Raw genomic sequence first — 115,343 nt, forward strand, 5'->3', positions numbered from 1 at the left:
CATGCACGATCCCAGTTACTAGAAACAGGTCCAACAGCTGCGGTATGTACCGTATAACCATTGCGTTTCAAATCTTCCTGTATATCATGAACACCACCCCAATATTTTACGCCAAGCATTTCTTCTCTACCCCATCCAGCAAATCCATTCACCAATATGATTGGATAATTATTTTGTTGCCTCTCTTCAGCGTATGATATTTTCGCTGCGAATGAACATACGGTCACTAATGCGAAAAAACATATTTTTAAAAATAACTTCCCCATACTTTCTCCCCCTAATAAAACGTTTACATTTTTCTTTTTTAAAAAATTAACAGAATACTTTAATAACTTAAACATAATGTAAAGTATTTTATATACGTTGTATATATAGAAAACATATACAAATGTTGATAAATATTAATTCAAGTAAATATTTACTTTTTACAATACAACTTGTAAATCTGTTTATTTGAATTTATAATTAGATATAGTTGCCTCATGTTAAAAAGATTTAAAAACCATAAGAAAACTAATCTCATTGCTTGAAAAGGAGGAAAAAGCATGCAAATCGGATCAAATATTCATACATTATCTCAACCTACTAAAATAACTTCATCTACTCTTGAGCATAATACTATCTCTTCTACTAAACTTGAAAGTAAGAAAATAAATGATCCTATCAAGTTTGATATTCGTTCATCTGAAAAAGAAATGAAACAGCCTGAGCATAAATTTAATGAATTAGATTTATGGAAGATGTTAAAGGATAAAGGTGTTCCTTTATGGATTATACTTGAAATGCTACAAAAGGCTCGTAAAGAAAAAGAAGCACAAAATAATTCAGTTCAAAATTCAAATGCGATTGAAGAAACGAGTGAGACTCGATTAAATGAAGTAATGTAAAGCATAATAATTGATTTGTCTATAAACTAAAAAGAGTTCGAAGCTGATGAAATTTTTATCAACTTCGAACTCTTTTTTAAGGTTTTTCGCCAATCGTTACAAAGTGAAAAGATACTTCTCCTTCCAAACCTTTAATTAACTTTTTTACTTTGACATTTTCATTAACCAATGTATTATCTGTCGACATTTTAGGTTTTTCGTCACCTAGTGATTTTTTCAAATGAAGAAGATGCATTTTCATTTCATTTGCCTTTATTTCTTTATAAACACTATTTTTTGCTACAATCATATACCATTCCGTTGAATATTTACGATTGTTACCTATCCAAGCATCACTATCGTATGTAACAGGAATCTCTTCCTCTCCTATTTTAATACTTTTCATAGTCTTATTGTCTTCACTTGTAAATAATAGCGCCCCTTCTTTGGGGAATTTCGGTAACGTATCTATAATATAATTGGAGCCATCATCTTGTTTTCGAAAAAGTTTTTCTTTAATCAATGCTTGTGCTGTAGATTCATTTAAAATTAAGACATTTCCATTTCCAACTTCCCCTTTTTTCACAGAAAACACTTCATTTTCTTCCGTAATTTCCTGATAACGATTAATAATTGGTGAAATATTATTTTCATCTCCAATAATTAATACACCGTTTGCAGGAAATGGATTTTCCTTTTTAGAACATGCACTAAAACTTATTAATAATAGTATCGTTAACATAAAAATAGTTAAAGTTCTTTTCATCTCGTTTCCTTTCATCATACAGTTCATTTTTCTACATACTTTATTGTAGTCTTACAAGCTAATAAATTCTATTGCTCCATAACCTTATAAAGCTTTTGCAGATAACGCCAACGGGTTATAAAGAAATATAAAACTTGTATACATATAAATGAAATTAAAATAACGATAGAGCTATTTATGATAGAAAAATCGACTAATTGCTGTAATGCTATATAAGCGACTACAGTATGAATCACTGCAACGACAATTGGTAAAAAGAACATTAATAATAACTGTCTCGTTACAACTTTTTTTAACTCACCTTTACTTAATCCCATTTTCGAAATCATTTTATATTGCTGCTGATCGCGATCCAAATCTGTATATAATCGGAAATAAATAAAACTAGCAGCGAATGTAAAGAAGACGATTCCGACTAAAATACTTACCATAAGTAATAAACCATTCTTTTGCTTTGCTTCCAACAAGTTTAATGTTAAAGCTTCAAAGTAGAAATCTCTGTCCCTAAGATCTTTATCGAATATACTCTTTAATTGATTGGAAATCTCTTTCGTTTTTATCCAATCATCTACAACAAATCCGTAAGTACGATATGGAATTTCTTTATTAACTGGGTCACTAGTAAGAGGCATTCCATCATATACCTGATCTTGAACAGCGATATAAATAGTTCTAGAATCGTGTGGTAAAACTAAATTTTCTACAGCTTTTTTCACATGAAATGTCTTTGTCCAGTCACCTTGAATGACTTCTATATTCTTTTTATACTCGCCATTTTTAAATTCTTGTTTTTGTGATACGACTCCAGGAATTAATAAAATTTCATCTTCTTTTTCAATTTTTTCTTGTTGATAGCCTAGTGCTTTAGCAAGATCGTTGTATTCACTTAACTTCATTACATTTACGCCATTTTCTGTGTATATATATGAAGATGAAGCCATTCGATACGGAATATTAGCATCAGAAAGGTGCTTTTTTATAATAGAAAGATTTTTATTCAATACTTTGTCATTTTCAAGACTTCCATACAAAAATGTATAGGGATTTGTCATCCTTACTAAATCCCTATTTCCAATTGCGGCTGTTGTACCAATTGCTGTAAATGCAACTGCTGAAACAATAGATACTATAAAAAACATCGTTGCATTATCTTTCATACGGTAAATTAATTCAGAAAATGTTAATATATTTGTTCTCTTTAAAAAGAAAGATTCTCTCCTTTTAGCAAGGCGCAATATATACACGCTACACTGTGTATATAAAAAGTACGTTCCTATAATTACTAGGAGCACACCTATTCCAAGCGTAATAAAATTGGTACTTGGTATGAAGCGAAATACTGAAAAATATCCATACCCTATACTAATTAAAGAAAGTAGCGATAATAAAACTGAAGATTTCGGTTCAGGTTTTGGCTTTTCCTCTGCTCGAATAAGTTCCACAAGTTCCGTTACTTTTATCATTTTAAATGTAAATAATGAAACAATTAAAAACAAGAAAAGAAATGTGATAACAGTTAATAATACAGCCCGCACTGGTATATAAAAAGGTAAACCATTATTAATCATTAATACACTTGCACTTATCAATAAGACTAGTTTAGAAAATATGAGTCCAATGAAAATCCCTATACAAATTGAACCAAGTCCAATCAACATATTTTCAATTAATAATAATTTCTTAAGCTGTCTCATTGACATACCTTGCATCATTAAAATGCCAAATTCTTTCTTACGCGTTTTTAAAAACGAACTAACTGAATATAAAATGAAGAAAAATGAAAATACAAAAATCAATCCTTGCGAAACTGAAAATCCCAATGTACCAAATGCACTTATTGTTGCACTTGTCGATTTCAACTCACCTTGTAAATCAGGATGAAATAATAAAAGAGCATACGTAAAGAAAATCATAATAGAAAATGCACTACTTAAAAAATGGGCAGCATATGTACGCTTATTGCGAAAAATATTATTAAATGCGAACTGACGAAAAGTCATGCCTTTTCCCTCCTAACAAAGAAAGGACATCCATAATCTTTTGATAAAAAGTTTGCCTACTTTCACCACAATAAATTTCGTTATATAGTTGACCATCTTTAATAAAGATTACTCGGCTGCAAAAGCTCGCTGCATACGGATCATGTGTAACTAACATCATCGTTGCTTTTTCTTCTTTATTTAGAGTATCCAGCATCTCCATTACATCATTTGAAGATTTAGAGTCCAAGTTCCCTGTTGGTTCATCTGCAAGTAATAATTGCGGCTTATGAACAATTGCACGAGCGATTGCTGTTCTTTGAGCTTGTCCCCCTGATATTTCAAACGTTCTTTTATTCAATATATCTGTAATATTTAACTTCTCTGCAATCTCTTCCAATCGCTTGTTCATTTCTTGCACGGAAACACCATCTAAAGTCATCGGCAATACGATGTTTTCTTTTACAGTAAGTGTGCTAAGAAGATTAAATGATTGAAAAACAAATCCTAATTGTTTTCTGCGGAATAACGCTAATTCTTCTGATGATAATTGAAAAGGATTTGTGCCATTAATAAATATTTCTCCCGATGATGGAGAATCAATAGTAGATACCATATTCAATAACGTTGTTTTTCCGCTACCTGATGGACCCATAATTCCTACAAATTCACCTTCTTGAATTGATAAATCAATATCTACTAATGCTTTATAAGGTACTTTCCCTTTATATACTTTACTAATACTTTTTGCATGTAAAATTTCCATGTATATTCTCCCTTCATTTCCACTGCTCACTATAAAGTGTAAATGAATTGTCTTACAGCTCATATTGATTCATCTTTCATTTACCTTACACGCTTGTAAGATTTCTAAAAAAAATGACAACATAATTATTTCAAACTAAAATTAACGCATAACTATCTTATAATAATTGTATAGTAGTAGGAAATATAATGTATAATAAATCTTTATTATATAAATGAGAAAAGACCGATTGCTATCGGTCTTTTACTACCAAACGTTATATTTTTATCCACTCAGATTTTCTCAATATATAATGATTATATATTTGATTTTCTATCCTCTGTTGGCTCTTATAAATAAACCCGCATTTTTCAATAACTTTATTTGATGCTACATTGTTAATTAAAGCAATTGCGTTAAGGACATTTAAATTTGTTTCTTTAAACAAATAGTCAATTAAACCTTTAGTCGCTTTTGTAGCATAGCCATGATTTTGATATTCATTTGAGATAGCATACATTATCTCTCTGTTTGGTGAAGGGAGTTCTTCTTTCATACCTGTGCAGCACCATCCAATGAGTTCATTTGTAGCTTTCTTAAATATTCCTAGCTTTAACATATGATTATCTATGTTATTCGTAGTTTTCACTGCATCAAGAAATGCTTTGTTTGCTGGTATTTCATAATCTGCAATCCAATCCACCCTTTGTTCTTTCGTTGATTTCCAGTCTGGTAAAAATTTTGCTATTTCCGGTTGATTTGCTATTTTATAAATACTCTCTGCATCTTTGACCGTAAACTCTTGCAAGTATATATCTCCACAATCTATTTTAAATAACTTAGTGAATCTCTCTTCTCCCATGTTAATCCCCCTTATTTACGTTATAGCTCCTTAATCTGCTTCGTAAGTTCAATAAACCGTTCATCCAGTGCTTTATATTCTTTGTCTTTAGAAGTTAAAAAGCTTAATTTTCCTAATACTTCTTGTTTCTCTGTTTCTAACGTTAAACGTAGCTCTTCAATATCGTCTCTTGTTTTAGTAGGTTCTTCTAGCTGCTTTTGTATCGTATTGTTTGAAAACACGAGTTTTGTGTTAGTTGTTTTCTCCAGAAAATATCGATCGTGAGATACAATTACTAATGTTCCGTTATACTCAGCTAATGTATTTTCAAGTTGTTCACGTGAAGGTAGATCCAAGTGATTCGTCGGTTCGTCTAAAATGAGTACATCTTTTTCATCTAAAATATAAGCCATTAGCTTACACTTTACTCTTTCTCCCATACTCATATGCTCAATCGGCTCTTTCCATTGAGACGCTTGGAATCCTAAATGTTTCATTAAATTTTGGACTTTTCCTCTTTCTTCAAACGTCTCTTTAAAAAATAAATTTTCTGGTGTTTTATCAAGCGGTAAATCAAAAACTTCTTGTGTTAAATAGCCGATGTTTGCTGAAGGTGAAATCCATATTTCTCCTTCAGCAGTTTCCGTTCCCATAATCATCTTCAGTAATGTTGTTTTCCCACTACCGTTTGGTCCAACAATCGCAACTTTCTCACCGTGCTGAATTGTAAAATTAACGTTTTCAAATAATACTTTCCCATGAAAGTCTTTTTTTAATTGCTTTACTTCTAAAAAGCGTTTTCCTACTTTTTTGTTCGCTTGAATAGAAAACTCAACTGAATACTCTTCTTTCACACGTTCTACTTTCGTTTTCTCCAGCTCTTTTTCAAGTCGTTTTCGTTTTGACTTCACTTGTGCATCCATTCGCTTCGCTTTTACACGATAGAATTCTTTCACACCTTCTTGTTTTGTAGACTGCGCGTGTGCCTTTTGTGACCATGAACTCAATTCTTTTATATGTGTTTCTACTTGTTCTATCTTTTTTTGCTGCTTTTCATATTCACGCTGCTGCGACTTTCTTTTTTGCTCACGTGCTTTCATGTAGCTCGTATAATTACCACTATGCTCAATTAATTTTTTGTCCTCAATTGACCATATTTTTGTTGCGACAACATCTAAAAAATATCGATCATGTGATACAACGATAACTGTACCTTTCATGTTTTTTATTTGTTTAATGAGAAATCCCGTACTGATCTCATCTAAATGATTTGTCGGTTCGTCTAATATTAAGACATTAGGATTTTCAGCAAATCCTTTTGCTAATCGAATTTTCAGCTTTTCACCACCACTTAAAGTATGAAAATCGTTCGTTGGCACGCCCCATTTCGCAAGAAGTTCTGCTTCTTTTGCAATTACATCATTACTAATAAAAGATTCTATTTCTTGCTCAACATATGCGGTTGTCATATTCATTTGCTGCCATTCAACAATCCCTTTTGAAGGCTCAATCTTTCCATTTATTAATTGAAGTAACGTTGATTTACCAGCACCGTTTTTACCAATTAATCCGATAACATCCCCTTGTTTTACTGTCACATTCATTTTCTCTAACAACATATTTTCTTTTATTTCAACATAAACATCATTTAATTTTAATAGTTCTTTCATAATACCGATCCCTTTCATTAAGGGAGAATAAAAAAATCCTCCCAAATAAATTTGGCAGGATTAGTCGTTAAAATATTTACACCCAAATAAGCTATTACGTAACATAAATAGCAATACCGTTCTATGGAAATTGGGCAGACTAATCCTATTTTTTAGAAATTGAAATTTATTGAATTTCAACATTTAAAAATAAGATTAGTTAATCATCGTCCACCCATCATTCCTTTCTGTCATTAATAACCATATTGTACCATGATAATACTGTATGCGTAAATATTATTATTTGTACTTCAAAAGCAATTATTTTTCTTCAAGTTTATTTTTACAATTTCATGTGCTCATATCTTTAATTTTTACTAATTTGTATCATTTATTCATATGAAAACTTTTTAAAAAATACAAAACAAGGCTAAAAAACTTATCTCCAACGTTCTTTAGCCTTGATCACTTTTTACACATTAAAAAATATTACTCGTACTACCGTACCTTTATCAACTTCTGAATGGATTTCTACACTATGTCCTAATTGCTTCGTAATTTCATATACGAGATATAGCCCCATTCCTGTTGATTCTTTAAAATCTCTACCGTTTTCTCCTGTAAAGAAAGGTTTGAAGACTCTTGGTAAATCTTGCTTCGGTATACCTACGCCATTATCAGCAATTTCAAGTATAACGGTATTACCTTCCTTACAAGCTTTCACTTTAATCTTTTCTCTACTACCTGATGAATATTTAATCGCATTCGATAGTATTTGCCCAATTAAAAATTGTAACCATTTCGCATCACTTTCTACAGTAATGTCCTTATCAATTTCAAGCTCTGGATATACAAAATTCCGGATAAAGAACCGTTTATGCTCATGTACCGAATCATTCACTATTTTATGTAGTTGTACTCTTTCTACATAAAAATCTTGTGTAAATGCTTCTAAACGTGCGACATACAGAGCCATTTCTAATCCCTTTTTTAATTGATCAGTTTCCTCATTTATACTTTCAAAACGTGAATCTACTTCATCCTGTGTAATTAATTCTATTACAGATAAAGGTGTTTTCATTTGATGAATCCACTGATTCATAAAGGTTAAATGGTCATTATTTTTTCTCTCTTGCATTTGCAGCTGATTTTGATAATGTCGATATTGCACCTCAAGTAGTTCTTGAAGAGCAGCCGATACAGCTGCAAAATCAGATTTTTGAACAGATTCATCCAAAGATTGCATCGGGTTTGCTAAGCGCTCATAAAAAGAACGATGTGTAAAATAACGAAACACTAAATAACTTCCTATAAAGAAAACACCTAGAAACATTGCATATAACGCCGTTGTAATATGATTATGCCCATCAAACCAATATACGAGAAATATAGCTAGTAGTTGAATTATAGTAAAGCAAATAAGTGGTATATGATCACGTATAAACAACCTTATCATTTTTCTATACCAGTATCCCAAGTAATATGCAATCTATATCCAACACTACGAATCGTTTCAATCGCACCTTCTATATGTAACGTTTGTAACTTTTTACGCACACGTGTTGTATTTACACTTAATGTATTATCATCAACATAAGATTCACTATCCCATAATTTATTTAACAACACTTCCCTACTCACAACACGCGGATAATTTTTCATTAATGTCTCTAATAAAATAGCTTCGTTTCTCGTTATATCAATCTCTTCGTTTCTAAGTTTCAATACAAGTCTTTCAGGATATAAACAAAGGCCTTGTTGCTCAATCATTCGCTCTTCTAGTTTCGGTGCATAATCTCCATATGCACGTCTTAAATGACTACGAATTTTCGCCACTACAACTTCATAATGAAAAGGCTTCGGAATAAAATCATCGCCACCATTTTCTAACGCCATAACTTGATCCATCGTGCCTTCACGGGCCGAAATGAATAGTATCGGACATGTAGAAACTCCGCGAATTTGACGACACCAAAAGTACCCATCAAAACTCGGTAAATTAATATCTAATAAAACTAACTCTGGTTGTTCTTCTAAAAAAATGTTTAATACATTTTGAAAGTCCGATACAATAACTCCTTGATAACCATATTTCCCAACATGTGTCGATAATAGTTCTGCAATTTTCATATCGTCTTCTACAATCATAATTTTGACCATTATTGAACTCCTTTTTAATCCACAATCTCAAATATACTTATATAAAATAAATACTACCTCTTTTCACAAAATCCGTAAATTAAAAAAAGGATGCTTTTATACAAAAGTATCCTTTTTCGTCCCTTATCTATTTAATATGAAATTTACTAAAAGTAAATCCTAGTTTCTCCACATAATCCATTCCTAGTTCCATACGCGCTGTTTTCAGCGGATCCACAACTTGGCAAACTTTTAAATTACCTGCTGCCGATAATAAAAGCGTTGCATCAGCTTTAGACATTGCTAATTCTTCATGTAAAAATGTCACCATATTACGTACAGCACGATTTGCTGCATCATCTAGCAATTTTTCTGAAGCAATCGTCATTACTCTTTCTTTTTGAATAGCCATTGGTAGTGGCCATTTTTTCCCTTTTATAATTTGAACTGTTACAGTTACCTCACCAGCAACCTCTACACCACTAACACCAATTTCACCATCACCCATTGCTGCGTGTAAATCACCTAACGCTAATAGTGCTCCTGGGACATTAACTGGTAGTAGTAATGTTGTTCCTTCTTTAATTTCTTTACAGTCCATATTCCCGCCATGATCATGCGGTGTGCCACATGAAATGCGCTCTTCTTTCGGTGCAGTACCAATTACCCCAATCATTGGATTAATCGTGATTTGTAGTTCACTTGAAAACAAAACATGTTCATTATGTATTGGGACAATTTTCACTGTATTTTCATTTAACTCATCCCCTATTACACCAAGGTTTGCACCTGTAGTTAAAACGCCCTGCTCTGCAATTTTAATCTTTTCAATCGTTACGGCTAATATATCGCCAGGTTCTGCTCCTTTAACATATACAGGTCCAGTCGCTGGATTAATTCGGTTCCAATCTAATTCTTGAAACACAACATCTTCAGAATCGATTTGATTTTCAAAGCAATCATATGTTTCAAATATAAGACTGCTCCCAATTTCCACTTCCATACAAGGCTTATTTTCTGGTGACATTGAGTAAATGATATGGTCTTTATGAATTCGATACATAATACCTCTCCCTTTTATATTTATCTACTATTACTAATTAGCTCTTTTTATACAAGCTCCTCTTAAAATTAAATGTTATTTTTATGTAAAAAAGCACGCAGATTGTTTTATAACATACACTCTTTACTATAACAGAAAGGTGGTATCACTATGCCCCTTATTCCATACAACGAAAGTGATGTTGATTTACTAGCTCGTTTAATTCGTGCTGAAGCTGAAGGCGAAGGTCGCCAAGGTGAGGAGTTAGTTGGATGCGTTGTAGTAAACCGTGTATTTTGTGATTGCTTAGATTTTAAACAACTCCGTACCGTACGCGACGCTGTATATCAAAGCCCCGGCGGATTTGAAGCAGTACAATATGGATATTTTTATCAACGCGCTCGTGAATCAGAAAAAGAAATTGCACGAAAAGTTTTACAAGGTGAATGGCGCTGGCCTGCACGATGGGCTCTTTGGTATTTCCGTCCAGTTGGAGCTTGTCCACCTGAATGGTATAATCATCCATTTGTAGGACAGTTTAAAAGCCATTGTTTTTATGAACCAAGTGGTGATGAATGTCCGAAAATGTATTCACGATAGTAAAAAAGAAAACACCGAAAGTACCTGCTTTTATATATACTTTCGGTGTTTTCTTTTCATTCAAGTAATCGAATAGTAAGATAAAATATTTAACTCCTATAACATTTTATTAATCGAATATTCAACATGTACTGAAGTTTCTTAGACTAATAGAAACCAAATGGTATATAAGAGGTTATCACTAAATAACAACTTTTAGTTTTAATGTATATATTTGTTTATAAAAAAATGATAAACTAATTTACGCATTGGAAAAATTTTATAATGATAAAAAGGGGATCACTATGAAATTACTACGTTTATTTCTCATTCTAACTCTTGTTGTATTATTAAGCGCATGTGGTAATACAGCAGTAAAAGTCACCAAGGTTCAAAAAAACGGCGAAACAACTTTAAACATTGGCTCCCTGAAAGGGTATTATGATGTACAAACGATCAAAACTGAACAAGGAAATGTACAATTTCCTTTTGATGCAACCGTTGAAGAGGGTACAATTTTATTACAAATCACTAAAGACGATAAGGTCATTTACGAAGAAGAAGTCACTTCTCAAAAAGAAGGTTTACTTTCTTTTGAAGCACCAAAATCTGGATCTTATAATTTAATTGTACGCGTAAAGAACGAAAAAGAAAAAGCAAAAGGTATACAAATACATACAAAACTATAAAAAAAACGGCAAGCGAATTCTAGCTTGCCGTTTTTATTTCTAACTCAATTTTCATAATATATACTTATTGATTAAACGAATTGTTTTGTGTATACTTCATCTTTATTTACATTCTATATTTAGACATTATTCTTAAAAAATCTTCTAAAATAAAAATTAAGTTATGATTTCCGGAATTTTAGTTTAATTACCTAAAAAAATTCTTTATCGCTTCTAATTGAATTTTGTGACTACACTCATCACAACAATATACCCCTTTTGGTTTTTCTTTAAATCGCTTATATTTTTCACTGCCTTCGTAAACACGAAATATATTCTTACAAGAAAAGCAAACAATCTCATAAAACATCATATGCATTTTCCTCTCCTTGTTTATACACTTTTTTAATCACTTGTGAGAAGGTCATTTTTCTACAGCATAAATTTTAATATCCTTTGACTAAAAGGTTTACCTCTATTCTTATCGAATTATATTAATATCTTATAACGCGAGGTGAACATCTTGTTCAGTAATATAGAATTAGTTTTAGATGCTAAAGCAAGTTTAGCTGAAGGACCATGTTGGAATGAAAAAAAGCAACTTTTATATTGGGTTGATATTATGGAGAGAAAATTATGCATATACAATCCTACCGCTAATACGAACCGAGTAATTGCACTCAATCAACAAATCGGCTGTGTTGTTCCATATTTAGAGGATGTACTACTCTTAGCTATGGAAAAAGGCTTTTATTCTATTAATATAAATACCGAAAAACTGACACATATTTTTGACCCTGAACCACATTTAATAGAAAATCGTTTCAATGATGGAAAATGTGATCCAGCTGGTCGTTTCTGGGCAGGTTCTACAGATACATACGGTATGAATACTGCAGGTTCCTTGTATTGTTTACATCATAATTTAAGTGTAGAGAAAAAAGTTTCACATGTAAATACATCAAATGGAATTGCTTGGTCACCTGATCATACATACTTTTACTTTATAGATACACCTACTAAAAAAGTGGTTCGCTATCAATATAATATACGTACTGGAGACATTCATAATCCAATTGATGTAATCATTTTCTCTGAAAATGATGGTCTACCTGATGGTATGACAATTGACGAAGACGGCTGTTTATGGATTGCACATTGGGGAGGTTCAAAAATAACTAGATGGAATCCCTCTACTGGAGAAAAAATATTAAGCATTCCAATTCCAGCTTTATATGTAACATCATGTACATTTGGAGGACCTAATTTAACAGATTTATATATCACAACAGCCAGAACAAGAATGACTGATGACGAATTAAAAGAGTATCCACATGCTGGTGGTATTTTTCGAATTCAAACAAATGTTAAAGGCTGTCCCACCTATTCATTTTGCAATAAAAATATTGGAGCTGAAACAATGTGAACCGTATCGATTACATAAGACAAGAAGAAAAGCAATATCACGGCCTTTGCTATGAACAATATAAACTATTTGAAATTGGCTCTTGGCTGTACAAGCCGGTTAAAACAGTTATGGACTTGATGGGTCACTTTGAAGGACAAAACAACTTGCAAGTACTTGATCTTGGCTCTGGCGTCGGTAGAAATAGCATTCCAATTGCACAAAAGATAAGAAATACTAGCAGCACTGTTACATGTGTTGAGTTACTTAATTCCGCTTTAACAAAGCTACAAACTTATAGCAAAGAACATGATGTATTCGAGGTTATAAAAACAAAACAAGCAGCAATTGAAAACTAGCATATTGACTCTAACGCTTATGATTATATCGTTGCAGTATCCAGTTTAGAACATATCAAATCAGAAGAAGATTTTAAAAACGTACTTCATTCTATGAAAAAAGGGACAAAAAACGGCGGTATTAATTGTTTGATTATTAACTCTAACATACAAGAAATTGATTTAAAAACGAATGAAGAATTAGAAGCTTTAATTGAAATTAATCTCTCAACCGAAGAACTGATACGTCTATTAAAAAACATTTATAAAGGATGGAAAGAAGTAAAAGTTGAAATAAAAGAATTAGCTTATAATATAGTTCGTAATGAAAGACACATTCAATTAAAAACAAATGCTATTACTTTTGCCTTTCAGAAATAATACTATAAAAGGTAAGGATATTTTCTCATATATTCATAGGAACACCCTTACCTTTTATCTTCATAATATTATTTCGTTATTAGTTTTCGTATCATCTAAAATATAATTTTCATTCGAAATACTAATCAGCTATTAATTGAATTCATTAACTGGAAGAAATATTCCGCTTCATGAGTCTCATTCAGTTTATACCATGAATGAAGTGTATCCGGCGCAAATACATCTAATTTTCTCAATACCTCCATGGCAAATTCTAGAGGAGCTACACCCGATGCGGTAATAAAGTTTTCACTGGATGATACAGGTCCCTCTTTATAAAAATTTTCTCCTTTATAAGTAGGACAAACCATTTTCATATACTCTAAACTATTGCTTGTGTGATTTATAGAATCCAAGTAACCGTAATTTGCAAGACCTATAGTTGCACCGCAAATGGCAGCCACAATTGTACCAAGTTTTAAAGCCTCATCAACTTTTTGCAAAATAGGTTTATGTATTTCTTCACTCCAAGTATTCCCTCCAGGTAAAATTAATAGATCGTTACTCTCAAGGATACATTTATCTAGGGAAATATCCGGCTGTATATTCAAGCCCCCCATTGAAATAACCATTTTTTTATTTATTCCAACTGTGACTACTTTAAAAGGCGCTACATCTTTTTTAAAATATCTCCCTGTATTAAGTTCAGCAATTAAATGTCCGTACTCCCAATCCGACATCGTGTCAAATACATATAGATAGGCTTTTCTTGTTTGCATTCAATAACACTCCATTCATATACTACAGTTTTAATTACAAAAACTGCTCTTTTCAGTTTAACATTTTATTCAATATTTATGGTTTAAAATTCCAAATAAAAGAGCACTTGTTTCCGCAAGTGCTCTTTTTGGGGATTTTGAGATATCCTATTAAAGAAAGTTAAGGTTACTTAAAGTTAATAGGTACTTCTATTATATGCTTGTCCTTTTTATTTGTGCATAATCAATATATAAACATCTTTAATAATTCTTAATAACTTTTAATTATAGTTCTCTCTTACATTTTATCGTTAAAAAATTGGCTTTTTCTCACGAGAAATTATCTTTTTATATTGTACCTATCTAATACTTTTTCTAACATTTCTAAAGTTATTGGTTCTGCTTCTTTTATTAATCGATAACCAATACGCCCATTCGGTTCCGCGGTAACTTGCTGTAAACTCTTTACATCATGGATCCCTTTTTCTCTTAATTGCATATATAGTTGTTGCTCCGACATTTTTGCCTGCATCAAATTCTCTTTTACAATCTCTCCGTTTTCAACAATTATAATGCTACTTCCATTTAGAAATTGTTCCACCTTCTTTGATTTCAATTCAAAGAAATGAATAATAAGTAGTATGCTTGCAAATATGATGGCCGCAAATATAGATGGGACTACTTTTCTACTTAATACAGGTTCTACAATAATACGGCCGATTGATACAACTATAATGATTTCAGCTCTTGTCATTTGGCTGACAGATGCACTACCTGTCATTTTCAAGACAATTATTCCAGTAAAAGTTAATATAATACTTTCCCAAATTATATTCATAATAACCCAATCCTTTAATGGTGTATTTTACTATCATTCCCATTAAAGTTGTGTTTTACTTACCTATTAAGTTGTTAAATCCTTCAGACCATGATGGAAATAAAGGTATCCAACCATACTCTTTACGTGCCTTATTATTGGAAGCTCCTCTTTCCCAACTATTTTTCCCATCTTGAACTTTAGGCTTAGGTGCCCCTATCGCTGCTGCATATATTGGTAACCATTCTTTACTAGTTGCTGGATAATTATCTACAATATTTACGATTCCTGAAGGCCAATTAAGGGCTAGCATAGTAGCTCTTGCAGCATCTTCGACATGTATAAACGAGCTTATCCCGTCTGATGCGATAATCTCATTATTACGAACTTGATTTGCTATTAATCCGTTTTCCGCATACCATGTTCCTGGTCCATATAATGTGCCATAACGAAGTATAACCGATTCAGGTAACTCAGTAACAGCTTCTTCTAATTTTAATATGCCATTAACAGTGACTTGCCGAGGCGAGGAAGCAGTAATATGTAGTGAATCTTTTTCAGTCGCAAATGTATCCCCTGGTTCATACGCCCATGAAATACTTTGAGCGATTATTTTCTGTACCCCTACATTTTTAGCTGCATCGACAAGGTTACGAGTGCCTTTTGTTCTAATTTTTGCATTATCCTCAAAATTCCATGATGACAATGACGTTAATTGATGAATAACTACATCGGGATTTGTTTCTTCTAATACAGAAAATACAGCCTCTCTATTAAATACATCAGCTATTACTGGTATGGCACCAACCTTTTTCATTGCTTCTACTTGCGAAGTATTACGGATCATCGCAAACACCGTGTGCCCATTTTTTATTAACAGTGGTAATAAAGAACGTCCTATTACACCAGTTGCACCTGCTACAAATATTTTCATATATGTTCCTCCTCATTTAGTAATCATAAATGTGACGAAACATTTGTGAGGTATGTGACAATTATTTAATCTGTGTATTCATTTTCATGTAAATGTGAATTAAAATCCCAATATCCCTGGAGGTGACAAGGATTTATGAATATTCATATTTATACACTTACGCAATACAGAGCTACACTATATAGTAATTAAACACTAATAAAACCTATTTTTTTCTCAGAACCTCCTCATTTGTACACTCTTTTTTTATTTTCAATTAACGTTTAAATAAAAAAACGTATAATCCGCATCATTGCCAATTTTCATATATTAAATGCCTACTTCATACAGTAATAAATAATGATAAAAGAAAACAGAGGGTGGTTGTATATGACAATGACGGATATTTATAACTTTATGATTAAACATGGACGTATGCCACACTTCCACGATGAATTTCCGTTAATTTTATTCTGGAGCCAAAAAAGTGGCTGCACTTCACTAGCAAATTGGTTCTTTTATCAAATTGGATTATATGAAGAAGCGATTAATTACGATCCGTTTATTTATAACTACGAGTATGATATATACAAAAATTCTTTTTTTTACTATATACAAGTAGCTACAGAATTAAGGCTTAAACAAAAACACGCGTACAAACTTGTTAGAAACCCTTATAAACGAGCTGTCAGTTCTTTCTTATCACTCCTTTCACCACCCCATATAGAACATCCGGAATGGAGACCTATTCGTCAATTTCTGTACAGGGATGAGAATTGTAATAAGAAAATCTCCTTTAAACTTTATCTATATTATTTAAAATCTTTTGATTCTAATTCAGACATAATAAACCCGCACTATGCTCCACAATATATACAAGATGAAGAACGTTTTGTAACTAATTATATCTACCTAGAAAACTATTCTAAGGAAATCGCGAAACTAGAAGATCAATATGGATTAAAAAAATCTCCTTTAGATTTATTGGAAAAATCATGGCACCATCAGAACGACTATGCTATTTTTAAAGGGGACTACGCAGACGCTAACATAATAGACCCCTTATTTCCACGGCTCCCAACATATGATAGTTTTTATGACGCCGAAACTACTCAATTAGTTGAAGACATATTTAAAACAGATTTTACCATATACAAATACCCCTTTACGCCACTTTAAAATATATAATTTCTTGAATTTATATATTCAGAATATACACGCTAATTAAATGGGATGGAGCACATATAAAAATGTGCTCTTTTATCAAGGATTTATTAAAATCTCATATTACAACCAACATAGTGAATCCGAATATTATATATTTAATGCAGAATCTTAAAGCTTTTCCTTATAATGAGTAAACTAAAAGAATCTCAATCGGTCATTCTAACTAGCCAACCATCAGTCTTAAATACAAACTTATCTCTGCCCTTCTCAATAAGTATATTATTGGGGTAGAGACAATATAAGAGATTACGAATGTGTAATCTCATCCAAATATAATCGATGTCTTTAAAATCAGAAGATGCTCATAATTTCTAATTAAAAAGAAGGAAATTAATATTCAAAATCAGAACACTTAAAAACCAATCTTTTAAATGTAGAAGTTGTAAATACTCCCCCTTTTTTCTTTATTAGAAAAATATAGATAACCTATTCTATTTCACTATTGTTTAACAGCATTATTATTCTGATAACATTTTAAGAAAAGTTGTTGCCGCCCAAATGAAATACGCAAGTTGTGTCACGATATACATCGTAATTTCAAAACCTGTAAGCTTTCTTTCCCTTTTTATTTTCTTTAAATATCTATAAAAACAAAATGAACATAAAATCAGTAAAACAATAGACATTTGATATAGATTTTCCACTAAAAGAACTGCCATTTATTTCATCACCTTTCCAATAAAGTGAAACTTTAATCAGTGGGGGGTTTGTTCATCCTCCACTGATTATCAGCCCTCACCAGTAGGGATTTAACGGGATAAAAAATATATAGTTCAAGCATATCATTTTAACGGAACTAATTACCGCAATTTTCAAATTAAATGAACTTCCTAAGTAAAAGAAGTAACTTTTTGGAAATGTTTCAATACAATATTATGTAATTCAATACGCTCTATATAATATTAGATTAGGTTTTCTTTTACTGTACATGCTTAGGAGGAAGTTTTACATGCAATTGATTCATAACATACAAAAAACGTTTAATAACCTATGTAACTACGATACGGTCAATTTAATACACGCTATTCAATCATTAAATATTTCACTTCATAAAATATCTCCTTTTATTACTTCACCAGTTAATCTTGAATACGGACGGAACGTTATCTATCAGTCTGAATTTGTAGAGATTTTAGTATTAAATTTCCCCAGCAAAGCAAAGACTTTTGTGCACGATCACGGAATATCTGTAGGATGTATACTAATAGTCAATGGTACGCTACAAAATATAACGTACGAAAATAATAGCGAGCGGATTGAAGAGTTTACAGAGGGAAATATTTTCACAGTAAAAAAAGATACTGTGCATAAAATGTATAATGCTACAGATTCGACAGTAATAACTTTCCACGTATATTCCCCCCCATTAAAAGATGTCCAAATATATGAATAGCCTTTAGAAGGAGGAAATATGCAAAATTTGAAAGATTACTATATAAAGAGCTTACAAGATGGTCGTAACGTTTGGCTCTATGGACAAAAAGTAGATGTAACTACAGACAAACATTTTGCAGGAACATTAAGTACCATTTCTAATTTATTTTCATTGTTTGATGATCCAATACGAAGAGATTCTATTGGATATGTTAGCCCAAAAACGAAAGAATTTGTCCATACAGCCTTTTTAATTCCGAATTCCTATAACGAATTATTAATGAGGAGAACCGCTTTTGAAACGTGGAGTTATGCTACAGACGGTGTAATGAGTAGACTATCTGATTACGCAAGATCGAGACTTACCGGCTGGTACGTATCAAAATATTTTTATAAAAAATTCGATGTACAGTTTCCAGATAAAATTACATCTTATTATGAAGAAGCGAGAGATAATCACTTGTTCTTAAGCGTAGTTCAACGTGATCCACAAATAAATCGATCTACAGAATCAATGTTGAATACAAATGACTTAGGATTACTAAGAGTTACGAAGAAAACTTCTGACGGAATTTATTTAAGTGGTGCTAAAATGATCGGTACTGCTTCTCCTTATTCAAATGATTTATTAATCTATCCATTAGCAAAACTGACTGATACTCAAAAAGATTTAGCTCACTTTCTCATTGTGGCAGCCAATTCTCCTGGATTACATATGGTTTGTAGAGAACCATTTGCGAATACACATTCAATTACAGTTGATTCCCCTCTTAGCTCACAGTACGATGAAATGGATGCACTATTAATCTTTGATAATGTATTTGTACCATGGGAACGTGTCTTACTATATAACAACCCTGAAGCGTTATGGGCAATAAAGTCAGATATAGCTTCTAGTAGTTTAGCTTATCACCAAGCAATTGTACGATTAGTAGTAAAGCTAGAATTTATAACTGCAATTGCTTGTGAAATTGCTGAAGCAATCGGTGCTACTACTTATTTGCATGTTCAAGAGAAGCTTGGGGAATTAATTATGCAAATCGAAACAATTCGCGCACTTTTAATTGCTGCAGAAGTTGAAGGTACTACAAATGAAACAAAAACTTATTTGCCGAACTTTAAATATATTGAAACTGCAAGGAATCTTGGTTCCAAATATTATCCCCGTGCAATAGAAATTTTACAATTAATTGGAGCAGGTGGGTTCATTCAACTTCCTTCGAGCTCGAATGACTTCCAGAGTCCGATAGCTGATTTATTGAAAAAATACTTTAATGGAACGAATATAGATGCCGAACAACGTACAAAATTATTTAAGTTAGCCTGGGATATCATCGGAAGCCCATTAGGATCTAGACACGAATTGTACGAAAGATTTTACGCGGGAGATTCAATACGAAATACAGCTACGCAATATGTAAATTATGATAAAAATCATTTTAAAAAGATGCTAAGTAAATATTTACATTAATGAAAAAGAGCACTTTTTGCTAAGAGTGCTCTTAAAAAACATATAGTTATTCAGTTACATATATAGTTGCTCCGGCCACAACTGCTACTTTTCTCCGTAATCGTTTCATTTTATTCAACTTTTATAATTCAGCTTTATAACCTCTGGTATATGCTTCCTATCATATTTCCTCATATAGGCTTCTCCATCTGGAGTAACTAATTGTAAAACAATCTCACAACAAACCTCCTAATTCAAATTATTCCTTTCTAAACTGAAAATCCAACTGTCTTGATTGCTTGATTTCCTCAATTACTTTACGAATACCTTCTTCAATCTTATCTTCTTTTACATTCGAAACATTTAATTTTAATAGTTTTTCTTTAGGAAAATCCCTCATATAATTCTTATCAATAGTATCGACACTTATTTGAATGTCACCTAATTTTTGTATAAGTGTTTCTGTAACTATGTTTTTCTGCATTTCTAAACAAGTGTGTATTCCAAGTGTGTTTTGTCTATTATATGTAAATAATGATGAATTTTTATTTTGCACTTTTTTTAATGTTTCTGCTAGTTTTATTGATCTATTGTAGTAGGAAGAATTAATTTTACTTTTATGACGTTCAAACATACCACTCTTTATATAAATTTCTAAAGCCGCTTGAGAAATCATCGGACTATCAATATCTAGTATTTTTTTGTATGTATAGAAAGCATTTGCAATGGATCGTGGGATGACCGCAACTCCAACCCGTAAACCTGGAAAAATAATCTTCGAATAACTTTTCAAATATATGACATGACTACAATTATCCAAGCTATATAACGGATCTGCTTTTGAATCAGTTTCTAAATCTGCTAAATAATCATCTTCCACTATAAATACATTGTATTTCTTAGCCAATAGTGTGATTTTTTCTTTCTCATCTTTAGAATAAGACGTTCCAAGCGGATGATGATATCTCGGTATCGTATAGAAGAATTTTATTTTTCCGGTTTGAAATATTTGCTCCAATTCATTCAAATCGATACCTTCATTCGTACGTTTAATACCGATTACAGGAACTTTATTTATTTCTAGATAATCAATATATAGATGATATGTTGGTTGTTCAATTAATACAGTTTCATTTCCATTCGGAAATGGTATAGAAGTTAATATAGCAAGTGCCTGCTGAACACCTGACGTTATAAAAATATTTTCTTCTTTTGTAAAGACTTGATAATTTGCTAGTTGTTTTTGAATAACTGGTATTAAAGATGGTAACCCTTTCGGCGTTCCATATACAAACAAATCATTTTTATACGTATCAATAGCCTTATTAATACAATGTTGAAAATCTAAATATGGGAAAACATCTGGATCTGGTGCTGAGGAAGCAAAATCAATTATCTCGTTATTTTCTATGGTACTCCCAGATTTCTTAACAACGTAATATCCACTTTGAGGGACAGAATATATAATATGACGCTTTTCTAATTCATGAAGCGCACGTATAACTGTCGCCTTATTACATTCATATTGCGTAACGAGTGACCGTATAGACGGTAATTTCTTTCCTTCATTTATTTCTCCATTTTGAATCATATTTTCTATGTCGTTTAAAATATGTAAATACTTATACATATTACACCTCCTTCAGCAATTTTCTATTTAATTATATCGATTTTATATTCATATAGCATTCATTCCTCAATTAGTTAATTTTCCGATCATCTATATCGTAAATCCCAATAGCGTATGAATCATTTTCAATCCATTTCTTTACTGCTTCTGTTTTAAGTACCCCTTCAACTTCTTTTTCTATTTTCTGTCCAAGTTCTCTCGCCCCTACTTCATCATCGCTAATCTTAGTTTTTATATCAATGGTAACAGGTTGATTCTTTTTATAATTTATTTGCTGAATCCCAAACCCTTCATATCCATTCTTCCTGAATACGTCATCAAATATCTGTCCAAAAACTAACTCCCATCTATGTTCTGCATTTACAATCTCCTTGTTTCTTTGAGATATATTTACTTTATAGGACATAATACCTTGAATTTGCAATCTTTTATTAATTTCTTTTTTTATTTCGTTAGCATTTTCGCTATCAGCAATTTCTAAATCTACTATTCTTGCTTTTTCATCCCATATAGCAGCACTAAAAAAAGATTCCTCCTTTACCGCTGCTGTAGCAATATCCATCACTATAGAATCTTCACTTTTAGCATCTTCAATCTCATTCTCACAGGCACATAATAAAGCAAATGGAATTAAAAATACAAGTACCTTTGTTCCCTTTCTCATGTAGCACCCCTCCACACATTTTCATTTACGATAAACTTTTTACTTTGACATATAAATACCTTCTATAATTATTAAATTTAACATTATTTCACATTTTCCCCACTTAACAAGGGAATTACAATTAATAAATAGAATATCTCTATGAATAAATAAAAAGTGAGGGATATATAATGCAACGTGTAAATACGATTGATATTAGTAATGTACTACAATTGGAAAAAACTCTTTCGACTTTATTAAATAAGATGATTTCTTCAAAACTAGACCTTGAAAATTGGTTAAAAGAGCAGTCAAAAGTAATTTGGGAAATCGAAGAACAATTAAGATTACATTACATCGCCTTTCAATGTAATACGGATGATGAAGAAATAAAGGATACATTTGAACATGATCAACAATTTGTAAAGCCACTTTTAAAGCGGTACCAAAATTTATTGGATAATAAATATTTAGAGTCACCTTTTCGAATGGAATTAGATTCTAACGTATATGGTTTATTAGATACAAAAATAAAAAATGCTCAAAAGTTATTTTGTGAGGAAAATATTGAATTAGAAATACAGGAAGACAAATTAGTCACAGAGTACTTTGAAATCACTGGAGGATTAAGTGCCATTTGGGACGGAGAAGAAAAAACGATAACAGAATTACAATCCTATTTACAAGATTCGAATCGTGACATCCGTAAAAAGGCAAAAACTATTATTTCTGAACAATTTTTATCTGTTGAAAAAGAACTCCAAAACATATTAAATCAATTAATTGAAATTCGCCATCAAAAAGCAAAAAATATTCAACTAGAGAATTATCGCGATTATATGTTCAAAAAATACGAGCGTTTTGATTATTCAGCGATAGATTGCTATGAACTAGCCGAATCCATACGTAAGTATGTTGTGCCTCTTAAAGATAAAATAATGCTAGAGAAAAAAGAAAAACTGCAAGTAGATACACTTCGCCCTTGGGATGTATCAGCTGTAACTCCAGATCAAAAAGTACTTAAACCTATTGCAAATGAAAATGATTTAATTGAAAAGAGCACTCATATCTTTAATAAACTAGATGTTGAATTTTCAGCACTTTTAAACCGAATGTATAAACACAATTGTCTTGATTTAACAAGCCGCAAAGGAAAAGCAGCTGGTGGCTTTTGTGAGTACTTACCAGCTTCACAATTATCTTATATTTTTATGAACTTAAATTATACACAAGATGATATTATCACTTTTATACATGAAATGGGTCATAGTATTCATAACGAACTCATAAAACCATTAGAATTACGACAGTATATAGAAATTCCAGCTGAAACAGCTGAACTAGCCAGTATGACAATGGAGTTATTCTCGCTTAATTATTGGGATACCTTCTATACAGACAAAAAAGATTTAAAACAAGCAAAAATTAACTTCTTTAAAGATGTTATTTCATATTTACCTATTATGCTTATTGTAGATCAATTTCAACACTGGCTGTATGAAAATCCAATTCATACTTCTGAAGAAAGAAATGAAAAATACTTACAACTTCAAAAACATTATCAATCTAGCGTCATACATATTGATGGCTACGAAAACTGGATAGCAACGAGTTGGTTACCTGTACTCCATATTTTTGAAGTACCATTTTATTATATTGAATACGCGATTGCCCAACTTGGGGCATTACAAATGTATAAACAATATAAAGAGGATCCTAAGCAAACACTAGAAAATTATAAAAAGGCATTATCACTAGGAAGCTCGCAATCTATAAAAGAAGTATATGATGCAGCCGGTATTCGTTTTGATTTCTCTGGTGAAACCATTAAAGAACTAATGCTATTTGTAGAAAAAGAATTAGAATTACTTGAGCAATTATAAGAAGAAAACTACACCTATATTTTAGGTGTAGTTTTCTTCTTCATTTTATTAATCAGTTCTATGTACTGAGTATCACCATATCCGATTGTTGGAAAAAGATAAAACAACTTTGTTAATAATTCTTGATTTGATAAACCTTTATTTTTAGAGATGAATTTCATTACGATATTATCTTCTTTTAGCATTTCTAAATATAAATCTATAGCTTGATACATTACAGGTGGTACTTTATGATAAGTCTTTTTATGGTTTACTAATACTTCATTGTATATAGTAGAATAATCCCCCAATTCAAGTTCAATTTGATTTACTTTAAATTCATCCTCCCTGAAACTATTTAAGTATACTTTCCCTTCATAGCACGACTGCTCAAGGTATGAAAGTAAAGTAAGTAGATTCATTTGGCAAAACATATCTTCACCGAACCATAAAACAATACATTTATACTTTTTCGCAAATAGATTTTCTAACGGATCTATAACTTTTTTTGCATAATTTTCGACTGAACTGTTATGACCTTCTGCTCTTATTTTAATAAACTCTTCATCAAAAACTTGTGCAGTAACGCTATTTACACACATGGCCTCGTTAAATGGGGCATAATCAGACTCACCCATTAGCTCCTCCGTTTTAAATTCTTCATACATCATTTGACCATTCAATATGTTAAGTACATCTTTATCAAATAGCTCACTATTCTTATTACGTAACTGTTCAACCTCTAATTTTCTAGAAATATTCATTTTGAACTCCCCTTCTTTATTTATATTGAGTTTAACAAATGATTGAATAGGCATGTTGTTCGTTGGTATTCTCTTGGATTCATTCCAAAAATATTTTTACATATTCAATTTAGCCGTTCCTATTTATAGTGCGATAGAATATTCATTTGCTGGAAATGGGAATATCATTGACTATGAACATTCTATTACAAAAGCACTATTTGAAGGCTACCAAGAGGAAAATGAACTACCAAAAGAGATGATAGACAAGTTTCCATTATTTATTAAATTAAAGGAGATTTTTGAATATAGCTTAATGCATATGTATTGGGATAAAGAAGAATTAACGGAGGAACAAGTACGGATAATAAATCTTTATAGGTTAAAACTTGAAAATAATTATTCTTTAATAAATATGTAAAGCGAATGTTGTTTAACTACGTAACTATAGTTGAACAACATCCGCTAAAAACTTGACCGATTGGTAATGTTTTACATATCATCTTTTATTAGTTGTGATTCTTTTACGTGCTGTTTCTTAATTAATATGGCTTTATACAAAAACACTATACCTAGTACAGCGAAAATGATACTTACAGGAATGCGGGCAATATGAGGAAGGTAGCGCGGAAGAAAAAATAGACGGACTCTTTCATCCACATCAAATATTTCAAAGACAATCGGCACTATACTTTGGTGCACCAAGAAAAAGATTCCCATAAACACAAGAAGAATAACAACGGCAAGTTTTTTCTTCGGTAATTCCATTTCTTTATTACGAATTTTCTTTTTGTAATTATCACTGTTAATTTTCATCCCACTTTTCATTTCAAATAGCAACTCAGGGCCATTTCTTTCAAGTTTTTTGTAAGCGATACGCCCAAATAGCCATGCTAAAAACACTCCCGTACAAGCCCCAGTCGGTACACCTAACCATTGTATGAATTGTATATGTAATGATGTCCCCAACCATATAACTAGTAACGAAGGTATCGTTGTTACTAGCACCATCAACAGCATGAGCCACGTGGTTATAAACATTTTACTCGCATTCATATCGTCACCAGATATTATCGTTCCTCTTCCACGGCAATGTGGATCAGTAATTGGAATTAAATTAACTACAGAAAATAAGACAATAAGGCCGACTGCCCCACCAAGTAAAGCTGGGACTACTGCAAATACCCATGGATAAACGAAAGTAAGTCCGCTAGAAAAAGTGAAAATTATTGTAGTTAAAATTGCCACAGGACCAATAGCTATCAACCAAGCTAATTGGCGGCCACGCACGTCAATCCTTTCTGCGCCAGGTGTCACCAACGTTAACCATAACGCGCTTCCATCGAAACCATATAAATTACAAGCAAACATACCTGTAAATACAACCATAATTCCCCCCGCCCAAGGCATTAAGTAAGGTATATTAGCAATCGTAACTAAAATCCCATAAAATACACCTATCCATATGCCCATTCGCAGGAAACGGCCTCGTTGTGGATCTCTTCTCCAACTTTTAAGTTCCTTAGTTATAACAGCTCCTATTTTAGTTTCAAAAAAGATTTTAAAAGCCTTTCTATAATGCTTATTAATAATCTTCACTTGAACTTTTTTTGAATCTATCTCTTTACGTCTAGTCAATAATATAGTCCATATAAATAAAAGAAACCCACAAAATATTGTTATTGTACCTAAGAAAATAAAAGCTAATAACCAATTAGATTGACTAGCGTACTCTACAGCAAGTATCGTCCAACTAGATGGAATCATGTAAAATAGCGTAGTATCACTAAATACGATTCTATTGATTACAGGAAGTGCATACCAGCCGACATTTAGAAATGCAATGATGAAACCAATGAACATCGCTCCCATTTCCATACCGACTCTTGATTTCATCACCTCACCCATAATACTAACTATTACTTTGGATAACAATACTACAAAAACTAACTGCAAAATAATTGCTGGAACTGCTACTATAATCGCATATATGCTAATTCTAGCTGCATAAATTAATAATCCTATAAAAGCTAAAAAACTAACCAGTGGTCCTACTCCTATAAAAGTTACACCGAGAAGCATCCTAGCTAGTTTATAAGAATTGAGCGGAAGCAACACAAAATATTCAGGGCGTAATATTTCGTCTCCTCCAGTAAGCATCGGACCTATAATCCATCCTACTGTCCAAATGGCGAATGTTACATATAGAATGCTTTTTGATATATTTTGTTCTGTTGGATAAAAAGAAAAAAGTAGAATAGTTCCAATTGCTAGCAACAAACCAACTAATCCTGTCATAATAAATAGAACTGCCCTGCCACGATTCATTGAATGTTTAAGTATTGATAACTTCATTTGAATTAAAACATTAACCAAGACAATTCCCCTCCTTTAGCGGCGGGTTTACCTACTAATCGAATGAAAATATCCTCTAGTTTTTCTTCACCACAAACATCTTCCATCTTTCCAGATGAAAGTACTCCCCCTTTCGAAATAATTGCAACGTGGTCACAAAGTTGTTCAACTAATGCCATGACGTGACTAGAAAATACTACAGAACCACCTGAACTAACAAATTTCTGTAAAATCTTTTTAATAGTAGTTGCAGAAATGGGATCTACCGCCTCAAACGGTTCATCGAGAACGAGTAATTTTGGCGCATGAAGAAGTGCAAGTGCAAGGCCGAGTTTTTTACGCATACCAGTAGAATAATTAATAACTAAAGTCCCCTCAGTATTATTCAACTCTAATACTGCAAGTAATTCTTCTGCCCGCTGAGCAACTTCATTGGCATCTATTCCTCTTAACAACCCCATATATGTTAATAATTCGCGACCAGTAAGTCTTTCTGGTAAAGCCAATCCATCTGGTAATACTCCAATCAACGTTTTAGCTTGTTTTGGATTACTCCAAACATCAATCCCAAAAACTTTAACGTTTCCGCCATCCGGTCGTAACAAACCAACAGTCATTGATAAAGATGTAGTTTTTCCTGCTCCGTTAGGTCCAACAACTCCATAAAAAGAACCACTTGGAATAGTTAAATCAATACAATTTACTGCAATAAATTCACCGAATCGCTTATGTAATTTCGAAAGTTGTAGCGCAGGAGCGGATTTCTCAAATTCGGTATTCAATGAAATCGATTCATCAGTTTTCATAAAACAGACTCCTTTTTTACTACTATATTCTTTGTAAACAAAATCCAATAATTTTACTCATTTAATTACAATACTGAAGCATTAATTTATTTAGCAATTCATTGTTATTAGCTGACACCTTTTACGTATTCCATAATAATTGCCTGTCTATCGTGTATCTTTGTCACTTCAAATACGTTTGGAACTGGCAGCCCGCATGAATAAGCATATTTTTGTTTTTTTTGCTTCATTCATAGACTCTGTACCTGGAAGATATTCTTTAAATAACTTCACAATCTTATTATCATACAGATAAATTTCCACTGTATTTCCTTTAGCCATTGGCTCACCTAAGTTCAAGTTTCACCCTCCTTAAACCATGTAGTATTCTACACCCCTATTTTAAATTCACTGCAATGTTAGGAAATCCTTCTACTCACATAAATCCTATTATTACAAAAATCTCTGAAATGCTAAAAGAAAAGTACGTATCGAAAACAGCCCTATAATTTTTTAGCATAATTATAGGGCGACTTTAATGATGTTGATAATTTTTTGTTTCGTTTGACTTAAATAATTGTTATTTTTAGTAGAAATTAATATACCAATCGGGATTTTAGAATTAAAGTACTTAATCTTAAAAGATAGTATTTCTTCATTCAAAATTGTACCTTTCGGGATAATTCCTATCGCATTTTCAAAAAGCATTTCTGGAATGAGGTTTAAAGCACTACAATTATAAACTCTTTTAAAAGATAAATTATTTTTCGCTAGGAGAGAACTTACAGATTGATACGAATAACAATTACTTTCTCCTACAATAACTGGATAATCTATAATATCAAATGCTTCAACGGATTCTTTTTGTAACAAAGGATGCTCGGGATTATTCACTATAAATTCAATCTGTTCATCACATATTGGGATGAATTTTACCTTTGATTTATTTTCATTATTTCCGCACACCGCAAAATCAATCTTATTATGTTCTATCATTTCTGATAAAAGTGCTGTATTTCCCACTACAAAATCACAATGTATATATGGTTTTTCAGCATTTAAAAACTCTAATATTATTGGTATTAACCTTTTAGCAACGGATTCTAATAGGCCTATTCTCAAACTCCCTTTTTCTTCATTACTAATACGTTGTGCTTGAGTTATAGAATATTCCCAATGTGTTACTAAGTTTTCTACTTCTTCTGCAAAAAGTTTTCCTTCTTCTGTTAATCTTGCATCCCATCCTCTTTCAAATAACAGAAAACCAATTTCATTTTCCAGCTTTTTTATATGTGTTGTTACTGTTGATTGTGCATAGTTTAATTGTTTAGCAGCTTGTGAAAACGTTCCTTCTTCAATAATTTTTTTAAATGTAAGTAACTCTTTCATTTCCATTTCATACACCACCTTCATCGATTTTATTGATAATTCGTTAATATATTTTCAATTATACAAATGGAAATATTGGAAGTAAAATAAAATCAAAAGGAAAGGAGTCCTCTATTATGCCATTTGTCACTGTTTATCATCCTGAAAAATTATCCGATAATAAGTTATTAAAAAATGTAAGCAATCAAATTCACCATTCGTTAATTGAACATTTCAATATTCCTGAAAATGATTATTTTCAAATGTTTTTACCTTATCCTTCTCATCAACTTTTTTATAATTCATCTTATCTTTTAGAAGGTTCATTAAAACGATCCAATAATATGATTTATATTTCTATTACATGTGGACCTGGGAGAACAATTAATCAAAAAAAAGATTTATATAAAGCTATAGCCACTAGTACAGCTAATACTTTACAAATCTCTACTGCTGATGTTTTCATTACACTACACGAGACACCTATGGAGAATTGGTCATTTGGTCAAGGAATAGCTCAAATGTTAAATCAACATAATAACTAGACTTTAATTTTCCTTAAAACAAAATAAACTTACCGCTTTCTATAACTATATAGAAAGCAGTAAGTTTATTTTGCTAGGAATATTGGAATGAAACTCTGGTGTATACACAATAGAAAATGAATATCCCTGCACAATAAATGACACTTCATTATGTTTACATTCAAATGGCACATTATTTTTCTTAAAGTTAATTTGGATTCGCTGTAAAAATGCGAGATTCGCTGTTCCGAAAGAAACATGAACTTTCGGTGGTAAAGCTTTCATCGCGATTGGAATCCAAGGTCGCTGCCACCAAGTTGCGACGACATAAGCAGTGCCACCAACTACAAAGTTAAAAATATCCCCGTCTTCCATCGTTTTCATATTTAGATTTGATTTCAGCCATTCCCTAAAAATAGGTACACTTTTAACAGGAAGACCAATTTCCCTTACATATAAAATGTTTAAAGGTGACTGCGGTACTAATACATCTTCTTTAACATAACTATGCGCGATAATTTCGAGTAGATTTCCATCTCCGTCTTTAAAGTATAAATTGAATCGACCATCCTCTTCATCAATTGTATGACCATCTTTCCATTTCGCAATGAGTAATCCAGACTCCTCAAGCCATCTTGCTGTTTCATGAAATTTTGAATATGGGATTTCAAAAGCAAAATGTGCAGGTGCAATTGGTTCATACACTTCTTGAAAACTAATTGTTGTATAAGGTGTTACTTCAAATTGAATGAAGGATGCTGTTTCTTTTTTTATTGGAAAAGATAATATGTCCTTATACACTTGTTTTACCCCTTCTATGGAAACCGTTTGTAATTTTATATCTGATATATGTGTAATCACTTTACATTCCCCCTCATTTCTTATTATCTATTCGTATTGTATTACACTTATAAATAGATAAAATCAAACGGAAGAATGGATTTTTTATATAGAAACTACAACTTTAGTATGAATATGTTAGCTTCTTTCATTGCTAGTACAGTAATGTTTCAAAACAATTATGCCCCATATTTCATTTTTTTGATTAACACTTTACTTATTTTTATTTTTTTAAGTTTCCCCTGCATTATTTCCATATAAAAAAGCTGCCTTTCCTTAAACGAAAAGCAGCTTTTACAATAAAATACATTAAGATTTTACAGCAATAATCATAAATCTTTTTGAATTCGTACGAATCCCTTTTTCAGAACTATTTGTTTCAATGAACTTTTGTAAAATAGTAAAATCCTCTTCCTCTTCTCCAAATCTAGGAATAATAGGCGTATGTTTTAATAAGAAAATGAGATCTTCAGGCGTACTGTAATAATCAGTAACATCATATTCACGTACTTGCACGAGTTCAAATCCTGCATTTATAAGTTCACCCATATACTTTTCTTTTAAAGTTCCATCTCTTTCACCTAAGCATTGTCCTCTCCCAAATGTCTCTTTTAGGTTTAATTTATCATGTTCGCTAACTTGTTGCGTTAAGAAAAAAGCACCCTTTTTCATTACTTTTGATAATTCAGTCGCTGCAAATGGTGCATGACAACTTGAAGCGATATCAAAATGCGCATGTGGAAACGTTAAAGCTCCAGAACCCATTTGAAGAAACTCAACATTTTGTACACCTGATTTTTTCAAATTAGAATGTGCCGTTTCAATCATGCCGTTAGAATTATCAATTCCAATTAACAATTTAGCTGATGATGCTATGTTAAGTACATTTTCTCCTCCGCCTGTACCAACATCAAGTAGAATGTCTGATGATTTACATCTTTCTTTCACTTCTCCATAAAAGTCCCATATTTCTCCTACAGTTTCACATTTTATTTTACTAAAATCCCATCCATTTAATCTTCCTACTTTATCATAAAAGCTTTTGTACTCTAATTCATTCACCTTATAACTCCCCTTTGTAAAAACGAATTAAATATGTATAATAACCTACAACACTATTTAATTATATATTATAAAATACAAATTATTAAAACACCATTCCACTTCGTACGACGCTAAGTTTACATAACAATTTTATAGTTCACCTTTATCTATATGTTCTAAATGTCCTCTTCCCCAACTACACATACTATCCAAAACAGTACTGACTGTTTTTCCATGTTCAGTTAAGCTATATTCTACTTTAGGTGGTATTTCTTGATAAATTTCGCGTTTTATTAGTTGATCTTGCTCTAATTCACGTAATTGCTTTGCTAACGTTCCTTGAGATATATCTGGTATTAATTTCTTTAATTCACCAAAACGTTTCGTCCCATCTGTTAGCAAAATAAACAAAATGAGTGGCTTCCATTTCCCACCGATTATTTGTAATGTCGCTATTACCCCTTTTAACTTCGGTTCTTGTAAATCCATTTTTCTCACCTCTCCACTGATATCATAAAGTGAAACTTTAATCAGTGGGGGTTTTATTCATCCCCCACTGATTATTAGTTGAACCAATCGGGCGTTTACGGGCAGTTGATCTCTCACCTAACTTCCTCGCATTTTCCTAACTTTGAGGTGAGAGTTTTACTGCCCGTTAATGCGGGATAAACTATATTTAGCAATTTTTCTTATTACTTATCCGCGTAAATAGCGATTAGTACGAAATTTGCGACTATGTACATACAAAGTGCGTACTTTTCACTTGATCCCTTTTAGCGAATAATAAAAGCATAAGTTATATTCTAAAGTTTTTTATTAAAGGAGTGGCTAAAATATGTCTATTACTACATTAAAAGATAAGCGTATTGTTATCATTGGCGGGAGTTCTGGTATTGGATTAGCAACGGCAACACAAGCAATTAAACAAGGTGCACATGTTATTATTGCAGGGCGTTCGGAAGAAAAATTAAAGATTGCTAAAAAATTAATAAATAGCAATCATCTCCACACTTACGTATTGGATAATCAAAATAAAGAGCAATTACAAAATTTTTTCAAGACAGTTGGGAACTTTGATCATTTATTCACACCCGGAGCCTCTTACACACTTGGACCAATTACCTCTACAGAGGAAATTGCTGAAAGTAGCTTCATCGGAAAGTTTTGGCCTCAATATTATGCCGTAAAATATGCCATCCCTTTTCTTTCAAACTCTGGATCGATCGTGTTAATGTCCGGTGCCTTTAGTCAAAGACCAATTAAAGGTGCGCCTGCTTACGGAGCTTGTAATGGGGCTATTGAAAGCTTAGGGAAAGCTTTAGCTGTTGAATTAGCTCCTATAAGAGTTAATGTTGTTTCTCCTGGAACGATACAAAGAGAGAATGAACAAAACGAAAATAGACTAGCTGCTTATGAATCTTATAAATCTCTTTCTCTTGTAAAAAGGCCTGGCCATAATAATGAAATTGCACATACTGTTCTATATTTAATGCAAAATAGTTTTACTACGGGTAATGTATTATTTCCAGATGGAGGGTACACATATCATTAAATTATTTAAGACAAAAGCCCCTTATTACGGTGGCTTTTGTTGCTAATGTAAACATTGCTGAAATTTCCAAAAAGATGGTTGCGTTTCTTTATTACCAACAGGTTGGTTTTTAGAAGATTCATTAAAGGAATCCATTATAATCCGCTGATTTTGTACATTTGCAAATAAAATTGTGCTAGTAGTTGACGAATCAAATCAAGAAGTAATTTATCTTGATATTTATGGATAAGTTTATAAAGAAAAAAGGCATATAAATAATGCCTTTTTTCTTTATCTTCATTTAACTGGATAACAAACTTCTGTAACCCACTTATTAGGATTAGATTCCATCGCTGGGCTCACATGATAAATATTAAACATCGGGCCTGCTAATTTGTAACCCTCTGTCTCAATCCATTTTGCCGCAGCCTCATTTACAGCTGTCATCTGTTCATAACTTCCATTAACTGTTATAAAAGCTACATTAGTCGATTCCATATTTTTAAATGTAACGTCTTTTGTATTTTCGTGCTTACCTAGAATACTTAGCTGTATTTCTATATCTACATCATTTTCTTTGTATTCACGATCATGGAAAACCGCAATACTATAACTCGGTTGGGAAATACTAATATTTTCCATTTGAATTTCTTGCATTAATACACTCCATAAATCACCTTCGCAATTATACGATGGAATAACCTTTCTAACACTAGCTACAGTTCTTTCTGGAATTTCTTTTATTGAAACATGATAATTCATCTCAACAACATCCTCTCTCATCGTTTTCATTGAGTCTTCGAGGAAACGTAATTGTTTTTGGAGGTTATTCATGTCTTCTTTAATTTGAGCACTACGATTTAAAAATTGCTCTTTTATGGTATCTATATTATCGCATTCTATTATTTCTTTTATGGTATCTATATTATCGCATTCTATTATTTCTTTGATGGTAGCAATATTAAACCCCATAGCTTTTAACGTTTGAATTTGATTTACTTTTTTTAATTGGTCTGCTGAATAAAATCGATATCCACTCTGCTCATCGACTTTTACTGGTTGTAGTAATTCCACTTTATCGTAGTGTCTCAACATTCGTATACTAATGGAAGATAGTTTTGAAAAATCCCCTATTTTAAACATGATTTCCTCCTATAAGTTACATCTACTTTGAAGCTCAACTTTATCTTAAACAATGACATTGTGTGAGAGTCAACTGTTTATAACGTTTGAATTATATTTCTTTATTTACTTTTATATCCTCTTCCTTCTTTAGGTTATAAAAATTCACTAATTGATTCGATCGCGACTAGCAATCAATTGATTTACCTTCATATGAACCTCTATTCTTATTTCTCATTAAAAACATATTTGCAATATAATAATTACATAATGAATATTACCTATTATGCAATTATCCTCTCACTTCATGAATCTTATCCTTGTATATTTCAAACCACTGTTGCCATTCATCTTTAGAAAATTCTTTCTCTTCTCCTTCTAAAACGTAAGAAAAAAGATTTAAACAAATATGCCAACCAGCTAAATCCCTCGGTGTATGATCTGTTAATCCATGAATGTACTCTTTAAGGAATAAAAGGGTACCATTTTCCTCTTTATGTATTTCAAATCGGACACGATCTTTATCCCAAGTAAATTCAAGTACTGAGTTTACTTGACACTCTAAAATATCAATGTTTATGAATGAACCGTTCATCATGTCGAACTTTATTATTCCACCCGTTTTAAGGCTTTCAATCTGTAAATTGGACATCCATTTTTTCAGCTTACTGTTTTCTGTTAATACAGACCAAACTTCTTCTGCCGTATATGGAAATTGGCGTTCAAATTTCACAATATATCCATCATTTAGTTTCCCAATTTCAGCTATCATTTTGATTGCCTCCTTATATAGAATGTATGTTCTCATTTCATTTTACACGAATATAAATATAAAATAAATATTTATGTCAACGAAGTGTTAATTTAAAGTGAATGGTGCTGAGAAAAACTTAAATATTTTCTAAATCGAGTTATATAGTATTGAAAATTAAATATAGATTTACGTACAAATAAAAAAGCCGCATTTGCGACTTATGAAATCATAGGATTAACTCCTTTTTTGTTGAATGATTAGCGCTTAATCGCATCGACAATTAGCGATGGAAAACCAAGTTTATCGCCTTTATTTCTAGAATCATACCTTTTCGAACGGAAAATAACACCGTCGTTTGCATCCCATTCGTTGTAATAAAACTGACCATTTTCATCACAATATTCAAGTAAAACTACCTCGAATCCAGCAGTTTCAAACATTTTCGTTAATGTTTTATAATTATGAACGATTTTATGACTTGCTGCTGGATGATCTTTCGGACCGGGTCCCCCTATTTGAACTATATTTTGATATGCCTCATCCTGAAAGAATGCATCAGGGACTCCGCATCGAATATGACCAGATGCTTTTAAAAATTCATAACAAATTTCAGCTGCTCTTACACCTTCTTCAAAAGTAAGGTGTTCCCATACATGCTCAGCTAAAATAGCTGAAATAGAGTTGTATTCAAATCTTTCTTCCCACGTAGCTTTATCTAGTAAGTTAAGTTCATCTTCTTGTGTTTGAATCCAGCCTGAATTATTATTAAACGCTCCAGCTCCGACAACTACTTTAATTTCGTCTTGTTTTATTGCCACCATGTTCACCTCTTAAACATTTTAATTCATTAATATATTCTATGTTTACTATTATCCTTCCTCCTTCAACAAATGTAGTACCATGAGTCCAGTACAATACCGAACTCATGCCCTAAAAACTCTCTAACGCAACAATCTGTCTAACTCTATAAAATTAGTTCATAATATACGATTTTTCTTACAGAAATATAGCACAGCAAACATTAGCATAATACCAATTACGTAAAAAATTGTTGTTCCGCTCCCACCAGTATTAGGAATTACCCAATTATTCTTCGCATTTTTCACTGTTATTTTTTGTGTCTTTACTGCTTCTGTAATTTCTATTTCTATTGGATCTCTAAGTAACATGTATCCGTTCGGTGCTTTTATTTCTTTAATCGTATACTTTCCAATTGCTAATTGGTTGGAAATTACCTTTCCTTTTTCATTCGTTATTAATCTACTAACTTCTTTCCCTTCTTTATCTAACACTTGAAATACAGCGCCTTTTAGCTTTAATTCACTATCCTTATCATCAACTTTTTCAATTTCAAATTGCCCAGTCGGATCTGGCAATTTCTTATTTTCTATTTTAATTTCTACTACTGTATCTTTTTCTATTTTTACAGCTATTTTATCTTTTAATAATTCATAGCCTTTAGGTGCCTCTATTTCCACTACGGTATAGTTTCCTATTGGTAAGTCTTTTGATATTACTTCTCCTTCTTCATTTGTTACTAGTTCTCCAACTATTTTCCCATTTAAATCTTCTATATGAAACTTTGCCCCTGCTAGCTTTTTATTTTTATCTCCCGTATCTACTTTCACTAACTTCATTTTCCCCATTGGATCTGGCAATTTCTTATTTCCTATTTTAATTTCTGCTACTGCATCTTTTTCTATTTTTACAGTTATTTTATCTTTTAATAATTCGTAACCTTTAGGTGCTTCTACTTCCACTAAGGTATAGTTTCCTATTGGTAAGTCTTTTGATATTACTTCTCCTTCTTCATTTGTTACTAGTTCTCCAACTATTTTCCCATTTAAATCTTCAATTTTAAACTTTGCTCCTGCTAGCTTTTTATTTTTATCACTTATGTCTACTTTCACAAGCTTCATTTTTCCCATTGGATCTGGCAATTTCTTATTTCCTATTTTAATTTCTACTTCTGCATCTTTCTCTACTTTTACAGCTATTTTATCTTTTGATAATTCGTAACCTTTAGGTGCTTCTTTTTCCACTAAAGTATAGTTTCCTATTGGTAAGTCTTTTGATATCGCTTCTCCTTCTTCATTTGTTACTAGTTCTCCAACTATTTTCCCATTTAAATCTTCAATTTTAAACTTTGCTCCCACCAATTTTTTATTATCATTATTACTATCAACCTTTTTTATTTTTACTTTTCCTGTACTAGGCTTGTTCCAATGTTTCCAGTTAAATTTGAAATTGTGAAACTCAAATCCACCAGTTTGTTGTACCGCACCAACAAATGCTTGTCCATTAATCGAACCGCCTTTTGTTTCTAATACAGCATTGGGAGCAAACACACTCCCAACTACACCATATCCCTCTGTTGTAATTTTTTTCGCATTTGGAAAAACCCAAATCATTTTCCCATATAGCTCAGTAAACGGGGAATTAGGCGAATATGGTTGTGATGTAGGAACTATATCTGTAGCCTTTCCAATATTGTTCGTGTCATATAGAATAGACCCATTTTTAAATGTAACCTCTATTGCATCTGAATACATTACAATAAAATCTTTGTCCTTAGCATTGGGCAAAAATACATCTCTTATATCTAAATTAATTTTCCCTGTCAATTCTGATGAAACATAAATATTAAGATTGTTTATATCTTTTCCGATTCCATGACTCATATTTGGAATTGGGGTATTCGTTTTATATTGACCTGCATTTTTACTGACTTGGTTCACTATATTGCGAAATTCATTAAATTTCGCGTCAATTTCTAGTTTTTCTTTATAAACGATACGATCATAAGAGGATTGTATGATGCGATCTGGATCACTCTCTTTTGTCATTACGACTATTCCGTTTTGAATGATAAAAGACTCTTCTCTTGATTTCTTAAATTTTCCAGACAATAACAAGGACGGATATCCCTCATCACCCCATTTTTCACCTACTATATTAGATGTTCCCGCTGCAGCACCTACAATCGTATACCCCGATGCATCCATATCACCTTGAACTGCAATTGCTCCTTCAATGTCGCCACCTATTGCTTTATGGTTACCAAAGACAACTGCATTATAACGCGATATATCACCTAGACCTTCTAAGTTTGTCGTGGATCCATATACTTCTTTTGGTACATATACGACAAAACTTACACTTAACATTAACAAAACAATAAAATGAATACTTACCAGCTTGAATCGTAGCCTCAATTCCTTTGTTCCCACCTTTACCGTATTTTTTCTATAGTCGAATAAAATGACATATTTATCAATGAGGATTTACTTCATTCCCTACATACCTTCTTTACTTATCTCTGAATTTCCGGTCCCACTGTCCATTAATGCAGGATAAATAAATAAATAAATAAATAAATACATACATTCTATCTAGTTAACCTTTTCTTATAAATTACGACTAGAAACACACATAACAATAGGATTGGAACTATTACAGTCCACTTATTAAATATAAATATCTCTGTACTCACTTTTTGTTTTTCTTTCTCGTTTAACTCCACGCGCTCACCTCGAACTAGCAATCTATTGGTGTTTACTCCATAAGGCGTACACGTAATTAAAGTTGTATAATCTTTATTTTCTACAATTTGTAGATCGTCCGTTTCATGTGGTAACACTACTTTAATTTGATCTACTTTATAAGCAAGAACTTTGTCTAAAGAATGAATATAAAAAAGATCTCCTTTGCTCAACTTATCTAAATCTGTAAATAATTTTGCTGATGGTAAACCACGATGCCCTGTTAAAATAGTATGCGTACTTTCTCCACCTACCGGGAGCGAAGAAAAATCTAAATGACCTATCCCGCGACCCAATACTTCCTCAGAGGTCCCTTGATAGATTGGCAGTTTTATATTAATTTTCGATATTTCAATATACCCCATTACATCTCCTAAATTTAACACATCAGCATACGCTTGATGATTACTTTTTTTTTCAGAAAATGGATCTGTAAATGTTTTCGCAGAAGTTTGAACTTGTTTATTATATTCGGCTGCTTCTTTTTCCCTACGTTCGACTTCTTTCTTTTGTAATGCTTTAATCTTCTTATCGTAAGAGCTAATCTCAGAATAATGTGCACGAGTCGCCAACCAATTACTAATAGTAGGATATAAAAAAATACCTAATCCAAATAAAAAAATACCCCCCAAAACAAGATTTCGTTTCATATTTCCACCTCTGTATATGCTTAAATATCGAAAAGAGGGAAGCATTTTGCTTCTCCCCTTTTCCCATAGTTACATGTTCCTAAAATCTTAATTTCTAGCAAACTTTTTTCTAAAGAAAACAAATGCCGCTGTAAGCATTAACGTAAGGCCTATTACAGTAAAAAGAGTCGTTCCTATGCCACCCGTTACCGGAAGAATCCATCCACTTTTATTATTTTCAATCGTCAATTTAACCGTTTGATTATTTTCACTAATCTTTACATCAATGGAGTCTTTTAATAATTGATAAGATGCTTTTGTACCATCTTCTTTTGTATATGTTGGTGCTTTCGTTTCAAAAATTTGATAGTCTCCATATGGAATGTTAGACCATTTAATAACACCATTTTCATCTGATACACCTGTTACTTCTTTTCCTGCTACGACAACTATTTTTCCATTATTATCTTTAAGTACAAACTCTGCACCTTTTAATTTATTCTTATTAGCACTATCAATTTTTGTTAACTCAATTATTCCAGTTGTCGGAATAACAACTACAGGTTTAGATTCCTTTTCTCCAATTACATCATTTTTATTTGTAAAATGTATTTTTGCTGTATTTAAAATTTCCGAACCAGATGGCACTCCTTCTTTTACTTGGGATTTAATTTGCAAATGAAATTCTTTTTTACCATCTAATTTTGTGAAATCTTTTACTGTAGCTGTTACTTTTTGACCTTCTATAGCTACCTCAACAACGTTTGCATTTACTTCTGCTCCATCAATTTTCACGATTGGCTTTCCTTGAATCACTAAACGATTATCCAAAGTATCTGTTACCACATATTTTTTGTATTCCTTAATGTCTTCTGGAATTAATGTTTTAATATCATAATTATAATTAGTTAAAGGATTTATTGGTAACGCTTCCAATTTTCCGTTAATTTTTTTATCAATTGTTGGTTCTTCATTGTTTTTCACTTCTATTTTAACTACTGTACCAGAAGTAATAGTTCCATCTTCATTAATTGTTCCGGAGTTCTTAACAAAAAACTCACGTTTAGTTGGATCTATTACGTAGCCTTTCGGAGCTTTTGTTTCTTGGAAATAGTATTCACCATACTCCAATCCTTGCACGCGAATATGACCATTAGCATCTGTTACTAACTCTTTTTTCACTTCTGTACCATCTTTTTTAAATAAAGAGAATACTGCACCTGCTAATGCTTTTTCATTTACACCAGTTTTTATTAAATCCACTGCACCACGTTTAATCTCATTTTTGGGATACATGTGAACATCATAGTTTAGCACCTTACCCTCTTTATTCGTTAATGGGATATCCACTGTATACGTATTGGGATTTAGATTAACATGTGGAGGTCCTGCCACTTCTTTCACCTCATAACGTCCTAGCGGAAGATCTTTTAATACAGCTTGTCCGTTATCATCTGTTACTACTTGATTTGGAGTGGCTCCCATTACAGGTTTCACGTCTTCTTTTACGATTTTCCCATCGTTTGAAATTTTTTCAAAAGAAGCAACCCTTTTCACTTCAAACGTTACACCTTTTAATGGTTTCACATCTTTTGGCACCTCTTGATTTGCAGAACCGTCACCTTCTAGTCCCTGCGCTCCATCTTTTTCTTGTTCATACTTATGAATCGTTAAAGTACCTTTAGATGGTGAATCTGCCTTTACTAATACACTAGACCATGTAGAAAATGTTAAGAATAACACTAAAAGCACACTAAATATTTTTTTCATTTCTCTTATCCCCTTTACTACTTCTATCATTTTAAAAATTTCTTTATTACTATTACCTTCTTAAAAGCAATAGTGTGCCAAGTATCAGATTTAAACGAATAACATAAAACATAGTCGTCCAACAATCCATTGTTTACAATCACTTATTCACTTTTCTTATCTTCTATTATTACGTTGTCTCTCCGCATGATATATGTAATTTTCTCCCCTAAATTACACGTATATCCCTATTTCAAGAATCATTACATTTGTTACATAATAGCTTTCACTGCTAATTTCGACTAGTCACTTACTGTCAATCTATTCATATCTCACTTCCTATCCCTATTTAAAATCCAATCTTAATCATTTTTTAATACATATAAGTAATAACCAACAAATAAGTGTGACGATTCATATTTTACGTTACTGTCCAAAACTATTACCTGTATATTCAAATAATATGTGCTATTCATGTTAAATTATGGTATTATTCTTAGAAGTTTATAACTTTTATTTATATTTTTTATTGATAAAGGTTTTCCGTATCTACTTATGAAAAAGGAATATATGTTTATTTAACTATTACGCATAACTGTAAGGAGGAAGAATATGACTAAAAAACTCAGTCTAGTTGAGATAGAGTACATTTGCAATATGTTTTTTCAATCTTTCGAAATTCCAGTTTGTTTTTTAGATTGTAACAAAAATATTCTTTTAGAATTTAAATCCAAAAATGATTCACATTCGTTATATACATCAAAAATAGAACAGTTACATATGCTTTTTCAGAGAAATGATACATATAATTCCCCCATCTTCAGAACTCACGAATATCTAGGGCACTTTATTTTAATTCACATAAAGAGCGATTATATGGTGAACGGTACTGTTATTATTGGGCCCTTGACACATGTAAATTTTTCTACAAGTAAAGCGGATAGTAACCTTAATTTTATTCCAAATTATAAAAGAACAAGAGACCATTATTTTTCATTGTCAGTCAAAGATCAAAATTTCTTTGTAAATATAGCGATATTGTTCTATAACATTCTCTATAAAAAAAATTCAGATGTAAGCACCTTTTCAAATAACAGTGACTCACTTCATATAAGTCATAGCAGCATCTTAAACGAAGATGTATATATTTCAATGCAAAAAGACGAATCCATTTATCATAATTTATATATAGAGCAGCAACTACTTAGTTCTATAGAAGACGGGGATAAAGAAACCGTCCTCAAATATTATTACGAATTCCAACAAGAGACTCTTTCATCTTTATCTTCATTCCATCAATTAAGACGTCATAAAAACATTTGTATTTCATCCATCACGCTCGCTACTAGATATGCGATAAAAGGGGGACTTCCATCTGGGATTGCTTACAAAATTTATGATTTACATATTCAAAGAACAGAAGATTTAAAAGACAAAGAATCTGTTTGGGATTTATTAAAAAATGCTTTTTGTACCTTTGCAGACCGTGTAAAGGCACAAAAAACACAGCAACATTCACAGACTATTGCTATTTGTAAAAACTACATTTTTAAAAATATTTACAATCCAATATCTGTTAAACAACTTGCTAAATTTGCAAATGTGAATTCAGATTATTTATCTATATTATTTAAAAAAGAAGTCGGTATTTCATTAATTGAGTACATTCAACGTGAACGAGTCGAAGAAGCAAAGAAATTATTAACTTTCACCACCTATCCCTTATCAGATATATGCGCTTCGCTTAATTTTAGCGATCAAAGTTATTTCACTAAAATTTTTAAAAAATTCACCAATGAAACACCTGGTAAATACCGAAAATCTCATGTTGTCATTTAGAGTGACACTTCCATTAAAACAAAGTGTTTTCAGTAACTTATCAATGGCAAATTAGAAGTACTCCTATATTCATGAGCTATAGGATTTATACTATTTTCAAATTAAAAAACACGTTACTATTCTTTTATTTTAATGAGAATAGTAACGTGTTTTATATGTAATATAGTTCTGTAGACAGAATAGTATCCAACTGCAAATTTTTATAAAAGCCAAATGTACCGCTTAACTATTAAAATCTTAATAAGTAAAAAATCCATATTTCGTTTTATTTACTTTCTACTTTATTTCTTTTGAATACTGAACTCTTTTCTTCAAACGAATGATCCCTACTATTATTTTTGTATCTTTCTAAATTTGCGAATCAAAGTGAGTACTGTGCCTGTAATAATCATCAATATGCCGATTGCTGCACTGTTAGTTGTACTTACACCCGTCTTTGGCAGCTCCTTATATGTATATTCTTTTTTATCGGTATTACTGTTATTTGAGATATTATTGTTATTTGTCTTATTAGCAAGACCATTAGGTTTGCTAGTTTCTTTATCTTTCACTAATACTTTTTGTATCGTATTTACCTCATTACCCACGGAATCTCTTACACTATATATTATTTCATAAATACCGGCTTTATTTGTATCTATAGTTCCTTCATACGCTACTTTAGAAGTAAGGTCACCGTCTTCTTTGTCAGTAGCTGATACTCCTATCAACGGATCAAATTGATCACCCTCAGTAATTGAAGTTGTAGCAGGTACTTTTAGTATTGGTTTATCATTTTTAACTTCTTCTCTAACTTTGACCGTTACAGTTTGCTTCGCCGTTACTTCATGGCCTTTTGAATCTGTAACTGTGTATTTTAATACGTAAGTACCGGCTTTATTTGTATCTACTTCACCATCAACTTTGATTTTAGAAGTAAGATCACCGTCTTCTTTATCGATAGCTAATACTTCTGCCATTGGAACAAATGAATCTCCTACATGAATTGTCGCTCCAACAGGCACTGTTAATTTAGGTTCTAAATCTGATATTTCGCCATTTCCCTCTACAATTACAGTCTGTGTAGCCGTTGCATTCCCCCCTTGAGAATCAACAACCAGGTATTCCACAATGTATGTACCTGGTTTTGAAGTATCTACATCGCCTTTATGCTTTACTTTATTTGTTAAATCACCATCTTCTTTATCAACAGCTTTTACATTTCTCATTGGATCAAACGTATCACCTACACGTAGTGTAATCGTAAACGGTACAGTTAACTCTGGAGCTTGGTTTTCTGCTGTTTTTTCGTTTTCTTTCATTGTTCCGGTAATTTTTGCAGCATCAAAAGCATTTTGGACCGCTTGAACTTCAATTGAGCTCGTTCCATATTTATTAGTTGCCACTTTAAGGCATGCCAATTTCAATTCAGAGAAATTAGAAGTCATGTTTAATTCATCAGTATTTGCATAATAGAAAATATCAAACATTTTATCTTCACCAATACCATTTACATTTACACCGTTATGAGTACCACCTTGTGCAATTAAATACGCAACTTTATTAATAATACTTGAGTTAAAATGAACGCCTCCATAATCCTCTCCATTTAAATCATTATATTTACTATAATCATCGGGATACGGTAGTCCTTCTGAAAAATTAATTGCAGTTGGATTTTTCATATTACGAAAAGTCGCTCCAGTTTGCTCTCCTATTGTCCAGTTAAATTCCCCATTATTTATGTATTTCTCTATAGCCGTTCCCATAATATCCGATAATGCCTCGTTAATTGCCCCAGATTCTCCTGAGAATTCAAGGTTAGATTCACTTGATGTAACTGCGTGTGTAAATTCATGACCGGCTATATCGAACGCTTTTACCATAGGATCTCCATATAAAAGCATACTGATGTTATTAATATTAGTACTAAATGCATTCTCCCAATTTTCAGGATCATTTGTTCCTCCAGAATCCCATGCATGTACAACTGAAACTACTTTTTTTCCTTTATTATCAAAACTATTACGATTATATTTTTCTTTATAAAAATCATATACCTTTGTTGCTAAGAAATGAGCGCTTACCGCCTTTGGATCATTAAATGTTGTTGAAGCGCTAGTTGCTAGTATGCCAGGATAATAACTTTCTTCATTTGTAATATCTCTATAATTTACATCATATGTCTCAATTCCTTGCCCTCTTGTGTAATCAGCAAGCGCATAATTCCCACTGGTCTGTTTAGAAATACCAAATGTACGAGTTACGCCTAAATCATCTTTTCCTGTTCCAGTTAATGATGTGAAATTGCTAGTTTTATTTTCCTTAACGGATTCAACATACTCTTCACTTATTTTCAAACTTGATTCTTGTACCATATCTTTTAATATATCGCCATTATGAGCATTCACTAAATAAGTTCCAGATACATAATTTGGTGTTGTAGCAGCAAATGTAACTTGATATGCATTGCTAGCCTGCCCATGATTTTCATCAACAAAAATAACCGCCTTAACTTCTGGTTCAGAAATAAATTTAATGTCGTTTCCGTACTTTTTATAAATATATTGTTTCGCTTCTTCTTTTGATAAATTAATAGGTTTCTTTAAATCTTCTTGTGTTAAATTTTGTGCGCTAGCTCCTGAAATGCTTTTAATAATACCTTTTTTATCTACGTGAGCAGTTAACTGGTGGCCATACACTTCTTTTCCTTCATATATTTGTTGCATGCGCACAAGTGTAGTTCCATCATAAGAACCACGTTTTTGAAGAACCTTGTAATCTACTCCTGTTTCTGCACTAACTTGTTTTGGAGACAAAGCATGCTCCGTATTTTCCTTAAGTGCATCTTTCACTACATTCTCTGGCGCCTTTTTTGATGGTTGTGTAAGATCACCTGTACGGAACGAATCCTCTTGAATTTCAACTTGCATTTGACCAGGTTCCTCTGCATGACCTACTCCATATGGTGTTACACTTGTTAAAACAAATCCTGTTGTTAATGCAACTATAGCTATTTCTTTTTTATTTCCCATGGTATTTACCTCGTATAAATTTCTATTATTTATATGAAACTGCTAAAATGTATACAATCTATTCCTAACATAAAAAGATGACTTTTGTAATCTACAAAAGCCACCTCTTCAATATATAATATCCCTAAAATGTTTTTAATACATAATTTCTATACAAAAAAGAAAAAAGCATTCATTAACGAGCATTTTGCAATACTTTTATTAGGTCATTTATATTTTCAACTTTCTGCTGAAACTGATCAAATCTGTTATGTAGCGATGAAGGATTTTTATCTTCAGTTGAAATAACTTGTTTTAATTCATTTTCTAATTTATCATACATATCAAAAAAATTATCAAATTCTACACTTACAAGCTCTTCATTTTCGCGATAGAATCTTTTTGCTTCTATATAAGTCATATATGATTTATTTAAAAATCCTAATGAAATTAAATATTTAGAAGTGTTTTCTTGATAAATAGCAATATCACATGCTATTTTAATATCAGAATAAGTCTTTTGAACGAGACAATGCAATTCAAAAATCTTAAACTTTAATCCATTATTCATTTCATCCCCTCCCATCGTATCTATTCTACATAAAATTAGAATATTATACAAAGAAAATTATTAGCAAGAAATTGACAATTAAAAAAATAACTTAAGGATAAACAAAATCCCTCTCATTATAAATTATAATTGCGGAGCATTTACCAACATAACAGCAAAATAAAAAACGAAAAGAATAAATCTTTCCGCTCTTAGAGTAATAAATACATTTCATATTGCGCTAAAGCATTCTTTTCAAATCCACATTTCTTAAAAAAACCCTCTAATAAATTATTGTTAGGAAACCCAATTGATAAACTTGATAAATTTAATTCTTCTCTTGCTACTTGTAATAATTTCATCCCAACACCAATATTTCTATAACCTTTGTCTACGAAAATAAAACTAATTTTACCTTGTTCAGTTACGCATAGAGAGCCTTTTAAGTCATTATCAACATATGCACCATAAAATACATTATTTGTTTTTTTGATATAATCAATATCATTTTGCCAATTTATATGGAAGTTTAACCATTTCTGAATTTCATCTTTAAAAGTTGGAAATTCTAATTGTTTTACTTCAATATCCTTACAAACTTTATTCTTTATTTTAGTCAAATCATTTAAATTATAATAAGAAAGATCGTACACTTTTTCATAGCCCAACTTATTATAAAAATGAATCGCTCGGTCGTTTCCTACAATGACTTCGAGAAAAAGTTGCTTACATCCATGTTGAATCGCCTCTTCTTTATGCAGTTCAAATAATTTTTGACTCACACCAATACCGCGGTAATTAGGATGAACCGCTAATGTTCCGCAGCGCATAGTCTTTATACTTTCATAATCCTTTATGCCACCTAGTATTACGCCAACTGATTTGTCACCGTCTAAAGCAAGAAAAGAATGTTCTAGCAAATTACCTTCTGGTCCCAAAAAACGTTGTATAAAATCCTCTTTTGAAACCTCCATCTTAATAATGTAATCTGAAAATCCATCTTTAAAAGCTTCATATACTAAATCAATATTTACTTCACTACACCTTTTATATTGAATCATATAAAATTGCCCTCCAACTGCTTATATTAAACTCAACGTGTACCCATATAATATATTCCATCTATTATAAATTTCAGCTCTTAATTTGAAATGAGCGGACATTTCCCTACATATAACTCACTATTGATTTGTTTTATAACAAACTATCTATTATTTACTACATTAACCTCATAAACACGTAAAAAAGCAATTAAATGCTCACATGCTCTTTCACATGCTAGCATTTTAAAGATTTTTTGTTCTTCTTTCGTTTTATCATTTGCTTGATCTGAAGCAGCTTTTAAACAGAGAAATGGTTTTTTATTTATTTGGCATACATAGGCGAAAGCTGCTACTTCTTGATCAACTGCCAATGCTCCATATACGGTATGGAGTAAATATCTCATTTCTGAACTACGAATACGTTGATCTCCTGATAAAAATGTACCGAAATGTATCGGATCATACGATCGTATTTTTTTTATTCTTCTTACAAGTGATTTTGTTGTTTCAATAGGTGCTGTTCTACCGTTATATAAATTAAAAACATCTTCTCCTGAACCAGCAGCAGTAACATCATGTTGTATTGCGTTTAGTGCGACTACAATATGACCGTTTTTCACCTTGTTTGATAAACTTCCGCATATTCCTGTCATAAACAACTCATCTGGCTGAAACTCACTAATTAACAATTGTACACAACTAGCGCAGCTTACTTTACCGACACCAGTAACAACTGATATAATTTCCAGCTCATTAATAGTATGAAAATGAAATTCCCAAGCTGCTCTTTTTTCAACACGTTCACTTGGATAATGTTGATGCAAATACGTCAGTTCTGGTTCCCATGCAGAGACAATTGCAATACGTTTCATTACACGCTTCACTTCCCCTATTGTCATTTAAATGAGTTATCTATACTTTCTCATTCATAATCTAGAATCCATTCTTTATATTTCTTATATAAATCTCGTATTATTTCTTTATTCTTCGCAATTACTTCACATCCTCTATCATCATACATAAACATGGCAATATCTTTCGTTGCATTTATGAGAAATACATTTGGATAAGAAATTTCTTTTTTTCGTCCAAATCGAGGATATAAATCAAAGAAATCCTCATGATTAGCAACTTGTATAAGCGATTCATATTTAATATGTTCCGCAAGGCATTTTAAAGAAAAATGATATGTACAATATAAATCTGCTTCTTCATCTTCAAATAAAAACGGTAACGTTTCTTATCTTATATGAAATCTTAAATCTCTTTTCTTAATATATTTATTGTATACATTTATTTTCTGTGGAGTTTTTATATTTTCCTTTTTAAATCTATAAACATTTGTCACTACAAACACTACATCTTCTTTTGAAAATATGTCTTCAAATAAGAATTTATTATATGTATATAGTTGAGAAAAGTATTCCGTATTTAAATTGTCGGTTCCTTCTACAATTTGATATTTATCTTTTCCAAAATCAAAATGCAAATGATTTTCCCACTAAGAATATAAGTAGGGTACTAATGTAACTCCTGGAAATGTTTGATTCACATATTCTTTTAATTGCATTTCCTTGTCCTTTCTACTGTACAATTCCTTTTAAATCCTAGTATGCTTCTTCTAGCCACGGATGTATAACTTTCAATGTATCTTTCCTTTCCCACAAATATGAAATATATACAAAAGCTGCTTTTTCCAAAGATTTTTCCAATCCTTTTTTTATTTCTATTAAATATGGTGGTGTCCCTTTTTGATCCCATTCTATTTTATCTGCAACAAATAATACTAAATCCATCTTCGTTGCATGTTTACGCAACGTTGTGTGGCAACAAATTGCATTTAAAATCTCTTCATCTTCTACTTTAAATATTTCTTTTGCGATTACTCTCGATAGTTTTTGATGAATGATCATAGGAAACTTTCTTTCTGCTTCCACTATTTCTACACCAAATTCTTCAGCAACTGCAATCCGCTCCTCGTTCGGAAAAATGCCACTAATATCATGTAAATATCCTGCAATTGCTGCTTTTTCTTTATCTACGTGAAACTTTTCTGCAATCTTTTTTGCCTCATTTGCCACACGAATTGAATGTTTATATGTAAACTCTTTATTATATTTTAGTAGAAAAGCTTTAATATCATTTTCTATTTTTCCAGTTGGAGTAAATGAATATATATCATTACATAACATAGAAAATCCCCCTTATAACTAACTTTCATTATAATGTAGAATCTAAATATCTTTGTTATTTTATATTCGATATTAATCTTTTTACTCCTTTTTAATACGTTACATGAAATTTTATACAGAATCATCGCTACAAGTACATAAATGTTTGATATTATAGTAATGTTGATGATTTGTAAGGAAAGGAACTACACAATGAATAAAAACATATTAATTATTGATGATGATAAAGAAATTGTTGAATTACTTGCTGTTTATTTGCGAAATGAAGGCTATAACATTTATAAAGCTTATGATGGCGATGAAGCATTGCAAAAGGTTTCTACATATGAAGTTGACCTTATGATTTTGGATATTATGATGCCAAAGCGAAACGGATTAGAAGTTTGTCAGGAAGTGCGTGAAAATAATACTGTACCAATTCTAATGCTTAGTGCAAAAGCAGAAGATATGGATAAAATATTAGGTCTTATGACAGGTGCCGATGATTATATGATCAAGCCATTCAATCCATTAGAATTAGTAGCAAGAGTGAAAGCTTTATTACGAAGATCATCTTTCCAAAACGCTACTTCGCAAAAGAATGAAGATGGTATTATTCGTATTCGCTCTGTTGAAATACACAAACATAATCATACTGTTAAAGTAAATGGAGAGTATATTAAATTAACCTCTATTGAGTTCGATATTTTATATTTACTTGCAAGTAATACAGGAAGAGTATTTAGTTCAGAAGAAATTTTCGAACGCGTTTGGAATGAAGATGGTTACGGTTCAAATAAGACTGTAATGGTTCATATTAGCAACTTACGGGATAAACTTGAAACAGTAATAAATGGAGAAAAATTTATTCACACTGTTTGGGGAGTTGGCTATAAAATTGAGAAATGAAGCATTTGATATATTAAAAGATATCCCTAAATGGAAACTTATTTTTTGGCTCTTATTAGCTATCACACTCACGCCTATTACTGAGTTAATTATTTATCGCCTCGTTACGAGTGTAATTGAGAGTTCACTTACTCTAACTGAACTTGGTAAAGAATTCATTCGAATTTTTGGTTATGAAAAGTATAAAGGGATTAAAGAATCGTTATGGATGATGATTGTATCTTATTTGTTTTTATTTTCTATTTTTTCATCCTATCTTTACATTTTTTATCGTCACGAGAAAAAACTTTATTATGAAACTTGTATTAAAAAAATGATAGAAGAAATTCGTTATATTGCAAATGGAAACTTCAATCATAAAGTTTCTATTGTAAATCATAATTATCTGGAAGAGTTAGCAATCGGGGTCAATGAAATTGTTGAACAATTAAAAGTCTCAATTGATGAAGAAAGACAAGCGGAACAAGCAAAAAGTGAGCTTATTACAAATGTATCACATGACTTACGCACTCCCCTTACTTCTATAGTTGGATACGTAAATTTAATCCATCATGATAATTATAGAGATGAAGTGGAATTGCGATACTATATTCAAGTCATTTACGATAAAGTCACTCGTCTTAATGCATTAATGAATGACCTGTTCGAATATACACGTGTTCAAAATAAAGAATTAAGCTTGTATTCTGTTCCTATTGATATTGTAGAGTTACTTGGACAATTAACTGTTCAATTCCGCATACAGGTTCAAGAAGCTAATATAGAATGTCGGCCTTCTTTCCCGTCTCAAAAGCTCATGGTATTAGCTGATGGTGAAAAATTAGTACGTGTGTTTGAAAATCTTATTATAAACGCTATCGCTTATGGAAGCGAAGGTCGCTATATTGACCTTACTGCTTATGAAAGCAATAATATGATTACAATTGATATAACAAATTACGGACAACCTATTCCTAGTACGGATTTACCTCATATTTTTGAACGTTTTTATCGCGTTGAGAAATCTCGCTCTACAAACACTGGTGGATCTGGACTTGGATTAGCTATTGCAAAAAGTATAGTCGAATTGCATAAAGGAACAATTGAAGTATATAGTGATGATGAAAAAACAACATTCACTGTAAAACTACTCCCATACAAATGTTAATATTATAAATAAAAAGTTCAATTTCTTATCATATAAGAAATTGAACTTTTTCTATTAATATCCAAAATTTAATAATCCTTTATAATTCTTTAGAAATTCTTTACCTTTTCTTTCTTCCTAATTAAGCATTCCTTTTTACAATACTAGTATTGATGTCATAATAGGAGGATCGCTTATGCAATTCTTAAAGAAATTCGCTATTTTATTATTATCTTTTTTTATTACTGCACTTATCGTTTTATATTTTTATCTTTATGTAAATGGTCCGATTATTCAAGCTAAATCAGCTATTTTAATAAATGCTAATTCAGGTGAAATTGTTTATAAAAAAAATGAAGAAACTCCAGTACAATCAGCTGCTTTATCTAAATTAATGACAGAATATATCGTATTGGAGCAACTAAATGATAGAAAAATACAGTTAGATGACTTCGTACAAATAAGTAACGAAGTTTTCCGAGTAGAAACAAGCCCTATACAAGTAACATCGAATGATAAAACAACGGTTCGTGATTTACTTCATGCATTGCTACTGGCAGGGAATAATCGTTCTGCACTCGCTCTAGCAGAACACATTGCTGGAAATGAAGATAACTTTACAATATTAATGAATAAAAAAGCAAAAGAACTACAGTTATTACAACCATCTCCATTTCTAAACTCTACTGGAATTAATAATGATACAAATAAACAATCAACTACAACAGCAATAGATGCAGCTAAACTAGCAGCACGATTAGTAAAAGATTTTCCAGATGTATTGAATATTACGAAACTAACCTCTTACCAATTTACCTTCAAAGATTCCCAGGTTTTCAATACGAATAAAATGATATATTCCCTTAATGAAAACATTAAACTTCAAGGTGTTGATGGCTTACAAACTAGTTTTTCAACTAACGGTAATTATAGTTTTGTCAGTACAGCAAAACTTGGAGATACTAGACTAATTTCAGTAATATTAGATGCAGATGAAGAAAACATTTCATTTATTGAAACAAAAAAGTTGCTACAGTATGGTTTTGATCCTTCCTCGTACTCTGCACTCCAAGCTTTTAAAGACGCCCTTACATCTTGGACAATATTACTTCAGTTTAAAAATTTAATTATACAAACTATAATGATTTTTTTAATCATTACCACCTTAATGTTTTTACATATACGTCAGAAAAAATCCGAGGATTTCAATTAAGAAATCTTCTTATATATATAAAACCGACTTGCGCTTAAGATGCAAGTCGGTTTTTAATTCTATCATCCTCTTCCAATCAAATTTGCTGAAACTGGTTGCAAGTTTAACTTCCTCGCCCATACAGACAGCTGACCAATATGATGAATTTCATATCCCATTACATGTCTTAAAACCTATGTTTTTTGAGGCATACATCCATCTCTGTTTCCTTTCGTTGTGTTCGTTTGTTTAGTTTAAATGGGTTAATCTATTAATTCTATTAAATCCAACAATTGAAATATTACATTTTAAAGTTCTATTCATATACTATAGTAGATTACTAGAAAGGAGGTTTAACTATGGATAGTTGCGTTGTATTTGTAAACGGACAACCTTTTTTAGTTCTTTCAGTAGCTGGTATTGAAATTGCTAGATTAGAGATTTCCCTTCAAGTAGCATTAGCTCTAAGAGTGCTCGGGATACCAATCTGTGATTAATTACCAAATTAAAAGAAAAAGAGGGCATTAGCCCTCTTTTTTTATTTTCTTCTCACCTTTTCTTAACAACAAACAAAATTCAAATTTGATTAATTATAAAAAATTAAAGTATATGAACGTTACATGAAACACTTGTTAAGATAGCTGTCCCTCACACTATTTATTTCGCCGACGTTATATAATCAAAGCACACAATGATTAACTTTTTATACGGCTTATTTTAAGTGTGCTAGCATTCTATGCTAGATGATCATGACTGCAAAAAAACTTCAAGTTCTCGTTTATATAAATCAAATAACGCTTTCACTTTTTGAATCGATTGATAATCTTTAAATTGCTGTTCTCTATCTTCTTATCCTTGAAGAGCACTAATCCAACTATACTCTACATCTACAATATGAAATAATGTTTCTAAAATACCCCCAGTTTGCAAAGTAAATCTTCCTCTGAAAGTTGTTCACACCTCTTAAACCAATCATCTCTTACTTGCCAATTATATTGAAATAAAGTGTACACATTTATCTCTCCCTTACTTCAATTATCCACCTAACAGCATCTGTTATACATTTAACCATTGACAATCACTTCTCTTCGGCCAAGTTCCTCTACAGCGTGATTAATTATTTCACTTACAGATAAAGAACCATCCAATATGATATCTGAATTCGGCTTAACAGTATGAATTGCCTCTAAATAAGCTTTTCTCGCATATGTCATGTAATGTTCCAAATCATTATGTATTTCATCTATTGTACCTTCCTTAAAATCTCGCAAAATCCTTCTAGCCATCGCAATATCTAAAGGCGTATCAATAAATATAGTTACATCAATGAATTTTCGCATCTCACTATTTAAGTATGCAAAAGGATAATCTACAATAATATAGTCTAAGGTATTATTTTGTATAAGTTGCTCAATATCATGAATTAATGGTGTTAATACCCACTCGTCGTAATTCGCCCCATCATCAATCCATTTACAAATATCAGCAGGAGATTTATCAAATGTGTAACTATCAAAATATAGAGCTTTTGAGTTTTTAAACTTATGCTTTAATCTTTCTGTAATTGTAGTTTTACCTCCCCCCGAAACAGCTGCAATTGAAATTATTTTTGTTTTATTATCCACTATACTCACCAAACCCCTTTGTTAACATAATATAATTATAAATTACTATCGTTGCTACTTCTTCCATTCATATTCTAACATACTCATTTCCCATAAATTCCAATACGTTTCTCCTACTCTTTTTGACTCTCTTAATAAGCCTTCTTTTACAAACCCTATTTTTTCGTAACATGAAATGGCCGATGTATTAAAATCATACACACCAAGAGTTACTCTATGTAGTTTTAATTCGTCAAAAGCAATATGAAGTACTGCTTTCATCATATGTTTTCCTATAGAACGTCCTCTCATCTTCGTATTACCAACTAATACTTTTCCAATTCTAGCGGACTTATTAATATTATCTATTTGCCCAAGCGAAATATGTCCAATAACGTCTGAAGTCTCTTCATCTACCACTTTGAAAGCGAGTGTATTTGCACTTTCTATATACTTCTCTAATTGCTGTTCGTCTAAAGGAAATGTGAATGCATTTCCTGACCATTGTATTAGAAATTCTTCAGAATTAATCCAATTTATTAATTGTTTAAAATCAGATTTCTTAAAGCTTTCTAGTTTAATCACTTCCTTGCTCCTTTCGTACATCATGCTTTATAACCTCAAACTTATTTCTATATAAAGAATATATTCTCCTTTTATATAAAATTAAAATAAAGCCATTCATGTGAATGGCTTTACAAAAAAGCAGCATAATTATGCTTTGTTTGCTACATCAATACCATTAAAATCAAAGTCAGCAGTAACCGTTGTAACTGGTGGGAAAATTGCTTCAATTTTGCAAATGGAAATAATTACTCCAACCGATCCAGGAATAGCCGCAAGCCTAACTACATCACAACTTACAGACGAAACAGTACCTACATAAGTACGTCCCTCTGTATTAATTTGAACTGTTCGATTAATTAATTTCTTAAGTTCATCTCTAATTCCTTGTACACAAGAATTATCACATTTCTCATGCTGTTCTTTTTTACACTCTTCGAATACTTCCCAACAATCATCTTGTTTACATGTACACTTCTTTTTACAATTATTAAATCGAGAACCCAATACCTCACCCCCTAATCCTTTCTATTAGTAAAGTATGTCCACTAGCTTAAAAGGGTACGAGGCAAACACATAAAAAGAAAAAAACAAACAATTGTACCAAACTTTCTTTTCATTATTCATTATAAAAACAGACTTCTCCTAATTAAAAGCTTTTTAATGAGCGGCCGTGAATTTAGTCCTACTCCATTTAATGTTTAGACACCACTTTCTAAAACAAACCTTTTTTCTTTTAAATAAGACGCCCCTTAAAAACACACTAGATTTTCCCATTAACTCACATATACATAGACTTTATTTGTGGATTTCCCATTTTTCATTGTGAAATATACATTTAAAAAGCGTATTCGAAAATAAGATATTATTTGTAATTAGAACATTTTCTTCAACAAGTGTTTATTGAAAAATACCATAACTAGTAGTAGTTCTCTCCATTAGCATAGTTTGTATGAATTCTATATCGAGTAGAAGACACTCTATCATATAAAGATAAAATAGTAGGTTAATAAACAAGCCATTTTTTTATTAAAACATAGAATAATATGAACACTATTGAAAGGAGGTAGAAATAAATGTCCTGGAAAAATGATTGCTGGAGTTCTCAGAAAAAGCATTGTTGTGATGATTGGTGGAAATCTAAAGAAAAGCATCATTGTGATGATAATTGGAGTTCTCAGAAAAAGCATTGTAATGATGATTGGTGGAAATCTAAAGAAAAGTGTCATTGTGATGACGATTGGAGTTCTCAGGAAAAACATTGTAATGATGATTGGTGGAAATCTAAAGAAAAGTGTCATCGTGATGATGATTGGAGTTCTAAACGAAATAAGTGTCGTTGTAAATGTTTCTTTATTTGTTGCCATTGTAAAAGGAAAAATTGGTAATATTTTCGATGCCAACTTAAAGGAAAGAATATGTCTTTTGGAACCGATAAATACTAGAATGTATTATACAAAAAGCTGACTGAATATAATCAGCTTTTTATCAATGAACACGTAAAGATTTCAACAGACATATGTATTTACTGATTAGGTGGGCTATTAAGAAAAAACAAGCTAACTCTTATAAATCGATTTTTAATTACTTCACGTACGTATAAAGCTTTCGATGCCCTCATTACTTCAGACGAATTCACCAGTATTTTCAGCAAAAAATTCATGGAATCTTTAATTAGTCGAGTACTTTCATTGCCTTCAGAAACCCCAGAGACAAGCGGGGTTTCTTTTATTTAAATAAAGATTTTGTTTAAACTTTACAAAACTCACCTATATTAAAATATCTTCTAAAATCCTTATTGAACATTTATAATACTATTAAACGGTTTAAATTCGACAATCAGTAATGGAGGCATTTTAATGGGAAACATCCCAAAAGTATCATCACACCAATCAAATCCTAATATACCCTCACAGCAAGTGAATCCTAATACCCAACAAGGTAGTATAAAAAAAACAAGACGCCGTATTATAACTACTTTGGCTTTTATATTACCTATAATTTTTGTCCTTCAATATTCTCTGAATAACCAACAAGAAATGATTAAAGAAAAACAAATCACACTTAATACGGAACAACAAAAATTATCTTCTGTAAAGAAGGATGGTCATTCCCTTAACAAGGATGTCAAGGCTTTAACAAGTAGTGAAGAAGAAATTTTAAAATTCGCAAGGAAACTGTATGGATTTTCCAAACCGAATGAAACTATATTTCAAATAACTGAATAAAATTACACGGCATTACCTAAAAGGCGATTTGAAGATAATCGCCTTTTTATATTTAATTTCTAAAGGAATCATACTAATCTCTCTTTCTATCATATAACTACTTTGTTTAATTTGTTAAAATAAAACCGCTTGTCCGTTTCACTTTGCTCTATCATTACATTTACTATTAGTAATACGATTTTTAGAGGTGATAAATAATGGACGAGTTTTTATCTTTTGCTGCACTTAATCCCGGTTCTATTGGACCTACACTTCCAACTGTTCAACCTTTTCAATTCCCTACCGGTCCCACCGGTTCTACAGGAGCTACTGGATTAACCGGATCAACTGGACCGACTGGGCCAACCGGATCAACCGGACCAACCGGATCAACTGGATCAACTGGACCAACTGGACCAACTGGACCAACTGGATCAACTGGACCAACTGGATCAACTGGACCAACTGGACCAACTGGACCAACTGGACCAACTGGACCAACTGGATTTAATCTTCCTGCTGGACCTGCATCTATTACCTTGACTTCTAACGAAACCACAGCATGTGTATCCACTCAAGGAAATAATACTTTATTTTTTTCGGGTCAAGTATTAGTAAACGGTATTCCTACTCCAGGGGTAGTGGTCAGTTTTTCGTTTAGTAACCCATCTCTTGCTTTCATGGTTCCTCTTGCTGTCATTACCAATGCCTCAGGTAACTTTACCGCTGTATTTCTAGCCGCTAATGGGCCTGGAACAGTAACCGTTACTGCTTCTCTTCTTGATTCTCCTGGAACAATGGCTAGCGTCATTATTACCATTGTGAATTGTCCGTAATGATTTTATTTTTAAGAACTAAGCAATTTCTAATAAAAAGAGCACTGATTTTATAGTGCTCTTTTTTTATCATTTGGATGTGCCTTTCAAATTAAATTTCGTAACAGCCTATTAAAATAACGCTTTTATTGAATTTCATCCTTAACAAAATTTAATTACTCCAATGAATAAACATGCCACAGTATCGTATTTTAATAAAAACTATAAAACAGACATACTTAACACTAATAGTAGAATTTTTCTTCTTCATCAAATTCACTTCTTTTCTTTTTATAAACATAAAAAAGGATCTCTATTTATATAGAGATCCTTTCTAACTTTATAATTTACTAGACTGTAACCCCTGAATAAACGGAACTACTTCAGGATTTACAAGCGATGATAAATCACCTAACTCTTTTCCTAAGTAAGCTGCTTTAATAACACGGCGCATTACTTTAGAGTTACGTGTTTTCGGTAAATCTTCTACAACGTGGATGTCTTTAGGACACAACGCTTTTCCAATATGAGAGTTTACTAAACTCATTAATTCTTTCTTTAATTCTCCTGTGAATGTTACATGATCTCTTAATACTACAAAACAATGACAAACTTCACCTTTTACTTCGTCAGGTACACCAATTGCAGCAGCTTCAATTACATCGTTATGTTTCACAAGAATAGATTCATATTCAGCAGGTCCAATACGTTTACCTGCAATATTTAACGTATCGTCTGAACGCCCTGTGATGATATATTGTTCACCATCGTAAATGACCCAGTCACCGTGGACCCATTTATTTTCAAAACGTGACCAATATGTGTTCACGTAACGTTCATCATCTTCCCAGAAGCTTTTCGTCATACCTACCCAAGGTTTCTCTAAGCATAATTCTCCGACTTCATCTCGAATTGGTTTACCTTGATCATCCAGTACGACAGCTGCCATTCCTGGTAAAGATGCGTTAAAACTAATCGGTGCGATTGGCTTAATAAGAACATTACCGAAAATCCCACCAGAGATTTCAGTTCCACCTGAGTAGTTACAGATTGGAACATTTCCTTTTCCAACTGTTTCAAACAGCCACATCCATGGATCAGGATTCCAAGGTTCTCCTGTTGATGCGAATACTTCCAAACTCTTTAAAGAATGTTTATTGACATACTCATCACCTTTTGCCATTAATGCTCGGATTAACGTTGGCGAAATACCTAGATGAGTAATTTCATATTTATCAACTGTCTCCCATAACCGGTCTGCTTCTGGGAAGTCTGGAACACCTTCGTACATAACCATCGTTGCTCCATTAATGAGTGAACCGAATAATAGAAATGGCCCCATCATCCAGCCCATATCAGTTACCCATAATACACGATCACCTTGTTTAATATTCATTCCAAATCCTGCATCAAAGGCTGCTTTCAAAGGAAATCCTGCATGCGTGTGTACTGTTCCTTTCGGCTTACCAGTCGTTCCTGATGTATAAATGAGCATTAATGGATCATCGCTTTGCATTTCTTCGGCATGTATGAATGGTTTTTCTTTTTCTAGCGTACTCCACGAAAAGTCATAGTTATGTGGTGTAAAATCATTTCCTGCATGACGAACGATTACCACTTTTTCAACAGTTGGGCAATGTTCACAAGCTTTATCTACTTCATCTTTTAAAGAAACAATTTTACCTCGGCGTGAAAATCCATCTGCGGTAATAATCATTTTTGAACCTGCCGCTTGCACACGTGTCATAACTGCATCAGACGCAAAGCCTGAGAATATTGGTGAAATAATTGCTCCAATTTTCATTACAGCTAGCATCGCAACAACTGTTTCTGGAATCATTGGCATATAAATTGTTACACGGTCACCTTTTTCAATACCCGCGTGTTTCAAACCATTGGCAACACGGCTTACCCAGTTATCAAGCTCTTCATATGTAAATGATTTTGAAGTTCCATTTTCCCCTTCATACTGAAGTGCTGGCTGTATTCTCGTCTCTTCATCCGCAAGCCAGCGGGATAAAGCTGATTCTACAACGTTACATGTTCCGCCATTATACCACTGTGCAAACGGTGTACCATTTTCTAAATCTAATACTTCTGTATAAGGTTTCATCCATTGATAGCCAACTGCTTTTTCTGCCTCTCCCCAAAACCAAGCTGTTTCCTCAATAGATTTATTATAAAAAGTTTCATAATCTTCATATCCCAATGATTTCATCCAACCATATAAACGTGTTTTTTCCTTGTACTCTTCTGTTGGAAACCAAACTGCTTGTTTCAATGTTTTCCCCTCCTTAACTTTTTGAGCAAGAAAGCCCTAAATAGGGCTTTTAAACTGGATATACAGGATGTTTACGATCCGTGAATACTTGATATTTACTCATATACATTTCGAAACGTCCTTTTAACTCTTCACGTAAATTGTTTGGATGAACAATACCATCAATCACCATCTCTGATGCTAAGTGGTATATATCAATATCTTTCTTATACTCTTCACGTTTTTCAGCAATGAAGCTAGCACGCTCTTCTTCTGGTAAAGCTGCAATTTTATTTGCATATACAGCATTAACCGCAGCTTCTGGACCCATTACCGCAATAGAGGCTGTCGGTAATGCCAGACAGCAATCTGGTTCAAATGCTGGACCTGCCATCGCATATAAACCAGCGCCATATGCTTTACGAACAACGATAGAAATCTTCGGTACAGTTGCTTCACTCATTGCAGAAATCATTTTTGCACCGTGGCGAATAATACCGGCACGCTCTACTTTTGTACCAATCATAAATCCTGGTACATCCGCAAGGAATAATAATGGAATATGATATGCATCGCATAAATTAATAAACTTAGCAGCTTTATCAGCTGAATCGTGGAATAATACGCCGCCCTTCATACGCGGCTGATTTGCAATAATACCAACTGGCTTACCATCAATACGTGCTAAGCCTGTAATTAGCTCTTGAGCAAATAATTTTTTTACTTCATAGAATGAACCTTCATCAATAACTCTATTAATGAGATCTTTCATATTGAAAGGAGCATTTTGATTTTCTGGAATGATTTGTTCTAACGTTTTATCGAATTGCTTCGGTTCTTGAGGTGTAACCAATGGAGTCTTTTCTAAGTAGTTGTTTGGAAAATATGAAATGTATTGTCTTGCTTGTGTAATCGCATCTTCTTCTGTCTTACATAAAACATCTCCGCATCCTGATACAGAGCAATGCATACGAGCTCCGCCCATCTCTTCTAAAGTTACCTTCTCACCGATAACCATCTCAGCCATACGAGGAGATCCTAAATACATAGATGCATTTCCCTCTACCATCATTACAACGTCACAAAAGGCTGGAATATACGCACCACCAGCTGCAGAAGGTCCAAATAACAAGCATACTTGAGGAACTTTACCTGATAACTTTACTTGATTATAGAAGATTCTTCCTGCACCGCGGCGCCCTGGGAACATTTCTACTTGATCTGTAATACGCGCTCCAGCAGAGTCAACTAAATAAAATAACGGAACACGTAGTTTTTCAGCTGTTTCTTGAATACGTAAAATCTTTTCAACTGTGCGTGATCCCCATGATCCAGCTTTTACAGTAGAATCATTGGCCATTACACACGCAGTACGACCATGTATTTTACCCGTTGCCGTTACAACGCCATCCGCAGGTAAGCCTGTTTGTTCACAGTTAGCAAATAATGCATCTTCTACATATTCGCCATTATCAAATAGAAGCGCTAAACGATCTCGAACAAATAATTTTCCTTTTGCTTTATTTTGCTCATGATATTTCGGTGCGCCGCCTTGTTTAATTGTTTCAACTCGTTCTTCAAATGAATTAGATTGTTGTTTTTGGTCTAACATATTTACTCCCCCTTATACATCGGTTTGCGTTTTTCTTTGAATGCCTGTAATCCTTCTATTCGATCTTTCGTATGGATTACACCTTCATACGCTTGTTTTTCCATTTGTAATCCGGTATGTAAATCAACTTGAATACCATTTGAAATTGCCTCTTTTGCTAATCGAACAGCAATAGGTCCATTACTAGCAATTTTCTCTGCTATTTCAATCGCTTTCTCTTCAAGTAAATTAGCTGGTACAACAAATTCTACTAAACCATATTCTTTTGCTTCTTGCGCTGAAATACGTCTACCTGTATAAATTAATTCTTTCGCTCTACCAACACCAATTAATCTCGGTAAGCGCTGTGTACCACCTGCTCCTGGTATAATTGCAAGTGTCGTTTCAGTAAGACCAAGACTTGCAGATTCAGCAGCAATTCTAAAATCACAAGCTAAACTTAATTCCGTACCACCACCAAGTGCGATTCCATTTATAGCAGCAATAACTGGCTGTGGTAATTGTTCAACCATCTCCATAGTAGTGCGAATCATACTAACAGCATGGCGAACTTGTTCTTCATTCATATCGGCACGCTCTTTTAAATCTGCACCAGCACAAAACGCTTTTTCACCCGCACCTGTTAGAATAACTACACGCGTATTGGACTCTTCACTTATTTGAGTTAATAAGTTTTGTAACTCTTCTAATAACGCTAAAGATAATGAGTTTGCTTGTCTTTCACGATATAACGAAATCTTTACAACGTGAGGTGTTACATAATCAACTGAAATGTTTTGTAATTGTAGCATCTTCTCACCTACTTATCGTTTTATGTTGAAGCGCTCTATACACATGACTCGGTAATTGGATATTTAACTTACTTTGAATAAATTGACTAGCTCGCAATAACTTTTCTTCGTCTATATTCGTTTGGACTCCTAATTTATGGAGCATATGTACTAGGTCATCAGTAGCAACATTACCTGATGCTCCTGGTGCATAAGGGCAGCCCCCGAGTCCACCACAAGAACTATCAAACGTTGTAATACCGTATTCTAATGATTTAACTACATTCGCTAGAGCCATTCCATACGTATTATGAAAATGCATGGCAAACTGCGAAGCATCATACTTCTTTAATAGGTGTTCTAATACTTGTTCTACTTGTAATGGATTCGCTACACCGATTGTATCCCCAAGAGAAACTTCATAAATGCCGTATGAAAATAGTTGATTACATAATTCGTCAACTGCTGCGACACTTATATCCCCTTCATAAGGACATCCAAATACAGTAGAAACATAGCCTCTTACCTTTTTCCCTTCGAATAATGCCTGTTTTGTTATATCTTCAATTACAACTAATGCTTCTTTGATCGATTTATTAATATTACTTTTATTATGAGATTCACTTGCTGATAAAAAAACATTCACCTCATCTACATTTTGCAAAAAAGCTCGTTCCAAACCATTTTGATTCGGAACAAGCGCAGCATATGTAACATTTGGATCCCTTTTCAGCTCAGAAAATACATCATTTGCATCCGCTAATGCAGGGACCCATTTTGGGTGAACGAATGAGGAAACTTCAACATACGACAATCCTGCTTCTGTAAGTAGTTGAATCCATTTTACTTTATCTTTTGTGCCAACAATCTTTTTTTCATTTTGTAAGCCATCACGTGGCCCGACTTCTTTAATGACAGCAAAATTAGGTAGTTTCAATTCGCTTCCCCCTATATCTCCCTATTCAATTTCTAATAATACATCTCCTTCATTTACAAAATCGCCTTCTTGCACATTAATTTTCATAACTGTGCCAGCTTCTTCTGAAATGATTGGAATTTCCATTTTCATAGATTCCAAAATGACGACATCCTGCTCTTCCTCTACTGTATCTCCTACTCCTACAACAATCTTCCAAACGTTTCCTGCCATCGATGCGTATACTTTCGTCATCATTTTTTCCCCCTTAATATTGTTAAATCTTATTTTTTAACGAGTTGTTTCGTTACAAAGCCTGTTGTATAAATACCCTCTTTGAACACTTCGTCTTCCAAAACTTGCAGTAGCATTGGCGTGTTCGTTTTAATACCTTCTACTTTTAATTCTTCTAGAGCATCATGTAATTTCGAAATTGCTTCTTCACGAGTCTCCCCATGTGCAATGACTTTCGCAATCATTGGATCATAGAAAGGTGTAATTGTTACATGATTTTCTAAGAAGTGATCAATCCGTACATTTGACGGTAATGTTAAATCTGTAATTTTCCCAGGTGACGGGAAGAATGTTTTCGGATCCTCTGCATAAATACGAGCTTCAATGGCATGACCACTACGTTTTACATCATCCTGAGTAAATGATAGTTTCTCTCCACTTGCGATAAGGAGTTGCTGTTCTACAAGGTCTAATCCCGTAATTTCTTCTGTCACTGGATGCTCTACTTGTAATCTCGTATTCATCTCTAAGAAATAGAAGTTTTTCTGATCATCTACAAGAAACTCAACTGTACCTGCATTTGTATAACCAAGTGCTTTGGCAGCTTGTACAGCAACTTCTCCCATCGCCTTTCGTGTACCTTCATCTAAAAATGGTGAAGGTGCTTCTTCGATTACTTTTTGATTTCGGCGCTGTACCGAACATTCACGCTCCCATAAATACACTGTGTTACCATGTGTATCTGCTAAAAGCTGAATTTCAATATGATGCGCATCTGCTATATATCGCTCTAAATACATTTCTCCGTTACCAAAGAAGTTTTGCGCTCTCGTTTTATTACTTTCGAACGCTTTGGTGAGCGTTTGCTCAGTTTCCATCAACTGCATACCAATGCCTCCGCCGCCTGCGGATGCCTTAAGCATTAATGGATAACCAATTTGTTTTGCAATTTCAATTGCTTCTTCAGCAGTTTCAATATTTGTAGTAATACCTGGGACTACTGGGACATCTGCTGCTTGCATTGCGATACGTGATTCGATTTTACTTCCCATCTTCGTAATGATTTCTTCTGAAGGACCGATAAATACGATACCTTCTTCTTTGCAACGAACCGGAAAAGACGGATTCTCTGATAATAAACCATAACCCGGATGAATCGCTTCTGCATTTGTCTTCTTAGCTATTTCAATAATTTTTTCAAGGTTTAAATAACTTTCTTGAACACGCGGTCCACCTACTAAGTAAGCTTCATTTGCCATCTTCACATGAAGGGCATTTTCATCTGCTTCAGAATAAATAGCAACAGTGCGTATGCCAAGTTTTTGACAAGTTTTCATAATACGAACAGCAATTTCCCCGCGATTCGCAATTAATATTTTTTGAAACATAGTGATTCCTCCCTTTTATCTACATCCTAAATGTCTAGCAATTACGAGACGTTGAATTTCAGAAGTTCCTTCACCAATTTCTAATAGTTTCGCATCACGAATATGTCGTTCAACTTCATATTCACGCATATAACCATATCCACCATGAATCTGTACTGCTTGATTCGCAATACGGCTTGCTGCTTCCGATGCAAATAGTTTTGCCATTGCCGCTTCTTTGCCGAAAGGTTTATCATTATCTTTTAACCAAGCTGCTTTATGTACTAAATTGCGTGCTAGCTCTACTTCAGTCGCCATATCAGCTAATTTAAATTGAATCGCTTGGAAATTAGAGATTGACTTTCCAAATTGTTGACGTTCTTTCGCATATTGCAATGCACGTTCAAAGGCTGATTGCGCAATACCAACTGCCAATGCTGCGATTGAAATACGTCCTCCATCAAGTGTATATAAAAATTGTTTAAAACCTTTATTTACATCACCAAGAATATTTTCTTTCGGTACACGAACACCATCAAGTACGATTTCACAAGTATTAGAAGCGCGAACGCCCATTTTATCGTAAGGACTAGAAATCGTTAATCCTTCACTAGTAGTAGGTACGATAAATGCTGAAATGCGTTTTCTACCATTCTCTTCAACACCGTTGACAGCGGTTACAATAATGGTATTTGCATACTCTGCGTTTGTAATCCAACACTTCTCACCACTGATTACATACTCATCGCCATCTAGTACCGCTTTCGTTTGAGTACCACCTGCATCTGATCCAGCATTCGGCTCCGTTAATCCGAAGGCACCTAATGTTTTACCTGACGCCATTGGAACTAAATACTTTTGTTTTTGTTCTTCTGTACCGAAATAATAAATTGGAGAAGCACCTAATGAAATTGTTGCAGCATAGCTTAAACCAGTGCCACCACAAGCGCGACCAATTTCTTCAACTGCTAACGCATACGATACAGTATCGCCACCTGAACCTCCATACTCTTCTGGGAATGGGATGCCTAATAATCCTAGTTCGCCCATTTTTTGAAATGTTTCATATGGAAACTCTGCAGTTTTGTCATAATATACAGCTTTCGGTGCGATTTCCTTTTCAGCAAAGTCACGTACCATTTCTTTAATCATTTGTTTTTCGCGAGTTAGAGTAAATTCCATTCCGCTACACACCCCTTATCGAATATTGAGTTTCGACAGCGTGCGAGTTTCTACTACAAACATAACAACTTAAAAGACAAGAACATTAGTTAGACAATTGCTATAATTCTGTCATAACTTAATTTTAAAACAGATTCTGTACTAATGCACAAAAAAATTCCTACATTGTTCTACAACAACATAGGATATTTTGTGTCGAATTATGTAATTTATTGTTTAATAATCTCTACCTTTTCCCGAATCAGAAATTTCTACTAATGCTTCAGGGTATGGTTCGAAATACGTTTGTCTTAATAAATACTTTTCATCAAATCGAATGGCCCATGATTTTAAAATTGTAAGTAAACTACTAAGTGGTATTTTCTTTTCTGCATACTTTTGTAACAGTTCTATAAAATGATCTTTTTCTTGTTTTTTTAGCTTTGTTTTAAAGTATCCAAAAATGTGCTCGCATACATTTACATTCGATGTATAGCGGGGGGTGCGCATAAATAATTCATATAAAGTCTTCTCATAGTTTTCAAATACAACTTCAATCTTTTCATTTTTGTGATTTGCAATTATACGCCCTAATTCCTTTTGTTTCACTTGATTATATGCCATAAATAAATATTTATTGTCCGACTGAAACGATACAAGGTCTTTCATATTTTTATTATGTTTAATCATTTTGTAATATGCGATTGTAAATAGTCTTGTAAAGAAATGCTCTCTAATAATAAAATTCGACAATCTGCCTTCCTCTTCAATAGGAAGATGCGAAAATTTTTTTACTACTACTCCGCCAAATAAGCCCGATCCTTTTCCCTTTGCTGGCGCTTTTTCAAAACCAGAATAAATTTTCACATCACGCGTACCACAACTTGGTGAACGATTCTTTAAAATAAAACCATCCACATCCGATATCGTTTGTAAAAAGTCATTTGAAAACTGCTCCATTTTTTCAGTTACATCTTCTCGTGTCGACGGTTGCACAAGTCTGTTCTCACCATTTTCTTCTACAATTCGTATCGTTTCACGAGGAGTTCCCAATCCAATCTCCACTTCTGGACAAACAGGTATAAATGTAACAAATGGCTGCAAATTTCGTATTGTTACATCTGGAATCATCTCTCCATTATATCGACAAGCATCAAATTCTAAACATTTACTTACGACGATTGTAGGTTTTGCAAATTGCCGCATCTCATTACCTCCTTAGTGCTAGTCCGTATACTATAAATTGTACTAAGATTAACATTTTAAGCAAAGTTTGATTCATTTATTTTTATGAGAAATATATATCCAATAATATATTAACAATCATTCAACTCTATTTTCAATAAATGTGCGCCCTATTATACTGGTTTAGATATTGTGAAATGAATAATACACAGATGCTCCGGAGAAATTAATGATTAAGAAAGGAGGGAATTGTTATGAAAAAGAAATTATCATCTATTTTAAGTGTTTTAGCACTCTCTATTATGCTTTTAGGTACATCTGCGCAAGCTGAATACGATGGAAATAATATGAATAGAGTGAATAACACTGATATTTCAACTCGAGTAAATGACAATAATTTAGACAGAGTTAATAATGATGTAAGAACTCGAAATGTAAATACAACAAATGATTTAAATGATAATCGTGATAGAAATAATAATTGGGCTTGGCTTGGTTTATTAGGACTAGCAGGATTATTAGGTCTTAGAAGAAGAGACAAAGAAACACGCTGATTTAGAATGTTTTTAATAAACAAGTACTTATTTATCAAAAATATATAACGAAAATAAATCGCCTTTTTAAAGGCGATTTATTTTTACTTAAAAAGTAATATATGTCATTCACACTTCGACGATTAAATTCGTGGAGTTAATCCATACAATATAAATTGAATCGTATTTTCAATTTCTGCTTCATCATTCCATTTTTCTTCAGGTAATAATAAAAATCGTGTTAATAATAAACCTAATACAGCTGATAAAGTAAGACGTAGTACGGAAGATGGTGGTATCTCAATAATCTCTCCTTCTTCTTGAAATTTCACAATCAACTTTTTGAAATGTGAAAACAGTTCTGTTTCTACTAATTGCTGTATTTCATTTTTTAGTTCTGGTTGAAATGGTACTTCTTGAATTAATATTTTTATCATAGGAAAGTGTTTTTGAGCAAATTTAAATCTATTATGAATTACAACTCTTAAAAGTCCTTCATACGATTCATACTCTGATTTAAATATTTCTTTTGCAAAGGTTTGTACGAAAAATGGTGCAACGAACTTAGTTAAAGTTGGCATTACGACCGCTAGTAATAAATCTTTTTTCGTCTTATAGTAGCGGAAGATGGTTCCTTCCGCTACACCAGCACGCTTTGCAATTTCACTTGTTGAAGTTGAAGCGTATCCTTTTTCTCCAAACATATCAACAGCCGCCTCTAATATTCGCATTTGACGTTCATTTCGTTTATCCGTATTAGTTGCAGCTATTAATTCCTCCAGCCAATCCTTCTGCATTTATAAAGCTCCTTTTTGTCATTATTATATTTTGCGATGTTTCTTTAAAGCAAATACATTTCCTACTGCAAATAATAGTGAAAAAAGTAATAATACAGTAAGATCTAATGCAATCTCTGTAAACCCTTGATTCCGAATCATCACTTGTCTCATTGCGTCAGCGCCGTATGTGAGTGGAAATACTTTCCCTAACATTTGTAGCCACTTATTCATAGATTCCATTGGAAACAATCCAGAAAAGAAGATTTGTGGCACAATAACAAGCGGTATAAATTGAATCATTTGAAATTCATTATTTGCGTATGCCGATAAAAACGTACCTAATGTTAGTGCAGTTAAAGAGAGCATACATGTAATAAGTAGCGTTAGCCATATGGAGCCAGCTACGTATAAATCTAAAATATAAACGGAAAAGCTTACGATAATAATGGATTGTATAAAGGCAAAGATTCCAAAACCAATAATATAACCTGCGACTATTTCCCATCTTCTTACTGGGGTGGATAATAACCTTTCTAGCGTACCACTTAAACGTTCTCTTACGAAAGATACACCTGATAATATAAATACAAAGAAAAATGTAAAGAAACCAATTAATACAGGACCAAGCCCATCAAACATCGTAAAGTCTTTAGAGCCATGTAAATAATTTACTTCAGGTTTCATAATCGATACATCATTCTTCTCTGTGCTTTTTTGCAATACTTGAAGTACAGCACGATTTTTTGACGAATCACTACCTTCCAACAGAAGTTTCATTTTTCCATTCTCTATTCGAAATACTGCATCTACCTTTTGTTTTTCCAACTCAGAAATCGCCTTTTCCTTACTGTATTCATAAATTGACGCTTCTTGATTTTTCATCACTTTTACTATTTGAGCGGGCATATCAACAACAGCAATTTGCGGTATATAGTCTTTCTGTGTAAACACTAGTGACAAAAGCCAAAGTAATAACATCGGCGCTCCAAACATCATTGCTAACGAACGCTTATCTCGAAAAAATTGACGAATAATACGTATAATTACACCAGTAACTCTCATGATGGCACCACCTCTTCTAGCAAAAAGACATCTTCAATCCGTCCAGATGACACGCGTTTTTTCAATTCTTCAGTTGTTCCAACCGCAACTAGTTTCCCTTCTCTAATTAACCCTAGACGCTCACAAAATTCAGCTTCATCCATAATGTGCGTCGTTACAATAATCGTTGTGCCTTTCTTTTTAAGATCATAAAATTTTTCCCAAATCGTTTTTCTAAGAAGCGGATCTATCCCCACTGTAGGCTCATCTAAAATTAATATTTCTGGTTCGTGAAGGAGCGCTATTGCTAATGATAAGCGTTTTTTCATTCCACCTGAAAATTGTTGTACTTGCTTTTTCATATACTGTGACAATTGTACAAGTTCAAAAACCTCTGCAATTCTTGTCTTTTTACGTTTTCCCTTTAGTCCATACATCGTTGCTATAAAATCTGCATTTTCATATGCTGACAATTCTTCGTATAATGCATCCGCCTGGGCCATATAACCAATTCTTTTCATTTCATTTAAATTAGGCATATTAGTATTATTAACAAGCACTTCACCTTTCGTTGCCTCATTAATACCTGCAATCATTTTAATGAGCGTTGTTTTCCCCGATCCAGAAGGTCCAACAAAACCAAAAATTTCTGCTTTTTCAACTTGCAATGAAAGATTGTGTAACACTTCTTTTTTCCCAAAACTTTTTGATACAGTCCGTAAAATAATGGAAGGTTGTTGCACGTTTCATCCTCCTTTTCCAATAAAATGAGTGAGTACTCACTTTTATTTTACCCTTGCTTAATTATATGTCAAACTTCATTGATTAGTATGTATGTTCAACCAACGATATTAAACAATGAAACAGAGTCGACATTAGAATTTCATTTCCTAAAGTCGACTCTGTTTCATTTAAACTATAAATTTCACTTTACGTTTTTAAATTCATATACTTCCGAATTCTAGCAACATCTAAAGAATATTCAATAACTAATTGCTGTAACGGTAAAATAACTGTGTCAGGATATAAATGTGCATATTGTAATGTTTCTGCATATTTTTCTAACCTTTTTTCTAAATACTTTATTATTTGATCAGGATGACTTACTAATAAACATTTACAATAATAATGTATTTGTTCCTCAATCGCCGTGTATTCTTCAATTTCATATTCTTTATGCATGTGTACACCCCTTTAAGTTTTTTACATGAATTACTTATCACAATTTTCACTCGACAAATTTTAAGTTTTTTGATTATTTACACTATAACAAACAATCAGGGTCAAATTTTGTTACTTTATGTAACATAGAAAATTTTTAACAAAATTGTAATGTTAACTCCTGCAAAATACATAAAATCTCTTTACTCACTTTTGTATAAAAAAATCGTACAGCTTAATTTAACTGCACGACTACAATCTCTGGCCTATTCAAAATTCTTTGCGGAATGATACTATTTCCTAATCCTCTACTCACTACCATTGATGTAACATGCCCGGTTCTGTTCTAATAGTATCATATAACATTAAAGCCGAAATTCCTAAGTTAAGGAAATTCGGCTTTTTGAGTTCGCATGAATATCTTAGTTTTAGTTCTATGTACCTTGCAGTTGTAGATCTTAGTACATACCAGTTGTCTATCTATATGTGATGAGTTTTTTATCTTTTTCAATAATCAACTATGTATAAAATATTTAACTTAATTAATCCCCTTAATGGATATCATGCTTTTTAAAGTTACCGCCTTGTACTTCCGCAACATCATATACAGTGACAAAGGCATTTTCATCAATTTCATGAATAAGTTCCTTCATTTTATTCTCTTCTAAACGACTGATAACACAGCTAACTTCTTTATAAGCTTCTTTCGAAAAGCCACCATACATTTCATTATAGATTGCATTTCTCCCAAGACGTTCCCAAATTGTATCTATCATTAATTTAGGTTCTTTTGTAACAATTTTAAATGTTTTAGAGCCACTTAATCCTACTTCAATAATATGAATTACTTTAGAAGCAATAAAGTACGCAATCGCTGATAAAATTCCACCCTGAAGACCGAATACTGTTGACACAAAAATAAATACGAACATATTTAAAAACAAGATAAGATCACTTGTGCCAAACGGTAATCTTCTAGACAACAATACCGCTAACATATCAATTCCATCTAACGCCCCACCATTACGAAGTGCCAATCCCATACCCAAGCCAATAATCACACCACCAACAACAGTAACTAGCAATGTATCTCCTTCAATAATTGTAGGCACATTATGCATAATCACAGTACCTATTGCAAGTGATACAATACCAATAACTGAATAAATTGCAAATCCTCTACCGATTTGTTTATAACCTAACCAAACAAATGGAATATTAATAAATCCAATTAAAAGACCTAATGGCAACCCAAATAACTGAGAACTAACGATACTTATACCTGTTACACCACCATCTGAGACATTATTAGGAATAAGTACAGCCTCTAATCCATACGCGGTTATAAATGCTCCAATAACAATTAAAATTGCTTGCGAGATTCTTTTTAATTTATTAACATTTTTAGTCCTTATACTTCCCATCTCAATTCCTCATTTCTCACATTTTTCTCTTTTTGTCATTTTATAATTACATCAGCTTCTTTAATCTTAGTGTTACACCCTACTATGTAACTTCTCTCAAACTATAACTTCCTATACTTAATCCGAAGGGTATACGGTATATGTATGGATTCTTATAACTACTAATCATGCGTTACCCTATTAAATACGTTATCCACTTTGCCATTTAAACACCATGAAATTATTGTTAATAGACCGCACACAGAAACTACTGGCTGTTCCACCTCCCAAGAGTTTAAATTATTTCCGTCCACTTACCTATCACACAGTATCAAAACCGTAGTTCATGAAATCAATTCCATAAACATACTGAGTGCTACTTTACAAGTCTCAAAATAGCACTAACTGACCAATATACTCATTCAGTCAATTATAATATACCTAAAACTAAAGTGAAATTCCATTAATTAATATTATTTCTCTTTATTAAAACAAGATACATAATGTAGGATTGTTTAAGTTTTTTATAAAATAAGTAAGTTTTATAAACACTCTAGTTTTCAATGTTTTTATGATGTGAAAACTATTTAAATTACGCTTAATCGAGAGTAATTTATTCAATATATTCTTTCTTTTCACTCTTGTATTTTATCTTCATTCGTGTATTATATGATGCAAGAATCTTCACATAGAAGAAAACTTTTAACAACGAGGTGTATCATATGGAGACAAAAAATAATGTTACAATTGGTTCCTACGTACAATTTCCCTATCGTAATAACTCCACCTTACAATTAACAGGTTGTGTAGTTAATATCTTACAAAATACGATTGTAGTTGATATTGCTGAAATTGCTGAAACACATGCTATTGAAGAAACTAGGCAAGTTGTAAAACATGGTTATTATAAAGTGAAACTTTAATCAGCCCTCACCAATCGGGCTTTTACGGGCAGCAGGGCCCCACCTAACTTCTTTTCTTTCGTTGAATTTTGAGGTGGGGTCTTACTGCATGGCAAATAGCAAGATTAAAAGATGAAGTAAATCGGTAACATAAAAAAGACACTAGTACACACTAGGATCTTTTTTATAGCGTTGTTTTTATAGTATTTTAATTTACAGCCATCATACTAAAAAGAATCGCTTTCCAAGTTCTTATTTTTAATGATATTACATAAAGAATTGAGAGATTATTATCTAAGAGCCTTAACTATAACTTTAGTTGCCTCTGCAATGAGTTGATTATCATAGGTTGCCTCTTTCTCATCTTTACTAGATAAAATTACGATGATAATTGGTGCTCTATTTGGAGGCCAAACGATAGCAATATCATTTCTTGTCCCGTAACTACCAGCACCTGATTTATCTCCAACTACCCAGTCAGTTGGTACGCCTGCACGAATAAGTTTGTCCCCTGTAGCATTTCCTTTCATCCACTCTGTAAGAATTTTACGTTTTTCAGCTGGAAGTGCATTTCCGACCGTAAAAGCTTTAAGATTCATAGCAATAGCTTTCGCTGTACTAGTGTCACGAATGTCTCCTGGAATAGCTTCGTTTAATTCTGTTTCAAAGCGATCAGACATAGTAATCCGATCCCCCATATGCCTAAGCGCTTTTTCATATCCTTTAAGTCCGCCTATTTTATTAAATAAAATGTTCCCTGCAGTATTATCACTTGAACGAACAGCAGCCTCAGCAATTTCTCCTAGTTTCATTCCAGTATCTACATGTTTCTCTGTAACAGGTGAATAATCCACTAAGTCTTCTTTCGTAAATGTAATTACTTCATTTAATGTATCAATTGAGTTTTGCTGTAGTAATACTCCTGCTGCTAAAGCCTTGTAGGTTGATGCGAAGGCAAATCTTTCGTTAGATCGATAAGAGATTGTTTGATTTGTACCAGTATCAATCGCATATACACCTACTCGAGCATCAAATTTTTTCTCAAGTTGTGAGAACTCTTTATGCGTCGCCTGATTTTTATGTTTCACTTGTCCAGTCTTTTCTTTCGCTTCAACTTGCAGTTCCCCTCCTGTAAAAGCTTCTAGGCTTGTAATACTTAAACCTAATATACCAACGCATATTCCTATTTTTAGCATCCTCTTATTTTTCAAAATCATCATTCCTTCCAAATTTTTAGCACCTTTTTATACGTACACATAATAGACAATCACCGAACCAAATTTGTTCCACAAACTAAAAAAATTATAGCTAGTATGAGAGTTATTAACAAAATAAGAGATAGTAGCTACGACGCCTCTATCTCTTATTTCATATTTCATTTTTTTACTTATAAATGGCTTTATATGAACAGGGTCTCTTCCCTGAGAAAAGTACTCTAATTTTGCTTAGAACTACCTGTACTAGTAGCTTCACCATGTATACGTTGCTGTTTCAAATCAAAGTATACATCTAATACTTCCTTTCCAATTATAGAATTAATTCCATTTTTATCATCATGAAGCCATGGAACTACTACGGAAAATGCTACTTCTGGATTATCATATGGAGCATATCCAACTAACGTTAAGTTGTAACATTCCATACGTTCTCCTTTTGCATTTCTACCAATCGGGTCATCTCCACCATATACAGTTTGGGCTGTTCCTGTCTTTCCTGCTGGTTTATATGGCGCGTTTTTGAAATATTTCACGCCAGTTCCATCACCTTCTTGGAATACCCATCTAAACCCTTCTTTTATCCGATCAATATGTTCTTTCTTCATATCAATTCGATTTAATACGACAGGCTCTATGGAACGTATAACTTTGCCAACCTCTTCTTTTATTGATTGTTCTCGTATTTCTTGTACAATTTGAGGTTGCATTCTATAACCACCATTCGCAATCGTTGAAATATATTGCGCTAATTGCAACGGCGTATACGTATCATACTGACCGATAGAAAAATCTAGTAAAAACCCAGGTTGACTATCTACTTTTCTCGTTTGTCCAATTATTTCATTCGGTAAATCAATACCTGTTGGGACACCTAAACCAAATTGCTTGAAATAATAGCGCATCGTATCAAATGCTCCTTGTTTAATATCCAATGAGCCATTTGGTACGTAATTGACCCCCGCAATTTTTAAAGCTGTCTGGAACATGTATACATTCGAAGATACTTGTAAAGCCCGTAAATCATTAATATTACCAAATCCGGATACATTCCACGATTTCTTAGCTTGTGTACCTTTAAATTTCATCGGCGCGTCATAAAATTGATCTCCTGGATGTATTGCCCCTGTCTCATATCCAGTTAATAAAGTAGCACCTTTTACAGCTGACCCTAGCTCATACGAAGTTGTCATGTTTCCTAATGCCAAATCCTCAACCTCTATTTTCCCTTCTTTTTCTACAATCTTTTTGCCTGCCATCGATAAAATTTGTCCGTTATTTGGATTCGTCATGACAACAAAAGCTCGATCGAGCAGTGGCTCTGAACTCTTAAAAGCTCTCAAGTTTTTTTCTATACTTTCTTCCACTTTCTTTTGTAATTCCATATCAATCGTTAATGTTAAACTATTACCACTTTTTCCTTTAGAGATTATTTCTGTGCTAACAATGTTTCCTGATTTATCAGTAATATTTTTTACTTCTTCTTTTGTGCCGTGTAATACATCTTCATATCGTTGTTCAATATAACTTTTTCCAACACGATCATTACGGTTATATCCACGTACTAAATAAGAATCTAAATTTTCTTTCGGTAATCCTTCTTCACTACTCGTAATATTTCCTAATACAGAACGAAATAAATTACCGTTTACATAATTACGTTCCCAATCAACAGTTGCATCTACTCCTGGAAAATTCGCAAGATTTTCGCTTATCCGCGCATACTCTTCATCTGTTACATCTTTTTTAATGATTTGTGGTGTTAGTTGATAACCTGAACTCATTTTACTTTTAATAGCTAACACCTTTAAATCTTGTGCTGTTAATTCTGCTAATTCTACCTCTGTAACCCGACCTCGTCTTAAGTCTTCTATTTTTTTATCTAACTCTTTTCCCTCTATACCCTTTTCTTTAAACTTTTCTATATCTTTCTTAGTAATCTTTGTCTCCGCACGTTTCGAATTCAACTGCATCCAAAAATCTTTTTTATCGATATCTGTTAATTTATTTATATCTTGTTCAGGCATTTCAAGTACTTTCGCCAAGTCTTTTGCTGTTTTTAAAATATCTTCACTCGTAATTCCCTTCACCCTTGTATACGTAATTGTGCGAAGAGATTTATTATTAACAACTGTTTTCCCTTCTCGATCTAAAATTTGTCCACGTGGAACTGGAATACTAGTTATTGCATTTTGACTACTTTCCACTTGGTTCTTATAAGCCTCTCCCTCAACGATTTGTACCTTTCCTAGCTGCATAATAATAGCTGAGAATAGTACAAATATGCAAAGGAACATTATATTTAATCGAATAGATATATATGTCTTCTGCTTCTTGCCTTTTTGTTCTTTCATAAATCCTCCATTTAATCCTTTCAGAAATTGCTACAAATACTAAAAGCATTTCTTATATATTAGATACCGCTAATCGGTTATAAATATCGCCTCAATTTTTTGCTTAATCCTTGTAAGCATCCATTCTTTTTCGTTTAGCTACGGCATTAATAACTCTCCCTTCTTGTTTTCTCTCTATTTTTTTGCCGCTTGCATTAGAAGTGCTAAACTGTATAATGACTCTTATTAAACTTACATATAGACTTGCTAGTAAATTTTCATGCTAATTATTCCTTTCTTCATGCTTTAATACTTAATAGACAACCTAAACAATAAAGTTGTTCCACATTTACAAAAAAAATAATTAAATATAAGATGAAATAGGCTACATAAGGGAGGGTTATATGTTACATACAAAAAGATGGAGATTTTTTGCGGTTCTTTCTATTGTAGGTTTGATTTTACTAATTTTATTAAAAATCAACTTCATTTCAATTACTATCGCAACTTCTTCAGCTGAAAGAGGAAAGATTTTTGATCAAAATGGTGTAATACTAGCTACAAATAAGAAAGTTAAGTCTCTATATTGCACTTCTAATGATGAAAAGCTATCGAAACAAGATACATCGAACACATTAGCTTTTTTTAATCAATTTTCAAGCGAGTTTCAACATGATATTTCTACAGAGAACATAAAATCTCAATTACAACAATCTTGTAAAAAGCAGACTATGAATGATATACCGTTATACTCTCATATAACTGAGAATGAACTTGCATTCATAAACAAAAACAAACCCAATAATGTAATAATTAAAGATGAATGGATTCGATATTATCCTAAACACGAAATTGGTTCCCAAGTAATTGGGTATGTAGAAAATGACCTTAATTCAAAGCATATGGCTGTTGGAAAAAGCGGGATTGAGCTGCAATATGAAAATGATTTAAAAGGAAAACCAGGTAAAACTCTTATTTTTAAATTGAATAATAAAAAGTTCTTATGGGACATTCAAAAAGTACAAATAGGTAAAGATGTACGGCTAGCTTTAGACTCTGAGTTGCAGCAAAAAGCAGAAGAAGCATTAAGATCTCAAATTAAGAAAATACCTGATGCTAAAGCTGGTTATGCTGTAGTAAGCGATGCAAAAACTGGCGCAATTTTAACTATGGCCAACACGGCAGTTTTTGATCCAAATATATTAAATACACGTGTATCTTCTAGAAAAGAAAACATTAACTCTCTTTCGCAAAATAAAGCAATTCAAAAATTAAAGTATGGTGAATCTTATGTAAATATGGCTTCTACTATAAAACCACTCACTATTTTAATTGGATTAAACGAAAAGCTTTTCCAACCCGAAGATACTTATTTAGATAAAGGTACTTTTCAGTATGATAATCAAAATAACATTACGAATGCGCCTGGAACACCAACAGGGGAGATTACACCGAGGCAGGCTATCATTAATTCATCTAACACATTTATGACAGCAAAAGTAGCTCTGCCCCTATTCAACCAAAATAATGGGAATATAGAAAAAGTGGCACATATATGGACAGATTATTTAATGCAATTCGGCCTACGTTCTAAAACCGGGATTGATTTACCCTTTGAAGAAGACGGACAATATGAATTCCATCCATCTAATAAGTTTGAAAATGGAATCTCCGCTTTATTAAACGCCTCTTGGGGAGGAAATGAAGTGCATACCCCTCTTCAACTCGCTCAATATGCAGCAACTTTGGCAAGTAAAGGTGATAAATATAAACCTCAAACTGTAAGTGCAATTATTAGTCCGGACGGTAAGGAAACAAAAAAGTTTAAACCAATTTTAGAAAGTTCAAATCGTTACCCGATGAACTTTTGGAGTGTCGTGCAAGGTGGAATGAGTCAAAATATAGAGGAAATTAAAAAGTTGCCCTTTGACGTCGCAGGTAAAACAGGTATTACAGGTTTTCCGAATGAGCAAGAAAGAATGATAAATCATTCTCTTTTCATTGCATATGCTCCTACTGAAGATCCACAAATTTCCATTTCTGTCGTTATTCCTGGTAGTAATTCAGAAAAAAACATTGCCGCTCTCGTTACATCAGAAATTTTAGAGTACTGGAATACTCTTCAAAAAGAGAATAAAAACAAAGAGGAAGGTTCATTAAAGTGAACCTTCCTCTTTTACCATATAGAATCTATATTTATTATTTTCCATGTTCCTTCATTATTCTTTTCGAACATAAATGAATATTTAATATCAGTTAAAACGTACTCTTTCTGTACATATCCAGTATTACCGTTAATTGTCGAAATTTTTATATATCCATCATTTTGCACTTTTTCTGGAATCCAAGCTTTTACCATTTCATTAGATATTTCATATAAAACTTGTGATTCTCTCTTTGGTTCAGCTAAAATTTTCGTTTTATTTCCAGTAACAGTTGCATATATAAAATGCGCTTGGTTTGGTTGGTTACTTTCTGTCAATCCACTTGGTACTTTATATACTTGCTTTGTATCTTTTGCAAACTCTCCTCCCATTGTAAGGGCGACTTGCAACTCATGAAAGATATCTTCATCAAACTTCAGTTCATCCTTCCTATAACTCTTTCCTTTAAATAGAACTTCATCATTTAACGCTTTGTACAAGTTATTTTCATTTTTTGAGTTCGTACTTTGATATAGTTCATTCATAAATTGTTTTAATGATGGATCTTGAGCAGACTCATCTTTTGTTTTAGGCTTAATTTGAGTACTACTTTGTACCGGCGATTTATTATCATCAAGCCAAGGTTGTTGAACAATGAAAAATAACATTGTACAAACCAAAACAACTACAATAGGTAATGCTTTTTTACGAAATGGTCTTTTATGTTTTACAAAATCCACTTCATTATTTTCATATATAGACTGCTTTATTTTAGAAATAAATTCTTCTTCATCTTTACGATTCTCCATTGGCCCTTTTTTTATTTTTCTATACCAGTCAGGATTTTGTTTATTGTTCATCACTACTACCCTCCCCTATTAATTTTGAAACCTTACTTCTCGCTCTACTTAATCTCGATTTTACAGTTCCAATGGATACTCCTAATGTTTCAGCCATTTCTTCATAAGATAATTCATATTTTGCGTCCAATATAATTATTTCACGGTGCTTTTTAGGTAGTTCTAATACAACCTTCCACACATCATTCATTTCTTCTTGCTTAAAAAATTCTTGTTCTGCTGACAGGGATTGCTTATCGTCACTAAAAAATCCTATTAAAGATATCCTTTTAAAATAAGAGGATTTCAAATAGTTTATTGCCGTATTTCTTGTGATTTTTAATATCCACGTTTTAATAGATGACTCCTTTCGAAATGAATTCCAATTTTTAAACACCTTTATAAATACATCTTGCGTGATATCATCTGATAAGTGTGGATCTTTCGTAATAATAAATGAATAATTCCATACATCTTGCCAATAGTCTTTTATAACATAGTCCAGCTCATCATGATTACACTTTTCAATAAACGTCTGTTCCATTTCCACACCTCAAACTTATTTGAATAAACATAAAAACTGCCCTCACTTTTATTATGGTTTCAATATATAGACAAGATACAAGTTTCATTTGTTCCATTGTTTATCTTTTTCAAGCAGAATAATACTACTAAAAAACAAGTAAAGCATACAATGATAAAATTCTACTCATGAAAATCTGTTTTTTGAATTTAACGTAACACTCCACTTGTCCATTTCAATTTGCTATCTCCTTCTATTTGCCATTAACAATGTCAACTTTTCTAGAATCACAGCAAAAAAGCATTCTTTCTAATCGAGAATGCTTTTTTGAAATTTAATTGTTCTATATTTTCCCCAATTTATATCTTTGAGTTAAGCAAACCTGTAATAAATTTAGTCAAAAAATTCACCATATAATTAAGTATTATTTCTGAAATACATGTTTTACTTTTTCACCTGGAACGTTACTTCCTCCTCTTCCTTTTACATCTTCAATCATCATTGTAACAATCATGTCTGGCGCATTTGCATCGAAAGCTGCGAACCATCCCAGTTCTTTTCCGTCTGCTTCTTTCGACTCTTTCAGTTCTGCTGTACCAGTTTTACCAGCAAGCGTTACACCATCAACCTTTGCAATTCTTCCTGCGCCATCAGGGTCATTAATGACTTTAATTAATGCGCTCTTTAATATCTCTTGATTCTTTTTAGAAACCACATTTTCTTTCCAATTCCCTGCTACTTTTGCTTCTTTTAAAAGATGTGGCGACGGAATATTCCCTTCATTCACAATCGGTGCATATGTTAATGTTAAATGAAGTGGTGTCATTAGTACTTGTCCTTGTCCATAGCCCGTGTCTGCTAGTTGAATATCGTTTTTTATCCCATCTTTTGCAATGATTGAAATAGGAAGTTCGTATTCGATTGGTAATTTTTCATGAAATCCGTACTTTTTAAATTCATTTACATACTGATCTTTTCCCATTTTCAAAGCTTGTTGAGCAAAATAAATATTATCAGAGTACTTCATTGCCTTATCAAAGTCAATTGGACTTGCATCCTTTACACGCGTTACATAGTAATTTCCCCAAGACGAATCTTTTGTCCACTTCGATCCTTGAATTTTAAATTCTTCCTTCGGATTTATTGTGTTTGTTTCCAAACCAATTGCACCTGTGATCGTTTTAAATACGGAACCTGGTACAAATGCTTGTGTAAAGCGATTCGTCATTGGTAGTTTCGAGTCGTTACTCCATGCTTCTCGTTGGGCTTTCGATGCTCCTCTAACTATTATATTTGGATTATAAGCAGGGCTACTTACAAGTGCGATTGTTTCACCTGTTTTAGGATTGACCGCTGCACTAGACCCTGCTTCAGTTTTCATCTCATTAAAGATTTTTTCTTGAATTGCAGCATCAATTGTTAACGTAACATTTTCTCCTTCTTTTGCTTCTTTTTTTGCTACGTTTTTAATCTCTTTCCCCTTCTCATCTTCTATAAATACGCGTCCACCCTTTTCACCACGCAATTTATTTTCTAACACTTTCTCTAAACCGGTCTTACCTACTAAATCATCTGCTTGATAACCTTGTTTTTGAAGTGATTTTAACTCCTCCGCATTCACCTTTCCTATGTATCCAGTTAAGTGTGCCGCTGCTTCACCTAATGGATACGTACGAATATTTACTGGGTGAGATGAAACTCCTTCTAATTCAATATAATCATTCTGTCTGGTTCCCTCTTTTAAAATACCAATTGGTACAAAGGAGTCTGGTTTTATCCATTTTGCTGTGAGCTTTTGTTCGACCTCTTCTATAGACATATCAAGTAATTGTGCTACTATTTCTTTCGTTTGCGCTGCTGTTTCGCCTAGTTTCTCTGGAATAATTCCAACCTCAGTCGCTTTACCATTCGTTGCAAGCCCTTTTCCATTTCGATCATATATTTCTCCACGTTTTCCTTGCTCTATTTGCATACGTACTTTGTAATCTTTTTTCATTCCTGGAAAAATGAAGTCTGGCGTCCAATCTATTTTCCAAGACTCTTTATCTTTCACAAGTTTTGCTTCATGGATGAATGAAACTGATCCTACATCGGTATCCATCTTAACTTCAAAAAGAAAAAGCTCTTTATCTTTCGTATTCTCTCCTTTCATTTTAACTTTTAAATCCTTAGCTCCAATCCCCTCATAGATTTTTTGATATTTTTCTGTGAATTCTTTTTTAGAAATTGATTTTTTTGCATGATCTGATAAATGATCATACATATTTGTAAATTTTCTATCATTCCATAAATTGATATATTCTTCAAATGCTTGTTTTGGCGGTTCGTTTTTATTACATCCTACCAACATAACCGCGAAACAAACGAAAAGCAGCATCCATAATTTTTTCAATTCAATCTTCTCCCTTAGTTAAAAATGATGATTCCTTTCTTAATTTATTTAATAAAAAATGTTTTAACGCTTAATAGACAGTGAAAGTAAGGATATTGTTCCATATTTACAAAAAACTAAAAAAGAGTGATAAGAATTCCGTAAATTTGGAATCCTCATCACTCTCGTTTGATATTGTGCAAATCATGAATATGAAATAATAATTTCTAATTTTAAAAAATAATTTTAATTTTCCAACTAACGAGATAAAAATCATGTATTTGTCCTATTTTTAATAATTCATAAATTCGTTGAAATGTTCGCATCAAATTCATCTGATGTTTTGGTATCTATTTTTCTCCCATCAATTGTCATCTTTATTTTTTGTTTTTGGTTTGCTGTTACCACCCAAGCGTTCGGTAAATAACGATCTTCATGGGATAATGTAGACGGTGAATTTATAACCTTTCCTCCTAAATATAGCGTAGCAGAAGAACCTCCATCCATTGCCATTGCATTTATAGCTCCTTTTTCATATAGAATATCTTGACACTCTTTCAACGTAGCTCCTATACTATGTGTCTGTCTACCGTCAATAACTAGAAACATAATTGTACCATCTTCTTTTTGGGCCATAATACTTCTTGGAGCCGACCCCCAACCGCCGTCTCCTTCTGTAATCATTTTTTCTCCATTTACAATTAACTGTGGCATAAATCCAGCTGCGGAAACGACTTGTTTATCCAACAGTTGTTGGGTAGAATAATTTCCTGTTATCATTTGACCAAACTTTGTTAATCCAGTAATAATTGTAGGGGCATTTCTATCCATATTTGTATCAATAGCTTTCCCATTTTCTATCACAATTCCAGTAGCAACATTTCCTCCACCCCTTCCTGTTTCGTCAGCAAATCCACTTGCATTCACAGCAACAAGTGCATGATTACGTTTTGCCATTACACTAATTTTTTCTCCCCTGTTAGCACCCTGTGTTCCTTGATGGCTAACAAGTTTAACATTGAAAGGATTACTAATTGTGACTAACTTTCCTTCGAAAAGAAAGCGACTATCTTTATTACTTTTAATCGTTTCTACATCAATTTCTAATGGCTGATTTTTTAATTCTTCTAATCTTTTTCCTACTATTTTTTTATAAATATGCTCATCACTGTTTGACCATTTTGGATGATTAATTCTATCTTGCAGTTTATCTAGTTCCTTTTGGGATAGGAATGTATATTTCGCATATTGTGGATGCTGAGAAGTTAATATACTCCCAGCGATTGTTATACGAAGCTCTCGGCCATAGCTAGTACCAAATAGTATTCCTACGCCAATAATCATTAAAATAGAAAATAGAAGCAAAATTCGTTTGAAGATTTTTCTTAGATGTTTCATAGTTTTATCCTCCAGCATTCATTACATTCAATAAATCCATTAAAATATTATTTATCTAAAGACAAAAGTGTTTGATTTCCCCATGCCTGAATTCCCCACTATGTTTTAGCAATTAAGGCAACATACTTATTCCGGATTTCGTTTTTTTAGTGTATATTTATAAATTTAATAACGTTTTTGCAACCATGAAGTAAATTACTAATCCTGTTCCGTCAACAAATGTTGTAATAAATGGACCTGAAACAACTGCAGGATCTAGTTTTAATTTTCTTAGAATTAAAGGTAAAACAGCTGCTACAAGAGAGGCCCAAATAACAATAAATAATAAAGTAATTGCTACAACTTGCGCAACTTCTGTTCCAACTCCTAACATATAAGCACGAGTGAGCCCAGCTATCCCAAGTGCAAGTCCAAGAAGCATACCAATTGCAAATTCTTTTTTCATTACACGGAAAATGTCTTTAAATTTCAACTCTCCAATACCAATTGCACGAGTAATTGTTGCTACAACCTGTGTTCCTGTATTCCCTCCAGTACCTACTAATAATGGAACAAAGAAAGCAAGGGCAACTACAGTTTCAATTTCGTCTTCAAAATACTTTAATACTGTACCTGTATATGCCTCAGCAACAAAAAGAAGTAATAACCATGGTAGACGTTTTAGGAAAATGCTCCAAATACTAGCTTCAAAGTAAGATTGATTCAATGGTTCACTTCCGCCTAACTTTTGAATATCTTCTGTAGCTTCTGCTTCCATAACATTCATTACGTCATCAAATGTTATAATACCAATCATTTTATTATTTGCTGTTGTGACAGGTATTGCTGCTAAATTATAATTCAGTAGCTTTTTTACAACTTCTTGCTGGTCAACTTCAGCGTGTACTGAAATTGCCTCTGGCATCATGATAGTAGATAATATCTCTTCATCTGCTGCTAGTAATAACTCATGTATGGAAACGATTCCCTCAAGATAACCATGACTATCAAGAACATAACTATAAGATATTGATTCTACATTTTCAGAATGTTCCCTAATGTACTTCAATGTCATTTTTACTGACCAATTTCCTCTAACTGCAACAAAATCACTTGTAACAAGACTTCCTGCCGTTTCAGGTTTGAAAGTCATTAATTTTTTTACGTTATGTTTTGTAATTTTATCTAGATACGCCATTAATTTAGCCTGCTTTTCCGAATGAACCGCTAGAAGTAAATCTACTAATTCATCAATCGGTTGTAAATTTAGTAACTTTTTAGCTTTATTTTCAGATAAGTGAATTAAGATATTATATTTTTCTTCTGCACTCATATATTGAAGAACTTTAGAGCTTTTTAATACAGGAATCGTATTTAGTAATATGACTTGATCTTCAATTGAAAACTGTTTTACTTCTTGCGCAATATCATACGACGGAAGACGTAAAACTTTCTCTGCATCCAAGTTATTTTGGGTTATAAGTAATTCCTTTAATAATTTCTTCATGTTAACTCCTCCTCATATTGCTAAGGGAGACTCTAGAGTTTCATGAGTGGTTTTGTTTTATTTTATCTGTCTTAATTTTTTTATTAGAGCAATAATAGTTACATTGCAATCAATTTATTAGTTAGAATTACCTCCTTTTTGAATATAGACAAGATAAAAATAAATAACATTAAACAGAAAAACCTTTACTCAAAAAGGAGTAAAGGTTTTTTCACAATACAAATAAATGATTATTAAGACAGCTCTGCCGAAATCACAGAGGTGCCTTTCTATCAAATCGTATACCACTCCCTCGTTGAGTTTTAGCACTGTATAGCATAGGTTTTTATAACCAGCTACATTAAGAAGGGCCTTAATCCGACCGTTCCTGTTGACCCATTGGCGTCTCTCGACATTTTTGGGCAGCAGCGTTTCTCTATACAGGAGCCTCACCTAACAAAGTTTATTGAATTACTTCAAAATTTAAACCAGAATTTAATATTTGTCAACTGACTTTCAATTCCATTTATAAAAAAATCTTTTATAGAAAATGAAATTATATTTTATTATAAATTTAAAATCCCCCTTAAAAAACATAGAATTCAAATAGATTTAATTCGAAGAAACGTAATAAAACATATGAAACTTATTATTTTCAATCAAATTCCAACTTTATAACAAAAGATGAATAATTAGTCATTCTGTATATAAAAAGAACATTCACAAAAAATCTTCTTTTATGATTAAAATCTTCTTTACTATTTATCAAATTTATATGGTTAAACTACTTAATTAAACGATACACTACAAGTCAAAAATATGTACTTATACAGAATGATTACAGACATTTTTTTATATCATTTCTCAAAGGACTATAAAGCAATAAAACAAATAAAATTAGCAATATGGTTGCTTGACAAGCAAAAAAAATATATTTATGCTTGCTACACGAAACAAACACATAAAATTTATATTGCTTAACCTGTTAGGTGAGGCTCCTATGCAAACACAGGCTATTGCCCAAAAATGTCGAAAGACGCCAATGGGTAGAACAGGAATTGTCGGATTAAGGCTCTTCTTAAGATAGCTAAGTAATGAATTTTCATTACTTTACGTTGTATAGTGCCAAAGCTCTACTAGGGGGAAAAAGCCTTATTTAGTCATGCCATTTTGAATCCCTCTAGTTACATACTAGGGGGATTTTTGCGTAAAAAACAGGGAATAAGTGATAGAATCTTTCTAAACAAAAGTCATATTTAGTAATTGACGAGAACAAGATTCTATTCATTAGCAAATGTAATATTATGTTTTGTTTTAAATCAGGAGGATATTAAAATGAAAAAAATATTAAAACTCGATTATCTATTGCTCCTTCCTCTATTCATAACATGTACTTTAGGTATTATCATGATGTATAGTGCAAGCTCCATTGTCGCTGTCCAACATTACGGTTATAACAGTAGACATTTTGTTGATTCTCAATTAACAAAGCTACTTTTAGGAACAATAGGATTAATAATTTGTGCTTTACTCCCATATGAAATATGGAAAAAACGAATAGTCTCAATCTTTATTATGGTTGGGGGGATTTTTTTATTAATTATGGTTTTATGGAAAGGAAAAGTGGTAAATAATGCTCAATCATGGATCTTTGGAATACAGCCAGCTGAATTTCTTAAATTAGGAACAATACTTGTAACAGCCCGTTTTTTTGCATTGCGACAAGAACAAGCTAAAAATAACTGGAGTGGTATCGGAAAACTTTTATTTTTTTTAGCTACAATTTTTTTTCTTATCTTTAAACAACCAAATTTAGGATCTGCACTTTTAATATTAGGTATAGGTATTAGCATATTTCTTTGTTCAGGAATAAATATAAATCTACTAATCAAAAGAACTACCATCGGTTCTATTTTATGGTTACCTATTTTATATTATTTGATTCAATATAGTTTATCAGCAGTTCAAAAGACACGTATTACTACGATTTTCAATCCCTTTCTTGATGCGCAAGGAAATGGATATCAGCTTGTAAACTCTTTTATTGCCATTGGCTCTGGAGGAATCACTGGTCGTGGATTTGGAAATAGCATACAAAAAACAGGGTATCTTCCGGAACCACACACTGATTTTATAATGGCAATAGTTTCTGAAGAACTAGGATTTATTGGTGTATTTATTCTATTGGTGGGAGTTTTGACTATAGTACTTCGCTCCTTAAAAATTGCACAATTATGTGTAGATCCATTCGGCAGTTTTATAGCAATTGGTATAGGATGTATGATTGGTATGCAATCTGTTGTAAATTTAGGTGGTATTACGGGACTATTTCCTCTTACAGGTACTCCATTTCCATTTGTAAGTTTTGGTGGAAGTTCTTTAATGGTCAATTTAATAGCAATAGGAATATTGCTTAATGTCTCAATTTTCAATAAAATAAGACATTCTCCTTTTTAAAATCTATTGTACTATAGTCATTTTTGTTACATTTAGAGAGATTATACAGGCTTTCATAATGATTTGATCAAACTGTAGATTTATTAATTTTAGACGAACATTTAAAATATTTTATAGCATAGAATAGACAGTATACAGTAGACACCACTAATATCTACTAGGTGAATAAAAAAGAAGGAGAAAATAAATGACTCTAAATATAAATAGAGTATTCCCACGTAATTGGTATGCTGTGAGTTATGCAAAAGATATAAAAAAGATTCCAGTAAAAAAAAGATTTGCTGGCAAAGATTTTGTATTATATCGGGATGAAAAAGGCGAAGTTCAGGCTCTATCACCTTACTGCCCTCATCGTGGCGCTGACTTATCACTGGGACAAGTAGTAAATGGTAAACTAGTCTGCCCCTACCATGGTTGGGAGTTCGATAGTTGTGGTACTTGTGTAAGAATTCCATCCCAACCCAATAAACCTATCCCGAAATTTGCTCATACCCTCTCATACCCTGTAAAAGAAAAGATTGGGTTGATTTGGATATATCCTGATAATGAGGAAACTCCACCTGAATGGCAAACTTTTCATGTAATGGAGAACACTCCTTTTAAACTCTCTTTCTTCCACGCCACTTGGAATGCACACCTTACTCGATCAATCGAATCTGTGCTGGATATTGCTCATCTTGCTTATGTACATAAAAAAACGATTGGTAGAAAAACAAAAGCCGAATCAACCAATTATAAGCTGGAGGGAACACTGGATCAGTTTATATTCTCAAATGGTGATGCTTACCTTGAATACAAATTCCCACATCAGTGGATGCTTCACAGTGGCAAACAGGAGAATGAGTCATTTATTCAGTACATTACGTTTACACCAATTGATGAAGAAGAGACATTAATTATGGGATATACCGGAAGGACATTTTTAAAGTACTTCCCTTTACTAGACCAAATTTTAGCTAAATTTAGTTTAAGAGTACTAAAAGAGGATCAAATTATTGTAGAAAGTCAACATCCTAGACCTATACCAGAAGCTTTAAAAATGGAGGCCCATGTTCATGCAGATATGGCTCAAGTTCAGTTTAGAAAACGTTGGTTTCAGTTTTTACAAAATGGGTCTTGTTTTTCACTTGATTAAAGGCACGTAACGCAGTATTAAATATAGGTGTAGTGATGTTGATAGACGTGGATGCTACCCCATCGCCATCAAGCTAAAATTTTATAGTACCCCCTGAACCCAATTTTGTACTAACTCGTAACAAAAAATCCCTTCAAAAAAAGAAAGGCGCCTATGCACCTTTCTTTTGTAATTCATTCTCACTCTCTTAGCATTCAGAATCCCTTATGAATCACTTTAATGCGTCATTGTACGGACCTAATTACTCTTTAAAAAAGTAATAATTTGTCTCCTTACTTTTCAGTAACATATTTCCTCTTATTATTAAAAATAAGTCGTTTCTGCTTAATATTTTTACTATAACTCTAACTAGTGCTAACCAAAGGATCATAATAAGCCAAATATAATTTATTAATCACGTTTAAAGTACATAAGTCTGCACTGATTGAAAATGCAGAACCAGCATTAATATCGTTTAGTGTATTCCTAATCCGCTAACGACTTAAATCACCTTATTTCACTCTCTTCGGTAAAGCTGAGCCTGCATGTTCAATTACTGGATGAACATAAACATTAATATCAGCATTACTAAAATAATTTTCACCTTGATCCCAATTCTTACTTATTTTCTTCCATTCTTTATAATTATTCCGCTTATATACTTCTCCTAATGCTAATACATCCACCTTATATTTTTTTGAACAAGCTTTATTGATTTTTGAATCCTTTGATCCATCTCTTTTGAAATATCCTTCGTTAAGCGTTTTTTATCTCCATGCTCAAATGTTTTCAATTATTTTTGTTTCTCCAGATTTATTATAGAATCTTTCATCTAAAATTAGTCTGTTTTACCAGTTAACATAGAATTTGACAGACGAATAAATTCTTCTTTGCGATCTAAAAAAATGTATGTGCAATAAGAGTTATGTTTAACATTAACAAAACACTTAATATAACCAATAAACCATACACCCAAAATTTACTTCTTCATTGAAAAAACAACATTTTTAGCTAGATGTAGTAAGTTATTTTAGGATGAAAAATTTAAAATATCTATCTTTATATACAGTTCAATATATTACTACAATTTTAACAAAGGACTACAAGCAATTGTAAAAGAGAAAATGAAAAAACAACTTAAGTTTTACCCTATACAATCATTAAAATATATTAAATTTATTGTTGTATTAATTACCAATAAGAATTTCATAAAGAAAGCACAGACTTATTAAGGCACATATTTATCTAACCTACATAAAATAAAGATGTACAATTGCCTACTTTATGAATTTTTTATAATGATATATAGAAAGGATTCATTAAGTTATGTTTGTTGGGAAATAACATTTATATTTCTTCTAAAATAAACAGGGTACAAATTACACATATCAGCCTGTTTATTTTAGAGAAAAGTTGTTTATAAGTAGTTCTTTTCTTTAAAAGAAGGAACTACATTTTTTAAATTAAATTTCTACATGAATAAATTTAGCACGGGAAAGGAATTGAACTTATGTCTAATTTAAATTTCATTTCTGATCAATTTGCTGCAATTCTTAAAGGAAAGAGTAAAATAAATCAAGGTGGTTGTTCGGTGTCTTTTCACCGCAATTTTAAGGTCCTGGTTCAAGGAAAACCAAGTGCCTATGTAGTTCCCGTCGGAGTAAGTTTTGAATCGTTGGATCAAAATGGCAATGCATTAAATTTAGGAGAAATCGCGGTTCTACAAGAAGAGATCCCTGCATTTATGAAATCAATTGTACAACAAGGAATTATTGTCAGTGCTTTACATAATCACTGGTTATACATGAATCCCTTAATTATGTATATTCATATCCAATCGGTAGAGCACCCGTTACATTTTGCAAGAAAATTGGCAAATTCATTTTTATCGTTAAGCAGCTATCCTGTTACTAATAACGAAGGGCAATAATCAATGTTTTTGTTGTGTTCATTTATTATTATAGGAAGCACCACGTGTCCATTAACTTAAGTAACTTTAATACCCCTAAACAAATTTGATAAAAAAATAATATTATTTTTTTATCATTTAAGATGAACTATAATCATTTGCGGAAGAATCACAACAAAATGATCACTTGTATTTTTAGAAAAAACAGCCTATTCTTGATCCATTGGAGAAGTAATATTATCTTTATAGGTATCTATGTAGATATTACCATTTGCAGCACATACAGCATATGTAACATCTTTGGAGCGAAGGTTCCTTTTTTTTAGTTCATACTGTAATTCTAACTCCGTCGATTGTTTTGTATTAAATTTTCTGTCATAATTTCCCCATCCATGATTAACCCTATAGGGAGCTTACACTCTTTTTTTGTCGGTATATTTAAATCTTGTTTTGTAACAGTACGATATTCTGGTTTTTTCAAAACAGATATTTTACCATTTGTTTCAACTACGACATAAAGAACTTCTTCAATGTTAAAAATACGATTCTCTCTTAATTGTTGGTTTAAATAATTTAGAGAATAGCGCATTTTCCTCATATTATTTTCTGGAATTTTCCCATTTTCAATAATTACTGTTGGATTTCCTGCAAATATTTTTCTGCCTATTCGACTTTTCATGGATATATAACTAACCATTAAAATGATAAACAATAAAATAAGAAAAGCAATAACTGCATGATGAGTTTTTACATTTAAATTAAATGCCAAATTTGCAATAATACTTCCGATAGAGATAGCACCAATAAAATCAAAGGTATTCATTTCAGCGATAATTTGCTTTCCTAATATTTTAGCTCCGATAAATAAAATCGAGAAAGAGAACAATGTTCTCAAAATAATTTCTATATGTTCAGACACAAATAGCTCCTTCTTTTAAGATTAGGTGTTCGAATAATAACATTTTATATAAAGATAATATGTATCATTGTAAAAGAATTTATTATGTTCAATACCAGTAGATAATTCATCCATATTAAAACGACGGAACTTTTTCACTTTTAAGAGACAGAAAGGGAAAGGAAAGGAAAAATAAAACTAAATATGTACAAAAATACATTAGATGAATTATGTTTTTTATTTCCATCAAGTTAAATATAACTTGACACTCCCCCCTAAAGAACTAGGAGTGTCACAACATTTAAAGAACATATTTCCTTTCGAATCATTTATTTAGGGTCAATATTTAACTTTTTCTTTCATTTTCAATCCCTCTGAAGCTCGATGATATTATGCATATTTTTAGATTTTCCATTTGTAGCTATATTGATTGAGACATTAAGATCTAATTCTTTATTTTGAAGGGGTATTTTCCCCTCTTTTTTATATCGTTTCCACAATTTAGAATTCTGGCGATATAAGGTATGTGATAACTGATACATGTCAATCCCCTCTTCGATTCCTTTCTGGTACGTTTTTTTTATTTCTTTTTCAACTTGGCCTTCTGCAATTTTTTTTATATCCTTTACAGGCATAGGGTTTATTAATTGAAAAATATCAGCATCAAAATCGATATTCATAAGCATGCGTAACTTTCCATTTTTAATAAGATACTTTGTATCTACCTTTGGATTTTTCAATACTAGATGTCCAATGATCTTCTCGTTAAATTTTAATAGTAATGGAGCTCGTTTGGTATTTTCATCAGTCCACTGAACCCCAGCAATATCATGGTTCTTTAAATGATTTATATAGGATTTATTACTTATAAAACCATAACCACTAAATTTTAACATCGGAAATGATATATGCCCTTTTTTCCAATATGATTTAGTCGTAGCTAAGAAAGGAATACGAGTTGTCATCCCAGGTTCATAATAATTTCTTTGGAATTTATATAAAGGTAAAGGGTCTATTATTGTATATTGCTTGGTTATCTCTTTTGGTAAATTAATGATTGTATATAATTGAGAAATATTCAAAATGTTATTGTTAGATAATATGTTTTCTAAAGGTTCCTTAGTTCCAAATAACCACATAGTATCTCGAAATTGAAAAAAACGAGAAAAAAAATCATTAAATTGATTTATGTCACCATGTTTTAGAAATCTTTCTGTTACAACAATTGTTTTGAGATGCTCCCATGAAATTTCTTGCTGAGCACCCTTATAAAAATCAAATGCTGCCTCATCTAAAATAGGTCCTTTCCCCATTGCAATATAGGCCTGGCTATAATTACGGGTAGCGCTCCCTTCTTGTTTAGCTATGTTAGAAAAATTAATAAATTGCGGACGGATGATATAATTATTATCTTTAAAATCGATACCTAGACTATTTATATACAGAACGTGATGCAACTCTCTTTGATCCCAACACCCTGTTAGAAACATACACATCATAAAAAAAAATACAACTATTCTTTTATTTTTCTTCATCTGTACTCTCTCTTTTCCTTGTATTATCTTGAGTATGCAATTCTTCAGGTCTTTTTTTCATATACGTGAACGGAATTCTAAATGTGGCTGCTAACATACTTTTAAACACAGGGGGTGAGTACGGTGTAAAAAATGGAACTCCAAAAGAGCGTAAATTCACTACGTGAATTACCATCACAAGGACACAAAAGATAAATCCTACTATACCCAGTAAAGCAGATACTAGAAATACTACATATCGCAATATACTTATTATTCCTGTTACTGACTGATTAGTTAGAGCAAATGTCGAAACAACCGAGATTGCTATTATAATGACCATAGATGCTGAAACAATTCCTGCACTAATAGCAGCTTGTCCAATAATTAATCCTCCTACAACAGATAATGTTTGACCAAATACGGCAGGAACACGCAATCCTGCTTGCCTTAAAACTTCAAATAAGGTCATCATAATCAGCCCTTCTAAAGGAGCTGGAAAAGGAATCCCTTCTCTGGATAAGCTTAATGTAGCTAACAGCGTATAGGGAATCTGATCTGGATGATATGTAATTAGTGCTATCCAAATTCCTGGAAGAAACATAGAAATTGCTATCCCCAAAAGACTTACAAGCCGTACAAAGCTACCGAATATATAGAAAAAATCTTGATCTTCAGATGTATTCACAAAAAAAGGAAATGTAACTGGGGCAATAGTGGCTGTTGGTGACCCTTCGACTAATAAAATAAAACGCCCATACAACAAACAATTCACAGCATAATCAGGGCGCCCTGTATATTCAACTAATGGAAATACACTAAATTGATTATTTGTGATTAATTCTTCAATTTGTGCACTTGAAACAACCCCGTCTATTTTAATTTGTCTTAATTTTAATTGAACTTGATTAATGATATCTTGGGATGCGATATCTCTCAAATACATGAGTGCTACTTTAGTTTGTGTTCTTTCTCCAATTATAAATTCTTCATAACTAAGAGAACTCGTTTTTAGTCTTTTTCTAATTAATCCTATATTTGTGTTTAACTCTTCAACAAATCCATCCCGTCCACCTCGAATGGTCATCTCTGTATTTGTTTGTTCAACTGATCTTGTAGGTATTTTAGCAACATCAACTATATACCCTTGTTTAGATTCCTCAAAAATAATGAGGAGGTTACCTTTAAATATAATTTGAGAAATAATTTCATTCGAATTTACTATATCTAATTTCTTTACTGATAACTCAGAAATTAATCCTGTAAGGTTAAATTCTTCTATCGAATTATTTATAAGTTGTTTGCAAACATGGGATGATGTAGCTTGTTTTAATTTTGTATTGTCAATTAAGTTTTCACAATACATAAACAACACTGACCTCGTTTTTTCTTTCTCATCTAATTCACGCTTTATTATCTTTACATCGTTGCATCCATCAAACCACTTTAGTATTATCTTCTCGTTTAATTCTACTCTTTTGTTCATCTACGTTGTCTCCTTCAAACTCTGCAACCTTATATAAAATACATCCTCATACTCTTTCAAGGGATTTTTTTATATTTAGCAACCCATACAAACACAATTAATAAGATAGAAAACAAAAATAGCCCTAATGCTGAAACTGGTAAAACAATTTGAGATACAAACCAATAGAAACTAGAGTCACTAATAGGTAGTATACTTATTAATAAAATACATGAAAGGATTGCAACCATAACCCCATTTCTTGTTTTCCTATTTGAAATTGATAACAAATCTGGAATGAGAAATACAACAAGCGATAGACGAATAAAGATCCCTACAAGCCACTGATACACTGAGAGAAAGTCTAGATTTTCAATATACCTTCCTATTGACACAAGTCTCCATTCTTCAAATGCTGGATATCGTTGGTTTGCTGCTACGAAAGGACCAAATTCTATAATAGCTGCCATTACCGGGCCTATCGTGATACCAATAATTACAAGCCCCAAAGCAATCAGTTGATATAATTTGACTTTTGAACAAATGTGATGTTGTAAAAAAAGAATAAAAATTAACTCTAGAAATCCTGCTGCAGGATAAATCATACCCCTTAATACTGGATTTATCCCATTTTCCATCATTGGTTGAAGTAAAGAATAGTCTTTATGCGGAACATTAGCAAACATTACAAAAAAACCAAGTAAAAATACAATAGGTAACAAAACACCTGTTGTAAGTGCAATAGATTGAATTCCTCTTGTAGCATTATAGAGACAAACCATTGAAAAAAGTATTCCTAATACAAAGTGAGGTGTTTCTGGTAAATAAAATGAGAAAAAGGTTAATGTTTCTTTTAGTGCAACGACACCAATTGTTATTAAATAAAGTACAACTATGAATATGATTGGATATATACTGAATTTCCCAAAATTATTTTTTAACCACAAAAATAAATGTTCATTTTTTATGTTTTTATAAATAATGAATATTAATGAGATCCAAATGATGTATATAAAGCTTACTACTATGATTGAAATCCACGAATCTCTACCTGAAGTATCTAATAACATAGGGATCATAATGACATGATTGATTATCCCGATACTACCAATAAGCATCATAGAAACTTGAAATAAAGTAATTGTTTGCTTAGTCATACTAACCACCATATTTTGTAATGAAGAAATATTACATATTATAACTGATACATTACATTTTTATTCCAAATGATTAGTTCTCAGAGGCGTACCATTAACATTTTAAAGAAAGTAGATGCAAAGCAAAATTCTACATGAGAAAAAGTTGATTTTACTATTCTAAGTGATACGATTAGCATTAAAAATCTAATTAGTTTTGATAAAATATCTTTTGTTTACGTTGAAATGGATAGATTTTAATTTCGTCTGTATCTAAATTTTCATGAAATAGATGTATGGTAATAATATGTACCAGACTCCATGCACGTTGCGCTTGTATAAATAGTATTATCTAATGTATCTTCTTCCGTTATTACTCCTCCTTTTGGAACCTCACAATTTTACAAAATACGAAAAATGACCGATATACCCTCTTCTTCGTTATCTATACCCTGAATATTTTATTTACCATACGCTGCCCGTATAAACCTTGATAGTAGGGTGAAATCTCCATTAAGTCCCATTGAACCTGAACCTTGTCCAAAAGCACTTAATGGTATATCCCCCTCGCATGGCTGCGATTTAAGACCTATATATTGTCTTACATTTTGTAAATGCCAATTAAACTCAGGACTATTAGTCACTACTCCTTGTCGATTCTAATACAATAGATTTACCCCATTTATCCGCTAAAATCCAATGTAATGGTGGAGTAACTCCTAAAGCAGGTAATGGTACCCCCAAAAGGAAATACTAGCTACAAATTTCTTTAACTCTTCAACAGATTTGAATTGTGTCTTTCGAAACCAGAAGAAAAGCCAATAGATTTCTGAAAACTGGGCGTATGATTTGATATTGTAAAGCCCTCAGGCATCAATTTGTTCATCACCTATCATCATGTATCCCTTGGTTGAAACCATCAGCTTTTCTGTACCTCTTCCCAGTCGATAGCTCGAAAAGTTATGAGTGTTGAGCTCAACTTAACGACGACGAGAGCTGCTCCCCAATTAGTGATGAAACCCATTATCACATTTCGTATCATGTGGCATAGGTCCATCCAAGGAATCCAGAAAGGCAACGGCCTGTTTGAGGTTCCTCAAAAATAAATGCGCGAGATCCATAGAAAACCCGTTTCGAACCACAACGCGCATAATCGTCACTGCTTCTAGGTCTGGAGGCAATGGATATGCGGGTACTTGCCAGCTGAACACACGCAATTGTCGAGATAAATCATAAAGGTTCCAGTTTAATGTGTAACCTTTTTTCAGTTGCCAAGCGAAAACCGGAATATCCGAACCATCGGACAAAAGTTCGAACGGTTCCATCTCCTGAATTGCCTTGCTAAGAAAAAGAGCGACCTTCTGAGAAGCCCTTTGGACATCATAGTACCCACTTTTCCCCAAACGCAGGTAATTGTAATATTGTAGGAGCACTTGTGCGCCAGGACGTGAAAAATTCAGGGCAAAAGTCGGCATGTTTCCGCCTAAATAGGAGACGCGGAAGATTAAATCATCGGGGAGATCATCAGCTTCCCGCCAAATTATCCAACCCAAGCCAGGATAGACTAATCCATATTTATGTCCCGATACATTGATGGACTTCACCCTCGGCAACTGAAAATCCCAGACTAAATCTGGTTGAAGAAACGGTGCTATAAATCCGCCCGAAGCCGCATCTACATGCATAGGAATGTCCAGTCCCGTTCTCTCCTGTAAATCGTCCAACGCTTTTGCAATGGCGGCAACCGGTTCGTAAAGTCCGGTATAAGTCTCACCGAGAATCGGTACCACACCAATCGTATTTTCATCCACGGCTGCAAGGACCCCTTGAGGATTTAATCGGGGATGCTCAGGGCTAACCTTCACATAGCGTGGTTCAACCTCCCAATAGTTCGCAAATTTTTCCCAAACGACTTGAACAGCAGAACTAAACACAATATTAGGCCGATCCACCGGCTTACCCTCTCTTTTTCGTGCATTTTGCCAGCGTCTCTTTAACGCAAGCCCCCCGAGCATACAGGCTTCCGACGATCCAGTTGTTGAAACGCCCATAGTTGTAAGGGGGCTGGGGGAATGCCAGAGGTTGGCTAAAATGCGGACACACCGCTCCTCAATTTCAGCTGTCTGTGGATATTCGTCCTTATCAATCATGTTCTTATCAAATGATTTAGCATATAAGTGCTCTGCGGTAGGTTCCATCCATGTACTAACGAATGTTGCAAGATTCAAACGTGCATTGCCATCAAGAGTCATTTCATCATGGACGATTTGATACGCTGTTTCTGGTAACATGCCTTCATCAGGCATGTGAAAGCGCGGAACGACTGATTCTCCTTTGCGGGCAAAAAGAGGATTTATAGAAAATTCGGGAGGCAGCTCCATTTGCACGTGACGCGGTAGATATTGTGGATTATCTGGCATAACCTCTTTTCCTTCATATGTATCGTTTTGCACTTCTTCTTTTCGATCCTGCGGCATACTAGTCCCCCTTAATTAATGGTTTAACAAATATATTATTTACAAAAAAACATTTGCTAAACCAAGGGACAATTCTAATAAAAGGTGATGCCATCATTCAAAATAAAGGAGTATAGTTTTTGATTATAAAATAGAAATTGATTTATATTTTAATGAAAATATTGAATGTTTTTAATATAATTATTGAGTTATGTATTTATAGAAACTTAAGGGGTATGATTATGGAGTTTATTACTTTTAAAGTAATTTGTATCTTTTTATTTTTAATGCTTATGACTTCTATAGAAGTTTTAGGATATGGAGTTCAACTTGTTGGGGCGAAATTAGCTTTAGTTGCATCGGCTTTTGCTAAATATAATATTATGTCTTTAATTGCTCGATTTTCTAATATGTTTCAACAACCATTTACTGTTTCTTTAGTTGATAGTACAGCAAAAAATGGTAGATTAGAATTACTAATTAAACAATTAGATTTTTGTTATTAGATTCTACTATGGGAGTAATACTTGGAGGGATTATTAGTACCATTTTTTATGAAAGTTCTTTCTAAAGCGCTAATACCATTGTCAAAAGATGATTCGTTTTTAAACATGTTCAAATTAATATGTTCACAAAAGAATTGATGCAACGTTAAAAAGAATGAGCCCGGTACAATACCGGACTTATATTCATACAACCGCTGTATTTTTCTGTTTAACTGTTGGGATTCAGTTCATAATGAAACATATTTTTACATAAAAGACTTTCGTATATAAATTTTTCAAATGATTTATTAGCGAATTGTTGACCAATATCACTTTTTTGAGTGAGTAATTTTTTAGATTGATGATATAATGAATTTTGTTCGTTTCTTTTATGTAAAATATTCTAGTTTTGCATTAGGAAAGAACTGTTTCATATAGGAATACAGATAGTTTTTTATATCCTCTTCTTCTTCTTTTTGATAAATGTATTTTCCGATTCCATATTTCCCCCATTTATACCTTCTTTTCTCTTCATCTAATTCTAGTTTTGTCATCGGGTAGTTTTTTTCAATTACTCTCTTAGCTGGCTTTGTAAAACGATGTTGAATAAATTCAAATGTAATATCATCCCGTGCATCAAGAGGTAATTCAGCATTTAGGCGTTCAAACATATGATAGTATCCTTCCTTCCAGCCTTCATGCAGGTAAATAGGAGCTACAATGAAACCAAGAGGATATCCAGCTCTAGCTACTTTTCCTGCTGCCTCAATTCGTTTAGCTAAGGGAGAAGTTCCTGGTTCAAAGTTTTTAATCACATAATCAGCGTTTACACTAAAGCGAAATCTTGTTTTTCCGTTATGTTTAGCATCAAGTAAATGATCTACATGGTGGAATTTCGTAACAAATCTCAATTTCCCATATTCAGATTCTCCAAAATGCTCAATGGCCCGTTTAAGGGTATGCGTTAAATAATCGATTCCTACAATATCTGAAGTACACGACGCTTCAAATCTTGTTACTTCAGGTGCACGCTCTTTCATGTATTTATCAGCAGCATCTAAAATTTCTTCAACATTTACATACGTTCGTATATAAGGCTTACTTCCCATCGTTGTTTGTAAATAACAATAATGACAATGTCCCATACATCCCGTTGCAAAAGGAATTGCATACTCTGCTGAAGGCTTGGAAGTATCGAATTTCAGTGTTTTTCTAACACCAACAACCAGCGTGGATTTTGCTACTCGATACTTTTGAAAATCATTATCCCCTGGCAAATCTCTTACTTGATTATGGGAAGTAGTATGTCGAATTTCAACATCCATCTTTGAAAACTTCTCAAACAGCTCTTTCCCCAAAGGATAATCTAATGCTTTAGGTTCAAAATATACGAGCTTAGGCATAAATGGCTTATTCATTCTAACATCCCCTCTGAAATATCACCATAATAGTAAGTGTAAGCTTGGTTTGCCTCATCTTCGGTAGCATATATAGCCATCTCATTTGTTAGTGGATAATACGTTTCGTAAAGAAATAGTGCTAATTCATTAGGTCTTTCAGGATTATTTACAACTGCTGCAGCTTGTATGTTAGCTACGTCTTGAGTATGAGGATTTCGGTAAAAAATATAAACAATGTCACCAGCATGATACGTATTACTTTCAGAAGAAAATTCCATTCCATCACCATCTCATTTCATAAAATTCAATGCTCACAGTTTTACTTTCTAATTTCCTTGTAGTGTAACTATTTAGTTACATTGATAATGATTACGTCATACAAACATATTTTGAAAAATGAATAATAAATGTACTCCCAAAAAGGCAAGCATATATCAATGCTTGCCTTTCGTTCTAACGACGATGTTCAACAAGATCGATTACACCTAAAACGACGTGTGCTAAACCAAAACCAAATACTGTATTTGCAATCATTTTATTAGTTCCACGAGTTTGTTTAAGAGCATAACCTGCTGCTGTCACTGCTGCACCTAAAGCTGTTGGAATTAATCCTTCACGAATGTCCACAGTGATGCCTCCTTGTTTCGTAGTTAGTAAATTTGTTTTAATGACTCGAAGTAAAGTATTAAAACAAGTATTAGTATTTTTCTTTTTAATAAAATTATGTGAAATTCTTATGAATAATATTTTAAATCCATAACAGCTATAAAGATTGAAAAAATTATTAATTAACAAATAAGAAAATATCTTCAAAACGTATTTTTATATGAAAATTTTATACCTCAGACAAAAAAATCTTTGCGAAAATTCTCTCCATAAAAAGTGCTCCTAAATTTATATATATAGGAGCACTTTTTATGAAACACTATTCTTTATTTCCTTATGAACCACTTTATTATAATAACCATGCTTTACAACTTGCCTAAAATCATCTACCTGGATATCCATTCTTTCGGCAATATCTACAACAATTGTATTTTGTAAAACATTCACCACAAATCCCATTAATTGCAAATTAGGATTTTTACGATATGAAAATTGAACGTAATCCCCAAGTGTTACTTCTTTATTATGCTTCATTTGGCGCCCCCTAAATTATCGATAATTATACAATAGTTTTCCCCTTTTTTACTTCTACATACTGGGTCACCAGTTTATCATTTTAGCCAATTCATCTCCCACCTACTTATTTCGCGTTCCTTGAGTAAGGGGTCTTCTTGGCTAAAATGATAAAAGTTATGCATATAATAAAAAAAGACAAACTCTCCAATTTGAGGAGTTTGTCCAAAAACATGATTTCTTTAGTTTAACAATATAGAATTCAGTTCCGATAAGAATCTTTCTTTTTTCCATATCCCACGATTTTTGCATCGATACTAACAATAGTGGATTAGAATAATGACTTAATACTTGCTAGGACAGTAAGAATACCTATAATAATGACAAATACATTGCTCAATTTCCCTTTGTATTTAGCAAGTACTGATACTTTATGGATTGCATACATTGGTAGTATACATAAGATAGCAGCAACTAGCGGACCGCTAAGGGCATCAATGATTCCAAGAATACTTGGATTTGTATAAGCAACATACCAGCATGTTAATACGACAAAAGTAAGAATCATTGTCTTAACTGTTTTTTCTCCTATATCTTTCCCACGTTTTTTACTGGACTTGATAATCATGTCACGCATGACCTCATACGCTCCTATATAATGACCAAGGAAAGACTTTGTAATAGCCACAAATGCAATGATAGGAGCTGCAATAGTGATTACTGGCGAATTAAGCTCATTAGCAAGATATGATAGGATTGACAAGTTCTGTTCTTTTGCCACCTTAAGATCATTTGGAGTCAAACTTAAGGTACTGCTCCAAACAAAGAACATAACAACTACGAATGTCATAATATAACAAACTTTTTGTATTTGAGCACATTTAGCATCAGTAGCATCTATTCCATACGTAGCTCTCTGTTTCATAACAAATGACGAAATCATAGGCGAATGATTAAACGAGAATACTATGATTGGAAGTATCATCCATATCGTTCCTAAATATCCTGTTCCTGTTGAAGCAGTAGAAACAGCTGAAAAACTAAGCATTGACGTATTCCACTGTGGAATCAAAGATATTGCGATAAAAAGTAGAGAAGCTATAAAAGGATACACTAGCATGCTCATGATCTTTACAGTTATATCTTGACCAAAATTTAGTATAGCGATAAGACCGAGTACTAAAACAAGCGATAAAATGGACCTTGGAGGCTCCGACATGTGCAATTGATGCACGATAAAGCTACTAGCGGTATTTGTAAGTGCGACCGAGTACATCAGCACAATCGTATAAATGGAGACAAAATATACAATATTAAAAATGATACTTGCCTTATTTCCAAAATACTCTCTTATTGTACCTGTAATCCCCTCATCGGCAGAGTTCGAAGCGTAAATCATTTTAGCAAGCGCCCTATGTGAATAATACATAACAGGATATGCAAGTAATGTAATTAACAGCAATGATAATAAACCACCTGAACCTGCATTAATCGGTAAAAAGAGTACTCCTGCTCCAATTGCTGTTCCAAAAAGGCTCAATGCCCAGGTAGTATCCTGTTTATGCCACTTTTTAGGGTCTAGATATTTCTCATTTTTTACTGCAGTGTTATCAGCTTGAAATTCTATGTTTTTTGCAGTATTCCCATCCATATAATAATTCCTCCTTGTGTCCTATTCTTAATTCTCTTTTTAAGATATAGGAATATAGACCGTTCTTGAAAAATGAATAGCTTATATAGTGCGCCACAACGAATATCCCCCTTCTAGGTTAATAAAAATCAAAAAATTAGCGAAGCATCAACCTGAAGGGTTTGTTACCACTTATAAAATATTTTAATTATATAGTAGTATATTTTATTAATAACTTCCCCAATATACAGACATCCTTAGGCGAACAATAGAGTAAAGATTGTTAAAAACTTCACAATATACTCGATAACTTATTGATTTGATTGTTTCTCCCCAAAGATTTTATTTTTAATGGAAATTCCTGTAGGTGTAGCTGCAATACCACCTAAACCTGTCTCTCTTAATTCGCGAGGCATCTGTCTTCCAACTCTATACATGGCTTCAATCACTTCGTCAGCATTGATGAGATTGTTTACGCCAGCTAATGCGATGTCCGCTGCTGCTAAAGCATTTGCCGTTCCAATGGCGTTTCTCTTTACACAAGGAATTTCTACCAAACCAGCGACCGGATCACAAACTAAACCGAGTAAATTTTGTAATGCAATCGAAAAAGCTTCAGAAGATTGCTGTGGCGTTCCACCCGCAGCTTCTACCGCAGCTGCAGCCGCCATCGCTGAGGCACTTCCTACTTCAGCTTGACATCCTCCATACGCTCCTGAAATACAAGCGTTGTTTGCGACTATCGTTCCAAATAACGCTGAAGTGAATAGAAAATGAATCATATCTTCATGACTTAACTGCAACGTATCTTTAATACTAAATAGGACTCCCGGAATCGTCCCACTCGCACCTGCTGTTGGAGTTGCACAAATAGCTCCTAATGCAGCATTTACTTCATTAACACCGATAGCACTTTGAATCCCTAACACCATCAAATCTCCAGAAAGAGTTTTCCTATTTTCTCGATAGTTTTTAATTTTTACAGCATCCCCTCCGGTCAAACCTGTTGGAGAAAATACACCGTCGCCCTCGATACTTTTATTTATTGCATGTTGCATAGTCGCTAAATTTCGTTCCATTTTACTCCAAACTTCTTCATAAGAAGTTTTAGTTTGTTTGATTTCCTGTTCGATTGCTAATTCATAAATTTGCTTTTGGCTTTTATTAGCTGCATCCACAATTTCTTTTATGACCATATACATATTTTTCACTCCTTAATGTGACTAAAGAATAATAAGATTAGCTATATTGCTTAAATCTCCTAATTCCTTCTGAGCATTACCTGGCAATATCGAATCCAAAGCGAATGCATATAAATATTTTGTTTTATCTTCCAAACTATGAAAGTTGTTAATTTCCACATCATATTGTTTAAAGATCCTGCGTAAAACAAATTCAAAGTCAGCTCTTTCTGAAATCGCAATAACAACTGGCAATGGCCCCTGCAGATTTAAGCTAAATCCATCAATTTCAACATGTTTGACTTCAATCAACCCACCACCGACCGAAATCCCCATTACTCTAATACTTCGACTTTCATCCTCTGCATATACATCTGCCGTATTTGGATGACCAGCAGGACTATTACCCAATTGTTCAATAAAGGTAATGTCAATTCCCTTAGACTCTGCTATTTTAATAGCATCTGGCACTTTGCTGTCATCAGCAGCTAAGCCTAATATACCAGCAATAATTGCAAAATCAGTTCCGTGACCTTTATGGGTTTCAGCAAATGATTCATAATACTTTACCACAACTTTTTTGGGAAGACCTTGAAATAATTTATTAGCAACTGTTCCAATAGCCAAAGCACCTGCAGTATGTGAACTTGAAGGGCCTATCATTATGGGCCCAATCACATCAAAACAACTTTTGTATTTAACAATCTTTTTTTCTTTAATAGATGCTACATTCATGTTCATATAAGCACCCCCATAATTTATTATTTTTAGCTGTAGTTGAATCTAAGTTATTAGAATGATCGATTCAAAACAAGTTTTGTTTGATAACGCTTTCTTTATTGAGTTGAATAAACTTCCCTTCTAATCCGCTATCCTCCGTATAGTAATCATATCAGTATGTCCAATTTTAAAAAATTACTGGCAAGTTCTTTAGAATTTTTAATCCAAAACGAGGTTTGATATTTTCTCTAGAGGTAATAAATTGTGTCTCGACGCCCTCATTATAACTTGTATATTTATAAGTTTAATCTTTTTTTATTTTTAGAAAGATTGAATAGACAGAATTTTGAATAGGTAATAAATTATACTTAGTATGTAGCAATTGTGTCCTTTGTTTGAAGCTGTATTAGTTAGTAAAAAAGCAAAAATAACACAGAGTTCCTTTCATAAACACATTGATTATATTGAAAAATCATTATAAAGATACTTATATTGTCTTTTGTTTGAACATCTTGTTTTGAACGGGAAACCTGTTGCAATAAATAATTCATTCAGATGAAAAGGAATACATTAATAAAATTTAAAAACGTTTTAGTATATTAATTATGCATTTTGTATAAATATTAATTATCAAAAAAAACTAACTTCTTATTAGGATCTTAACATAAAGGATACATTCCAAATAACAATGGAGATTCTGCTTTATCAATTTCTTTATACGTTATATTTCCCTCTTTACCTGCACTTTTTCATTTGTTTTCACATCTTCTGCACCTATTGCACCACCCGCCAATAATCCTGTACTTAACAGACTATCGTGAACGAAAGTTAGAGAGTTATGGAACAAAATATAATGTGTATGTACATACATTTCTTTTAAAAGAAGTTTTGTAGTATGCAACTGAATTAAAAAAATATAGATTTTTATGACTCTTTTTAGGGGATATAGCAAAGTGGGATCTTTTATATGCACATTGCTATACCGAACTAGATTTCAGTATAGTATTTTTTTGCAACTCATTGATTTTTACCAAACACGTATAAAAACCAACAATATGAAAATAAACGACTGGCTAAAATTTTACTTTCAATAAAATAAAAAAGAACCTGCAAATTTGCAGATTCTCCTGATAATGATTTATATGAGTAAGACTCGGAAATATAATACAATGATTCAAAAATAAGTTCAAGTAAATTCAAAGAACCCGCTGGAGTTCGAGTTCTTTCAGAAGTGATGATGTTTTCTAGGCTTAGCAAAGTGAGAAAATACAAGAATATAATACATCGAGATTTAGAGAATTTCAATATTTAAATTAGAGGTTATTTTAATGTGATGTAACATCAGCATTTTGAAGGAATAGCAATGAATACCTTATACATTCCCAGTCTACATAACGCTTTATTATCAGTAGAAAGAAAAAGGAAAATCCCTACTTTCACAATAAATCCGCCTTGCTACTCTATTCATTTTTTGCTGTCCACCGTTTTAGGGTTCTCTTTTGTACTGTGTTAGCCGAAAAATTGTATAAATCATAATTCGTTTTTCTTCCACCTGTTTCACCCTTTTTACACCCTAGTTTTACAAAATAAGAAGTCATCAAAACTTATATTTATTACTTTCTGTTATCTCCTCTCTCTTGTTCTATGCATAGTCTATCTAAATTTTTATTAGCTACTAAAAAAAGAATTTACAGGACGATTAAAAAAAGCCAAGTGCATTGCACTCGGCTTTATGGTCGATTAAACAATTTTACTTCAGACGTATTAAACTGATGTAGATAGTCTTTAGTAGAAGTATAACCTGAATTCATGAGTGTTTTCTTTTCTTCTTCTGTGATATCAAAATTAAACGACGACGTAAAGAATGTATTAATAAATACAGTGCGGGCAGCATCTTCTTTGGTGGTTTTTCCGCTCTCATGACCTTTAATCATGGTTTGAGACAAATTCCATGCAAAATGAATAAGAGAATGGCCAATATGATGTTCTGTTGAAGTTGCGATATGTTTTAACATGGCAACCTCCGCCTGAGATTCTAAACGGAAACCAAGTGTTTCTTTGTTGTAGACAATTTCATCTGTAGGATCAAAGAAAGATGCATTGTATTTCGTGTGTAAGCTTCTTAGTGTAGAATGATCCTCTATATTGCTTATCAGTTTATTAACCTCGTCAATCGTATCTGTGGTCGTGAAGTGTTCTTCTTTATTCACAAAACTTTTCCGATCAAATAAACGAATTGGGTAGTTATCGAGTACACCTCCGTCTACATAATAATCTTTATCCCATTCCACAGATTTAAAAAAGAATGGGATGGACATCGAAATCCGCACAGCAACTACTAACGGGACATCAGGTGTCGTTTCGCGAGAAAACGTACGAAGCTGGTGTGTAGAAACGTTCGTTCCTTGAAAAAACACGTCTTTTCCTGTTTTGTCATACAACTGCTGAAAAGTTGTGTCCTTACTCCCTGTCCACTTTTCAACGATCTTTCCTACCCACTCAGTGAAGAAATCCCCTTTATAGATACCAAAACCATCAAAAAACAAACGAATGTTATCTTGTACAATCGAAAAATCATCATCTTTAAACGCTTTGAAATTCATGTCTTTGTGGATTTTTACAAGATCTGCGAATGGAATGGAAAGACCTAAAAGTAATGCAGTAATCGCTCCAGCTGAAGTCCCCCCAAATCGTTGTATTTCTGGTAAAATCCCTTCTTCATTTAGTGCACGGATAGCACCTATATAAGCGCTTCCCTTTACCCCGCCACCTTCAAATACTAAGTTACGAAATGGATATGCCATTATATACCTCCAATCAAGAAATTTTCGATCTATTATAGTATCGGAAGTATATTGAAATATATTCCAAATGGTATTAAGAAAGTTTCATGTCCTCCGATACGTATGGCCGAATTATCTTTATTCAATGGATAAATTGTTTGAAAGGGAAGAAATTTGCTTGAAATGGTAATTTAGTTGGATAGGAAACAGGAAACGGAGCGCATCTTTGGATGCACTGAATAATATCCCCTTTTGAAATCGTATATAACGTAACTTCTTTTCCGATGCATTCTCCAAGTAAAATCACGAGTAAGAAATCAAGGAACAATCTACATTTCATAAATCCCTCACTCTCTTTAACATACAATCCAGTGAAATAATTTGTTTCAAATACGTAGAAATATGGTTTAACCAGCAATCAATGATCAGGTCTTCTTACCCTAAGTAAACCTAAATCTGTTTGTCTCCATACAGAAAGTGATAAATAGTTTTGTTTCTATTCAAATAGTACAATATATGCAAAATTACATATCTAATTAATTGCTTTTAATGTTATATTTTAATAGCGATGAATGCTATTATTTCATAAGTTGTCAACAAGCGTTATGTATGTATGAGAAAAAGGAAGGAGCCAAATAGGCACCTTCCTTTTTCTACCAATTAACTAAATTACTCTCTGGTAAAAATTTAAATAGTAATGCTCATTTACAGGCGTCTGATTATGCATTAAACATGCTAGCTTTGCTTGCTGTCGGAAAAATTAAAGACGATAGTCAAATATGTCCTTTCATTACTTTATATTGAAATAAATAATGATTCAAAGTTATTTTGTGAAAATTATACAAAAAGTACTAATTCGTCGTTTACCTAACAATAGATAATATAGATAAAGAAAAAATACTAGAGGATATCACAGTGTAGTAGTCTCTAGTATCTTTTCATAGTATTTTAGCGGCTATACAATACGGAGGGATAAAAAAAGGACCTCTTACGGAAAGATAAGAGGTCATCAAAAAGATAAAAATGTTGTATTTGAAACACGCGAGTTTCTAATTCACATCATAACACAATATATTTATATATTCAATATATACATTAAAGATAAGTAATGTATGTTCAAAAAACACATGGAATATTAATTTGTAACAGTATATATTTTCCTCTTTTATTCTATTTCTTCTACAATGCCGTGATTGTAACAAATATCCCTCTTTCTTTTTTGGATAATTACGAATAAAAATACTACATGTTTTCTGTCTCACTTGGAATAAAGCATCATGGTAAAAATACAATGCTGACAAGTAAAATACTTAATACAATCAACCCTATCCCTAACATCATCCATTCACCCTTTTTAGAATTTTAAAATTTAGCCCTTCACTTTCATATACTTCTCTTTTACATGAGCCAGTAAGTCCCTCAGCTTATTCTCTGCAGGGTGTTCTTGATTTTCTGGAACTTCTCTGCCATAGGATGAAAAGTTTTGTGAGCATGCACTAGTTGTTACTTTCAATTTCGCGTATGAGGATGTATGCTCATCATAACTGGATTACGTCTTCTTGGGGATAAAGGGGACAGGAAAGTTGCTAAGCTAGCGTAAGGTGCTAAATTCCCTCAAAGTATCTCAAAATTTGTATCTCAAAATTTGGATAATCATTTAATATTTCTATACTCTCCAACTTACAACAAAACACATCGCAAAATATTTTTACGATGTGTTTTAAAAGGGAAATCATCATCAAGTTTTTCACCCATATTTTTATAAGGAGTTTTACCATTGAGGATAAACGCCTTCATTTCAAAACAGTTCTTTTCATTTGTATACGATATGTCTCACACATATAGTATACAAATTATTACACTTACTTTTCTTCACCGCTTGCTTGCATGGAATTAAAAGTCCAATTTAATTTCAACGCATCTCCTTGTACAGCTTTTGCTTGTAATTTCTCACCATCTACTTTTGTTAAGCGGAACGATGGAATAGATGCAGTACTTTCCCCAAGATAACTTGTAATTTCACCATCTACATTGTTATATACGATTACTGCCTTTGCGCCTGCTTCCTTAGCATGCTTAATATTTATTGAAGAAAAGGTGATACATACAATAATCAAATCTAATTAACATATTATTTAATTATCGGTAGCGAGATTAAAGAGACTCCCTACTCTCAGGAAGGAACCTCCAATTCATATTATTCCCCCTATTTCTATGTTTCTTATTTGATTCTAATTAACTAACTGATTAGGGTTATTGCAAATCAAAATAATAAAACCACATCTCCAATTATTAGATAACTATCTAATACATTGGAGGTGCGGTTCACTTAGGTCATTGATGTTTCAGCTATTCTCTTTATTTGAAAATTACATCTACCATATTAATTTAATATTATATTCCTCTAGCCAACTATTAACTTGAAGTAAATAATCTATTATACCTCGTGCATCATTACCTGAAATTACTTCGTCTTTTCCTTCTGCAATAGCACGAACTCTTTCTACATTAATTAATGGCAAAATAGGTGATTCAGGATTGTTCAACACATGTAACATCCAATCACTAATACCTTGTAGATAAGAGGCATCCTTAGTGCTTGGATATGCACTTTTTTTGCGATAACGTACATCCTCTGGAAGTACATTTTCAAAAGCTCTACGTAAAATACCTTTTTCAATATTGTCTATGCTTTTCATTTCGAATGGGACATTCCATAGGTATTCTACAAGCCGGTAATCGCAAAATGGAACTCGTACTTCAAAGCCATTCATCATACTTGTGCGATCTTTTCGTTCTAGCATAAATGGCAAGAAACGTGTAATAAACATGTAAGACATTTGACGTTGCTTCATTTGCAGATCACTTTCACCTTCTAAAAAGGGAACCTCAGCAACTGCATCTTCAAATTTTTGTTTTTGATATTTTTCAGGGCTAATCTTCGCTTTAAAATCCTCTGATAAAATTTCTGTACTATACCATAAATTAACACTCCAAGGGAATATCTCTGCATCTAGAAACTTCTCTTGATGGAACCATGGATATCCTGAGAATACTTCATCTGCGGATTCGCCTGAAAGTGCAACTGTTGCATCTTTTTTCATTTCCTTAAATAACAAATAAAGAGACGTTTCTAATTCTCCAACTCCAGGTAGATCACGCGCTCGCATTGGAGTTAATAAATGCTCTATTAAACTATCTGATCCTAACTCTATAGAATGATGCTTTGTTCCTACATATTCAGCCACACGTTTCACCCAAGGTTCATCACGATCAAAACGAAGGAAGTCTTGCTCAAAGTCTTTTTCATCATTGATGAAATTCAGGGAATATGTATGAAGACGTTCCCCCTTATTCCCAAATTCGTTTCCTGCTAAACCTGTTAAACCACTGGAATCTAAACCTCCAGAAAGCATAGATACCACTGGTTTATCAGCAATTAACTGACGTTTTACCGTATCTTGTAAAATGGAACGGATTGTCTCAACTGTTGTATCAATATCATCTACATGTTCTTTACTTTCAAGTTTCCAATACTGTGTCGTAGTCGAGCCATTAGAGGTAAACGTCATGTAATGCCCAGCACGCACTTCATGTATATCCTTGAAAATAGCATGACCAGGAGTACGTGTTGGCCCAAGACAAAATATTTCAGAAAGTCCTTCTTTATCTACCTCTGCATCTACAAATGGATGCGAAAGTAAAACTTTTAACTCTGAACCAAAGAGAATTGCGCTTCCCCTTTGAGCAAAAAATAAAGGCTTCACACCTAGATGATCACGACCAAGCATCAATTTCCCAAATCTTTCATCCCAAATACCAAAAGCAAAAATCCCATTTAGATGTTGAACACAATCTTCTTGCCATTCTAAGTAAGCATGTAGTAATACCTCTGTATCCGACTTGGTCTGAAATTTATGACCTTTCTCCTCAAGTTCTTTACGTAATTCTTGATAGTTATAAATTTCTCCATTGAACGTAAGGCCAATCATATCATTTCCATCTTTATAGAGCATAGGTTGAAGGCCACCTTCAGGATCAATGACGATGAGACGTCGATGACCTAATGCCGCTCGTTTTGAAAACCAATGCCCCTCTGCGTCAGGTCCTCGGTGAATGATAGCATCTGTCATTTTTTTTAACGTTTCTTGTTCATTAGACAGGTCTTTAGACCAGTCTATCCACCCTACAATTCCACACATAGTGTCTACCTTCTCTCAAATAGTATAGAAACCGACTAAAATCGAATATCAGTCGGTTTTCCGTAAAAAAATCCGACTAAAAACATCTTTTAGTCATGTTTATATAATAAAATGAATTGAATAAAAAATCAAATAATTCAATCAAGAAAGAAATCATCGTCCGATTAAAAAATTATTACCTTAAACTTTCATTTTTATCTTAAGTGATACAGTTGCATTCTATTATAGTTATATACTAGAAATAAGAATGGTGTATGTTATTCTATAAGAAGCAAATAGAGGACTTTCTATTAGGAGTTACAAAATTACAAATGAACTAATACAGAATGTAAAGATAGAAAACTTCGCTAAATATTTCAAGGATAGGGTGTAGACAATGATCAAATTAGAAAAAGAAAATAAAAAAATGAAAATCATTCAATCTGCCACAATACTGTTCTCTACGCGTGGTGTCCGTAACACAACGGTTGATGAAATTGCAAAGACAGCTAAAGTTGGTAAAGGTACTATTTATTATTACTATACAGATAAAACTGAAATATTATGTGACTGCTATATGCGTCATATTCAGCTCAAACGCTCACAATTATTTAATTTATATAAAGAAGAAAAAGATGTTTTACTTAGAATACAAAAAATTCTTCATTATATCAGCCTAGAATATCATCAAGATCCGTTTGTTTCTACACTCTTTCAAGAATATAAAGAGTACCATTCACCTGAAATTACAACTTGTTTTAAACAATCTGAAGAAGAAGCAATTAACATGATAAGTAATTTGCTCGAAAAAGGTTATCAGCAAGGAGCTTTGCATAAGGTACCATTACCGCTTACAGCTTTTATGTTAGTACGAATGATTTTTAACTACGAACAGGATTATATAAAAAATGATAAAAGTGATACAGAATTTCTGCAGTTGCTAAAACATATGCTTCTTAAAAACTAGTTTTAACAACAAAAAAATAATTGTGGTACAAATATATGAAGAAGAACGTGAATAATGAATGGTTTAATAAACTCTTTTCATTCTGGCCAAACATACGAAATATCCAACGCTTATGTAGAAATGAATGAAAAAATCATATAAATTTTTCTAAAATTAGAAAGCCTATACTTAAATCTACAATAAAATAGTTCAGTAAAAAGAGCGTGTTTTCATCTATCTAAACACGCTCTTACAAATATTTAAACCCTATATGAATTGCTTATTCCATTCTGATTTTCTTTTAACTAATATATCTCTTTATATACGATTATCATGCCAAAAGTTTATTGGAAAATGATTGTTCTCATCATAAGCTTCAAATTCGTACCCTTTTTCTTTTAACCCTTTTATAATTGCTGGAACTGCCGCGACAGATTGTGGATGAATATCGTGCATTAAAACAATTTCCTTTGAAGACGTCGCACCTGCTAAGACATTTTGAACAATCTTTGCAGCTGCTACATCAACGGGTAATTTATTGTATTTCCAATCTAAAGAATCAATTGTCCAATCCCATACTTTCAAATTATTTCCTACCACTTCATTTCGAAGTGATTCATTTAAGCCAGGCATTGATCCATATGGTGGACGTGTTAATTTCGGTGTGTATCCAATAACGTTTCTAATTAAAGATTGATCTTCTTTCATTTCCTTCACATATTCCTGATTGGTGTATAGCTTTTTAAAAACATGTGTCATACTATGCATGCCCACATAATTGTTTTCTACATGCTCTCGTTTCACTAAATCTGGGAACCTTTTCACATTATCGCCAATTAAAAAGAATGTTGCTTTCACATCATTTTTCTTTAGTACATCTAATAGATTAGCTGTATATTTTCCAGGTCCATCATCAAAAGTTAAATATGCAACTTTTCTTTCTTTACCATCAAAACGATTAGGTATCAATTTTTTTAATTCATTTTTAGGTAGACTGCTCACTTGCTGAACACTATTTGCCTCTTCCGCATTTACCAGCTTAGGATTCGTAATAGATTGAAACACGTAATACCCTATTGCTACTAAAGTAATAGCCAACAATACACTTATAATTCTCTTTTTCTTAAGCTTAATTTTCATATTATAATCTTCTTTCTATCTTAATAATAATCTGTATAGGTGAAAATTAGTGCCCTGCACTAGCGTTCATGGCATTTCCTATAATAGTCAGAACTACTGGAAATAATACTGGTCCTAAGGTAAGGACAATGTTTAAAATTATAATAAAACTATATAGTAAGCTATAATTTTTACTATTATGGTTTTCAAATACTAGGATGACTAATGTTATTATAGTAATTAAATGTAGTAATAAAATTATCAACCAATAATACATCATTATAGTAAGATTCCACTTTCCTAATAGTTGGTATGTTACCCCTATTATTATCCCTAATATAGTAGCATTAAAGGAAATAAACAAAGTTCTTTTTAGTATTTTAGGAAATGTTTTGTGATCCACAGTTTTATTATATAAACCGATTAAAATGCCCAAAGATAGATATGCCAGTAATAGCCCTACCCAATTCCAGATCCAATCTTGATCCCCCATTAAATTAAACAAAAGCGCAATGATCCCTCCTACTGCAAGAATCGAAGAGATCATAATACTATTTAAAGCTGATTTCATACTATTTTCACTTCCTTAAAAATTTTACAATACAGCATTGAAGTCTACTCTTAAGTTGTCCTTTACTTATTAGATTCCTTTTCATTAAAAATCTTTTATGGAAATCCCATCATATAATCCGGTCATCATACCTAATAGCATATACGGAGAATGGGTAGGCCCAGCAAAAATTACATGTACATGATCACATACCATAATTTTTAAACTGAATGAAACTCCACCAAATCCTATTCCACATGGTAGATATACAAATAGAGGATGCCATTCACCAACTTTTATTTGTATATCAATTATTCAGACGAGTATCAGCTACTGCATAACCTTAAAATAAATGCTTTGATTTTTCATCGTCAATCAAATAGCACATTTGATTCTTATTAACTTGTATTCTTCCTTCTTCTACTGCTTTATTATAGCCCGCTGTATATTTAAAAATAGTAACCCCTTTGTTTCTAATTAAATCTTTTTCCCATTTTTTCGCAGCTGCTGCCATATGTACATATGATGTTTTAAAATTAATAATAATTTATTATAATTAAGTATATATTAACAATATATTAAGTATAAGTAAATAAAATTAATAATAATTTAATTTTAT

General features: G+C 32.6%; 101 protein-coding genes, 13 pseudogenes and 2 riboswitches (1 of these 116 cut by a window edge). Of the genes and pseudogenes, 28 read left to right on the forward strand and 86 right to left on the reverse strand.

The genetic code is table 11. The features are described 5' to 3' along the window. Positions 1-266: the start of an esterase/lipase family protein gene (locus tag B9A45_RS16955; RefSeq protein ID WP_000517066.1), read on the reverse strand. 976 nt of this gene lie to the left of the window's left edge; the window shows 266 of its 1,242 coding nt (coding positions 1-266); the start codon lies at positions 264-266; the stop codon falls past the left edge of the window. 279 nt (positions 267-545) lie between these two features. On the opposite strand from B9A45_RS16955, the gene B9A45_RS16960 reads away from it, so the two are divergent. Then, positions 546-887, forward strand: a complete 342-nt coding sequence (locus B9A45_RS16960) for a DUF3914 domain-containing protein (protein WP_001165522.1) — start codon at positions 546-548, stop codon at positions 885-887. A gap of 76 nt (positions 888-963) precedes the next feature. On the opposite strand, the gene B9A45_RS16965 is transcribed toward B9A45_RS16960, so the two are convergent. The 8 genes from B9A45_RS16965 to B9A45_RS17000 all read right to left on the reverse strand — a co-directional run bounded on the left by B9A45_RS16965 (position 964) and on the right by B9A45_RS17000 (position 10,048). After that, positions 964-1,650: a lipoprotein BA_5634 family protein gene (locus B9A45_RS16965; RefSeq protein WP_142263098.1), complete on the reverse strand. Its 687-nt coding sequence runs from the start codon at positions 1,648-1,650 to the stop codon at positions 964-966. A gap of 50 nt (positions 1,651-1,700) precedes the next feature. Then, positions 1,701-3,632 (reverse strand): ABC transporter permease, encoded by a 1,932-nt coding sequence (locus B9A45_RS16970; RefSeq protein WP_000144153.1) that lies wholly within the window; start codon positions 3,630-3,632, stop codon positions 1,701-1,703. Continuing rightward, a complete protein-coding gene (locus B9A45_RS16975; protein ID WP_000404276.1) occupies positions 3,607-4,377 on the reverse strand; it encodes an ABC transporter ATP-binding protein in 771 nt (256 codons plus the stop codon). Before B9A45_RS16975 ends, B9A45_RS16970 begins: the two co-directional genes overlap by 26 nt. 256 nt (positions 4,378-4,633) lie before the next feature. Then, positions 4,634-5,218, reverse strand: coding sequence for a GNAT family N-acetyltransferase (locus B9A45_RS16980; protein ID WP_000503527.1), 585 nt, complete (start codon positions 5,216-5,218; stop codon positions 4,634-4,636). Between the two features lie 20 nt (positions 5,219-5,238). Further along, a complete protein-coding gene (gene abc-f / locus B9A45_RS16985; RefSeq protein WP_084065604.1) occupies positions 5,239-6,867 on the reverse strand; it encodes a ribosomal protection-like ABC-F family protein in 1,629 nt (542 codons plus the stop codon). A 451-nt stretch (positions 6,868-7,318) separates the two neighbouring features. Then, entirely contained in the window at positions 7,319-8,302 is a 984-nt protein-coding gene (locus B9A45_RS16990) for a sensor histidine kinase (RefSeq protein ID WP_084064319.1), read from the reverse strand. Next, positions 8,299-9,006, reverse strand: a complete 708-nt coding sequence (locus B9A45_RS16995; RefSeq protein WP_000239000.1) for a response regulator transcription factor — start codon at positions 9,004-9,006, stop codon at positions 8,299-8,301. Before B9A45_RS16995 ends, B9A45_RS16990 begins: the two co-directional genes overlap by 4 nt. 127 nt (positions 9,007-9,133) lie before the next feature. Further along, complete coding sequence (locus tag B9A45_RS17000) at positions 9,134-10,048, reverse strand: acetamidase/formamidase family protein (protein ID WP_084064321.1); 915 nt, start codon at positions 10,046-10,048, stop codon at positions 9,134-9,136. Between the two features lie 150 nt (positions 10,049-10,198). Here B9A45_RS17000 and B9A45_RS17005 point away from each other — a divergent pair, with 150 nt between their 5' ends. Together B9A45_RS17005 and B9A45_RS17010 are read left to right on the forward strand one after the other, a co-directional pair. Further along, positions 10,199-10,627 carry a cell wall hydrolase gene (locus B9A45_RS17005; protein WP_084064324.1) on the forward strand — a complete coding sequence of 143 codons (429 nt, stop codon included), beginning with the start codon at positions 10,199-10,201 and terminating at the stop codon, positions 10,625-10,627. Between the two features lie 284 nt (positions 10,628-10,911). Continuing rightward, complete coding sequence (locus B9A45_RS17010; protein WP_000771814.1) at positions 10,912-11,295, forward strand: BA_1872 family lipoprotein; 384 nt, start codon at positions 10,912-10,914, stop codon at positions 11,293-11,295. A gap of 187 nt (positions 11,296-11,482) precedes the next feature. On the opposite strand, the gene B9A45_RS17015 is transcribed toward B9A45_RS17010, so the two are convergent. Then, complete coding sequence (locus B9A45_RS17015) at positions 11,483-11,653, reverse strand: DUF2197 domain-containing protein (RefSeq protein ID WP_000551046.1); 171 nt, start codon at positions 11,651-11,653, stop codon at positions 11,483-11,485. Between the two features lie 144 nt (positions 11,654-11,797). On the opposite strand from B9A45_RS17015, the gene B9A45_RS17020 reads away from it, so the two are divergent. Both B9A45_RS17020 and B9A45_RS17025 read left to right on the forward strand, forming a co-directional pair. Further along, positions 11,798-12,700: an SMP-30/gluconolactonase/LRE family protein gene (locus B9A45_RS17020; RefSeq protein ID WP_084064326.1), complete on the forward strand. Its 903-nt coding sequence runs from the start codon at positions 11,798-11,800 to the stop codon at positions 12,698-12,700. Beyond that, positions 12,697-13,398: pseudogene (locus B9A45_RS17025) on the forward strand (class I SAM-dependent methyltransferase). The gene B9A45_RS17020 and the pseudogene B9A45_RS17025 overlap by 4 nt, the downstream one beginning before the upstream one ends. Positions 13,399-13,523: 125 nt before the next feature. On the opposite strand, the gene B9A45_RS17030 reads toward B9A45_RS17025, so the two are convergent. From B9A45_RS17030 to B9A45_RS17040, 3 genes are all read right to left on the reverse strand, one after another. Beyond that, positions 13,524-14,156 (reverse strand): type 1 glutamine amidotransferase family protein, encoded by a 633-nt coding sequence (locus tag B9A45_RS17030; protein WP_084064328.1) that lies wholly within the window; start codon positions 14,154-14,156, stop codon positions 13,524-13,526. A 319-nt stretch (positions 14,157-14,475) separates the two neighbouring features. Further along, complete coding sequence (locus B9A45_RS17035; RefSeq protein ID WP_001021697.1) at positions 14,476-14,973, reverse strand: DUF421 domain-containing protein; 498 nt, start codon at positions 14,971-14,973, stop codon at positions 14,476-14,478. Between the two features lie 55 nt (positions 14,974-15,028). After that, entirely contained in the window at positions 15,029-15,886 is an 858-nt protein-coding gene (locus B9A45_RS17040; protein ID WP_084064331.1) for an NAD-dependent epimerase/dehydratase family protein, read from the reverse strand. A gap of 369 nt (positions 15,887-16,255) precedes the next feature. Between B9A45_RS17040 and B9A45_RS17045 the strand changes: the two genes are divergently transcribed. Next, the gene (locus B9A45_RS17045) at positions 16,256-17,044 is read left to right on the forward strand and encodes a sulfotransferase family 2 domain-containing protein (RefSeq protein ID WP_084064334.1); all 789 of its coding nucleotides are present in this window, start codon (positions 16,256-16,258) and stop codon (positions 17,042-17,044) included. A gap of 506 nt (positions 17,045-17,550) precedes the next feature. Here B9A45_RS17045 and B9A45_RS17050 read toward each other — a convergent pair. Beyond that, positions 17,551-17,751, reverse strand: coding sequence for a hypothetical protein (locus B9A45_RS17050; protein ID WP_000279697.1), 201 nt, complete (start codon positions 17,749-17,751; stop codon positions 17,551-17,553). Positions 17,752-18,041: 290 nt separating this feature from the next. On the opposite strand from B9A45_RS17050, the gene B9A45_RS17055 reads away from it, so the two are divergent. Continuing rightward, positions 18,042-18,485 carry a cysteine dioxygenase gene (locus B9A45_RS17055; RefSeq protein WP_084064337.1) on the forward strand — a complete coding sequence of 148 codons (444 nt, stop codon included), beginning with the start codon at positions 18,042-18,044 and terminating at the stop codon, positions 18,483-18,485. An 18-nt stretch (positions 18,486-18,503) separates the two neighbouring features. After that, the gene (locus B9A45_RS17060; protein WP_084064340.1) at positions 18,504-19,937 is read left to right on the forward strand and encodes a 4-hydroxyphenylacetate 3-hydroxylase family protein; all 1,434 of its coding nucleotides are present in this window, start codon (positions 18,504-18,506) and stop codon (positions 19,935-19,937) included. A gap of 114 nt (positions 19,938-20,051) precedes the next feature. Here the strand turns inward: B9A45_RS17060 and B9A45_RS32780 are convergent. The 3 genes and pseudogenes from B9A45_RS32780 to B9A45_RS17070 form a co-directional block, all read right to left on the reverse strand. Then, positions 20,052-20,162 (reverse strand): annotated as a pseudogene (locus tag B9A45_RS32780) (carboxypeptidase regulatory-like domain-containing protein); the annotation flags it as partial. 13 nt (positions 20,163-20,175) lie between these two features. After that, positions 20,176-21,546, reverse strand: a complete 1,371-nt coding sequence (locus B9A45_RS17065; RefSeq protein ID WP_084064343.1) for an aminotransferase-like domain-containing protein — start codon at positions 21,544-21,546, stop codon at positions 20,176-20,178. A 70-nt stretch (positions 21,547-21,616) separates the two neighbouring features. Continuing rightward, on the reverse strand, positions 21,617-22,210 hold the full coding sequence (locus B9A45_RS17070) for a DUF4030 domain-containing protein (protein ID WP_058839798.1): 594 nt from the start codon (positions 22,208-22,210) through the stop codon (positions 21,617-21,619). A 170-nt stretch (positions 22,211-22,380) separates the two neighbouring features. Here B9A45_RS17070 and B9A45_RS17075 point away from each other — a divergent pair, with 170 nt between their 5' ends. Continuing rightward, positions 22,381-24,072 carry a M3 family oligoendopeptidase gene (locus B9A45_RS17075; RefSeq protein WP_001190034.1) on the forward strand — a complete coding sequence of 564 codons (1,692 nt, stop codon included), beginning with the start codon at positions 22,381-22,383 and terminating at the stop codon, positions 24,070-24,072. Between the two features lie 14 nt (positions 24,073-24,086). Here the strand turns inward: B9A45_RS17075 and B9A45_RS17080 are convergent, their stop codons facing one another. Then, positions 24,087-24,815 (reverse strand): hypothetical protein, encoded by a 729-nt coding sequence (locus B9A45_RS17080; RefSeq protein WP_002101028.1) that lies wholly within the window; start codon positions 24,813-24,815, stop codon positions 24,087-24,089. 52 nt (positions 24,816-24,867) lie between these two features. Between B9A45_RS17080 and B9A45_RS17085 the strand changes: the two genes are divergently transcribed. After that, entirely contained in the window at positions 24,868-25,215 is a 348-nt protein-coding gene (locus tag B9A45_RS17085; RefSeq protein WP_000899730.1) for a hypothetical protein, read from the forward strand. A 71-nt stretch (positions 25,216-25,286) separates the two neighbouring features. Here the strand turns inward: B9A45_RS17085 and B9A45_RS17090 are convergent, their stop codons facing one another. The 4 genes and pseudogenes from B9A45_RS17090 to B9A45_RS17105 all read right to left on the reverse strand — a co-directional run bounded on the left by B9A45_RS17090 (position 25,287) and on the right by B9A45_RS17105 (position 29,329). Beyond that, entirely contained in the window at positions 25,287-27,170 is a 1,884-nt protein-coding gene (locus B9A45_RS17090; RefSeq protein WP_058839800.1) for a hypothetical protein, read from the reverse strand. After that, positions 27,155-27,955 (reverse strand): ABC transporter ATP-binding protein, encoded by an 801-nt coding sequence (locus tag B9A45_RS17095; RefSeq protein WP_084064345.1) that lies wholly within the window; start codon positions 27,953-27,955, stop codon positions 27,155-27,157. Before B9A45_RS17095 ends, B9A45_RS17090 begins: the two co-directional genes overlap by 16 nt. A 116-nt stretch (positions 27,956-28,071) precedes the next feature. Next, positions 28,072-28,294: pseudogene (locus B9A45_RS17100) on the reverse strand (aminoglycoside phosphotransferase family protein); the annotation flags it as partial. A 162-nt stretch (positions 28,295-28,456) separates the two neighbouring features. Further along, positions 28,457-29,329 (reverse strand): LysR family transcriptional regulator, encoded by an 873-nt coding sequence (locus B9A45_RS17105; RefSeq protein ID WP_000425262.1) that lies wholly within the window; start codon positions 29,327-29,329, stop codon positions 28,457-28,459. A 110-nt stretch (positions 29,330-29,439) separates the two neighbouring features. On the opposite strand from B9A45_RS17105, the gene B9A45_RS17110 reads away from it, so the two are divergent. Next, positions 29,440-29,847 carry a tautomerase family protein gene (locus B9A45_RS17110; protein WP_001117408.1) on the forward strand — a complete coding sequence of 136 codons (408 nt, stop codon included), beginning with the start codon at positions 29,440-29,442 and terminating at the stop codon, positions 29,845-29,847. A 45-nt stretch (positions 29,848-29,892) separates the two neighbouring features. Here B9A45_RS17110 and B9A45_RS17115 read toward each other — a convergent pair whose 3' ends face one another. The 3 genes from B9A45_RS17115 to B9A45_RS17125 all read right to left on the reverse strand — a co-directional run bounded on the left by B9A45_RS17115 (position 29,893) and on the right by B9A45_RS17125 (position 32,199). Beyond that, on the reverse strand, positions 29,893-30,687 hold the full coding sequence (locus B9A45_RS17115) for a VOC family protein (RefSeq protein WP_084064347.1): 795 nt from the start codon (positions 30,685-30,687) through the stop codon (positions 29,893-29,895). A 288-nt stretch (positions 30,688-30,975) separates the two neighbouring features. Then, positions 30,976-31,728, reverse strand: a complete 753-nt coding sequence (locus B9A45_RS17120; RefSeq protein WP_001003881.1) for a class I SAM-dependent methyltransferase — start codon at positions 31,726-31,728, stop codon at positions 30,976-30,978. A 132-nt stretch (positions 31,729-31,860) separates the two neighbouring features. Beyond that, the gene (locus tag B9A45_RS17125; RefSeq protein WP_016110039.1) at positions 31,861-32,199 is read right to left on the reverse strand and encodes a winged helix-turn-helix transcriptional regulator; all 339 of its coding nucleotides are present in this window, start codon (positions 32,197-32,199) and stop codon (positions 31,861-31,863) included. 346 nt (positions 32,200-32,545) lie between these two features. Here B9A45_RS17125 and B9A45_RS17130 point away from each other — a divergent pair, with 346 nt between their 5' ends. Then, positions 32,546-33,262 (forward strand): SDR family oxidoreductase, encoded by a 717-nt coding sequence (locus tag B9A45_RS17130; RefSeq protein ID WP_053512864.1) that lies wholly within the window; start codon positions 32,546-32,548, stop codon positions 33,260-33,262. A 276-nt stretch (positions 33,263-33,538) separates the two neighbouring features. Here B9A45_RS17130 and B9A45_RS17135 read toward each other — a convergent pair whose 3' ends face one another. The 6 genes from B9A45_RS17135 to B9A45_RS17160 all read right to left on the reverse strand — a co-directional run bounded on the left by B9A45_RS17135 (position 33,539) and on the right by B9A45_RS17160 (position 41,058). Then, positions 33,539-34,384 carry a MerR family transcriptional regulator gene (locus tag B9A45_RS17135; RefSeq protein ID WP_084064350.1) on the reverse strand — a complete coding sequence of 282 codons (846 nt, stop codon included), beginning with the start codon at positions 34,382-34,384 and terminating at the stop codon, positions 33,539-33,541. 271 nt (positions 34,385-34,655) lie between these two features. Beyond that, positions 34,656-35,135, reverse strand: coding sequence for an SRPBCC family protein (locus B9A45_RS17140; RefSeq protein ID WP_084064353.1), 480 nt, complete (start codon positions 35,133-35,135; stop codon positions 34,656-34,658). Positions 35,136-35,374: 239 nt separating this feature from the next. Further along, complete coding sequence (locus tag B9A45_RS17145; RefSeq protein WP_118414700.1) at positions 35,375-35,938, reverse strand: class I SAM-dependent methyltransferase; 564 nt, start codon at positions 35,936-35,938, stop codon at positions 35,375-35,377. A 156-nt stretch (positions 35,939-36,094) separates the two neighbouring features. After that, a complete protein-coding gene (locus B9A45_RS17150; RefSeq protein ID WP_084064360.1) occupies positions 36,095-38,332 on the reverse strand; it encodes a SpaA isopeptide-forming pilin-related protein in 2,238 nt (745 codons plus the stop codon). 173 nt (positions 38,333-38,505) lie between these two features. Next, a complete protein-coding gene (locus tag B9A45_RS17155; RefSeq protein ID WP_084065605.1) occupies positions 38,506-39,309 on the reverse strand; it encodes a class C sortase in 804 nt (267 codons plus the stop codon). 87 nt (positions 39,310-39,396) lie between these two features. After that, a complete protein-coding gene (locus tag B9A45_RS17160) occupies positions 39,397-41,058 on the reverse strand; it encodes a SpaA isopeptide-forming pilin-related protein (protein ID WP_084064363.1) in 1,662 nt (553 codons plus the stop codon). A 591-nt stretch (positions 41,059-41,649) separates the two neighbouring features. Here B9A45_RS17160 and B9A45_RS17165 point away from each other — a divergent pair. Next, positions 41,650-42,876, forward strand: coding sequence for an AraC family transcriptional regulator (locus B9A45_RS17165; RefSeq protein ID WP_000162832.1), 1,227 nt, complete (start codon positions 41,650-41,652; stop codon positions 42,874-42,876). 332 nt (positions 42,877-43,208) lie between these two features. Here B9A45_RS17165 and B9A45_RS17170 read toward each other — a convergent pair whose 3' ends face one another. From B9A45_RS17170 to yqeK, 6 genes and pseudogenes are all read right to left on the reverse strand, one after another. Further along, positions 43,209-45,890 (reverse strand): M4 family metallopeptidase, encoded by a 2,682-nt coding sequence (locus tag B9A45_RS17170; protein WP_084064365.1) that lies wholly within the window; start codon positions 45,888-45,890, stop codon positions 43,209-43,211. Between the two features lie 175 nt (positions 45,891-46,065). Continuing rightward, positions 46,066-46,440 (reverse strand): hypothetical protein, encoded by a 375-nt coding sequence (locus B9A45_RS17175; RefSeq protein ID WP_001059023.1) that lies wholly within the window; start codon positions 46,438-46,440, stop codon positions 46,066-46,068. A 191-nt stretch (positions 46,441-46,631) separates the two neighbouring features. Continuing rightward, on the reverse strand, positions 46,632-47,480 hold the full coding sequence (locus B9A45_RS17180; protein ID WP_084064368.1) for a GNAT family N-acetyltransferase: 849 nt from the start codon (positions 47,478-47,480) through the stop codon (positions 46,632-46,634). 143 nt (positions 47,481-47,623) lie between these two features. Continuing rightward, complete coding sequence (mtnN, locus tag B9A45_RS17185) at positions 47,624-48,361, reverse strand: 5'-methylthioadenosine/S-adenosylhomocysteine nucleosidase (RefSeq protein ID WP_001987381.1); 738 nt, start codon at positions 48,359-48,361, stop codon at positions 47,624-47,626. Between the two features lie 23 nt (positions 48,362-48,384). Beyond that, a pseudogene (locus B9A45_RS31715) lies at positions 48,385-49,032 on the reverse strand (DUF3885 domain-containing protein). A gap of 37 nt (positions 49,033-49,069) precedes the next feature. Beyond that, complete coding sequence (yqeK, locus tag B9A45_RS17200; RefSeq protein WP_084064371.1) at positions 49,070-49,654, reverse strand: bis(5'-nucleosyl)-tetraphosphatase (symmetrical) YqeK; 585 nt, start codon at positions 49,652-49,654, stop codon at positions 49,070-49,072. 192 nt (positions 49,655-49,846) lie between these two features. On the opposite strand from yqeK, the gene B9A45_RS17205 reads away from it, so the two are divergent. From B9A45_RS17205 to B9A45_RS17215, 3 genes are all read left to right on the forward strand, one after another. Next, complete coding sequence (locus B9A45_RS17205) at positions 49,847-50,542, forward strand: response regulator transcription factor (protein WP_001038807.1); 696 nt, start codon at positions 49,847-49,849, stop codon at positions 50,540-50,542. Beyond that, positions 50,532-51,689, forward strand: a complete 1,158-nt coding sequence (locus B9A45_RS17210; RefSeq protein WP_084064374.1) for a sensor histidine kinase — start codon at positions 50,532-50,534, stop codon at positions 51,687-51,689. The genes B9A45_RS17205 and B9A45_RS17210 overlap by 11 nt, the downstream gene beginning before the upstream one ends. Positions 51,690-51,864: 175 nt before the next feature. Beyond that, positions 51,865-52,881: a D-alanyl-D-alanine carboxypeptidase family protein gene (locus B9A45_RS17215; protein WP_084064377.1), complete on the forward strand. Its 1,017-nt coding sequence runs from the start codon at positions 51,865-51,867 to the stop codon at positions 52,879-52,881. 62 nt (positions 52,882-52,943) lie between these two features. Here the strand turns inward: B9A45_RS17215 and B9A45_RS31720 are convergent. Further along, positions 52,944-53,054, reverse strand: a pseudogene (locus B9A45_RS31720) (DinB family protein); the annotation flags it as partial. Positions 53,055-53,219: 165 nt separating this feature from the next. Here B9A45_RS31720 and B9A45_RS17220 point away from each other — a divergent pair. Beyond that, complete coding sequence (locus tag B9A45_RS17220) at positions 53,220-53,357, forward strand: DUF3956 domain-containing protein (protein WP_000376554.1); 138 nt, start codon at positions 53,220-53,222, stop codon at positions 53,355-53,357. A gap of 253 nt (positions 53,358-53,610) precedes the next feature. Here the strand turns inward: B9A45_RS17220 and B9A45_RS32225 are convergent. From B9A45_RS32225 to B9A45_RS17240, 4 genes and pseudogenes are all read right to left on the reverse strand, one after another. After that, positions 53,611-53,873 (reverse strand): annotated as a pseudogene (locus B9A45_RS32225) (DinB family protein); the annotation flags it as partial. Between the two features lie 51 nt (positions 53,874-53,924). Beyond that, entirely contained in the window at positions 53,925-54,485 is a 561-nt protein-coding gene (locus B9A45_RS17230) for a nucleoside/nucleotide kinase family protein (protein ID WP_002061416.1), read from the reverse strand. A 54-nt stretch (positions 54,486-54,539) separates the two neighbouring features. Continuing rightward, positions 54,540-55,073, reverse strand: coding sequence for a GNAT family N-acetyltransferase (locus tag B9A45_RS17235; protein ID WP_000990082.1), 534 nt, complete (start codon positions 55,071-55,073; stop codon positions 54,540-54,542). A gap of 105 nt (positions 55,074-55,178) precedes the next feature. After that, positions 55,179-55,535 (reverse strand): hypothetical protein, encoded by a 357-nt coding sequence (locus B9A45_RS17240; RefSeq protein ID WP_000535577.1) that lies wholly within the window; start codon positions 55,533-55,535, stop codon positions 55,179-55,181. A gap of 549 nt (positions 55,536-56,084) precedes the next feature. On the opposite strand from B9A45_RS17240, the gene B9A45_RS17245 reads away from it, so the two are divergent. The 3 genes and pseudogenes from B9A45_RS17245 to B9A45_RS32785 form a co-directional block, all read left to right on the forward strand. Next, entirely contained in the window at positions 56,085-56,495 is a 411-nt protein-coding gene (locus B9A45_RS17245; protein ID WP_170857909.1) for a hypothetical protein, read from the forward strand. 392 nt (positions 56,496-56,887) lie between these two features. Beyond that, the gene (locus B9A45_RS17250; RefSeq protein ID WP_000526886.1) at positions 56,888-57,256 is read left to right on the forward strand and encodes an FtsB family cell division protein; all 369 of its coding nucleotides are present in this window, start codon (positions 56,888-56,890) and stop codon (positions 57,254-57,256) included. A gap of 197 nt (positions 57,257-57,453) precedes the next feature. Beyond that, positions 57,454-57,510 (forward strand): annotated as a pseudogene (locus B9A45_RS32785) (exosporium leader peptide-containing protein); the annotation flags it as partial. Positions 57,511-57,527: 17 nt separating this feature from the next. On the opposite strand, the gene B9A45_RS32790 reads toward B9A45_RS32785, so the two are convergent. The 10 genes from B9A45_RS32790 to B9A45_RS17295 form a co-directional block, all read right to left on the reverse strand. After that, positions 57,528-57,794, reverse strand: coding sequence for a hypothetical protein (locus B9A45_RS32790; protein WP_256891710.1), 267 nt, complete (start codon positions 57,792-57,794; stop codon positions 57,528-57,530). Between the two features lie 45 nt (positions 57,795-57,839). Then, positions 57,840-58,055 carry a hypothetical protein gene (locus B9A45_RS32795; RefSeq protein WP_000236249.1) on the reverse strand — a complete coding sequence of 72 codons (216 nt, stop codon included), beginning with the start codon at positions 58,053-58,055 and terminating at the stop codon, positions 57,840-57,842. Between the two features lie 335 nt (positions 58,056-58,390). After that, entirely contained in the window at positions 58,391-60,331 is a 1,941-nt protein-coding gene (locus tag B9A45_RS17260; protein WP_000806481.1) for an AMP-binding protein, read from the reverse strand. Positions 60,332-60,380: 49 nt separating this feature from the next. After that, a complete protein-coding gene (locus tag B9A45_RS17265) occupies positions 60,381-61,922 on the reverse strand; it encodes an acyl-CoA carboxylase subunit beta (protein ID WP_000886744.1) in 1,542 nt (513 codons plus the stop codon). 2 nt (positions 61,923-61,924) lie between these two features. After that, positions 61,925-62,713 carry an enoyl-CoA hydratase gene (locus B9A45_RS17270; protein ID WP_016110025.1) on the reverse strand — a complete coding sequence of 263 codons (789 nt, stop codon included), beginning with the start codon at positions 62,711-62,713 and terminating at the stop codon, positions 61,925-61,927. A 4-nt stretch (positions 62,714-62,717) separates the two neighbouring features. Next, complete coding sequence (gene mvaB / locus B9A45_RS17275) at positions 62,718-63,629, reverse strand: hydroxymethylglutaryl-CoA lyase (RefSeq protein WP_000775433.1); 912 nt, start codon at positions 63,627-63,629, stop codon at positions 62,718-62,720. 21 nt (positions 63,630-63,650) lie between these two features. Next, positions 63,651-63,866, reverse strand: a complete 216-nt coding sequence (locus B9A45_RS17280) for an acetyl-CoA carboxylase biotin carboxyl carrier protein subunit (RefSeq protein ID WP_001987345.1) — start codon at positions 63,864-63,866, stop codon at positions 63,651-63,653. 26 nt (positions 63,867-63,892) lie between these two features. Then, the gene (locus B9A45_RS17285; RefSeq protein WP_000486742.1) at positions 63,893-65,230 is read right to left on the reverse strand and encodes an acetyl-CoA carboxylase biotin carboxylase subunit; all 1,338 of its coding nucleotides are present in this window, start codon (positions 65,228-65,230) and stop codon (positions 63,893-63,895) included. Positions 65,231-65,245: 15 nt separating this feature from the next. Beyond that, entirely contained in the window at positions 65,246-66,391 is a 1,146-nt protein-coding gene (locus B9A45_RS17290; protein ID WP_000397282.1) for an acyl-CoA dehydrogenase, read from the reverse strand. A 216-nt stretch (positions 66,392-66,607) separates the two neighbouring features. Next, the gene (locus tag B9A45_RS17295) at positions 66,608-67,576 is read right to left on the reverse strand and encodes a YbgA family protein (RefSeq protein WP_016110024.1); all 969 of its coding nucleotides are present in this window, start codon (positions 67,574-67,576) and stop codon (positions 66,608-66,610) included. Between the two features lie 233 nt (positions 67,577-67,809). On the opposite strand from B9A45_RS17295, the gene B9A45_RS17300 reads away from it, so the two are divergent. Beyond that, on the forward strand, positions 67,810-68,109 hold the full coding sequence (locus B9A45_RS17300; RefSeq protein ID WP_016110023.1) for a WGxxGxxG family protein: 300 nt from the start codon (positions 67,810-67,812) through the stop codon (positions 68,107-68,109). Between the two features lie 122 nt (positions 68,110-68,231). Here the strand turns inward: B9A45_RS17300 and B9A45_RS17305 are convergent, their stop codons facing one another. The 6 genes and pseudogenes from B9A45_RS17305 to B9A45_RS17330 form a co-directional block, all read right to left on the reverse strand. Then, positions 68,232-68,885, reverse strand: coding sequence for a TetR/AcrR family transcriptional regulator (locus B9A45_RS17305; protein ID WP_001168198.1), 654 nt, complete (start codon positions 68,883-68,885; stop codon positions 68,232-68,234). Positions 68,886-68,909: 24 nt separating this feature from the next. Then, positions 68,910-69,929 carry an ABC transporter permease gene (locus B9A45_RS17310; protein ID WP_001266728.1) on the reverse strand — a complete coding sequence of 340 codons (1,020 nt, stop codon included), beginning with the start codon at positions 69,927-69,929 and terminating at the stop codon, positions 68,910-68,912. Next, positions 69,926-70,651 (reverse strand): ABC transporter ATP-binding protein, encoded by a 726-nt coding sequence (locus B9A45_RS17315; RefSeq protein WP_001187071.1) that lies wholly within the window; start codon positions 70,649-70,651, stop codon positions 69,926-69,928. Before B9A45_RS17315 ends, B9A45_RS17310 begins: the two co-directional genes overlap by 4 nt. A gap of 187 nt (positions 70,652-70,838) precedes the next feature. Then, complete coding sequence (locus tag B9A45_RS17320) at positions 70,839-71,090, reverse strand: hypothetical protein (protein WP_000548621.1); 252 nt, start codon at positions 71,088-71,090, stop codon at positions 70,839-70,841. A 214-nt stretch (positions 71,091-71,304) separates the two neighbouring features. After that, positions 71,305-71,397: pseudogene (locus tag B9A45_RS17325) on the reverse strand (phosphoesterase); the annotation flags it as partial. Positions 71,398-71,620: 223 nt separating this feature from the next. Beyond that, positions 71,621-72,493: a YitT family protein gene (locus B9A45_RS17330; RefSeq protein WP_016110022.1), complete on the reverse strand. Its 873-nt coding sequence runs from the start codon at positions 72,491-72,493 to the stop codon at positions 71,621-71,623. 701 nt (positions 72,494-73,194) lie between these two features. On the opposite strand from B9A45_RS17330, the gene B9A45_RS17335 reads away from it, so the two are divergent. Then, positions 73,195-73,395 carry a DUF2187 family protein gene (locus tag B9A45_RS17335; RefSeq protein ID WP_000448567.1) on the forward strand — a complete coding sequence of 67 codons (201 nt, stop codon included), beginning with the start codon at positions 73,195-73,197 and terminating at the stop codon, positions 73,393-73,395. A 269-nt stretch (positions 73,396-73,664) separates the two neighbouring features. On the opposite strand, the gene bla is transcribed toward B9A45_RS17335, so the two are convergent. Together bla and B9A45_RS17345 are read right to left on the reverse strand one after the other, a co-directional pair. After that, positions 73,665-74,591, reverse strand: a complete 927-nt coding sequence (gene bla / locus B9A45_RS17340) for a class A beta-lactamase Bla1 (RefSeq protein ID WP_142263099.1) — start codon at positions 74,589-74,591, stop codon at positions 73,665-73,667. Between the two features lie 218 nt (positions 74,592-74,809). Continuing rightward, positions 74,810-76,942 carry a peptidoglycan D,D-transpeptidase FtsI family protein gene (locus B9A45_RS17345; RefSeq protein WP_000662990.1) on the reverse strand — a complete coding sequence of 711 codons (2,133 nt, stop codon included), beginning with the start codon at positions 76,940-76,942 and terminating at the stop codon, positions 74,810-74,812. Between the two features lie 383 nt (positions 76,943-77,325). Between B9A45_RS17345 and B9A45_RS17350 the strand changes: the two genes are divergently transcribed. After that, positions 77,326-79,086: a peptidoglycan D,D-transpeptidase FtsI family protein gene (locus tag B9A45_RS17350; RefSeq protein ID WP_084064387.1), complete on the forward strand. Its 1,761-nt coding sequence runs from the start codon at positions 77,326-77,328 to the stop codon at positions 79,084-79,086. Between the two features lie 11 nt (positions 79,087-79,097). Here B9A45_RS17350 and B9A45_RS17355 read toward each other — a convergent pair whose 3' ends face one another. The 5 genes from B9A45_RS17355 to mgtE form a co-directional block, all read right to left on the reverse strand. Beyond that, positions 79,098-79,925: an SH3 domain-containing protein gene (locus tag B9A45_RS17355; RefSeq protein WP_001060763.1), complete on the reverse strand. Its 828-nt coding sequence runs from the start codon at positions 79,923-79,925 to the stop codon at positions 79,098-79,100. Further along, positions 79,915-80,448 carry an RNA polymerase sigma factor gene (locus tag B9A45_RS17360; protein WP_000438327.1) on the reverse strand — a complete coding sequence of 178 codons (534 nt, stop codon included), beginning with the start codon at positions 80,446-80,448 and terminating at the stop codon, positions 79,915-79,917. Before B9A45_RS17360 ends, B9A45_RS17355 begins: the two co-directional genes overlap by 11 nt. Before the next feature lie 403 nt (positions 80,449-80,851). Then, on the reverse strand, positions 80,852-82,819 hold the full coding sequence (locus B9A45_RS17365; protein WP_084064390.1) for a penicillin-binding transpeptidase domain-containing protein: 1,968 nt from the start codon (positions 82,817-82,819) through the stop codon (positions 80,852-80,854). 279 nt (positions 82,820-83,098) lie between these two features. Continuing rightward, the gene (locus B9A45_RS17370) at positions 83,099-84,196 is read right to left on the reverse strand and encodes a phosphodiester glycosidase family protein (protein ID WP_000681825.1); all 1,098 of its coding nucleotides are present in this window, start codon (positions 84,194-84,196) and stop codon (positions 83,099-83,101) included. Between the two features lie 157 nt (positions 84,197-84,353). Next, entirely contained in the window at positions 84,354-85,682 is a 1,329-nt protein-coding gene (gene mgtE / locus B9A45_RS17375; protein ID WP_084064393.1) for a magnesium transporter, read from the reverse strand. 281 nt (positions 85,683-85,963) lie between these two features. After that, positions 85,964-86,129: riboswitch (M-box (ykoK) riboswitch) on the reverse strand. A gap of 506 nt (positions 86,130-86,635) precedes the next feature. After that, positions 86,636-86,812, forward strand: a riboswitch (M-box (ykoK) riboswitch). Between the two features lie 184 nt (positions 86,813-86,996). On the opposite strand from mgtE, the gene B9A45_RS17380 reads away from it, so the two are divergent. Both B9A45_RS17380 and B9A45_RS17385 read left to right on the forward strand, forming a co-directional pair. Further along, on the forward strand, positions 86,997-88,118 hold the full coding sequence (locus tag B9A45_RS17380) for an FtsW/RodA/SpoVE family cell cycle protein (RefSeq protein ID WP_016110016.1): 1,122 nt from the start codon (positions 86,997-86,999) through the stop codon (positions 88,116-88,118). Positions 88,119-88,305: 187 nt separating this feature from the next. Next, positions 88,306-89,253 carry an aromatic ring-hydroxylating oxygenase subunit alpha gene (locus tag B9A45_RS17385; RefSeq protein WP_016110015.1) on the forward strand — a complete coding sequence of 316 codons (948 nt, stop codon included), beginning with the start codon at positions 88,306-88,308 and terminating at the stop codon, positions 89,251-89,253. Positions 89,254-89,494: 241 nt separating this feature from the next. On the opposite strand, the pseudogene B9A45_RS31735 reads toward B9A45_RS17385, so the two are convergent. Both B9A45_RS31735 and B9A45_RS17390 read right to left on the reverse strand, forming a co-directional pair. Continuing rightward, positions 89,495-89,563 (reverse strand): annotated as a pseudogene (locus B9A45_RS31735) (HXXEE domain-containing protein); the annotation flags it as partial. Positions 89,564-89,744: 181 nt separating this feature from the next. Then, positions 89,745-90,001, reverse strand: a pseudogene (locus tag B9A45_RS17390) (Ger(x)C family spore germination C-terminal domain-containing protein); the annotation flags it as partial. Between the two features lie 741 nt (positions 90,002-90,742). Between B9A45_RS17390 and B9A45_RS17395 the strand changes: the two are divergent. Further along, entirely contained in the window at positions 90,743-91,162 is a 420-nt protein-coding gene (locus tag B9A45_RS17395; protein WP_000067578.1) for a DUF1259 domain-containing protein, read from the forward strand. Positions 91,163-91,350: 188 nt separating this feature from the next. Here B9A45_RS17395 and B9A45_RS17400 read toward each other — a convergent pair. The 6 genes and pseudogenes from B9A45_RS17400 to B9A45_RS17425 form a co-directional block, all read right to left on the reverse strand. Beyond that, positions 91,351-92,060, reverse strand: a pseudogene (locus tag B9A45_RS17400) (DUF421 domain-containing protein). A 344-nt stretch (positions 92,061-92,404) separates the two neighbouring features. Then, the gene (locus B9A45_RS17405) at positions 92,405-93,574 is read right to left on the reverse strand and encodes a spore germination protein GerXC (RefSeq protein WP_016110013.1); all 1,170 of its coding nucleotides are present in this window, start codon (positions 93,572-93,574) and stop codon (positions 92,405-92,407) included. After that, positions 93,561-95,039, reverse strand: a complete 1,479-nt coding sequence (locus B9A45_RS17410) for a spore germination protein GerXA (protein WP_053514028.1) — start codon at positions 95,037-95,039, stop codon at positions 93,561-93,563. The genes B9A45_RS17405 and B9A45_RS17410 overlap by 14 nt, the downstream gene beginning before the upstream one ends. 56 nt (positions 95,040-95,095) lie before the next feature. Continuing rightward, positions 95,096-96,175 carry a spore germination protein GerXB gene (locus B9A45_RS17415; protein WP_016110011.1) on the reverse strand — a complete coding sequence of 360 codons (1,080 nt, stop codon included), beginning with the start codon at positions 96,173-96,175 and terminating at the stop codon, positions 95,096-95,098. A 190-nt stretch (positions 96,176-96,365) separates the two neighbouring features. After that, a pseudogene (locus tag B9A45_RS17420) lies at positions 96,366-96,951 on the reverse strand (linear amide C-N hydrolase); the annotation flags it as partial. Between the two features lie 210 nt (positions 96,952-97,161). Then, positions 97,162-98,631: a glutamate decarboxylase gene (locus tag B9A45_RS17425; RefSeq protein WP_084064396.1), complete on the reverse strand. Its 1,470-nt coding sequence runs from the start codon at positions 98,629-98,631 to the stop codon at positions 97,162-97,164. 221 nt (positions 98,632-98,852) lie between these two features. On the opposite strand from B9A45_RS17425, the gene B9A45_RS17430 reads away from it, so the two are divergent. Then, entirely contained in the window at positions 98,853-99,116 is a 264-nt protein-coding gene (locus B9A45_RS17430) for a lipid II flippase family protein (RefSeq protein ID WP_000394421.1), read from the forward strand. Between the two features lie 368 nt (positions 99,117-99,484). On the opposite strand, the gene splB is transcribed toward B9A45_RS17430, so the two are convergent. From splB to asnB, 11 genes and pseudogenes are all read right to left on the reverse strand, one after another. Then, positions 99,485-100,513 (reverse strand): spore photoproduct lyase, encoded by a 1,029-nt coding sequence (gene splB / locus B9A45_RS17435; RefSeq protein WP_001039638.1) that lies wholly within the window; start codon positions 100,511-100,513, stop codon positions 99,485-99,487. Then, on the reverse strand, positions 100,510-100,773 hold the full coding sequence (locus B9A45_RS17440) for a transcriptional regulator SplA (RefSeq protein WP_000396091.1): 264 nt from the start codon (positions 100,771-100,773) through the stop codon (positions 100,510-100,512). Before B9A45_RS17440 ends, splB begins: the two co-directional genes overlap by 4 nt. A 175-nt stretch (positions 100,774-100,948) precedes the next feature. Next, a complete protein-coding gene (locus B9A45_RS17445; protein ID WP_016110009.1) occupies positions 100,949-101,122 on the reverse strand; it encodes a hypothetical protein in 174 nt (57 codons plus the stop codon). A gap of 288 nt (positions 101,123-101,410) precedes the next feature. Further along, positions 101,411-101,635, reverse strand: a complete 225-nt coding sequence (locus tag B9A45_RS17450; RefSeq protein ID WP_000682219.1) for a DUF2187 domain-containing protein — start codon at positions 101,633-101,635, stop codon at positions 101,411-101,413. A gap of 310 nt (positions 101,636-101,945) precedes the next feature. Further along, positions 101,946-103,265: an aromatic amino acid transport family protein gene (locus B9A45_RS17455; protein WP_084064399.1), complete on the reverse strand. Its 1,320-nt coding sequence runs from the start codon at positions 103,263-103,265 to the stop codon at positions 101,946-101,948. Positions 103,266-103,555: 290 nt separating this feature from the next. Then, on the reverse strand, positions 103,556-104,446 hold the full coding sequence (gene sdaAA / locus B9A45_RS17460; protein ID WP_084064401.1) for an L-serine ammonia-lyase, iron-sulfur-dependent, subunit alpha: 891 nt from the start codon (positions 104,444-104,446) through the stop codon (positions 103,556-103,558). Positions 104,447-104,467: 21 nt separating this feature from the next. After that, positions 104,468-105,166 (reverse strand): serine dehydratase beta chain, encoded by a 699-nt coding sequence (locus tag B9A45_RS17465; RefSeq protein ID WP_084064404.1) that lies wholly within the window; start codon positions 105,164-105,166, stop codon positions 104,468-104,470. Positions 105,167-106,875: 1,709 nt separating this feature from the next. Continuing rightward, the gene (locus tag B9A45_RS17480; RefSeq protein ID WP_000331137.1) at positions 106,876-107,949 is read right to left on the reverse strand and encodes a patatin-like phospholipase family protein; all 1,074 of its coding nucleotides are present in this window, start codon (positions 107,947-107,949) and stop codon (positions 106,876-106,878) included. Between the two features lie 121 nt (positions 107,950-108,070). Next, positions 108,071-108,268, reverse strand: coding sequence for a hypothetical protein (locus B9A45_RS17485; RefSeq protein WP_000650125.1), 198 nt, complete (start codon positions 108,266-108,268; stop codon positions 108,071-108,073). Between the two features lie 1,579 nt (positions 108,269-109,847). Beyond that, positions 109,848-110,045, reverse strand: a pseudogene (locus B9A45_RS17495) (PA domain-containing protein); the annotation flags it as partial. A gap of 258 nt (positions 110,046-110,303) precedes the next feature. Beyond that, positions 110,304-112,130, reverse strand: coding sequence for an asparagine synthase (glutamine-hydrolyzing) (asnB, locus tag B9A45_RS17500; RefSeq protein WP_000334322.1), 1,827 nt, complete (start codon positions 112,128-112,130; stop codon positions 110,304-110,306). A gap of 376 nt (positions 112,131-112,506) precedes the next feature. On the opposite strand from asnB, the gene B9A45_RS17505 reads away from it, so the two are divergent. Beyond that, positions 112,507-113,076 (forward strand): TetR/AcrR family transcriptional regulator, encoded by a 570-nt coding sequence (locus B9A45_RS17505; protein WP_000593070.1) that lies wholly within the window; start codon positions 112,507-112,509, stop codon positions 113,074-113,076. 297 nt (positions 113,077-113,373) lie between these two features. Here B9A45_RS17505 and B9A45_RS17510 read toward each other — a convergent pair whose 3' ends face one another. Together B9A45_RS17510 and B9A45_RS17515 are read right to left on the reverse strand one after the other, a co-directional pair. After that, positions 113,374-114,195, reverse strand: coding sequence for a peptidoglycan-N-acetylglucosamine deacetylase (locus tag B9A45_RS17510; RefSeq protein WP_053513240.1), 822 nt, complete (start codon positions 114,193-114,195; stop codon positions 113,374-113,376). A 46-nt stretch (positions 114,196-114,241) separates the two neighbouring features. Further along, a complete protein-coding gene (locus B9A45_RS17515) occupies positions 114,242-114,745 on the reverse strand; it encodes a DUF3902 family protein (protein WP_000833544.1) in 504 nt (167 codons plus the stop codon). Positions 114,746-115,343: the final 598 nt, after the last annotated feature.

Origin of the sequence: Bacillus sp. JKS001846, assembly GCF_900176455.1 — a bacterium.
GTDB lineage: Bacteria > Bacillota > Bacilli > Bacillales > Bacillaceae_G > Bacillus_A > Bacillus_A cereus.

Coding starts and splice junctions, on each gene's coding strand:
- B9A45_RS16960 (WP_001165522.1), top strand. CDS start 546: ATGCAAATCGGATCAAATATTCATACATTATCTCAACCTACTAAAATA.
- B9A45_RS16965 (WP_142263098.1), bottom strand. CDS start 1,650: ATGATGAAAGGAAACGAGATGAAAAGAACTTTAACTATTTTTATGTTA.
- B9A45_RS16970 (WP_000144153.1), bottom strand. CDS start 3,632: ATGACTTTTCGTCAGTTCGCATTTAATAATATTTTTCGCAATAAGCGT.
- B9A45_RS16975 (WP_000404276.1), bottom strand. CDS start 4,377: ATGGAAATTTTACATGCAAAAAGTATTAGTAAAGTATATAAAGGGAAA.
- B9A45_RS16980 (WP_000503527.1), bottom strand. CDS start 5,218: ATGGGAGAAGAGAGATTCACTAAGTTATTTAAAATAGATTGTGGAGAT.
- abc-f (WP_084065604.1), bottom strand. CDS start 6,867: ATGAAAGAACTATTAAAATTAAATGATGTTTATGTTGAAATAAAAGAA.
- B9A45_RS16990 (WP_084064319.1), bottom strand. CDS start 8,302: ATGATAAGGTTGTTTATACGTGATCATATACCACTTATTTGCTTTACT.
- B9A45_RS16995 (WP_000239000.1), bottom strand. CDS start 9,006: ATGGTCAAAATTATGATTGTAGAAGACGATATGAAAATTGCAGAACTA.
- B9A45_RS17000 (WP_084064321.1), bottom strand. CDS start 10,048: ATGTATCGAATTCATAAAGACCATATCATTTACTCAATGTCACCAGAA.
- B9A45_RS17005 (WP_084064324.1), top strand. CDS start 10,199: ATGCCCCTTATTCCATACAACGAAAGTGATGTTGATTTACTAGCTCGT.
- B9A45_RS17010 (WP_000771814.1), top strand. CDS start 10,912: ATGAAATTACTACGTTTATTTCTCATTCTAACTCTTGTTGTATTATTA.
- B9A45_RS17015 (WP_000551046.1), bottom strand. CDS start 11,653: ATGCATATGATGTTTTATGAGATTGTTTGCTTTTCTTGTAAGAATATA.
- B9A45_RS17030 (WP_084064328.1), bottom strand. CDS start 14,156: ATGCAAACAAGAAAAGCCTATCTATATGTATTTGACACGATGTCGGAT.
- B9A45_RS17035 (WP_001021697.1), bottom strand. CDS start 14,973: ATGAATATAATTTGGGAAAGTATTATATTAACTTTTACTGGAATAATT.
- B9A45_RS17040 (WP_084064331.1), bottom strand. CDS start 15,886: ATGAAAATATTTGTAGCAGGTGCAACTGGTGTAATAGGACGTTCTTTA.
- B9A45_RS17045 (WP_084064334.1), top strand. CDS start 16,256: ATGACAATGACGGATATTTATAACTTTATGATTAAACATGGACGTATG.
- B9A45_RS17050 (WP_000279697.1), bottom strand. CDS start 17,751: ATGGCAGTTCTTTTAGTGGAAAATCTATATCAAATGTCTATTGTTTTA.
- B9A45_RS17055 (WP_084064337.1), top strand. CDS start 18,042: ATGCAATTGATTCATAACATACAAAAAACGTTTAATAACCTATGTAAC.
- B9A45_RS17060 (WP_084064340.1), top strand. CDS start 18,504: ATGCAAAATTTGAAAGATTACTATATAAAGAGCTTACAAGATGGTCGT.
- B9A45_RS17065 (WP_084064343.1), bottom strand. CDS start 21,546: ATGTATAAGTATTTACATATTTTAAACGACATAGAAAATATGATTCAA.
- B9A45_RS17070 (WP_058839798.1), bottom strand. CDS start 22,210: ATGAGAAAGGGAACAAAGGTACTTGTATTTTTAATTCCATTTGCTTTA.
- B9A45_RS17075 (WP_001190034.1), top strand. CDS start 22,381: ATGCAACGTGTAAATACGATTGATATTAGTAATGTACTACAATTGGAA.
- B9A45_RS17080 (WP_002101028.1), bottom strand. CDS start 24,815: ATGAATATTTCTAGAAAATTAGAGGTTGAACAGTTACGTAATAAGAAT.
- B9A45_RS17085 (WP_000899730.1), top strand. CDS start 24,868: ATGTTGTTCGTTGGTATTCTCTTGGATTCATTCCAAAAATATTTTTAC.
- B9A45_RS17095 (WP_084064345.1), bottom strand. CDS start 27,955: ATGAAAACTGATGAATCGATTTCATTGAATACCGAATTTGAGAAATCC.
- B9A45_RS17105 (WP_000425262.1), bottom strand. CDS start 29,329: ATGGAAATGAAAGAGTTACTTACATTTAAAAAAATTATTGAAGAAGGA.
- B9A45_RS17110 (WP_001117408.1), top strand. CDS start 29,440: ATGCCATTTGTCACTGTTTATCATCCTGAAAAATTATCCGATAATAAG.
- B9A45_RS17125 (WP_016110039.1), bottom strand. CDS start 32,199: ATGGATTTACAAGAACCGAAGTTAAAAGGGGTAATAGCGACATTACAA.
- B9A45_RS17130 (WP_053512864.1), top strand. CDS start 32,546: ATGTCTATTACTACATTAAAAGATAAGCGTATTGTTATCATTGGCGGG.
- B9A45_RS17135 (WP_084064350.1), bottom strand. CDS start 34,384: ATGTTTAAAATAGGGGATTTTTCAAAACTATCTTCCATTAGTATACGA.
- B9A45_RS17140 (WP_084064353.1), bottom strand. CDS start 35,135: ATGATAGCTGAAATTGGGAAACTAAATGATGGATATATTGTGAAATTT.
- B9A45_RS17145 (WP_118414700.1), bottom strand. CDS start 35,938: ATGGTGGCAATAAAACAAGACGAAATTAAAGTAGTTGTCGGAGCTGGA.
- B9A45_RS17155 (WP_084065605.1), bottom strand. CDS start 39,309: ATGAAACGAAATCTTGTTTTGGGGGGTATTTTTTTATTTGGATTAGGT.
- B9A45_RS17160 (WP_084064363.1), bottom strand. CDS start 41,058: ATGAAAAAAATATTTAGTGTGCTTTTAGTGTTATTCTTAACATTTTCT.
- B9A45_RS17165 (WP_000162832.1), top strand. CDS start 41,650: ATGACTAAAAAACTCAGTCTAGTTGAGATAGAGTACATTTGCAATATG.
- B9A45_RS17170 (WP_084064365.1), bottom strand. CDS start 45,890: ATGGGAAATAAAAAAGAAATAGCTATAGTTGCATTAACAACAGGATTT.
- B9A45_RS17175 (WP_001059023.1), bottom strand. CDS start 46,440: ATGAATAATGGATTAAAGTTTAAGATTTTTGAATTGCATTGTCTCGTT.
- B9A45_RS17180 (WP_084064368.1), bottom strand. CDS start 47,480: ATGATTCAATATAAAAGGTGTAGTGAAGTAAATATTGATTTAGTATAT.
- mtnN (WP_001987381.1), bottom strand. CDS start 48,361: ATGACAATAGGGGAAGTGAAGCGTGTAATGAAACGTATTGCAATTGTC.
- yqeK (WP_084064371.1), bottom strand. CDS start 49,654: ATGTTATGTAATGATATATATTCATTTACTCCAACTGGAAAAATAGAA.
- B9A45_RS17205 (WP_001038807.1), top strand. CDS start 49,847: ATGAATAAAAACATATTAATTATTGATGATGATAAAGAAATTGTTGAA.
- B9A45_RS17215 (WP_084064377.1), top strand. CDS start 51,865: ATGCAATTCTTAAAGAAATTCGCTATTTTATTATTATCTTTTTTTATT.
- B9A45_RS17220 (WP_000376554.1), top strand. CDS start 53,220: ATGGATAGTTGCGTTGTATTTGTAAACGGACAACCTTTTTTAGTTCTT.
- B9A45_RS17235 (WP_000990082.1), bottom strand. CDS start 55,073: ATGATGTACGAAAGGAGCAAGGAAGTGATTAAACTAGAAAGCTTTAAG.
- B9A45_RS17250 (WP_000526886.1), top strand. CDS start 56,888: ATGGGAAACATCCCAAAAGTATCATCACACCAATCAAATCCTAATATA.
- B9A45_RS32795 (WP_000236249.1), bottom strand. CDS start 58,055: ATGGTAATAATGACGCTAGCCATTGTTCCAGGAGAATCAAGAAGAGAA.
- B9A45_RS17265 (WP_000886744.1), bottom strand. CDS start 61,922: ATGTTAGACCAAAAACAACAATCTAATTCATTTGAAGAACGAGTTGAA.
- B9A45_RS17270 (WP_016110025.1), bottom strand. CDS start 62,713: ATGCTACAATTACAAAACATTTCAGTTGATTATGTAACACCTCACGTT.
- B9A45_RS17280 (WP_001987345.1), bottom strand. CDS start 63,866: ATGATGACGAAAGTATACGCATCGATGGCAGGAAACGTTTGGAAGATT.
- B9A45_RS17285 (WP_000486742.1), bottom strand. CDS start 65,230: ATGTTTCAAAAAATATTAATTGCGAATCGCGGGGAAATTGCTGTTCGT.
- B9A45_RS17290 (WP_000397282.1), bottom strand. CDS start 66,391: ATGGAATTTACTCTAACTCGCGAAAAACAAATGATTAAAGAAATGGTA.
- B9A45_RS17295 (WP_016110024.1), bottom strand. CDS start 67,576: ATGCGGCAATTTGCAAAACCTACAATCGTCGTAAGTAAATGTTTAGAA.
- B9A45_RS17300 (WP_016110023.1), top strand. CDS start 67,810: ATGAAAAAGAAATTATCATCTATTTTAAGTGTTTTAGCACTCTCTATT.
- B9A45_RS17305 (WP_001168198.1), bottom strand. CDS start 68,885: ATGCAGAAGGATTGGCTGGAGGAATTAATAGCTGCAACTAATACGGAT.
- B9A45_RS17310 (WP_001266728.1), bottom strand. CDS start 69,929: ATGAGAGTTACTGGTGTAATTATACGTATTATTCGTCAATTTTTTCGA.
- B9A45_RS17320 (WP_000548621.1), bottom strand. CDS start 71,090: ATGCATAAAGAATATGAAATTGAAGAATACACGGCGATTGAGGAACAA.
- B9A45_RS17330 (WP_016110022.1), bottom strand. CDS start 72,493: ATGGGAAGTATAAGGACTAAAAATGTTAATAAATTAAAAAGAATCTCG.
- B9A45_RS17335 (WP_000448567.1), top strand. CDS start 73,195: ATGGAGACAAAAAATAATGTTACAATTGGTTCCTACGTACAATTTCCC.
- bla (WP_142263099.1), bottom strand. CDS start 74,591: ATGATTTTGAAAAATAAGAGGATGCTAAAAATAGGAATATGCGTTGGT.
- B9A45_RS17345 (WP_000662990.1), bottom strand. CDS start 76,942: ATGAAAGAACAAAAAGGCAAGAAGCAGAAGACATATATATCTATTCGA.
- B9A45_RS17350 (WP_084064387.1), top strand. CDS start 77,326: ATGTTACATACAAAAAGATGGAGATTTTTTGCGGTTCTTTCTATTGTA.
- B9A45_RS17355 (WP_001060763.1), bottom strand. CDS start 79,925: ATGAACAATAAACAAAATCCTGACTGGTATAGAAAAATAAAAAAAGGG.
- B9A45_RS17360 (WP_000438327.1), bottom strand. CDS start 80,448: ATGGAACAGACGTTTATTGAAAAGTGTAATCATGATGAGCTGGACTAT.
- B9A45_RS17370 (WP_000681825.1), bottom strand. CDS start 84,196: ATGAAACATCTAAGAAAAATCTTCAAACGAATTTTGCTTCTATTTTCT.
- mgtE (WP_084064393.1), bottom strand. CDS start 85,682: ATGAAGAAATTATTAAAGGAATTACTTATAACCCAAAATAACTTGGAT.
- B9A45_RS17380 (WP_016110016.1), top strand. CDS start 86,997: ATGAAAAAAATATTAAAACTCGATTATCTATTGCTCCTTCCTCTATTC.
- B9A45_RS17385 (WP_016110015.1), top strand. CDS start 88,306: ATGACTCTAAATATAAATAGAGTATTCCCACGTAATTGGTATGCTGTG.
- B9A45_RS17395 (WP_000067578.1), top strand. CDS start 90,743: ATGTCTAATTTAAATTTCATTTCTGATCAATTTGCTGCAATTCTTAAA.
- B9A45_RS17405 (WP_016110013.1), bottom strand. CDS start 93,574: ATGAAGAAAAATAAAAGAATAGTTGTATTTTTTTTTATGATGTGTATG.
- B9A45_RS17410 (WP_053514028.1), bottom strand. CDS start 95,039: ATGAACAAAAGAGTAGAATTAAACGAGAAGATAATACTAAAGTGGTTT.
- B9A45_RS17415 (WP_016110011.1), bottom strand. CDS start 96,175: ATGACTAAGCAAACAATTACTTTATTTCAAGTTTCTATGATGCTTATT.
- B9A45_RS17425 (WP_084064396.1), bottom strand. CDS start 98,631: ATGCCGCAGGATCGAAAAGAAGAAGTGCAAAACGATACATATGAAGGA.
- B9A45_RS17430 (WP_000394421.1), top strand. CDS start 98,853: ATGGAGTTTATTACTTTTAAAGTAATTTGTATCTTTTTATTTTTAATG.
- splB (WP_001039638.1), bottom strand. CDS start 100,513: ATGAATAAGCCATTTATGCCTAAGCTCGTATATTTTGAACCTAAAGCA.
- B9A45_RS17440 (WP_000396091.1), bottom strand. CDS start 100,773: ATGGAATTTTCTTCTGAAAGTAATACGTATCATGCTGGTGACATTGTT.
- B9A45_RS17450 (WP_000682219.1), bottom strand. CDS start 101,635: ATGAAGCATAATAAAGAAGTAACACTTGGGGATTACGTTCAATTTTCA.
- B9A45_RS17455 (WP_084064399.1), bottom strand. CDS start 103,265: ATGGATGGGAATACTGCAAAAAACATAGAATTTCAAGCTGATAACACT.
- sdaAA (WP_084064401.1), bottom strand. CDS start 104,446: ATGTATATGGTCATAAAAGAAATTGTGGATGCAGCTAATAAAAGCCAA.
- B9A45_RS17465 (WP_084064404.1), bottom strand. CDS start 105,166: ATGAACATGAATGTAGCATCTATTAAAGAAAAAAAGATTGTTAAATAC.
- B9A45_RS17480 (WP_000331137.1), bottom strand. CDS start 107,949: ATGGCATATCCATTTCGTAACTTAGTATTTGAAGGTGGCGGGGTAAAG.
- B9A45_RS17485 (WP_000650125.1), bottom strand. CDS start 108,268: ATGAAATGTAGATTGTTCCTTGATTTCTTACTCGTGATTTTACTTGGA.
- asnB (WP_000334322.1), bottom strand. CDS start 112,130: ATGTGTGGAATTGTAGGGTGGATAGACTGGTCTAAAGACCTGTCTAAT.
- B9A45_RS17505 (WP_000593070.1), top strand. CDS start 112,507: ATGATCAAATTAGAAAAAGAAAATAAAAAAATGAAAATCATTCAATCT.
- B9A45_RS17510 (WP_053513240.1), bottom strand. CDS start 114,195: ATGAAAATTAAGCTTAAGAAAAAGAGAATTATAAGTGTATTGTTGGCT.
- B9A45_RS17515 (WP_000833544.1), bottom strand. CDS start 114,745: ATGAAATCAGCTTTAAATAGTATTATGATCTCTTCGATTCTTGCAGTA.